The organism is Candidatus Dechloromonas phosphoritropha, from assembly GCA_016722705.1.
Classification (GTDB): domain Bacteria; phylum Pseudomonadota; class Gammaproteobacteria; order Burkholderiales; family Rhodocyclaceae; genus Azonexus; species Azonexus phosphoritrophus.
In genome coordinates, this window is the sequence record JADKGN010000005.1 from 284,294 (window position 1) to 399,636 (window position 115,343).

General features: G+C 60.8%; 92 protein-coding genes, 2 tRNA genes and 4 pseudogenes (2 of these 98 running past the window's edge). 51 read left to right on the plus strand and 47 right to left on the minus strand.

Annotated elements, in window-relative coordinates; all coding sequences use genetic code 11:
* The 14 genes from IPP03_21015 to IPP03_21080 form a co-directional block, all read left to right on the plus strand.
* A protein-coding gene (locus tag IPP03_21015; protein ID MBL0354989.1) for a 1-deoxy-D-xylulose-5-phosphate reductoisomerase crosses the window boundary here: on the plus strand, positions 1–1,170 show its 3' portion. Its footprint begins 21 nt before the window's first position; the window shows 1,170 of its 1,191 coding nt (coding positions 22–1,191); the start codon falls outside the window, past its left edge; its stop codon occupies positions 1,168–1,170.
* Complete coding sequence (gene rseP / locus IPP03_21020) at positions 1,167–2,534, plus strand: RIP metalloprotease RseP (protein MBL0354990.1); 1,368 nt, start codon at positions 1,167–1,169, stop codon at positions 2,532–2,534. Before IPP03_21015 ends, rseP begins: the two co-directional genes overlap by 4 nt.
* Positions 2,535–2,537: 3 nt before the next feature.
* On the plus strand, positions 2,538–4,868 hold the full coding sequence (bamA, locus tag IPP03_21025; GenBank protein ID MBL0354991.1) for an outer membrane protein assembly factor BamA: 2,331 nt from the start codon (positions 2,538–2,540) through the stop codon (positions 4,866–4,868).
* A 12-nt stretch (positions 4,869–4,880) separates the two neighbouring features.
* On the plus strand, positions 4,881–5,387 hold the full coding sequence (locus IPP03_21030; protein MBL0354992.1) for an OmpH family outer membrane protein: 507 nt from the start codon (positions 4,881–4,883) through the stop codon (positions 5,385–5,387).
* Entirely contained in the window at positions 5,387–6,430 is a 1,044-nt protein-coding gene (lpxD, locus tag IPP03_21035) for a UDP-3-O-(3-hydroxymyristoyl)glucosamine N-acyltransferase (protein MBL0354993.1), read from the plus strand. The genes IPP03_21030 and lpxD overlap by 1 nt, the downstream gene beginning before the upstream one ends.
* A 4-nt stretch (positions 6,431–6,434) precedes the next feature.
* Entirely contained in the window at positions 6,435–6,869 is a 435-nt protein-coding gene (gene fabZ, locus IPP03_21040) for a 3-hydroxyacyl-ACP dehydratase FabZ (GenBank protein MBL0354994.1), read from the plus strand.
* 1 nt (position 6,870) lies between these two features.
* Positions 6,871–7,641 (plus strand): acyl-ACP--UDP-N-acetylglucosamine O-acyltransferase, encoded by a 771-nt coding sequence (gene lpxA / locus IPP03_21045; protein ID MBL0354995.1) that lies wholly within the window; start codon positions 6,871–6,873, stop codon positions 7,639–7,641.
* A complete protein-coding gene (gene lpxB, locus IPP03_21050) occupies positions 7,641–8,789 on the plus strand; it encodes a lipid-A-disaccharide synthase (protein ID MBL0354996.1) in 1,149 nt (382 codons plus the stop codon). The genes lpxA and lpxB overlap by 1 nt, the downstream gene beginning before the upstream one ends.
* Positions 8,777–9,373, plus strand: a complete 597-nt coding sequence (gene rnhB / locus IPP03_21055; GenBank protein MBL0354997.1) for a ribonuclease HII — start codon at positions 8,777–8,779, stop codon at positions 9,371–9,373. Before lpxB ends, rnhB begins: the two co-directional genes overlap by 13 nt.
* Positions 9,364–10,134, plus strand: a complete 771-nt coding sequence (locus IPP03_21060) for an RNA methyltransferase (protein ID MBL0354998.1) — start codon at positions 9,364–9,366, stop codon at positions 10,132–10,134. Before rnhB ends, IPP03_21060 begins: the two co-directional genes overlap by 10 nt.
* 261 nt (positions 10,135–10,395) lie before the next feature.
* Entirely contained in the window at positions 10,396–10,695 is a 300-nt protein-coding gene (locus tag IPP03_21065; protein MBL0354999.1) for a hypothetical protein, read from the plus strand.
* An 83-nt stretch (positions 10,696–10,778) separates the two neighbouring features.
* On the plus strand, positions 10,779–12,173 hold the full coding sequence (locus IPP03_21070) for an IS1380 family transposase (protein ID MBL0355000.1): 1,395 nt from the start codon (positions 10,779–10,781) through the stop codon (positions 12,171–12,173).
* Between the two features lie 282 nt (positions 12,174–12,455).
* Positions 12,456–13,253, plus strand: coding sequence for a protein kinase (locus tag IPP03_21075; GenBank protein MBL0355001.1), 798 nt, complete (start codon positions 12,456–12,458; stop codon positions 13,251–13,253).
* Positions 13,250–14,938, plus strand: a complete 1,689-nt coding sequence (locus tag IPP03_21080) for a hypothetical protein (GenBank protein MBL0355002.1) — start codon at positions 13,250–13,252, stop codon at positions 14,936–14,938. Before IPP03_21075 ends, IPP03_21080 begins: the two co-directional genes overlap by 4 nt.
* 234 nt (positions 14,939–15,172) lie before the next feature.
* Here the strand turns inward: IPP03_21080 and IPP03_21085 are convergent, their stop codons facing one another.
* The 9 genes from IPP03_21085 to IPP03_21125 form a co-directional block, all read right to left on the minus strand.
* On the minus strand, positions 15,173–15,988 hold the full coding sequence (locus tag IPP03_21085) for a kinase/pyrophosphorylase (GenBank protein MBL0355003.1): 816 nt from the start codon (positions 15,986–15,988) through the stop codon (positions 15,173–15,175).
* 9 nt (positions 15,989–15,997) lie between these two features.
* Positions 15,998–18,748, minus strand: a complete 2,751-nt coding sequence (gene ppc, locus IPP03_21090; protein ID MBL0355004.1) for a phosphoenolpyruvate carboxylase — start codon at positions 18,746–18,748, stop codon at positions 15,998–16,000.
* Positions 18,749–18,759: 11 nt separating this feature from the next.
* Positions 18,760–19,212, minus strand: coding sequence for a universal stress protein (locus IPP03_21095; GenBank protein ID MBL0355005.1), 453 nt, complete (start codon positions 19,210–19,212; stop codon positions 18,760–18,762).
* Positions 19,213–19,527: 315 nt separating this feature from the next.
* Positions 19,528–21,351, minus strand: a complete 1,824-nt coding sequence (locus IPP03_21100) for a lactate permease LctP family transporter (GenBank protein MBL0355006.1) — start codon at positions 21,349–21,351, stop codon at positions 19,528–19,530.
* 81 nt (positions 21,352–21,432) lie between these two features.
* Positions 21,433–24,204, minus strand: coding sequence for an FAD-binding oxidoreductase (locus IPP03_21105; protein ID MBL0355007.1), 2,772 nt, complete (start codon positions 24,202–24,204; stop codon positions 21,433–21,435).
* A gap of 15 nt (positions 24,205–24,219) precedes the next feature.
* Positions 24,220–27,663 carry a pyruvate carboxylase gene (locus IPP03_21110; protein ID MBL0355008.1) on the minus strand — a complete coding sequence of 1,148 codons (3,444 nt, stop codon included), beginning with the start codon at positions 27,661–27,663 and terminating at the stop codon, positions 24,220–24,222.
* A 100-nt stretch (positions 27,664–27,763) separates the two neighbouring features.
* A complete protein-coding gene (locus IPP03_21115; GenBank protein MBL0355009.1) occupies positions 27,764–29,194 on the minus strand; it encodes an iron-sulfur cluster-binding protein in 1,431 nt (476 codons plus the stop codon).
* The gene (locus tag IPP03_21120; protein ID MBL0355010.1) at positions 29,191–29,859 is read right to left on the minus strand and encodes a lactate utilization protein; all 669 of its coding nucleotides are present in this window, start codon (positions 29,857–29,859) and stop codon (positions 29,191–29,193) included. Before IPP03_21120 ends, IPP03_21115 begins: the two co-directional genes overlap by 4 nt.
* Positions 29,856–30,650, minus strand: coding sequence for a (Fe-S)-binding protein (locus IPP03_21125; protein MBL0355011.1), 795 nt, complete (start codon positions 30,648–30,650; stop codon positions 29,856–29,858). Before IPP03_21125 ends, IPP03_21120 begins: the two co-directional genes overlap by 4 nt.
* Positions 30,651–30,814: 164 nt before the next feature.
* Here IPP03_21125 and IPP03_21130 point away from each other — a divergent pair, with 164 nt between their 5' ends.
* The 6 genes from IPP03_21130 to IPP03_21155 all read left to right on the plus strand — a co-directional run bounded on the left by IPP03_21130 (position 30,815) and on the right by IPP03_21155 (position 41,079).
* Positions 30,815–31,600, plus strand: a complete 786-nt coding sequence (locus IPP03_21130; GenBank protein MBL0355012.1) for a GntR family transcriptional regulator — start codon at positions 30,815–30,817, stop codon at positions 31,598–31,600.
* 24 nt (positions 31,601–31,624) lie between these two features.
* Entirely contained in the window at positions 31,625–34,000 is a 2,376-nt protein-coding gene (gene ppsA / locus IPP03_21135) for a phosphoenolpyruvate synthase (GenBank protein MBL0355013.1), read from the plus strand.
* 359 nt (positions 34,001–34,359) lie between these two features.
* Positions 34,360–35,448: an AraC family transcriptional regulator gene (locus IPP03_21140; GenBank protein MBL0355014.1), complete on the plus strand. Its 1,089-nt coding sequence runs from the start codon at positions 34,360–34,362 to the stop codon at positions 35,446–35,448.
* Positions 35,449–35,776: 328 nt separating this feature from the next.
* A complete protein-coding gene (locus IPP03_21145; protein ID MBL0355015.1) occupies positions 35,777–37,195 on the plus strand; it encodes a DUF1254 domain-containing protein in 1,419 nt (472 codons plus the stop codon).
* Positions 37,195–38,727 carry a DUF1254 domain-containing protein gene (locus IPP03_21150; protein ID MBL0355016.1) on the plus strand — a complete coding sequence of 511 codons (1,533 nt, stop codon included), beginning with the start codon at positions 37,195–37,197 and terminating at the stop codon, positions 38,725–38,727. Before IPP03_21145 ends, IPP03_21150 begins: the two co-directional genes overlap by 1 nt.
* Positions 38,728–39,303: 576 nt before the next feature.
* Positions 39,304–41,079, plus strand: a complete 1,776-nt coding sequence (locus IPP03_21155) for a cation:proton antiporter (GenBank protein ID MBL0355017.1) — start codon at positions 39,304–39,306, stop codon at positions 41,077–41,079.
* A gap of 116 nt (positions 41,080–41,195) precedes the next feature.
* Here IPP03_21155 and IPP03_21160 read toward each other — a convergent pair whose 3' ends face one another.
* On the minus strand, positions 41,196–42,362 hold the full coding sequence (locus IPP03_21160; protein MBL0355018.1) for an IS256 family transposase: 1,167 nt from the start codon (positions 42,360–42,362) through the stop codon (positions 41,196–41,198).
* Here IPP03_21160 and IPP03_21165 point away from each other — a divergent pair.
* The 5 genes and pseudogenes from IPP03_21165 to IPP03_21185 all read left to right on the plus strand — a co-directional run bounded on the left by IPP03_21165 (position 42,342) and on the right by IPP03_21185 (position 46,999).
* Positions 42,342–42,689, plus strand: coding sequence for a hypothetical protein (locus IPP03_21165; protein MBL0355019.1), 348 nt, complete (start codon positions 42,342–42,344; stop codon positions 42,687–42,689). The two genes, IPP03_21160 and IPP03_21165, sit on opposite strands and share 21 nt — an antisense overlap.
* Positions 42,686–43,354: a class I SAM-dependent methyltransferase gene (locus IPP03_21170; GenBank protein MBL0355020.1), complete on the plus strand. Its 669-nt coding sequence runs from the start codon at positions 42,686–42,688 to the stop codon at positions 43,352–43,354. Before IPP03_21165 ends, IPP03_21170 begins: the two co-directional genes overlap by 4 nt.
* A 413-nt stretch (positions 43,355–43,767) precedes the next feature.
* On the plus strand, positions 43,768–45,021 hold the full coding sequence (locus IPP03_21175) for a tyrosine-type recombinase/integrase (GenBank protein ID MBL0355021.1): 1,254 nt from the start codon (positions 43,768–43,770) through the stop codon (positions 45,019–45,021).
* Positions 45,018–45,993: pseudogene (locus IPP03_21180) on the plus strand (tyrosine-type recombinase/integrase). The gene IPP03_21175 and the pseudogene IPP03_21180 overlap by 4 nt, the downstream one beginning before the upstream one ends.
* A complete protein-coding gene (locus IPP03_21185) occupies positions 45,986–46,999 on the plus strand; it encodes a site-specific integrase (GenBank protein ID MBL0355022.1) in 1,014 nt (337 codons plus the stop codon). Before IPP03_21180 ends, IPP03_21185 begins: the two are co-directional and overlap by 8 nt.
* A 307-nt stretch (positions 47,000–47,306) precedes the next feature.
* On the opposite strand, the gene IPP03_21190 is transcribed toward IPP03_21185, so the two are convergent.
* The 4 genes from IPP03_21190 to IPP03_21205 form a co-directional block, all read right to left on the minus strand.
* Positions 47,307–47,543, minus strand: a complete 237-nt coding sequence (locus IPP03_21190; protein MBL0355023.1) for a toxin-antitoxin system HicB family antitoxin — start codon at positions 47,541–47,543, stop codon at positions 47,307–47,309.
* Between the two features lie 361 nt (positions 47,544–47,904).
* The gene (locus tag IPP03_21195; GenBank protein MBL0355024.1) at positions 47,905–48,294 is read right to left on the minus strand and encodes a hemerythrin domain-containing protein; all 390 of its coding nucleotides are present in this window, start codon (positions 48,292–48,294) and stop codon (positions 47,905–47,907) included.
* 18 nt (positions 48,295–48,312) lie between these two features.
* Positions 48,313–49,134, minus strand: a complete 822-nt coding sequence (locus IPP03_21200; protein ID MBL0355025.1) for a ferredoxin--NADP reductase — start codon at positions 49,132–49,134, stop codon at positions 48,313–48,315.
* Positions 49,135–49,299: 165 nt separating this feature from the next.
* Entirely contained in the window at positions 49,300–49,785 is a 486-nt protein-coding gene (locus IPP03_21205; GenBank protein MBL0355026.1) for a hypothetical protein, read from the minus strand.
* 279 nt (positions 49,786–50,064) lie between these two features.
* Here IPP03_21205 and IPP03_21210 point away from each other — a divergent pair, with 279 nt between their 5' ends.
* On the plus strand, positions 50,065–50,499 hold the full coding sequence (locus IPP03_21210) for an Rrf2 family transcriptional regulator (GenBank protein MBL0355027.1): 435 nt from the start codon (positions 50,065–50,067) through the stop codon (positions 50,497–50,499).
* Positions 50,500–50,647: 148 nt separating this feature from the next.
* Positions 50,648–50,884: a DUF3079 domain-containing protein gene (locus tag IPP03_21215; protein MBL0355028.1), complete on the plus strand. Its 237-nt coding sequence runs from the start codon at positions 50,648–50,650 to the stop codon at positions 50,882–50,884.
* Between the two features lie 506 nt (positions 50,885–51,390).
* On the opposite strand, the pseudogene IPP03_21220 reads toward IPP03_21215, so the two are convergent.
* Positions 51,391–51,593: pseudogene (locus IPP03_21220) on the minus strand (addiction module antidote protein, HigA family).
* Positions 51,594–52,046: 453 nt separating this feature from the next.
* Entirely contained in the window at positions 52,047–53,639 is a 1,593-nt protein-coding gene (locus IPP03_21225) for an alpha/beta hydrolase (protein MBL0355029.1), read from the minus strand.
* 350 nt (positions 53,640–53,989) lie between these two features.
* Here IPP03_21225 and IPP03_21230 point away from each other — a divergent pair, with 350 nt between their 5' ends.
* A complete protein-coding gene (locus IPP03_21230) occupies positions 53,990–55,615 on the plus strand; it encodes a hypothetical protein (protein ID MBL0355030.1) in 1,626 nt (541 codons plus the stop codon).
* A gap of 87 nt (positions 55,616–55,702) precedes the next feature.
* Here the strand turns inward: IPP03_21230 and IPP03_21235 are convergent, their stop codons facing one another.
* From IPP03_21235 to IPP03_21250, 4 genes are read right to left on the minus strand one after another with little or no spacing between them, the layout of a single operon-like run.
* Complete coding sequence (locus IPP03_21235) at positions 55,703–56,974, minus strand: aminotransferase class I/II-fold pyridoxal phosphate-dependent enzyme (GenBank protein MBL0355031.1); 1,272 nt, start codon at positions 56,972–56,974, stop codon at positions 55,703–55,705.
* A gap of 45 nt (positions 56,975–57,019) precedes the next feature.
* Positions 57,020–57,394 (minus strand): putative toxin-antitoxin system toxin component, PIN family, encoded by a 375-nt coding sequence (locus tag IPP03_21240; GenBank protein ID MBL0355032.1) that lies wholly within the window; start codon positions 57,392–57,394, stop codon positions 57,020–57,022.
* Positions 57,395–57,428: 34 nt separating this feature from the next.
* Positions 57,429–57,728, minus strand: a complete 300-nt coding sequence (locus IPP03_21245) for a type II toxin-antitoxin system Phd/YefM family antitoxin (GenBank protein ID MBL0355033.1) — start codon at positions 57,726–57,728, stop codon at positions 57,429–57,431.
* A 47-nt stretch (positions 57,729–57,775) separates the two neighbouring features.
* Entirely contained in the window at positions 57,776–60,640 is a 2,865-nt protein-coding gene (locus tag IPP03_21250; GenBank protein MBL0355034.1) for a class I SAM-dependent DNA methyltransferase, read from the minus strand.
* A 519-nt stretch (positions 60,641–61,159) separates the two neighbouring features.
* On the opposite strand from IPP03_21250, the gene IPP03_21255 reads away from it, so the two are divergent.
* From IPP03_21255 to IPP03_21270, 4 genes are read left to right on the plus strand one after another with little or no spacing between them, the layout of a single operon-like run.
* On the plus strand, positions 61,160–61,681 hold the full coding sequence (locus IPP03_21255) for a hypothetical protein (GenBank protein ID MBL0355035.1): 522 nt from the start codon (positions 61,160–61,162) through the stop codon (positions 61,679–61,681).
* Positions 61,678–63,090: a DASS family sodium-coupled anion symporter gene (locus IPP03_21260; GenBank protein ID MBL0355036.1), complete on the plus strand. Its 1,413-nt coding sequence runs from the start codon at positions 61,678–61,680 to the stop codon at positions 63,088–63,090. The genes IPP03_21255 and IPP03_21260 overlap by 4 nt, the downstream gene beginning before the upstream one ends.
* A gap of 39 nt (positions 63,091–63,129) precedes the next feature.
* On the plus strand, positions 63,130–64,527 hold the full coding sequence (locus IPP03_21265; GenBank protein ID MBL0355037.1) for an aspartate ammonia-lyase: 1,398 nt from the start codon (positions 63,130–63,132) through the stop codon (positions 64,525–64,527).
* 23 nt (positions 64,528–64,550) lie between these two features.
* Positions 64,551–65,876: an anaerobic C4-dicarboxylate transporter gene (locus IPP03_21270; GenBank protein ID MBL0355038.1), complete on the plus strand. Its 1,326-nt coding sequence runs from the start codon at positions 64,551–64,553 to the stop codon at positions 65,874–65,876.
* Between the two features lies 1 nt (position 65,877).
* On the opposite strand, the gene mnmC is transcribed toward IPP03_21270, so the two are convergent.
* Positions 65,878–67,761: a bifunctional tRNA (5-methylaminomethyl-2-thiouridine)(34)-methyltransferase MnmD/FAD-dependent 5-carboxymethylaminomethyl-2-thiouridine(34) oxidoreductase MnmC gene (gene mnmC / locus IPP03_21275; protein MBL0355039.1), complete on the minus strand. Its 1,884-nt coding sequence runs from the start codon at positions 67,759–67,761 to the stop codon at positions 65,878–65,880.
* Between the two features lie 118 nt (positions 67,762–67,879).
* Between mnmC and IPP03_21280 the strand changes: the two genes are divergently transcribed.
* Positions 67,880–69,541 (plus strand): GGDEF domain-containing protein, encoded by a 1,662-nt coding sequence (locus IPP03_21280; GenBank protein MBL0355040.1) that lies wholly within the window; start codon positions 67,880–67,882, stop codon positions 69,539–69,541.
* Positions 69,542–69,627: 86 nt separating this feature from the next.
* Here IPP03_21280 and IPP03_21285 read toward each other — a convergent pair whose 3' ends face one another.
* Both IPP03_21285 and lysS read right to left on the minus strand, forming a co-directional pair.
* Positions 69,628–70,428: a hypothetical protein gene (locus IPP03_21285; protein ID MBL0355041.1), complete on the minus strand. Its 801-nt coding sequence runs from the start codon at positions 70,426–70,428 to the stop codon at positions 69,628–69,630.
* Between the two features lie 58 nt (positions 70,429–70,486).
* Entirely contained in the window at positions 70,487–71,989 is a 1,503-nt protein-coding gene (lysS, locus tag IPP03_21290; protein ID MBL0355042.1) for a lysine--tRNA ligase, read from the minus strand.
* Positions 71,990–72,264: 275 nt separating this feature from the next.
* On the opposite strand from lysS, the gene IPP03_21295 reads away from it, so the two are divergent.
* The gene (locus IPP03_21295; protein MBL0355043.1) at positions 72,265–72,612 is read left to right on the plus strand and encodes a hypothetical protein; all 348 of its coding nucleotides are present in this window, start codon (positions 72,265–72,267) and stop codon (positions 72,610–72,612) included.
* A gap of 40 nt (positions 72,613–72,652) precedes the next feature.
* Here IPP03_21295 and IPP03_21300 read toward each other — a convergent pair whose 3' ends face one another.
* The 4 genes from IPP03_21300 to IPP03_21315 all read right to left on the minus strand — a co-directional run bounded on the left by IPP03_21300 (position 72,653) and on the right by IPP03_21315 (position 75,822).
* The gene (locus tag IPP03_21300) at positions 72,653–73,498 is read right to left on the minus strand and encodes an alpha/beta fold hydrolase (protein ID MBL0355044.1); all 846 of its coding nucleotides are present in this window, start codon (positions 73,496–73,498) and stop codon (positions 72,653–72,655) included.
* A 35-nt stretch (positions 73,499–73,533) separates the two neighbouring features.
* Positions 73,534–74,550 carry a class I SAM-dependent methyltransferase gene (locus IPP03_21305; GenBank protein MBL0355045.1) on the minus strand — a complete coding sequence of 339 codons (1,017 nt, stop codon included), beginning with the start codon at positions 74,548–74,550 and terminating at the stop codon, positions 73,534–73,536.
* Between the two features lie 235 nt (positions 74,551–74,785).
* Positions 74,786–75,229: a rhodanese-like domain-containing protein gene (locus tag IPP03_21310; GenBank protein ID MBL0355046.1), complete on the minus strand. Its 444-nt coding sequence runs from the start codon at positions 75,227–75,229 to the stop codon at positions 74,786–74,788.
* A 47-nt stretch (positions 75,230–75,276) separates the two neighbouring features.
* Complete coding sequence (locus IPP03_21315; GenBank protein MBL0355047.1) at positions 75,277–75,822, minus strand: DUF3617 family protein; 546 nt, start codon at positions 75,820–75,822, stop codon at positions 75,277–75,279.
* Between the two features lie 88 nt (positions 75,823–75,910).
* On the opposite strand from IPP03_21315, the gene IPP03_21320 reads away from it, so the two are divergent.
* Entirely contained in the window at positions 75,911–76,459 is a 549-nt protein-coding gene (locus IPP03_21320; GenBank protein ID MBL0355048.1) for a YaeQ family protein, read from the plus strand.
* A 56-nt stretch (positions 76,460–76,515) separates the two neighbouring features.
* Positions 76,516–76,989, plus strand: a complete 474-nt coding sequence (locus tag IPP03_21325; GenBank protein ID MBL0355049.1) for an OmpA family protein — start codon at positions 76,516–76,518, stop codon at positions 76,987–76,989.
* Positions 76,990–77,039: 50 nt separating this feature from the next.
* Here IPP03_21325 and IPP03_21330 read toward each other — a convergent pair whose 3' ends face one another.
* Both IPP03_21330 and IPP03_21335 read right to left on the minus strand, forming a co-directional pair.
* A complete protein-coding gene (locus tag IPP03_21330; GenBank protein MBL0355050.1) occupies positions 77,040–78,572 on the minus strand; it encodes a MarR family transcriptional regulator in 1,533 nt (510 codons plus the stop codon).
* Between the two features lie 162 nt (positions 78,573–78,734).
* Entirely contained in the window at positions 78,735–79,286 is a 552-nt protein-coding gene (locus IPP03_21335; GenBank protein MBL0355051.1) for a DUF1439 domain-containing protein, read from the minus strand.
* A 311-nt stretch (positions 79,287–79,597) separates the two neighbouring features.
* Between IPP03_21335 and nifJ the strand changes: the two genes are divergently transcribed.
* Both nifJ and IPP03_21345 read left to right on the plus strand, forming a co-directional pair.
* Positions 79,598–83,218: a pyruvate:ferredoxin (flavodoxin) oxidoreductase gene (nifJ, locus tag IPP03_21340; GenBank protein MBL0355052.1), complete on the plus strand. Its 3,621-nt coding sequence runs from the start codon at positions 79,598–79,600 to the stop codon at positions 83,216–83,218.
* Positions 83,211–84,221, plus strand: a complete 1,011-nt coding sequence (locus IPP03_21345; GenBank protein ID MBL0355053.1) for a dihydroorotate dehydrogenase-like protein — start codon at positions 83,211–83,213, stop codon at positions 84,219–84,221. Before nifJ ends, IPP03_21345 begins: the two co-directional genes overlap by 8 nt.
* A 52-nt stretch (positions 84,222–84,273) precedes the next feature.
* Here IPP03_21345 and IPP03_21350 read toward each other — a convergent pair whose 3' ends face one another.
* Genes IPP03_21350 through IPP03_21365 form a run of 4 tightly spaced genes read right to left on the minus strand, consistent with a single transcriptional unit; the run spans position 84,274 to position 87,837 of the window.
* A complete protein-coding gene (locus tag IPP03_21350; protein ID MBL0355054.1) occupies positions 84,274–85,479 on the minus strand; it encodes a sodium ion-translocating decarboxylase subunit beta in 1,206 nt (401 codons plus the stop codon).
* Positions 85,480–85,493: 14 nt separating this feature from the next.
* Positions 85,494–85,886 carry a biotin/lipoyl-binding protein gene (locus IPP03_21355; protein MBL0355055.1) on the minus strand — a complete coding sequence of 131 codons (393 nt, stop codon included), beginning with the start codon at positions 85,884–85,886 and terminating at the stop codon, positions 85,494–85,496.
* Positions 85,887–85,922: 36 nt separating this feature from the next.
* Complete coding sequence (locus tag IPP03_21360; GenBank protein MBL0355056.1) at positions 85,923–86,252, minus strand: hypothetical protein; 330 nt, start codon at positions 86,250–86,252, stop codon at positions 85,923–85,925.
* 31 nt (positions 86,253–86,283) lie between these two features.
* Entirely contained in the window at positions 86,284–87,837 is a 1,554-nt protein-coding gene (locus tag IPP03_21365; protein ID MBL0355057.1) for an acyl-CoA carboxylase subunit beta, read from the minus strand.
* A 529-nt stretch (positions 87,838–88,366) separates the two neighbouring features.
* Here IPP03_21365 and IPP03_21370 point away from each other — a divergent pair.
* On the plus strand, positions 88,367–88,525 hold the full coding sequence (locus IPP03_21370; protein MBL0355058.1) for a hypothetical protein: 159 nt from the start codon (positions 88,367–88,369) through the stop codon (positions 88,523–88,525).
* Here the strand turns inward: IPP03_21370 and frdD are convergent.
* The 5 genes from frdD to IPP03_21395 form a co-directional block, all read right to left on the minus strand.
* Positions 88,522–88,890: a fumarate reductase subunit FrdD gene (gene frdD, locus IPP03_21375; protein MBL0355059.1), complete on the minus strand. Its 369-nt coding sequence runs from the start codon at positions 88,888–88,890 to the stop codon at positions 88,522–88,524. The genes IPP03_21370 and frdD overlap by 4 nt on opposite strands.
* A complete protein-coding gene (locus IPP03_21380; protein MBL0355060.1) occupies positions 88,887–89,285 on the minus strand; it encodes a fumarate reductase subunit C in 399 nt (132 codons plus the stop codon). Before IPP03_21380 ends, frdD begins: the two co-directional genes overlap by 4 nt.
* A complete protein-coding gene (locus tag IPP03_21385) occupies positions 89,282–90,037 on the minus strand; it encodes a succinate dehydrogenase/fumarate reductase iron-sulfur subunit (GenBank protein ID MBL0355061.1) in 756 nt (251 codons plus the stop codon). The genes IPP03_21380 and IPP03_21385 overlap by 4 nt, the downstream gene beginning before the upstream one ends.
* Positions 90,030–91,817, minus strand: coding sequence for a fumarate reductase (quinol) flavoprotein subunit (frdA, locus tag IPP03_21390; protein ID MBL0355062.1), 1,788 nt, complete (start codon positions 91,815–91,817; stop codon positions 90,030–90,032). The genes IPP03_21385 and frdA overlap by 8 nt, the downstream gene beginning before the upstream one ends.
* Before the next feature lie 83 nt (positions 91,818–91,900).
* Positions 91,901–92,665 (minus strand): class I SAM-dependent methyltransferase, encoded by a 765-nt coding sequence (locus IPP03_21395; GenBank protein ID MBL0355063.1) that lies wholly within the window; start codon positions 92,663–92,665, stop codon positions 91,901–91,903.
* Positions 92,666–93,351: 686 nt separating this feature from the next.
* Between IPP03_21395 and rimP the strand changes: the two genes are divergently transcribed.
* The 7 genes from rimP (at position 93,352) to pnp (ending at position 101,908) form a co-directional block, all read left to right on the plus strand.
* Positions 93,352–93,792, plus strand: a complete 441-nt coding sequence (rimP, locus tag IPP03_21400) for a ribosome maturation factor RimP (protein MBL0355064.1) — start codon at positions 93,352–93,354, stop codon at positions 93,790–93,792.
* A 21-nt stretch (positions 93,793–93,813) separates the two neighbouring features.
* Positions 93,814–95,286: a transcription termination/antitermination protein NusA gene (gene nusA, locus IPP03_21405; GenBank protein ID MBL0355065.1), complete on the plus strand. Its 1,473-nt coding sequence runs from the start codon at positions 93,814–93,816 to the stop codon at positions 95,284–95,286.
* Between the two features lie 17 nt (positions 95,287–95,303).
* The gene (infB, locus tag IPP03_21410; protein MBL0355066.1) at positions 95,304–98,024 is read left to right on the plus strand and encodes a translation initiation factor IF-2; all 2,721 of its coding nucleotides are present in this window, start codon (positions 95,304–95,306) and stop codon (positions 98,022–98,024) included.
* Complete coding sequence (rbfA, locus tag IPP03_21415) at positions 98,021–98,392, plus strand: 30S ribosome-binding factor RbfA (protein MBL0355067.1); 372 nt, start codon at positions 98,021–98,023, stop codon at positions 98,390–98,392. Before infB ends, rbfA begins: the two co-directional genes overlap by 4 nt.
* Positions 98,393–98,399: 7 nt before the next feature.
* Positions 98,400–99,299 carry a tRNA pseudouridine(55) synthase TruB gene (truB, locus tag IPP03_21420; protein ID MBL0355068.1) on the plus strand — a complete coding sequence of 300 codons (900 nt, stop codon included), beginning with the start codon at positions 98,400–98,402 and terminating at the stop codon, positions 99,297–99,299.
* 106 nt (positions 99,300–99,405) lie between these two features.
* Positions 99,406–99,675, plus strand: coding sequence for a 30S ribosomal protein S15 (gene rpsO, locus IPP03_21425; GenBank protein ID MBL0355069.1), 270 nt, complete (start codon positions 99,406–99,408; stop codon positions 99,673–99,675).
* 103 nt (positions 99,676–99,778) lie between these two features.
* Positions 99,779–101,908: a polyribonucleotide nucleotidyltransferase gene (pnp, locus tag IPP03_21430; protein MBL0355070.1), complete on the plus strand. Its 2,130-nt coding sequence runs from the start codon at positions 99,779–99,781 to the stop codon at positions 101,906–101,908.
* A gap of 109 nt (positions 101,909–102,017) precedes the next feature.
* On the opposite strand, the gene dksA is transcribed toward pnp, so the two are convergent.
* Entirely contained in the window at positions 102,018–102,380 is a 363-nt protein-coding gene (dksA, locus tag IPP03_21435; GenBank protein MBL0355071.1) for an RNA polymerase-binding protein DksA, read from the minus strand.
* Positions 102,381–102,583: 203 nt separating this feature from the next.
* Here dksA and IPP03_21440 point away from each other — a divergent pair.
* The 3 genes from IPP03_21440 (at position 102,584) to galE (ending at position 103,824) form a co-directional block, all read left to right on the plus strand.
* Positions 102,584–102,660: transfer RNA gene (locus IPP03_21440), tRNA-Pro, on the plus strand.
* A 24-nt stretch (positions 102,661–102,684) separates the two neighbouring features.
* A tRNA-Arg gene (locus tag IPP03_21445) sits at positions 102,685–102,761 on the plus strand.
* A 52-nt stretch (positions 102,762–102,813) separates the two neighbouring features.
* Positions 102,814–103,824, plus strand: coding sequence for a UDP-glucose 4-epimerase GalE (gene galE, locus IPP03_21450; protein ID MBL0355072.1), 1,011 nt, complete (start codon positions 102,814–102,816; stop codon positions 103,822–103,824).
* A gap of 296 nt (positions 103,825–104,120) precedes the next feature.
* Here galE and IPP03_21455 read toward each other — a convergent pair whose 3' ends face one another.
* Both IPP03_21455 and IPP03_21460 read right to left on the minus strand, forming a co-directional pair.
* Positions 104,121–104,990, minus strand: coding sequence for an IS1634 family transposase (locus IPP03_21455; GenBank protein ID MBL0355073.1), 870 nt, complete (start codon positions 104,988–104,990; stop codon positions 104,121–104,123).
* 32 nt (positions 104,991–105,022) lie between these two features.
* Positions 105,023–106,087: pseudogene (locus IPP03_21460) on the minus strand (IS21 family transposase).
* A 55-nt stretch (positions 106,088–106,142) separates the two neighbouring features.
* On the opposite strand from IPP03_21460, the pseudogene IPP03_21465 reads away from it, so the two are divergent.
* Both IPP03_21465 and IPP03_21470 read left to right on the plus strand, forming a co-directional pair.
* Positions 106,143–107,596: pseudogene (locus IPP03_21465) on the plus strand (IS3 family transposase).
* Positions 107,529–108,206, plus strand: a complete 678-nt coding sequence (locus IPP03_21470; protein ID MBL0355074.1) for an IS3 family transposase — start codon at positions 107,529–107,531, stop codon at positions 108,204–108,206. The pseudogene IPP03_21465 and the gene IPP03_21470 overlap by 68 nt, the downstream one beginning before the upstream one ends.
* A gap of 217 nt (positions 108,207–108,423) precedes the next feature.
* On the opposite strand, the gene IPP03_21475 is transcribed toward IPP03_21470, so the two are convergent.
* From IPP03_21475 to prsK, 6 genes are all read right to left on the minus strand, one after another.
* The gene (locus IPP03_21475; GenBank protein ID MBL0355075.1) at positions 108,424–108,603 is read right to left on the minus strand and encodes a hypothetical protein; all 180 of its coding nucleotides are present in this window, start codon (positions 108,601–108,603) and stop codon (positions 108,424–108,426) included.
* A gap of 74 nt (positions 108,604–108,677) precedes the next feature.
* The gene (locus IPP03_21480) at positions 108,678–109,568 is read right to left on the minus strand and encodes a transglycosylase SLT domain-containing protein (GenBank protein ID MBL0355076.1); all 891 of its coding nucleotides are present in this window, start codon (positions 109,566–109,568) and stop codon (positions 108,678–108,680) included.
* A 14-nt stretch (positions 109,569–109,582) separates the two neighbouring features.
* Positions 109,583–110,863, minus strand: a complete 1,281-nt coding sequence (locus tag IPP03_21485; GenBank protein ID MBL0355077.1) for a nucleotide sugar dehydrogenase — start codon at positions 110,861–110,863, stop codon at positions 109,583–109,585.
* A 30-nt stretch (positions 110,864–110,893) separates the two neighbouring features.
* Entirely contained in the window at positions 110,894–113,659 is a 2,766-nt protein-coding gene (gene prsT, locus IPP03_21490) for a PEP-CTERM system TPR-repeat protein PrsT (protein MBL0355078.1), read from the minus strand.
* 32 nt (positions 113,660–113,691) lie between these two features.
* Positions 113,692–115,050, minus strand: coding sequence for a PEP-CTERM-box response regulator transcription factor (gene prsR, locus IPP03_21495; protein ID MBL0355079.1), 1,359 nt, complete (start codon positions 115,048–115,050; stop codon positions 113,692–113,694).
* Positions 115,047–115,343, minus strand: partial view of a PEP-CTERM system histidine kinase PrsK gene (gene prsK / locus IPP03_21500; protein ID MBL0355080.1) — the 3' portion only. Its footprint extends 1,818 nt past the window's final position; the window shows 297 of its 2,115 coding nt (coding positions 1,819–2,115); its start codon lies off the right edge, out of view; the stop codon is at positions 115,047–115,049. Before prsK ends, prsR begins: the two co-directional genes overlap by 4 nt.

Here is a 115,343-nt window from a genome sequence, read left to right on the forward strand (position 1 = left end):
ATTCTTGGGGCAACCGGTTCAATCGGGGTCAACACCCTTGACGTCATTCGTCGTCATCCCGAGCGCTTTCGCGTCTTTGCATTGTGCGCGAACAGCCAGGTGGAAAAACTGTTCGAGCAGGTTCGCGAGTTTGACCCGAAGTTTGCCGTCGTGCGGGATGCCGCGCTGGCTGATAAACTCGCGCTGCGCTGCCGCAACGCCGGCTTGACCACGGCGGTGCTCCACGGTGTCGAGGCACTGAGCGAAATGGCGTCCCATCCCGAGGTCGATACGGTGATGGCGGCTATCGTCGGCGCCGCGGGACTCGAGCCGACACTGGCCGCGGCGCGGGCGGGAAAGAAGATCCTTCTGGCCAACAAGGAAGTGCTGGTCATGGCTGGTGAGCTGTTCATGCGGGCAGTACGCGAGCATCGGGCAATTTTGCTGCCGGTTGACAGTGAACATAATGCAATTTTTCAATCGCTTCCATCCGATATCTCATGTGGAATCTCAGCCTGTGGTGTGCGCCGGATACTGCTGACGGCGTCGGGTGGGCCGTTTCGTACCGTGTCGCGCGCCGATCTGGACGAGGTGACGCCGGAGGCGGCATGTGCGCATCCGAACTGGGTGATGGGGCGGAAGATTTCGGTCGACTCCGCCACGATGATGAACAAGGGCCTCGAGGTGATCGAGGCGCACTGGCTGTTTGACTGCTCACCCGAGCGGATTCAGGTGGTCGTGCATCCGCAGAGCGTGGTTCACTCGCTGGTGGAATACGTCGATGGCTCGGTACTTGCACAGTTGGGGAATCCCGACATGCGGACGCCGATCGCGTACGCGCTGGCCTATCCCGAGCGCATCGACGCCGGCGTGCCGTCGCTCGACTTGCTCGCGGCGGCAAGGCTGGACTTCGAAGCCCCCGATCTCGACCGCTTCCCCTGCCTGCCGCTGGCCTACGCTGCGTTGCGGGCGGGCGGGACGGCTCCAGCCATCCTCAATGCGGCGAACGAAGTGGCGGTAGAATCCTTTCTCGACAGGCGCCTGCCGTTTCTCGGTATTTCCCGGCTGATCGAAGCGACGCTGGCAGCCTTGCCCGCCAGTCCCGAGGGTAGCCTGGCCGACGTGCTGGCCGCCGATGCCGAGGCGCGCCGGATTGCCGCAAGCCTGGTCATGGAAGCCGGCGCTACGTGAGCGAAATCCCATTCTATCTGCTGGCTTTCGTTGTTGTCCTCGGCGTGCTGATCGTGGTGCACGAGTTCGGCCACTATGTCGCGGCACGCTGGTGCGGCGTCCGGGTCCTGCGCTTCTCCGTCGGTTTCGGCCATGCGCTGTGGCAGCGCCGTCTCGGGAAGGATGGCACCGAGTGGGCAATCGGGATCTTTCCGCTGGGTGGCTACGTCAAGATGCTGGACGAGCGCGAGGGCGAGGTCGCCCCCCATGAACGCGAGCGCGCCTTCAATCGTCAGTCGGTGGGTAAGCGGAGCCTGATCGTCGTCGCCGGACCGATCGCCAATTTCGTTCTGGCAATTCTCCTCTACTGGGCTGTCTTCCTGCACGGCAGCGACGAATTGCTGCCGATTCTCGGGACGCCGCCGGCTGCATCGCCGGCCGCCATCGCCGGTGTCGCGAATGGCGAACAGGTGCGGGCGATCGATGGACAGACGGTGGCCACCTGGAACGACCTGCGCTGGACCCTGCTGCAGAAGGCTGCCAGCCAGGAAAGTGTCGATCTGGAAGTCATCAACGAGCAGCGCGAGATCATGGTCCGTCGCTTGCCGTTGCAGGCTGCGGGTGATGAGGGATGGGAAGGTGACGCGCTGGAACGTCTGGGGATCAGGTTTTTTCGCCCGAACCTGCCACCGGTCGTCGGCAAGGTGATGCCTGGCAGCCCCGGCGAGGCTGCCGGAATCCATAGCGGTGACACGATACTCGCGGTTGACGGAACAGCGGTGCGCAACTGGCACGACTTCGTGCTGCTGGTGCGTGGCGCTGCCGAACGTCAGGTACGCATCGACCTGTCGCGGAACGGGACGACCATTGCGGTCGACGTGGTCCCCGAGGCCATTTCCGAGCGTGGTAAGCGGATCGGCCGGATTGGCGTCGCGGTTGCCGAGAGTCGCGATGCGAGCCGTGAGGTCAGGGTATTCGTGCGCTACGGCTTTTTTGCGGCGGGCGCCAAGGCGCTCGTGGAGACTTGGGACAAGTCGGTGTTCAGCCTGGTGATGCTGGGCAAGATGGTGACCGGCGAGGTTTCATGGCGCAATCTTTCGGGGCCGGTGACGATCGCCGACTATGCGGGCCAGTCGGCGCGCCTGGGGATGGATTATTACCTGAAGTTCATGGCTCTGGTCAGCATCAGCCTCGGGGTTCTCAATCTGCTCCCGATCCCGGTTCTGGACGGGGGGCATTTGATGTATCATATAATCGAAGTCGTCAGACGCAGGCCGCTTTCCGAGCGGGCTATGGAGATTGCCCAGCAGATCGGTCTCTCCATTCTTTTCGTCGTGATGGCTTTCGCCTTTTTCAACGACATGAACCGTCTGTTTTCCGGCTGAATGATGAAGAAATCCCTGCTCTCCCTTCTGGTTGCCGGACTGTTCGCGCTGCCCGCCGCGGCATTCGAATCGTTTACCGTGCAAGACATTCGCGTCGAGGGCATTCAGCGCACCGAAGCGGGAACGATCTTCAGCTATCTTCCGCTCAAGGTCGGTGAAACGTTGACCGAGGAGAAGGCTGCCCAGGCGATCAAGGCACTGTATGCGACGGGTTTCTTCAAGGATGTCCGCATCGAGGTTGAAGGCAACGTCATGGTCGTTGTCGTGCAGGAGCGTCCGGCCATCGCGCAGATCGACTTCGTCGGCATGAAGGAGTTCGACAAGGACATCATTCTCAAGGCCCTCAAAGACATCGGTATCGCCGACGGGCGGATCTTCGATCGTTCGCAGCTGGACAAGGCCGAGCAGGAGTTGAAGCGCCAGTACCTGACCCGCGGCAAGTATGCGGTGAATATCACGACGACGGTGACGCCGCTCGAGCGCAACCGGGTCGGCATCAACTTCAATGTCGAGGAAGGCGATTCCGCCAAGATCAGGCAGGTCAACATCGTCGGAGCCAAGGAATTCAGCGAGAAGGAACTGCTCAGCCAGTTCCAACTGACGACGCCCGGCTGGATCACCTGGTACACGAAGAACGACCAGTATTCTAGGCAGAAGCTCGGGGCCGACCTCGAGAAACTGAAGTCGTTCTACATGAACCGCGGCTTCCTCGAGTTTGTGATCGAATCGACCCAGGTTTCGATATCGCCTGAAAAGACCGACGTCTTCATCACGATCAACGTGAGTGAAGGGGAGAGGTATCAGGTTTCCTCAGTCAAGCTGGCCGGCGATTTCTCGATCAGCGAAGATGAACTCAAAAAGCTGGTATTCGTCAAGGCTGGCGACGCGTTCTCCCGCGAGCGACTCAACGATACGACCAAGGCCATCGGCGAACGGCTCGGGAAAGAGGGCTACGCCTTCGCCAACGTCAACGCGGCTCCCGAGATCGACAAAGAAAAGCACCAGGTCGCGTTCACCATCTTCATCGATCCGGGCAAGCGGGTCTACGTCAGGCGGATCAACGTCACCGGCAATACGAGGACGCGCGACGAAGTCATCCGCCGCGAACTGCGTCAGATGGAAGGCGGGTGGTACGACGCCGAGCGGGTCACCCTCTCGAAAACCCGTCTGGACCGGCTTGGCTATTTCGAATCGACAACGACCGAAACACCGGCGGTGCCGGGAACGGCGGATCAGGTGGACGTCAACGTCAATGTTGTCGAGAAGCCGACCGGCAACATCATGGCGGGTGCCGGCTTTTCCAGCACCGAAGGTCTGGTGCTGTCCGCCTCGATCTCCCAGAACAATTTCCTGGGCAGCGGCAACAATGTCGCTCTTGCCGTCAATACGGGAAAGATCAACACCCTGTATTCGTTTTCCTATACCAACCCGTATTTCACGGTAGACGGGATAAGCCAGGGCTTCGACCTCTATTACCGCAAGGTGGATTCGACCTCGACAGACGTTACCCCATACAAGTCCGCATCGTACGGCGGGGCGGTACGCTTCGGCTTTCCGATCGGCGAGAAGCAGGCCTTGAGTTTCGGATTCGGCGTCGACAATACGGAAATCACCGCTTTCCCCACCAGTTCTCCCCAGATTATTGAATTTGTCGAGCAATCCGGCGGCACCCTGAGCAACCCGACCGCAAGCAACTGGACCATTCCGGTTACGGCGGCCTGGGTGAGCGACGGCAAGGACAGCTTCCTGTTCCCGACGACCGGCTGGTATCAGAAGGCCGGTCTGGAAGTGGCGGTTCCCGGCGGCGACCTGACCTTTTACCGAGCTTCGTATCAGTTGCAGCGCTACTTCGCGCTGTCCAAGTCGTTCACGCTGATGCTGAATGGCGAGGTCGGTTATGCCGACAGCTACGGCAGCACGGAATACCTGCCGTTCTACAAGAATTTCTATGCCGGTGGCGTCAATACGGTTCGCGGTTTCAAGGCGGGAAGTCTGGGACCGCAAACTTGGAATCCCTTGGTTAGCACCCAGACCTACGCGATTGGCGGCAACGAGCGCGTCGTCGGCCAGGCGGAGCTGCTGTGGGGCGTTCCGGGTCTGGAAAAGAGCGTCAGACTGGGATTGTTTTTCGATTTCGGCCAGGTCTACGCCACCGGATCTGCGAAGGGAATCCCGTTTCCGGACCTGGATCTCGGCTTGCGCTATTCCAGCGGTGTGTCCTTCGCTTGGATTTCGCCGATGGGACCACTGAAGTTCAGTTACGCCGTTCCGTTCAACGAGGGGCCGTACGACAAGATCGAGCGCTTCCAGTTTCAGTTGGGTACAAATTTTTGATTCAGGAGTGTCATGTTGAAAGCTAAGTCACTTGTAGTCGCATCATTCATTTCCGTCGCGCTTTTCGCAGGGGAGGCGGTGGCCGAACTGAAAATTGGCTACGTCAATACACAGCGCATCTTCCGTGATGCCCCGGCAGCGCAGAAGGCCGGTAAGAAGCTCGAAGGCGAGTTCGGCAAGCGCGATCAGGAGCTGCAGCGCATGGCCAAGCAGCTCAAGGATCTGCAGGAAAGCCTCGAGAAGAACGCTGTCACGATGAGCGAATCGGAACGCCGGGCAAAGGAAAAGGAGTTTGGCGATCTTTCCCGCGAATTCCAGCGCCGCCAGCGTGAATTCCGCGAAGACCTGAACCTGCGTCAGAACGAGGAGAACGCGGCCGTGATCGAAAAGGCCAACAAGGCGATCAAGCAGATCGCTGACGCGGAAAAGTACGATCTGATCCTCCAGGACGTGGTCTGGGTAAGTCCGCGACTCGACATTACCGAACGCGTGATCAAGGCGCTGGCCGAAGGCAAGTAATGACCCGGGAGGGCGGAGTCATTCTGAAGCTTTGCGACATCGCCGCCCAACTGGGCGGCGATGTGCTTGGGGATGGACAAACCGACATCCAACGTGTTGCCACCCTGGCGTCGGCGGGTACCGGTGATATCGCCTTCCTGTCCAACCGGAAATACCGGAACCAGCTGAAGATGACAAGCGCGGCGGCGGTTATTGTCGCGCCGGTCTTTGTCGATGACTTTGCCGGGCCGCGCATCGTGACCGGCGATCCCTACGCTTACTACGCACGGGTCGCCAGCCTGCTCAACCCGGTCCGCACAGGGTTCAGCGGTGTCCACCCCTCGGTGGCGAGCGGATCGCCGCTGCCAGCCAGCACGGCCGTCGGTCCGCAGGTGAGCATCGGCTGCGGCGTGGCACTGGGCGAGAATGTTGTGATTCACGCCGGTTGCGTGATCGGTGACGACGTCAGCATCGGCGATGGCAGTGTCCTGTATCCGCGGGTCACGATCTACCACGGCTGTCGCGTCGGCAAGCGCGCGATCCTGCACTCGGGCGCGGTGATCGGCGCCGACGGCTTCGGATTTGCACCGGAAGGCAGGCGGTGGATCAAGATTCCGCAGATCGGCGGCGTCACCATTGGCGACGATGTCGAAATTGGCGCCAATACGACGGTTGACCGCGGCGCTCTGGAAGATACAGTGATCGGTGACGGTTGCAAGATCGATAACCTGGTGCAGGTTGCGCATAACTGCAACATCGGGCCGAACAGTGTGCTGGCCGGTTGTACCGGGATCGCCGGCAGCGTGACCCTGGGCGAGCACTGCATCGTTGGCGGGGCCGGCATGATTTCGGGTCACGTCACCCTGGCTCCCGGAACGACGATTTCCGGCGGTTCGCTGGTCATGAAAAGTATCACCCAGCCCGGGCTGTACACCAGCGTTTTTCCGCTCGATACCCACGGCGAATGGGTGCGCAACGCAGCGCATATCCGGCGCCTGTCGCACCTCGCGGAGCGCATCTCAAATATTGAGAAACTACTTAAGCAGGCTAAAATAAAGGATTGATTAAATGGATATAATGGAAGTTCTTGAGCATCTGCCGCAGCGCTATCCTTTCCTGCTTGTCGACCGCGTCGTCGCCATCGAACCGGGCAAGCGGATCCACGCCTACAAGAACGTCAGCATCAACGAGCCGCACTTCGTTGGCCATTTCCCGGAGTATCCGGTGATGCCGGGGGTGCTGATCATGGAAGCGCTGGCCCAGGCCGCCGGCATCCTGGCGTTCAAGACCGCAGGCGAGAAGCCGACCCCGAACAGTCTCTTCTTCTTCGCCGGCATCGACGAGGCACGCTTCAAGAAGCCGGTGATTCCAGGTGACCAGTTGCACCTGCACGTCGAGATCGAGCGGCATATGCGCGGTGTCTGGAAATTCAGGGCAGAGGCCCGCGTCGATGGACAACTGGTCGCCGAAGCGCGGCTGATGTCGGCCAAGCGGGACATCTGAAATGATCCATCCCGCAGCCATCGTCGATCCTGGTGCCAGGCTAGGCGCCAATGTCGACATCGGCGCCTATTCGATCATCGGCCCGGATGTCGAAATCGGCCACGATACGGAGATTGGCCCGCATGTGGTGATCAAGGGACATACCCGGATCGGTCGCGAGAACCGCATTTTCCAGTTCTGTTCTCTAGGCGAGATGCCGCAAGACAAGAAATACGCCGGCGAGCCGACGCGTCTGGAAATCGGCGATCGCAACACGATACGCGAGTTCTGTACCTTCAATCTGGGCACCTTTCAGGGCGGCGGCGTGACGAGCGTCGGCGACGACAATTGGATCATGGCCTACGTGCACATCGCACATGACTGCCACGTCGCCAACAAGACCATTTTTGCCAACGGCGCTTCGCTTGCCGGTCATGTCACGGTCGACGACCTGGTCATCTTCGGCGGATTTACCGGCATCCACCAGTTCTGCCGGATCGGCGCGCACGTCATTACCGCCGCATCCTCGCTCGTCCTTCAGGATGTGCCGCCCTACCTCATGGTTGCCGGCAACACCGCGCAGCCCTATGGCATCCACGTCGAGGGGCTCAAGCGCCGCGGCTTCACCAGCGATGCCATCACCGAACTCAAGCGCGCTTACCGCACCCTGTACAAGTCCGGACTGCTGCTCGAGGAGGCCAAGGTCAAGCTGGTCGAGCAGGCGAAAACGCAGCCGGATGTTCAACTGATGGTCGATTTTCTCGAAGCGTCCAAGCGCGGCATCATTCGCTGATGGGCAAAGCGCTCCGGATCGCCATCGTGGCAGGCGAGGCCTCCGGGGACCTTCTGGCCAGCCTGCTGATCGGGGCGCTGAAGAAACAACTGCCGGAGGCCGTCTTCCACGGCATTGGTGGGACCAGGATGGAGGCTCAGGGCTTCGATGCCTGGTGGCCGATGGACAAGCTATCGGTCATGGGCTATGTCGATGCCCTGAAGAATTATCGCGAGATCGCCGGCATCCGGCGCCAATTGAAGAAGCGACTCCTCGAGACACGTCCCGATGTCTTCATCGGCGTCGACGCGCCCGACTTCAATCTCGGCCTCGAAAGGGAACTCAAGGATGCCGGGATCAAGACCGTCCATTACGTCAGTCCATCGATCTGGGCCTGGCGCGGCGGGCGGATCAAGAAGATCGGGCGCGCCGTCGACCGCCTGCTGGCGCTCTTCCCGATGGAACCGCCGCTCTACGAGAAGGAAAATATTCCGGTGACCTTTGTCGGGCATCCGCTGGCCGACATCATTCCACTGGAAACGAGCAAGACTGCGGTGCGGGACAAGCTGGCGCTGCCGCGCGACCTGCCCGTTTTCGCGCTGCTGCCCGGGAGCCGCAGGGGAGAGCTGGAAAAGATGGCCGACACCTTCGTGCAGACCGCCAGGCTCATCCGTGAGCGTTTCCTCCCCGATGCGCAGTTCGTCGTGCCGCTGACCACGCGTGAGACTCGCCTGCGGTTCGAAAAGGCGATTCATGCGCAACAGGCCGACGACGTGCCTTTCCGCCTGTTGTTCGGGCATGCCCAGGATGCCTTGGGTGCGGCCGACGTCTCGCTGGTGGCGAGCGGAACGGCGACGCTCGAAGCGGCGCTGATCAAGCGGCCAATGGTCATCACCTACAAGATGGCGCCTTCTTCCTGGTGGATCGGCAAGCGTCTGGTCAAGTCGCCCTACGTTGGCCTGCCCAACATTCTCGCCGGGCGCTTCGTGGTGCCGGAGATCCTTCAGGACGCGGCGACCCCCGAAGCCCTCGCCGAAGCGCTGGTCAAGCTCTACGAGGACAAGGAGAACGCCGAGGCGGTGGCCGCGGTCTTTACCGACATCCACCTGCAACTGCGCCAGAACAACGCCGAGAAGGCCGCCGCGGCGGTCATCGAATGTCTGAACTGATCGTCCCGCCCGGCCTCGTCTGCGGTATCGACGAGGCCGGGCGCGGGCCGCTGGCCGGGCCGGTGGTGGCGGCAGCCGTGATCCTCGATTCGGAACGCCCGATTGCCGGGCTCGACGACTCCAAGAAGCTCTCGCAACGGAAACGCCTTGCGCTGGCGATTATCATCCGCGAACGGGCGGTGGCCTGGGCGGTCGCCGAGGCGACAGTCGAGGAAATCGACCACCTCAACATCCTGCAGGCGACAATGCTCGCCATGCAGCGCGCCGTGGCCGCACTTACAGTCCGGCCGACCAGCGCGCTGGTCGATGGCAATCGCTGCCCGGAACTGGCGATGCCGGTCGAGGCGGTGGTCAAGGGCGACGGTAAAATCGCCTCGATCGCCGCCGCGTCGATTCTGGCCAAGACGGTTCGCGATGCCGGAATGCTTGTCCTGGATGCGCGTTATCCACAATACGGGTTCGCCAGCCACATGGGTTACCCGACGGCAGGCCATGTCAGGGCGCTGGAAGCGCATGGTGTATCGCCGGTGCATCGCTGCAGTTTTGGCCCGGTGGCGAGAAAGCTTGCATCGCCATGCAACTGATCCGGTCGCGCGCCAACCCGTTCTTCAAGAGCCTCAAGCGTCTCGCCGAATCAGGCCGCGAACGTCGCCAGACCGGGCGCACCCTGCTCGACGGAGTCCATCTCGTCACCGCCTACGAAGCGGTCCATGGCCCGGTCGAGACGCTGGTTGTGGGCGAATCGGCGCTGGCGGGCAATGAAATCGCCGGATTAGTCGCTGGACGCAGGATTTTCGGTCTGGCCGACAGCCTGCTGCGTGATCTCGGTCTGGTTGAAACGCCGAGCGGCCTGCTGGCAGTCGCGGTGGTGCCCGAGGCGACGGTTGCGGTCGACCTCGAAAAGGATGCCATTTTGCTCGACGGCGTCCAGGATCCGGGCAATGTCGGCGCCATCCTGCGCACTGCCGCGGCGGCGGGAATCGGGCAGGCCCTGCTCGGCCCGGGCTGCGCCGCGGTCTGGTCGCCCAAGGTGCTGCGCGCCGGGCAGGGCGCGCATTTTGCGTTGACCATCCATGAGGATGCCGATCTTGCAGGTTTCATGGCTGGCTACCGGGGGACGACGGCGGTCACCTGCCTGGACGATGCAACGTCACTCTACGATGCATGCTGGGAAGGCCCGCTGGCCTGGGTTTTCGGTGCCGAGGGGTTGGGTGTGCGGCGCGAACTGATCGACGTCGCCCACCTACAGATCAGGATTCCCATGCCGGGCGCGGTGGAATCCCTGAATGTGGCGGCGGCGGCGGCGGTGTGCATTTTCGAGGCCTTACGGCGTCGGATGAGATAGGTAAGAAGGCCCCTCACGGCCAGTTCCGGCCATTCGAGTGCGCAAAAACGAGGTGGGCCGAACGGCGGGTAACTGATCGAGAACCTGCCGCCCGATTTTCCGGAATGCAGTTCTGGACTTCGGCCAAAGCGGCCTGTGGTGTTCTGCAAAAACTCAGGCCTCTTGTGATTGCAGACCGGACATTAGAAAACACGAAAATTCAAACACGCCCCATTTAGGAAACCGGGGATAATCGACCACCATATTTTTCCCCATTCTCATATGAACACCAATCTCAACGCCCAGCAGCCCCAAAATCCGCCTGTCCAATTGCCGGAAATTTATCAACTTAGTGGCAAGGAGCTTGATGGGGGATGGATTGTTGGGAAATTGCTAAAGACGCCGATAGATGAGGACGATGGCTATTCGAGCGGCGGAACATTTTCAGTTTGCTACTCCTGTTCGAACAACGGCAAAGACGCATTCCTGAAAGTATTTGATGTCTACCGTGCATTAGTGTCGGCAAACGCTTTGCTGGAACTCGAGAAGGTCACCACTGCCTTTAGCCCGAATTTTTCATAAAAGCAGGCGAATCTCGTTTAACCCATTGATATAATAGGGGTTACGCCAATAACGCTTTGTAAGAAGCCTAAACGAGACCGCCCATGGACCATTCTATCCCAACCCAGCTTCGCTTTCCCGCCAGCGCCGGATTTACGATCCGGGCAGAGTTTGACGGCGGGGCGATGTCCTCCGACTTTGGCGCACTCCTGTTGCGTGGCATCGACCTGCAAATCGGCCTGATTCCCCGCCTGGTCAGCGCGATTCACGACAAACGCCACGCCTCGTACATTGACCATCCCCTGGCCGACCTGCTTCGTCAGCGGATATTCCAGACCGCCAGCGGCTACGCCGACGGTAATGACGCCAACACGCTGCGGCGCGATCCGCTGTTCAAACTGGCGGTCGGTCGTGCCCCGCTGGACGAGGGAAATGACCTGGCCTCCGGCCCCACGCTCTCCCGGCTCGAAAACAGCGTATCGCGCAAAGACATTTACCGCCTGGCCAAAAGCTTCGTCGACGCCTTCATCGCCAGCTACGCCCAAGCGCCTGCCGTGATCGTGCTCGATATGGATCACTCGGAGGATGCCACTCACGGGCAGCAGGAACTGGCGTTCTATAACCCCCACTACGGGAATCACTGCTACCTGCCGCTGTTTCTCTTCGAAGGACTTTCCGGGAAGTTCATTACTGCCGTCCTGCGTCCGGGCAAACGCCCGACTGGCAAGGAGAACGCGGCCATCATCAAGCGCGTGCTGCGCTTGCTCCGCCAGGCTTGGCCCGAGACCCACATCATTCTGCGCGGGGATGGCCACTTCGCGAATCCCGAACTGATGGCCTTGTGCGCGTCCGATCCGCATCTGGACTTCCTCTTCGGCCTGGCCGGCAACCCGGTGCTCTCGCCCAAGGCCGAGCCGCTGCTGAAGAAAGCCCGTGCGCTGCACCAGACACACAGCGCCAACGCCCAGCGCCTGGGGAACGCCGAGCCTGCGGCGACACGACTGTACGACGATATCGAGTATCAGGCGGGCTCGTGGCCCAAGGCTTACCGCGTGGTGGTCAAGGCCGAGGTGATGGCCTTGGGTGACAACCCGCGGTACGTGGTGACCTCGCTGTCCGACCCGACGCCTGATGTGCTTTACAAAGAGCTGTACTGTGCTCGAGGGCAGGACGAGAACTTCATCAAGGCGGTGAAGAACGACTTGGCCAGTGACCGGACCTCCGATCATGCCTTCCTCGCCAATCACCTGCGGCTGTTCTATTCGTGTGCGGCGTATGGGTTGATTCACGGCTTGCGCGAGAACACGCTGGTGCATACGGAACTGGCCAAGGCGCAACCGCTGTCGATTATCCTGAAACTCTTTAAGTTGGCGGTGCGCGTGGTGCAGTACAAGGATCGGATCAAGCTGTCCTTGCCTACGTCGTGTCCGATGAAGGGGGTGCTGGCGCGGGTGACCGAGTTGCTTTACCTCGTCCCGCGCCCGCCGGCACCGGCCTGATCGACTCGGCGACGCCGTCTCATGCTACCGACTCGAATCCGCTTGAGCGGAGGTCAGGTCTCGCCAGCGCTCTGTCCAGGGATCGATGGCGGCAGGGTGTGATGCCCAAAAGTTGGGGTATTTGGCCGATCGTGGCGGGTTGGCAGCAAAATTCGCAGCAAGCTGACTCGCATCACGGCTGGAATGGCACGACATTGACATCGCACGGCGGGTTTATGAAACATCCGGGTTAGGCACGAGTCCTTTATCGTCGATATTTGCAAAAAAGCAGGTTTGTCCCGAGTGGTACGGGGGCTGGCATCCGTAGAAACGAAGATTGCCGAACCATTAATGGGTGGCATGCCAGTACCCTTTTGCTATGTAATTTTCGAGGTTGCTGATCAGGGTGACCTTCGAAAAATGCTTCACCGCACATCGGATGTCGATTTGGCATTCAAGTTCAAGATCCTCCATGAAGTGGCCGTTGGACTCAACCAACTGCATAAGAACCGGATTGCTCACCAGGATCTAAAGCCCTCTAACGTCGGTGTTTTCCAGAGTGATTCCGCCAGCGCCAAAATTCTCGATCTGGGCCGAGCAACTTCGCTAGATTTCAGCGCTCTTCACGACACCTTGGCATGTCCCGGCGATAGTGGCTACGCTCCTCCCGAACAACTATACGGTTACACCACCAACTCATTTGTGGACCGGCGAGCGAGTGGAGACCTGTTCCAGCTTGGCTCATTGTTGAGTTTTCTTTTTTTCTGGCAGACGGCAATCTGCGAGGTGCTTGGACGAGTCCCGCAAGAATTCTGGCCCCAAAACTGGAGCGGCAAGTACGAAGATGTGCTCCCCTACATTCAGGAGGCCTTCGCCCAGTGGCTTGAGGAGGTTGAACCACAGATTCCTGAATGGTGTCGGAGAGAGGTGTTAGAAATCCTTTGCCAAGCATGCGACCCCGATCCCCTTCGACGAGGTGATCCCAAGGCGCGGATGCAGCGCCCCACATCCATTGGTATGGATCGTTTTGTTGGACGTCTGAACAATCTTGCTCGGCGTGCTGAAGTTGCTGTGCGGCTTGCTGGAGCCAAGAAGAATTGAGCAGCAATAAATTTACCGATCGGATCGATCGCCGGGTTATTCCTCGGTGGCGTGTATCAACCGAAGTTGCTGTCAGTGGCGAACTGACCCCACTTAGGGAGAGGGCCCCTACGGTTTCGTTTGATCGCGAACTGGCCCGGTTAAAGAGCGAGATTCTTTTGAATCCGACGCTTGGCGTTGCTGCCGATGCTCTCGGCGTGGCATTACTTTCTGGTGATAATGCTTTGGAAGTTCAGGCCAAAGATATTTTGAACAAGCACCAAGACATCATTCCGGCTGGGTTGCGCAAATTGATTGGCACTCAAGATGAGGTTATCGAAGGCGCTACCCTGTCCAGATGGGACTGCTCGACAAAGCGCAATCAAGTAGCGATCCAGCGTATTCGGCGACTGCTTTTGCAGTATCAGCATAATCCACTCCTGTATCTGGACATGGCACGGAATCAGGCGGTTCTTGGGTTAAGGGAAAAGGCTGAGAAGTCAATCCGAGTTGCATTATCGCTGGCTCCCCAGCATCGCCACGTACTTCGGGCTGCATCACGCTTCTACATAAGCGAGGATGCGCCGGAGATTGCCTTGCGTTTATTGGTTAATTCTCCGATGACGCGCCATGATCCTTGGCTAATGGCTGCAGAAGTTGCCACAGCCCAAGTGGTCGGGCGGGGGTCGAAGTTCTTCAAGCAAGGCAAATTGCTACTAGATCATCCTACTTTCAAGCCCGTTCATTTATCCGAACTGGCGGCAGCGATTGGTACAGTCGAGCTGGAGGATGGCCGTCGCAAGGATGCAAAGCGACGATTCGAGATGGCGATGCTTGATCCTACCGAGAATGCTCTTGCACAAGTCAAGTGGGCAGAGGACAAGAGTAATTCCCGCTTCGCATTTGGAAATCCTACACACAACTTGCTTGGCGCCCACGAAGCGGCATTCATTAAGGCTTACTACCAAAGCCACGACATTGTTGAAGCAGCTCGTCATGTCGATAAGTGGTTCGATGATGAACCTTTTTCGGCTATTGCAGCCATGATGCACAGCTATATGGGCAGTATTCTGGATGATTATCAATCGGTGATCGACGTTTGCGACCTTGGACTGCGATCAAACCCCAATCATCCATGCTTAATGAACAATAAGATTTTTGCGGAAGTATCGTCTGGGCAGGTTTTCGAGGGGGACGAAGAGACTGTCCTCGCCAAACTATCGTCGATCACAAAATACCTGTCTGCTGAGGCGAGCAAGGAGGATGCGGACGTAGCCCATATTGGAGCCAATATTGGACTGCTACTGTATCGAGCAGGTTCTCCAGAGGAGGGGCGTCGAGCTTACGATCATGCAGTGAAGTGGGCAACGCGGAAGAACGAACGTTTTTCAGCCGCCAATGCGCTAATGTTCCATGCACGCGAGGCTATCTTGGCCAAAACAGAATGGGCTGGCGACCTAATGCGCGAGGCCGAAGCGACGACGTTTAATAGTAGCGGCCAGGCGTTCTACATGACCAAATTAAGAGCGTTGGCAGCAAATCCTGAGAAAGCGGGGGAAATACTGAATCCAGCTGCCGCCATGGCTTATCTTCCCAAGAAGCTAGCGCCTAAGTTGGGTATCGATTTCAAGATCGAAAAGAATGACGACGGGACGGTTACTCTCATTGTCCCAAAACGGCTACGACCACAACGCCAGCGTAACTAGGACTTACCAAAAGACATCGATGTGTAATCTGCATCGAATTAATTCAAGAATAGCGAACTTCTGCAAGAGTCCGCTTTAATCAAGAGAAGGGTCGTTTAGCCGAGCGGTTCCGAGTGACCGGTTTGGCCGATCAAGAGTCACCCGTCTGAAATCTTTGAGAGGCGGCTTTGTGTTCAGTAAGCAGCCAAACAGCTTTCTAATGTCATGAGACGGCTGAGGGTCGTTTCCCGCCGCTCAGCGCAGTTTCAGTTCCTGCAGGACGGTGGTCGATATTTCCTCGATCGACTTGGTCGACGAATCCAGCCAGCGGATTCCCTCGCGGCGCATCATCTTTTCCGCTTCGGCAACTTCGTACCGGCAGTTGGCCAGCGCGGCGTAGTTGCTGTTGGCGCGTCTTTCCTCGCGGATCCTGTGCAGGCGCTCGGGCTGGATGGTCAGGCCGAACAGTTTGCTCCGCTGCCTTTCGAGGGTTCCCGGTAGCCGACCGCGATCGAAGTCTTCCGGAATCAGCGGGAAGTTGGCCGCCTTCAGGCCGAACTGCATCGCCAGGTAGAGCGCGGTCGGTGTCTTGCCACAGCGCGATACGGCAACCAGGATCACATCGGCATCTTCCAGATCACGGTCGGTGATGCCGTCGTCGTGGGCCAGTGTGTAGTTGATCGCCTCGATGCGCTTCTTGTAATCGGAACTGTCGGCTGAACCGTGCAAACGACCGACCGTATGGCTGGACTTGACCCCCAGTTCGGCTTCGAGCGGCGCCAGGAAGCTGTCGAAGTACGAGAGGCAGAAGGCATCAGCCTGGTGAACGATGTCAGCCAGTTCCTGATTGACCAGTGTCGTGAATACGATGGCGCGCATGCCGTCACCCTCGCTCTGGCCATTGATGCGGGCAACGGCTTCCCGCGCCTTGGCAATGCTGTCGAGGAAAGGAATGCGGATCTGCTCGAACTCCACGTCCTCGAACTGGGTCAGGAGGCTGTGCCCGAGCGCTTCCGCAGTCAGGCCGGTGCCGTCGGAGATGAAGAAAACGGAACGCTTGATTGGGGCCATGCGGCCATTTTAACCGCTGTTGCGCAAGCCTGAAGCGATGCCGTTGATCGATAGATGGATGTCGCGGGCGACACGCTCATCAGTTTCGCCGGCCCGGTAGCGTTTGAGCAACTCGACCTGCAGGTGGTTGAGCGGGTCCATGTAGGGCGAGCGCAGTTGCAGCGAATGCTTGAGCAGAGGATTGTCGGCCAGGAAACCGTCGTGTTCGAGAATCGCCAGCAGATGCCGGCGGGTCAGTTCCCATTCGGCCTTGATGCGCCCGAAGATGTTGTCGCGCAGTTCGGAGTCGCTCACCAGTTCGGCGTAGCGCGAGGCAATGGCGAGGTCGGTCTTGGCCAGCACCATGTCCATGTTGGACAGCAGGCTCCTGAAGAAGGGCCAGGCGACAAGCATGCGCCGCATGGTCGCGAGACCGTCCGGATTCTCCTGCAAATAGCCGTCGACCGCGGAACCGAAGCCGTACCAGCCGGGCAGCATAAGGCGGCACTGCGCCCATGAAAACACCCAGGGGATGGCGCGCAAGTCTTCGATGCGCTCAGAGGGCTTGCGTGAGGCGGGGCGGCTGCCGATATTGAGGGTGGCGATTTCCGAAACGACGGTCGATTGCCGAAAATAGGTTGTGAACCCGGGAGTTTCGTAAACCAGGCCACGGTAGGCGGTAAAGGCGCGTTGCGACAGGTCGTCCATGACCGCATGGAACTGCTCGGCCGGTTCGACGCGATTTTCATGGTCGGTCAGGCTGGCCTCCAATGTCGCGGCGAGCAGTACTTCGAGGTTGCGGCGACCGGTGTCCGGGTTGCCATATTTGGTCGAAATGACCTCGCCCTGTTCGGTCAGGCGGATCTGGCCGGAAACGGCGCCGGCCGGCTGGGCGAGGATGGCGTGAAAGCTGGGGCCGCCGCCACGCCCGACCGAGCCGCCACGGCCGTGGAACAGGCGCAACCGGACGCCATGCGCACGGCAGACGCGGGTCAGTTCGATTTCCGCCTTGTACAGTTCCCAGCCCGAGGTCAGGAAGCCGCCGTCCTTGTTGCTGTCGGAGTAGCCGAGCATGACCTCCTGTTCGTTGCGACGCCCGGCGATCAGGGCGCGGTAGGCGGCAACGCTGAAAATACCGTCCATCGTCGCCGCGCTCTTCTGCAGATCCTCGATCGTTTCGAACAGCGGGATGATGTTCACGTCGAGTTGCGGTTGCGAACCCGGGTGCAGCAGGCCCGATTCCTTGAGCAGCAGTGCCAGTTCGAGCAGGTCCGAGATGCCGCCGGTCTTCGAGATGATGCAGTTGGGCAGGGCGGCGGCGCCATAGCGCTGGCGCAGTTCGCGGGCGGCGAAGAAAATCGCCAGTTCACCCCGGGTTTCCTCGGAGTATCCCAGGTAGGGCGAATATAGTGGGCGCGGCGTGGTGATTTCCTCAATCAGCAGGCTGATGCGGTCGACCTCGGAAAGTGCCTCGTAATCGGGGCAGCGCCCGGCGCTGGCGAGCAGTTCGGCGACGCTGCGGGCGTGCACCTCGGAGTTCTGGCGCAGGTCGACCGGCGCCAGATGGAAACCGAAGACCTGCACCGCGCGCAGCAGGCGGCGCAGGCGGCCATTGGCCAGGGCGGCGCTGCCGTTCTGGTTCAGTGAGTTCGCCAGCACCCTGAGGTCGGCGCGCAGGGCGTCGGGGTCGTAATAGGCGACGGCCTGGCCGATTTCGCGGCGCGCCGGCTCGACGTGGTCGAGCGTGCGGGCGGTGGCGGCGGCGCGCGCATAAATGCCCGACAGCGCGCGGCGGTAGGGCTCGTCGGCGCGTTGTGGCGAGTGGTCGGTGGAATGCGCCGCCAGGTCATCCAGTTCCGGTGTGGTCCTGACCAGCAGGCTGGAGAGCGGCAACTCGCCACCGAGTTCGTGAATTTCATCGAGATAGTGATCGAGCGTGGCCGCCGATTGCAGGCGCAGCGTTTCGCGCAGGATATCCGCGGTGACGAAGGGGTTGCCGTCGCGGTCGCCGCCAATCCAGGTGCCGATGCGGAAGAACGGCGGCAGTGTCCAGGTCCGCGCGGGATAACGGGTGTGCAACTGCCGCGCGACCTGGACATAGAGGCGCGGAAGTTCGCTGAAGAAGGTTTCCTTGAAGTAGGTAATACCATTTTTGACCTCGTCCAGCACCTTGAGGCGCACCGGGCGCAGCATGCGCGATTGCCACAGGGTGAGGATGGCGTTGGCGAGACCGCGGTCGTTCTCCACCTCCTCCTCGGGTGTCATTCGCAGGCGCTCGCGCTGGTCGAGCAGGTGGGCGAGGTCGCGGTGGTTGCGGATCAGGCTCTGGCGCTGAACCTCGGTCGGGTGCGCGGTGAGGACCGGCGCGACGAGCGCGTGCACGAAGAAGTCGGTGATGGCCTCGGGTGTGACTTCGCTCTCGGCCAGGCGGTCGAGGGCATGGACGAGGCTGCCTTCGCGCGGCGGCGAACCGGCCAGATCGTGCGCCCGGCGGCGCCGGACGTGGTGCTCGTCCTCGGCGATGTTGGCCAGTTGCAGGAAGTAGCTGAAAGCACGGACGACGACCTGTGTCGTGCCGCGCGCGAGCGGATCGAGGAGGGCAGCGAGCTCGGCGTGTGCCGCCGGGCCACCGTCGCGGGCGAAACGCACGGTGGTCTGACGGACGCGCTCGACAATCTCGAAGGCTTCAGCGCCTTCCTGCTCGCGCACGGTGTTACCGAGGATACGGCCGAGAAGCCGGATGTCGGCCCGCAGCGGCTCCTCCTTGTCACTGTCGGGCATGGCGAGCGGCATCAGTGCTTGCGGACGAGGAGGACCGAGGCGTCAGACAGTCTGGAGACCTGCTCGGCGACCGAACCAAGGAGAAGCAGCGCAAGGCCGCGCTGGCCATGGCGACCAATGACGATCAGGTCGCAGCCGAGTTCGCGTGCCTTGGCGACGAGAACCTCCGACACCCGGCGTTTCATCGTCTCGAGGAGGATGGTCTCGGCCTCGACACCCGCCGCATTGGCGGTGGCACGGGCTACTTCGAGTATCTTGGCGCCCGCGTCGCGGATCGCACTCATCGCGTGATCGAGATCGAGCTCCGTGCTCACCGCGCGATGGTGCATGCCCAGCAGCACTTCATCGGCGACATGGGCGATATGGAGTCGGACGTTGGTGGCCCTGGCGATATTGACGGCCTCGGCGAGCGCGCAACGCGAGGTTTCACTGTCGTCTATGGCAACCAGAATTTTCTTGTACATGGCTTTTACAGTGTAATGGACTTTTGATGGAACTTACCTTAACAAGTCATCGGCCCCGGCGCAGCTAGGGAAAACCTCAACTTGCCGGTTGTCCCCGGGACCCAGTTTTCGTGGCAACTCTTGCGGCACAAAAAAGTGAGAAGCGGGAGGAGCATGGCACCTCCCGCTATGGCACTGCCAGTTCAAACGAACCCCCGGCGCTTAGGAAAGCACTGTTATTCGGGTTTCGTCATTCCGGCACATTCCGGAATCCAGCAAAATCTGCAAGCTGGACCCCGGCCTGTACCGAGGTAAAAAATAAATCAGCGTTTCCTCTTAATGGAAATGAACTTCGTCGCGTCCTTCAGCTGGAGCAAGCAGATTGGCACCCAGCACACGGGACATGAGAGTAACGAAAGCGCTGATGCCGACGAAGATCCCCAACCACATCAAACCGTCCGGATTGATCACGACCTGCGCAGCGGCGCTGGACACCGCAGCGGCTGCTGCAGCGACGGGCCTGACGTAACTCGGCACGATGCCAGGGAAGACATAAGCCCACAGAAGGTGAAGGATGCCGACGATGACGGCCAGGAAGATCGAGTGCTTGAAGGTGAAACGGAAGATTTCCGATTCGCGACCGACCATGCCTGTGGCACCGGTGGCCACGGAAATCGACTGGGGAGAAATCATCTTGCCGCAAACGCCACCGCTGGTATTGGCCGACATCGCGATGACCGGGTCGATACCGAGCTTCTCGGCAGTTACCGCCTGCAAATTGCCGAACAAGGCGTTGGTCGAAGTGTCGGAACCGGTCATGAACACACCCAGCCAGCCGAGAATGGCAGCAAAGAAGGGGAAGGCGACGCCCGTTAGGGCCACTGCGTGACCCAGGGAGATTGCCATGCCGGAGAAATTCATGATGTAGGCAAAGCCGAGGATGGTCGCAATGGTCACGATGGGCCACTTGAGCGTCTTCAGGGTGTCACCGGCGACACCAGCTGCCGTCTTCAGGGAGGCTCCCATAACAAAGATGGAGAACATCCAGGCAAAGAGAATCGCGGTACCGGCGGCGCTCAGTATGTTGAAGTTAAAGACCGCCGGCTTGGCTTTGCCGGCCTGGTCGATAACCATCTTGTCGAGGCCGCCAATCGGGATGGCGTAGTCGAACAGCAGCTTGGTTATCTGGTTGAGCGCCTGACTGACCGGCTTGATACCCCAGGCGCAGACGAACAGGGAAAGGAGGATGAACGGTGCCCAGGCCCGGAAAATCTGACCGCCGGTGTAATTCAGTGCTGCTTTTCCCAAACTCTTGGGTTCATCGGGGAAATGCCAGCTTTCTTTCGGGTGCCAGGCCTTGAGGAAGGCGACCGTGCAGATGATCGATACGATCGAGGCAACGAGGTCGGGCAGCAGTGGCGCCGTCAGTGGCGAGTTCGCAGCAAAGTACTGGGCGATGGCGAAGGAGCCGCCGCTGACCAGACAGGCCGGCCATACTTCCAGACCTTTTTTCCAGCCGGCCATGAGGATGACCAGGTAGAGCGGGATGAAAATGCTGACGAGCGGTAGCGTCCGGCCGACCATCTGGCTGAGGGCGAAGGGAGGAATACCGGAGACTTGCCCACCCACCACGATGGGAATGCCGATGGCGCCCCAGGCAACCGGCGCGGTATTGGCCAGCAGGCAGATACCTGCTGCATAGAGGGGATTGAAGCCGAGGCCGGCCAGCATGGCCGCCGTAATGGCAACAGGAGTACCGAAGCCGGCTGCTCCTTCGATGAAGGCACCGAAGGAAAAGGCGATCAGCAGTGCCTGCAAACGGCGGTCATCCGAAATTGAGGCCAGCGAGTTCTTGATGACTTCGAATTGTCCTGTCTTGACTGACATGTTGTAGATGAAGAGCGCCGTGATGACGATCCAGCAAACCGGAAACAGGCCGAAAGCGCCACCGTACAAAGTGGCCAGAGCGGCTAGATCCACCGGCATCTTATAGACAAAAATCGCGATAAGAACTGCGAGTCCGGTGCCGCCTATTGCGGCAAAATGGCCCTTCATGCGCTTGATGGCAAGCGCCCAAAAAAGAAAGAGAATCGGTATTGCTGCGACAAACGCCGACAATCCTATATTTTCCAGTGGATTAACATTCATCTGCCATGTCATCTTCTTGCTCCTTGTTTTAAGGGCGGGGTTCATTCGCCCATTATTAGTTTAACCATCCTCGCTACCCAGTCTCTTCCCCCTCTAACAGGTCATGGCGTCCTCCTTGCGACTGCATTCCTCGAGCAGGTAGGCAATCGATCGAAAAGTGCGCCCGGTTTCTGCCGTGAGCCCGATCTCGCAGGTGCGGTTGGTAGACACGCCGCAGGTACAAGCCGGCGTCAGTTCGTCGTGAATCGTGCGCAGGGCGTGCCGGTTGAGTTCCGGTACGACAAAGCCGCGATCGCCGGCAAAGCCGCAGCAGGTGACGCCGGCGGGTTCGATGATCTGCTCGACGCAGGCGGCCAGAACTTTCTTCAGCTTGGCATCCGAGCCAGTCTTGCGCACGCTGCAATTGATGTGCAGGGCCACCGGTCCGGCCTGTTTGGCAATCATCAGGCGCGGCAGCAGGGCATCGGCGGCAAATTCGTGAAAGTCGTAGAGCTTCAGGCGGCCAGCCAGGTACTTCTGCATGCGGCCAGTACAGGCGCTGGCGTCCATGATCACCGGGTAGCGACCGCCTTCCGAGGCTTCCGTCAGCGCGGCTTCCAGTGCCCCGGACATACTGTCGGCCGCGTCGGGCAGTCCCTTGCTGGCCAGCATCTGGCCGCAGCACATCTGGTCGAAGCCCTTGGGCAGACGCGGGGCGTAGCCGGCTCGGGTCAGCAGGGTCATGATCACGTCGCCGAGTTGCGCTTCGCCGGCCTCGCTCGGCCCGAAGATGCGGCCGCCGCAGGCCGGGAAATAGACGACCGGGTCGCCTTCCGTGGTGCGCGCGGCAGGTCCCTTGCCCGCGTGCGGCATGTTCTTCTTCCAGGCGTCGCCGGAAATGCGCGCCAGGAAGTTGTCGCCGAGGATGCCGGAAACCGCGTGGCCGGCCTTGAGACCGAGGCGCGAGGCGGTGGCCAGTGTGCCGAAGTTGTTGGCTGTCCATTCGCCCACCCGCCTGCTGCCGCTGCTTATCTTGCGGGCACGCAGACGGCGGGTCAGGTCGCCGGTGTCGATGCCGACCGGGCAGGCGGTCGAGCACAGGCCGCAACCGGCGCAGGTGTCGAGCCCCATGTACACGTAGTCCTCGCCGATACTGCCGGCGGGTTCGCCGCTCGCGGCGCGGCGCGCCAGTTCGCGGACGCTGACGATGCGCTGGCGCGGCGAGAGCGTCAGGCGGTGCGAGGGACACAGCGGTTCGCAGAAGCCGCATTCGATGCAGCGGTCGACGATGTCCTCCGCGGCGGGCATCGGCTTCAGGTTTTCGAGGTGGGCGGCGGGGTTGTCGTTGAGGATGACGCCGGGGTTGAGCAGGTTGTCCGGATCGAACAGGCGCTTGATCGTGCGCATCAGGTCGGCGGCTTCCTTGCCCCATTCCATCTCGACGAAGGGCGCCATGTTGCGGCCAGTGCCGTGTTCGGCCTTCAACGAGCCATCGTATTTGTTCACCACCAGATCGCAGATGTCGTCCATGAAACGGGCGTAGCGATCGATCTCGGCCTGATCGCCGAAATCCTGCGTGAACACGAAGTGCAGGTTGCCTTCCAGCGCATGGCCGAAGATGATCGCCTCGTCGTAACCGTGCTGGCGAAGCAGCGCCTGCAGGTCGAGCGTGGCATCGGCCAGCGAGGCGATCGGAAAGGCGACGTCCTCGATGATCACCGTGGTGCCGGTCCGGCGCATGGCGCCGACCGAGGGAAAGGTACCTTTACGCACCTTCCAGTACATCTCGCAGGTGGCCGGGTCGGTCGAGAACTGCAATGGCTCGACGGTGACGATACCGGCCAGCGCCGCATGGACGGCGGAAATGTGCTCGTTCAAGCCGTCGACCGTGGCAGAGCGTACCTCGATCAACAGCGCCGCGGCGTCTTTGTCCAGCGTCATGATCGTCGACGGCAGACCGGGCTTGTCCTGCACCGAGCGCAGCGCCGGGCGGTCGAGCAATTCGACCGCCGAAACCGGTTGCGGCTTGAGGCGGATCACCGCTTCGCAGGCGGTGCGGATGTCAGGGAAGAAGACCAGCGCGCTGGCCTTGAACGGGTCTTCGGCGACGGTATGGTAGGTGATGCGCGAAATGAAGCCGAGGGTGCCTTCTGAGCCGATCATCAGGTGACTGAGGATGTCGATCGGGTTTTCGTAATCGATCAGTGCGTTCAGACTGTAGCCGGTGGTGTTCTTGATCTTGAACTTGTGGCGGATGCGCTCGGCCAGCTTGGTATTGGCCCGGGTGTCGCGGCCCAGGCGTTCGAGTTCGCCGAGCAGCGCGCCGTGGCTTTGCTTGAAGGCGGCAATGCTGGCTGGATCTTCGCTGTCGAGCAGCGTGCCGTCGGCCAGCATCACGCGCATTCCGGCCAGCGTCCGGTAGCTGTTCTCGGCCGTGCCGCAGCACATGCCGGAAGCGTTGTTGGCGGCGATGCCGCCGATCTTGGCGGTGCCGATCGACGCCGGGTCGGGGCCGATCTTCTTGCCGTGCGGCGCGAGACGGCGATTGACCTCGCCACCGATGATGCCGGGACCGACTTTCACCTTGCTGGCATTGGCGTTGATTTCATAGGTGGCGAAGCTTTCGCCGATCAGGGCGAGCACGCCGTCGCTGATCGCCTGGCCTGAGAGGCTGGTGCCGGCGGCGCGGAAGGTGACCGGGGTTTTGTTCGCCCTTGCTGCGGTCAACACCGATTTGAGGTCGTTTTCCGATTCGATGACGGCGATGACCTGGGGGATCAGGCGGTAGAAACTGGCATCGGTACCGTAGGCCAGGCGACGCAGATCGTCGGTGATGACCTGGGTTGCTGGCAATTGCTGACGCAGGGTGTGGATGAGTTGGCTCATGGTTTCATTGCTCCCTTATTCGAGAACTACCAGCAGATCCTTGGGGGCGACGCGATCCCCCGGCGCGACCAGCACCCTGGCGACAGTAGCGTTGCGTTCGGCGGTGATCGAAGTCTCCATCTTCATCGCTTCGATGGAAACCAGGGGGCTGCCCCGGCTGACCTTCTGGCCGGGCTTGACCGAAACCGTCGCGACAGCACCCGGCATCGGTGCAGCGATGTGGTCGGGGTTGCCGGCGTCGGCCTTGGGATGGGTCTTGCGCGTCGCTTCCTGTCCGCTACGGGCGATACGCAGGGGGCGCGGCAGGCCGTTCAGTTCGAAGTAGAGTCGCACCTCGCCGTCTTCCTTGATGTCGGTCTGGCCGGTCAGACGGACGATCAGGGTCTTGCCCCTGTCGATATCGACCGCCATCTCGTCCTTTTCGCTCATGCCATAAAAGAAGGCCGGCGTCGGCAGCGCCGAAACGTCGCCGTACTGGCGGTGGTGCTCGGCGTATTCGGCGAATACCTTGGGGTACATCAGATAGGATGCGAGATCGTTGTCGTTGACATGGCGACCAATGGCCTTCTCCGCCCTGGCTCGTTCCGCCTCCAGATCGGCCTCCGGAAGATGGGCCGCAGCGCGGCCAACAATCGGTTCCTGACCCTTCAGTATCCTGGCCTGCAAGGCCGGTGGGAACCCGTCCGCCGGATAGCCGAGTTCGCCCTTCATCATCGACACCACCGATTCCGGGAAGGAAATCTCGCGCTCCGGGTTCTCCACATCGTCGGGCCCGAGATCGTTGGCGACCATGAACAGCGCCAGATCACCAACCACCTTGGACGACGGGGTGACCTTGACGATGTCGCCGAACAAGGTGTTGGCATCGGCGTAGGCCTGGGCGACCTCGTTCCAGCGATGATCCAGGCCCATCGCGCGGGCCTGTTCGCGCAGATTGGTGTATTGGCCGCCGGGCATTTCGTGGCGATAGACATCGGAAGTACCGGAGCGGATGTCGGCCTCGAACGGTGCGTAGAAATGGCGGACGCCCTCCCAGTAGCGGGCAAACGGGGCGATGCGGGCGCACGTCAGCCCGGAATCCCGTTCGCCGTGTTCGAGCGCGGCGACGATGGCGCCCAGGCTGGGTTGCGAGGTCAGCCCGCTCATCGAATCCATGGCGCCGTCCACCGCGTCGACGCCGGCTTCGACGGCGGCTAGTACCGAGGCGATGGAGCCGCCGCTGGTGTCGTGGGTATGGAAATGGACGGGCAGGCCGACTTCCTCGCGGATTGCCTTGACCAGCATGCTGGCCGCCGCTGGCCGGCAGACACCGGCCATGTCCTTGATGCCGATGATGTGGGCGCCGGCTTTTTCCAGTTGGCGGGCCATGGTGACGTAATACCCGAGGTCGTACTTCGGGCGGGCCGGGTCAAGCAGGTTGCCGGTATAGCAGATCGCCGCCTCGCAGATGGCGCCCGATTCGATCACCGCGTCCATGGCGACCCGCATGTTGTCGACCCAGTTCAGCGAATCGAAGACCCGGAAGACGTCCATGCCGTTCTTCGCCGCCTGGGCCACGAAATAGCGCACCACATTGTCCGGGTAGTTGGTGTAGCCAACAGCGTTGGAAGCCCGCAGCAGCATCTGCAGCAGCACGTTGGGCGCCGCTTCGCGCAGCTTGCCCAGCCGTTCCCAGGGATCTTCCTTGAGGAAGCGCATGGCGACGTCGAAGGTGGCGCCACCCCAGCATTCCAGCGAGAGCAGGTCGGGCAGCAGATGTGCATAGTGCGGCGCGACGGCGACCATGTCCGCAGTCCGCATGCGCGTGGCGAACAGCGACTGGTGGGCGTCACGCATGGTGGTGTCGGTGAGCAGGATGCGCTTCTCGTTGCGCATCCACTGGGCAAATTTCTCCGGGCCGAGTTCCAGAAGGCGGTCACGGCTGCCCTTGGGCAAGGCCGCGGCCGGATCGATAAGTGGCAGTAGCGGCGGAGGCAACGGCAGAGCCGGCTTGCAACGGCCCTTCATTTCCGGATTGCCGTTGACCAGGACGTTGCCGATGAACTTGAGCAGGCGCGTGGCGCGGTCGCGGCGGGGCTTGAAGGTGAACAGTTCCGGGGTGTTGTCGATGAAGCGGGTAGTGCACTCACCGCTTTTGAACGACGGATGGGTAATCACGTTTTCTAGGAAGGCCAGGTTGCTCGACACGCCGCGGATACGGAATTCGCTCAGCGCGCGGCCCATCCGCCGGATCGCTTCCTCGGGATCGTGCCCCTTGGCGGTGACCTTGACCAGCAGGGAATCGTAGTAAGGCGTGATGATCGCGCCAGCATAAGCCGTACCGGCATCGAGGCGGATGCCGGCGCCCGAGGCGCTGCGGTAGGCGGTCAGCCTGCCGTAATCGGGGCTGAACGCCTTTTCCGGATCCTCGGTGGTCACCCGGCATTGCAGGGCGTGGCCCGACAGGCTGATCCTGTCCTGGGCCGGCAGGTAGTCGTCGACGCCGATGCGGGCGCCTTCGCTGATCCGGATCTGCGCCTTGACGATGTCGAGGCCCGTAACTTCTTCGGTGACGGTGTGTTCGACCTGGATGCGCGGATTGACCTCGATGAAATAGAACTCGCCGGAATCGACGTCCATCAGGAACTCGACGGTGCCGGCGTGGGTGTAATTGACGCCGCGCGCCAGCTTGAGCGCGGACTGGCACAGTCCTTCCCGTTGGGCATCGCTCAGGTAAGGGGCCGGTGCGCGTTCGACTACCTTCTGGTTACGGCGCTGCACGGAACAGTCGCGCTCGAACAGGTGCACGAGTTGCCCGTGCTGGTCGCCCATGATCTGGACTTCGACATGGCGGGCACGAACCACCATCTTTTCCAGATAGAGTTCGTCGTTGCCGAAAGCCGAGGCGGCTTCACGCCGTGCCAGGTCGATGGCCGGTGCGAGTTCTTCCGCCTGGTTGATCGCCCGCATGCCGCGCCCGCCGCCGCCCCAGCTCGCCTTGAGCATCAGCGGGTAGCCGATATCCGCGGCGAGGGCGAGACACGTGTCGATATCCCGGGGCAAGGCCTGGGTGGCGGGAACGACGGGCACCAGCACGCGCTCGGCCAGCGCCCGCGCCGCGACCTTGTTGCCCAGCTCGCGCATGACGTTGGATTTGGGGCCGATGAAGACGATGCCGGCTGTCGCGCAGGCATCGGCAAAGTCCGGATTCTCGGAAAGAAAACCGTATCCCGGGTGAATCGCGTCGACCTTGGCCAGCCTGGCGACGCGAATGATGTCGGCGATATCGAGATAGGCGCTGACCGGCTTCCTGCCATCGCCGACCAGATAGCTTTCGTCGGCCTTAAAACGGTGCAGGGCGAACCTGTCCTCGTTGGAGTAGATGCCGATGGTGCGAATGCCGAGTTCGCTGGCGGCGCGCATGACGCGGATGGCGATTTCGCTGCGGTTGGCGATCAGGATTCGGTGGATGGTCTTCACAAGATTGTTCCGATTCGGTGCGTCTAAGCGTTGTTGATCGAATTGGCGCGGCTTTCCTCCACCAATGCGGAGTCTGTGGCCCGGGCCGCCGGACAGCGCATCACCTGCGTTCCCGCAACATGTCTCGCAAGCGCTTCGACGCCGGCTTCAGCGGTACCCGTACTGATGTCCATGCTCCCTGTTTCGATGGCATCAGCCAGGCAAAGCGGCTCCCCAGCCAGGTCGCGAGCCCATACAGCGACGGTGAGCGATAAACCATCGCCCATCCACGCCAGACGGAGGTCATCAGCCGGCTATACCCCGCCCCCTGGCCACGCATGGCCGGGTTGGCATGCGGTTCGCTGAATGACTCTTCGCGCAGGCGCATCAGCAGGTCGGGAATCGGAATCTTCACCGGGCAAACCTCGCCGCAGGCGCCGCACAGCGACGAAGCGGTGGCCATATTTTTGGTGGCTTCCAGCCCGAGCAGGTGCGGTGAGATGATCTGGCCAATCGGTCCGGGGTAGGTGGTGCCGTAGGCGTGGCCGCCGATACGGGTGTAGACCGGGCAGTGGTTCATGCAGGCGCCACAGCGAATGCACTGCAGGGTCTTGCGCAATTGTTCGTCGGCGTAGGCCTGGCTGCGGCCGTTGTCGAGCAGCACCAGGTGCACTTCTCCCGGGCCGTCCTTTTCGTGGGGCTTACGCGGGCCGGAGATCATGTTGAAGTAGGTCGAGATGTTCTGGCCGGTGGCCGAGCGGGTCAGCAGCGAGAGCAGCGGCGGCACGTGTTCGAGCTTTTCGACGATTTTCTCGATGCCGGTGATCGCAATATGCACCGGCGGCACGGTAGTGCTCATCCGGCCGTTGCCTTCGTTCTCGACCAGACACAGCGTGCCGGTTTCGGCGACGGCGAAATTGACGCCGGAGAGGCCGATGTCGGCAACGAGGAATTTCTCGCGCAGCACTTTGCGGCCGATCTGGATCAGTTCGTCTACATTGTCGGTGTAATCGACGCCCGGCACCTTCTCGTGAAAGAGCTTGGCGATCTCTTCCTTGGTCTTGTGGATGGCCGGCATGATGATGTGTGAGGGCTTTTCGCCGGCCAGCTGGACGATGTATTCGCCCATGTCCGATTCCAGCGCACCGATGCCGGCCGCTTCGGCGGCGTGGTTCAGTTCGACTTCCTCGCTGACCATCGACTTGCCCTTGATCATCAGCTTCGCCGTGTGTTTTTGACAAATGCCGAGGATGATGGTGTTGGCTTCGTCCGGTGTTTCGGCCCAATGCACCCGGATGCCGTTGCGCGTCAGGTTTTCTTCCAGTTGCACCAGGAGTTCCGGCAACTTGCCGAGGTTGTACTGGCGAATATGCTCGCCCAGCGTGCGCAGGCTTTCCAGTTCTTCCGCATCGGGGAACTGGCTGATGCGCTTGTCGATCAGGAAATCCATCGCGCCGCGGAAGCTCTGGCGCAGGAAGGGGTTGTCGACAACCTCTTTGGCCCGGGCGCGGAAGCCTTCGGAGGGCATAAAATTCATTGCGTGTTCGCTCATGCCGCTTCTCCCATCAGCAAAATGACCAGTTCCTTCGGGCCATGCGCACCATAGGCCAGCGTGACCTGGATGTCCGCCGTCTTGGAGGGGCCGGAAATCAGCAGGGCGTTGGTCGGCAGGCCATCCTTCCAGTTTTCGCTTTGCATCGCCTCGTAGAAGGTGTTGTAGATTTTGCCGGCATCGAGCAGCACGATATGCACCGGTGGCACCAGTGACATCAGGCGCGGCTCATCGGCGTCCGGCCACAGCACCAGCGTGCCGGTTTCGGCGATCGCGGCGCGGGCCGTGGTCAGGCTGGCCGGGGTGTGGTGGAACATTTCATCCTTCCACGCCTCGATGGCCTGATCGTAGCCCTTGCAGGCGATGCCGCTTGCTGACAGCACGCTCATCGCCTGCTGGCCGTGGTCGGCGCCGGGCGCAACCAGCAACTCGGTCAGTCCCTTGGTGTGCAGGATTTCATTCAGATTTTTTACCCAGTTTTCCGCGTTGACCGCAACAACCTCGGCGTGGGCGAGTTCAATCAGGCGGCGAAAGCGGGCGGCCTTTTCACTGCTGGTTTCAACCAGGCGATGGCCGGCAAACCAGCCGGCGACATCGGGTGCAGGGCGGTTCTCGGCCGGTGCGCCGGCCTTTAGTTTGGCGAGAATGCGATCACGGGCGCTCATTTGTTGCTCCTCCCTTCTGTCCGCCGCAGCAGGAAGCTGGCGATGTGTTCGCCAGGCAGGCTGGGCTGCGTGCGGCCTTCCTGTTCATCTTTCCACGCCGCATGCCCGAGGATGTTCATCAGGCAACCGCAGTCGGCGCTGACGACGCGCTCGGCGCCGGTCGCCTTGAGCGCCTTGACCTTATCCCCGACCATGGCACCGGAAATCTCCGGCTGCTTGATCGAGAAGGTGCCGCCAAAACCGCAGCACTCCGACTCATGATCCTGTTGCGCGACAATGACTTTTTTCAGGTCGCCGAGCAGCTTGCGTCCGGTCAGATGGACACCCATTTCGCGGCGCGCCGAGCAGGAGGTGTGCAGCACCACAGTGCAGTCGCTGCCCTTGTCTTCCGGCTGCCAGCCGAGAACATTAACCAGAAAATCGGTGAATTCGTAAATGCGTGCCGACAATTTCTCGGCCTGCACCTTGCGCGCCAAGTCGTCGGCGAACAGGGTCGGGTAATGGTGTTTCATCATCCCGGCGCAGGAGCCGGACGGCACGACTACCGGCCAGTCGTTCGGGAACAGGGTCAGCTGGTGCGCCGCCACCTTGCGCGCTTCGTCGGGAAATCCGCTGGTATGGGCGGGTTGACCGCAACAGGTCTGTTCTTGAGGGAAATGCACGCGGATTCCTTCGCGCTCGAGGAGGGCGATGGCGTCCATGCCGGCACCGGGGAAGAACTGGTCGATCACGCAGGTGGCGAAGAAATAAACGTCGCCTGGCCGACGCGGTGGGTTTCCTTGTTCGCTCATCGTGCCTCCGTTGGTAAATTGGTAAGACCAATAACTTCCGTGTCAGGAATGAACAATACATCGGTTGTTTGGTAAATGATATAGGGGTTTTTCCGGAGCTTGCGCTTGACCGGCTTGCTGACTAAAATGACGTGGTCTTACCAATTGAAGTGCCGAATTCATCCATGCCGCAAACCAAGGTGCAGGTTCCGCGTATTTCCGATGCCGTCGCCGCGTCGCTCGAGCGCCGCATTCTGGAAGGCTCGCTCAAGCCCGGCGATCGTCTGCCGCCGGAGCGTGAACTGGCAACTGAATTCGGCGTCTCGCGCCCGTCGTTGCGTGAAGCCATCCGGAAACTTGCCTCCAAGGGACTGGTGCAGAGCCGCCAGGGTGGCGGTACGTATCTGACCGATCGTCTCGAGTCAAGTTTCTTCGATCCCTGGCAGAACATGCTGGGGGAGCATCCCAATCTACGCGAGGACATGCTCGAATTCCGCCGCATGCTCGAAGGGCAGGCTGCCGAATGGGCCGCCGAACGGGCGACAGAGGCTGACCAGACGCGCCTCGACCAGGCTTTCACAGCCCTCAACGATGCCTTCCTCGCCAATGATCTGGATAGCCGTTCGCGCGCCGACATCGCTTTTCATCAGACCATCGGCGAGGCCTCGCACAATGTGTTGGTCGGCCATCTCTCGGCGACCCTGCTGCGCCTGATGCACGACAACATCCGTCTGAATCTGGGCGAGTTGCGGAGCGTTCCCGCCGCCGGCTCGTTGCTGATGCGCCAGCACGAAGCGATGCACGCGGCGATCCGCGAGCGCAAGCCGGTTGCCGCCCGCGCCGCCGCCGAAACCCACATCGATTTCGTCCGCGAAACGCTGGCCCAGTCGCTGCGCTCGGCCGCGCGGCGCGAAACGGCCGCCCGGCGTCTGCACACCGAATTTTCACCTTCCGATTCACATTTTTCCTGACTGGATATTCTGAAAGGAATCCGCATGAACCACCTGGTTATCCCCTTTGAAGAACTGCGCATGACTGACGTCGAACAGGTCGGCGGCAAGAACTCGTCGCTCGGCGAGATGATCAGCCAGTTGGCTGACTCCGGCGTGCGCGTGCCGGGCGGCTTCGCCACCACGGCGCTGGCTTACCGCGACTTTCTGGCGCAGAGCGGCCTCGACGCCAGGATCAATGCCGCGCTCGACGCCCTCGATGTCGATGACGTCAATGTGCTCGCCGCCTGCGGTGCGCGGATTCGTCGCTGGATCATGGAAACACCGTTCCCGACCGAGTTGACCGTGGCCATCACCGAACAGTACCAGCGCCTGGTCGCCGGTTCGGCTGCCGACATGTCGTTCGCCGTGCGTTCCTCGGCCACCGCCGAGGACCTGCCCGATGCCTCCTTCGCCGGCCAGCAGGAAACCTTCCTCAACATCGTTGGGCTCGAAAACATTCTGCACGCGATCAAGGAAGTGTTCGCCTCGCTGTACAACGACCGTGCCATCTCCTACCGCGTGCACAAGGGCTTCGTCCATGCCGACGTCGCGCTTTCGGCCGGTGTCCAGCGCATGGTGCGCTCCGACAAGGGTGCCGCCGGCGTGATGTTCACGCTCGATACCGAATCCGGGTTCCGCGATGCCGTCTTCGTCACCTCAAGCTATGGGCTGGGCGAAACGGTAGTGCAGGGCGCCGTCAATCCGGACGAGTTCTACGTGCACAAGCCGATGCTGGCTGCCGGCAAGAAGGCTGTCGTGCGCCGCAACCTTGGCTCCAAGATGATCAAGATGACCTTCGCTGCCGAAAAGGCTGCCGGCCGCTCGGTGGTCACCGCGGAAGTTCCGGAAACCCTGCGCCACAAGTTTTCGATCAACGACGATGAAGTCCTGGAACTGGCCCGCTACGCGATGATCATCGAGCAGCATTACGGCCGCCCGATGGACATCGAGTGGGGCAAGGACGGTGTCGACGGCAAGCTCTACATCCTTCAGGCGCGCCCGGAAACCGTGCAGTCGCAGTCCGGCGCCGGCAGGATCGAAAAGTTCAGGCTCAAGCAGTTCTCCAAGGTGCTGGCCTCCGGCCGCGCCATCGGCCAGAAGATCGGCATCGGCCCGGTGCGCATCGTCAGCGATCCCAAGCAGATGGATCAGGTCAGGCCGGGCGACGTGCTGGTGGCCGACATGACCGACCCCAACTGGGAGCCGGTCATGAAGCGCGCCGCCGCCATCGTCACCAACCGGGGAGGGCGGACCTGCCACGCGGCGATCATCGCCCGCGAGCTCGGAATTCCGGCGATCGTCGGTTGCGGCGATGCGACTCATACGCTGACCGAGGGCGAGGAGGTCACCGCTTCGTGCACCGAGGGCGATACCGGCCACGTCTATCGCGGCCGTCTCGATTTCGAAATCTCCTCCCGCGACATCTCCGCCATGCCCGAGGTGCCGGTGAAGATCATGATGAATGTCGGCAACCCGGAACTCGCCTTCGAATTCGCCCAGTTGCCGAACGCCGGCGTCGGCCTCGCCCGCGTCGAGTTCATCATCAACAACGTCATCGGCATCCACCCCAAGGCCATTCTTGACGTCGAGCGCCTGCCGGCCTCGAAGCGCGAGGAAATCAAGCGCCGCGCCCGTGGCTATGCCTCGCCGAAGGAGTTCTTCGTCGAGAAGCTGGTCGAGGGGGTCGCCACCATCGCCGCCGCCTTCTGGCCGAACCCGGTCATCGTCCGCCTCTCTGACTTCAAGTCCAACGAATACCGCAAGCTGCTCGGCGGCGAACTCTACGAGCCGGAAGAAGAAAACCCGATGCTCGGATTCCGTGGCGCCTCGCGCTACATCGCGAACACCTTCGAGGACTGCTTCGAGATGGAATGCCGGGCCATGAAGAAGGTCCGCGGCGAGATGGGGCTGACCAACGTGCAACTGATGGTGCCGTTCGTGCGCACTGTTGGCGAGGGCCAGGCTGTCGTCGACCTGTTGGCTGAACACGGTCTGAAGCAGGGCGAGAACGACCTCAAGCTGATCATGATGTGCGAAATCCCCTCGAACTCGCTGCTCGCCGACGATTTCCTGAAGATCTTCGACGGCTTCTCGATCGGTTCCAACGACCTCACCCAGCTCACCCTCGGCCTCGATCGCGACTCCGGCCTCGTCGCCAATCTTTTCGACGAACGCGACCCGGCGGTCAAAATGCTGCTGGCGATGGCCATTTCGTCCGCCAACAAGGCCGGCAAGTACATAGGCATCTGCGGCCAGGGTCCGTCCGACCATCCCGACCTCGCCGAATGGCTGATGGATCAGGGCATCGACAGCATCTCGCTGAACCCGGATACGGTGGTCGATACCTGGATGCGTCTGGCGACCCACAAGAAGGGCTGATTGTTGCGGTCGACTGCAGAAAACAGGCAAAAATGAATAGGCCGGGGAAACCCGGCCTATTCTATTCAAGGTGGATATTGGGTGTCTCAGGTCGACCCATAGCACTCAATCACGGGAGTCTGCAATCAGGAAACAGGATTCTCGAACTGAGCGGCAGCAATGTAAATGGACCAGACCTTTGTCATGCCAAGGTATTGACGCGTAGCGCATGATGTACGACAAGTCATCGGCGATGCCTGTCAGAAATAATCGCTGCGCCGTGGGACTAACCACCTAGCCCAAATGCGACATGAATGATTGTTCACCAAGCAAAATCATATTGCTGAATAATTTGCCACATTCGAATGTCGGGAAAATCCATGATTTTTGAACCAATGCACGCTCGATCAACAGCATTTTTCGGCAACGTGCAAACAGGTTGCCTCCGCGTTCAGCCGATCATGCACATTGCCCAAACGATCAGCGAATTGGGTGGCGACCCGCATCAGGTGTTTGCCGCCGTCGGAGTCAGTGCGGACTTGTTCGCTCATCCTGACAATGTGATTTCGTTTGAGATGATGGGAAATTTGTTCAAACAAAGCGTAGAGGCAACCGGATGCCAGCACTTCGGCTTGCAATTGGGGGCCGGCGCCACTGCCAATCCACTGGGTTTGCTTGGCGAAGTCATAGGCCAGTGCGTTGATGTCGGAACGGCGATTGCCTATTTGCAGCAAAACTTTCATCTGCATGATCGTGGTGCATTGGCGACCCGCACAATCGAAGGTCCGATGGCATCACTTGGGTACGTCGTGTTTGACGGCAGTATCCCCGCTATCGATCAAATCAGCGATGCTGTGATAGGGATCGGCGTGGGAATAATGCGTGCGTTGTGCGGCCCGGAATGGCGACCGACATCAATCAAGTTGCCGCATCGTCGACCGGACAATGTGCGCCCGTACCAGAAATATTTCGGTTTTATCCCCGAGTTTGATGCAGAACGTGTAGCCCTGTATTTCCCGACCCTGGACTTCAAACGGAAAATTGCTGGTGCCGACCCCGAGAAATTTGCCGTACTAAAAGAAGACCTGAAGACTATCGCCAGCCTGAATGATTTGAGTTTCGTCGATCAGGTGCAGCGAGTTGTCTATGGGCTCGTGGCGCTACGCCGGTGTTCGCTCGACGAGGTTTGCGCCCAGTTTTCGATGAACAAGCGGCGCGCAAATCGACTGCTTGAACGCGAGGGAACGACCTACCATCGAATTATGCAGGACGCCCTGCGTATTCATGCTGAAAGGTTGATTGTCAATACGGACATGAATTTTGGAAAAATCGCTGCGGCACTTAACTATGCCGATGCCAGCGTATTTTCGCGTGCCTTTCGTGGCTGGCATGGCTGCTCGCCCAAGGTGTGGCGGGCAGAGAACTCTCAGCCCGCCGCCATTGTGTCGCGTTCTGCAAAGAAATTATAAGCAGATTACCCCACAATGCTTTCCAGGCCAGCTTGATCAGAAAGCCATCTCAATTCCTGGAAGGTCATCACATGAATGCACGGCATTGTTCATCAGCATTGATTACATCAATGGGTGTTCTTTGCGCTGTCTTGGTTGTACCTGCGCATTACGGCCCGCTGGAGCCGTGGATCAGCAAAAACTAGCGTCCCAGAGAGGTCGAGTCGGTCAAATAGCTTACTGTTGCAGTACCTTTTGGAGCCTGGCCTTACGTGTCTGAAGACAATGAAGACCAGGTCAACAAGCGTTCGATACGGCACAAACAAGTCATAAATCAGGAGTCATCAATATGAAAACATTCCTTCACACCAGCTTCAAACTGGCGATGGCTAGCGTGCTTGCGCTGACTTTGTTGCCGGCCGGGGCTGCCAGTACGACTGCTGCACCCGCTGTCACTCCCGCCGAAGCCCGCGCCATCGCCAAGGAAGCCTACATCTACGGCTACCCGCTGGTGGACAACTACCGGGTCCAGTACGCCTACTACGTGAACAAGAGCAATCCCAATTTCAAAGCGCCCTGGAACCAGATCACGAACATCAACAACGTCTTCACGCCAGCCGATACGGCGGTGCAGACGCCCAATTCGGACACGCCCTATTCCTGGATAGGCCTGGACCTGCGCGCCGAGCCGATCGTGCTTTCCGTGCCGGCGATCGACAAGAAGCGCTACTACGACGTGCAGATGTGGGACGCCTACACCTACATCATCGGCTACGCGGGTTCGAGAACCACGGGCAACGAGGCCGGCAATTTCATGATCGCCGGTCCGGGCTGGAAGGGCGAGACGCCCAAGGGCATCAAGAAGGTGTACGTGTCCGATACCGACTTCGGCGTGGTCGTGTTTCGCACGCAATTGTTCGATGCGGCCGACATCGACAACGTCAGGAAGATCCAGGCCCAATACAAGTCGCAGCCGCTGTCGGCTTTCTTGGGCACAAAGCCACCACCGGTCGCACCGGCCGTGAACTTCATCAAGCCGTTGACCAAGGAAGAGCAGAAGACTTCACTGGAGTTCTTTAACATCATGAACTTCGTGCTGGGCTACAGCCCGACGGTGCCGAGCGAGGTGGCCCTCAGGGAACGCTTCGCCAAGATCGGCATCGAGGGTGGCAAGACCTTCGACCCCGCCAAGCTCTCACCTGAAATCAAGGCCGCCATCGAGCAAGGCCGCGCCGACGCCTGGCAGGCCTTTGCCGGTGGAGTGAAGCAGATGGAGGAAGGCAAGCTCACCTCCGGTGATGTCTTTGGCAGCCGCGAATTCCTGAAGGACAACTACTTGAACCGCTGGCTCGGCACCATCGGCATCTACGGCAACGCCAAAGAAGAGGCGATGTATCCGATTTACCGCGTGGACAGCGAAGGCAAACCACTCAGTGGTGCCAATCGCTACACGCTGCGCTTTGCCCCCGGCCAGTACCCGCCCGTTCACGCCTTCTGGTCGCTGACGATGTACGACTTGCCGCAAAGCCTGCTGGTGGCCAATCCGATCAACCGCTACCTCATCAACTCACCGATGCTGCCGCAGATGAAGAAGGATGCCGACGGCGGGCTCACCCTCTACATCCAGAGTCAATCGCCCGGCAAGGACAAGGAGTCCAACTGGCTGCCCGCGCCGAAAGGGCCGTTTGCCACCTACATGCGCCTGTACTGGCCGAAACAAGCCGCACTGGACGGCTCGTGGACGCAGCCCAAGTTGATCAAGGAGTAATGCCGATGAAATCCTCCCCGTACACCATCATCAGCCTGGCAAGCGCTGTCTTTGCCGGCCTGTTGATTGCTACAAGCGCATGGGCGCAGACGAGCCCGAAGATGAAGATGACGACCCCGATGCCGGAGTCGATCACCACGCCCGCCCAGATCGAATCCCGCCTCGGCACCCTCGATTTTCCGCAGGGCTACCCGACCGACAGCACGGCGGAGAAGCTCTACGAGCACCTGAACTTCATGCACGGCGTGGAGGCGTTTCTCTACGCCTTGCCGGGTGCGTCGGTGCACGCGGCGGGCCGAGGCATCAAGAGCCAGGGCGGAGACAACCACACGGTTCTGATCTTCGAGCAACTGATGGACTCGAAGTCCCTGTTTCTCACCGCCAACACCGAGAGCATCTACAACGCGATGTGGCTGGACCTGAAGGACGGCCCGCTGGTGATCGAATCGCCCCCCGATATCCTGGGCATCGTCAACGACCACTGGTTCCGCTACGTCGGTGACATCGGCAACGCCGGCCCGGACAAGGGCAAGGGCGGCAAGTTCCTGCTGCTGCCGCCGGGCTACGAGGGCGAGGTGCCGAAGGGCTACTTCGTGATGCGCTCCCCCACCTACCAGAACCTGTATTTCTGGCGCGGATTCATCAAGGACGGCAGCACCGCGACCGCGGTCGAGAACACCAGGAAGTTCGCCAAGGTCTACCGGCTGGCCGATGCCAAGAATCCGCCGCCGATGAAGTTCATCGATGTGTCCGGCAAGTTCTTCAATACCATCGGCGGCAACGACTTCAGCTTCTTCGAAGACATCAACGAGATCGTCCAGGCCGAGCCGAACAAAGCCTACAGCCCGGAAATCCTCGGCATGCTCGCCGCCATCGGCATCGAGAAGGGCAAGTCCTTCAATCCGGACGAAAAACTCAAGAAGACGCTCGCCGAAGCCGTGGCCGTGGGCAATGCCACCGCGCGCACCATCGCCTTCAAGCCGCGGATGAAGGACGCCTACCTCCATCCCGGCAGTTCATGGTTTTTCACCTTTGTGGGCGGCAGCTACCAGTTCCTCTCGCAACCGGGCGTGCGCAATCTGGAGGCACGCGTGCTGTTCCACTACAACTACACCGGGATCACCCCGGCGATGGCCTTCGAAATGGTGGGCATCGGCTCGCAGTACGTCATGGCGACCGCCGACGCCAAGGGCAGGCCGTTGGAAGGTGCCAAGACCTACAAGATTCGGCTGCCACCGAACATCCCGGCCAAGGACTTCTGGTCCTTCGTCGCCTATGACAACCAGAGCCGCTCCATGCTGCAGACCGACCAGCAGTTCCCGAGCATCGGAAGCAAAGACAAAGACATCGCCATCAACGCCGATGGTTCAGTGGATGTTTGGTTCGGCCCGACGGCCCCCAAGGGGCATGAAAACAATTGGGTCCAGACCGTTCCCGGCAGGGGCTGGAGTGTGCTGCTGCGCCTGTATGGGCCCGAGAAGAGTTGGTTCGACAAGACCTGGAAGCCGGGTGAGTTCGAATTGCAACAGTAACAAGATTCGAAATAGCCGGCTCGGCGGGGTCATAATCGACCTCGCCATCGGTCAGCCCCAGTAATAGCAAGAGGAAGTCTTTATCTATGGCCTGCCGCTGGTGATGAACTACGCGATTATGAACGGATATACGCTGTTCGCCACGCTCGTGATTCCGCTCGGTTCGGGCAAGTGAAGTCCAGACCAAATGATGGCCCGCGCATTACAGATGGCGGCTATTAGAGCGTAGTGTGCATTCATGATCGGCTGTTAACTGGAAGCTAAATTGGGGGAGGCTACTTCCGCTTCTGGCCGGGAGGGTCAGTTCGCCTTGTTTCCCGTAAAGCGACGCCTACAAAATTAGTTGGGTGGCCCAACGGCAGCTTTCTGGCGCCATCTCCCAAAGGCAGTTGCCGGATACAAAGGTGATCTGGGATCGCTTGAACACAACCCACGTGAAGTCAGGCATGAACCAAAATCGGGCTATGCAACGCTCAAAAATGCCGAGTTTTAAGGTGCTTTTTGGGGAATCTGAGAATCTTTTGCGGGTCGTCGGTACTCTGATCCAGAGTCGGCGCAGTCAGACACGAGGAAGCGATGAACCAGTCCTGGATGCAAGAAGCGGTAATTTTTCTGGCAGCGGCAGTCATTGCTGTTCCCTTATTCACGCGGCTCGGTCTGGGCACCGTGGTTGGCTACCTGACTGCCGGCATGCTTATTGGCCCGTGGCTGTTGGGCCTGGTCGGCGATGTCGACAGAATCCTGCATGTCGCCGAACTCGGCGTTGTGCTTCTGTTGTTTGTTATCGGCCTCGAACTGCAACCCTCGCGCCTCTGGGCGATGCGCCGCCCGGTGTTCGGCCTGGGTGGTGCGCAGCTTCTCGTTACCGGCTTGACCCTTGGCGGTATTGCTCTGTTATTTGGATTACCTCCAGTGGCGGCGTTTATCGTCGGGCTTTCGATGTCGCTATCCTCTACCGCATTGGCGCTGAAAATTCTCGCCGAGCGGAAGCAACTCACAAGCCAGCACGGCCGAGCATCATTCGCAATCCTGCTGTTTCAGGATCTCGCCGCGATTCCCCTGCTGGCGGTTTTCCCACTGCTGGACGGGAGTATGAGTCAAGGCTGGGATTGGTTTGGCGCCGCCAAGGTTGTGGCCATGGTATGCACCGTTATCATCGCTGGGCACTGGCTGCTTCGTCCATATCTGCGTCTCGCCGCCACTGCCAATAGCCACGAGGTATTTGTCGCCGCCACGCTGCTCGTCGTGGTGGGTATGGCGCTGTTCATGCAGCAGGCAGGCCTGTCCATGGCGCTGGGATCCTTTCTCGCCGGCGTCCTGCTTGCGGATTCGGAGTACCGACACGAACTCGAGGCCGATATCGAACCGTTCAAGGGGCTGCTGCTCGGCCTGTTCTTCATTGCGGTCGGCATGTCGGTCGACTTGCGCCTGGTGGCGCAGCAGCCGCTCACGATCTTCGGTTTGACCGTTGGGCTGATGGCTGTCAAGGCGCTGATCCTCTATTCGCTCGCGCGGCTCAACCGATATAGCCACGGCTCCGCGGTGAATCTTGCCTTGTACATCTCTCAGGGTGGCGAGTTCGCGTTCGTTCTGTTCGGGGTTGCCGCGGGATCGGACATCCTCAATAAAACGCTGGCGGATACGTTGGTCGTCGTGGTCTCGCTATCCATGGTGGTCACCCCACTGCTCGTGAGCATTAACGAAAAATGGCTCAAGATCGGCCACGATGGGGTTGCCGAGCCGCGACCGTTCGACCAGATCGAGCCACGCGAGCACCGCGTGATAATCGCCGGCTTTGGCCGTTTCGGTCAGATGATCGGCCGTACGCTTCGCATAAAGAGCATCCCTTTTACCGCGCTTGAGGCAAGCTTCGAGCAGGTCGATTTCGTACGCAAATTCGGCAACAAGATCCACTTCGGGGATGCTTCCCGGCTCGATCTGCTGCGCGCGGCCCGTGCCGACCTCGCCGAGATTTTCGTGCTCGCCATCGACGATATCGATGCCTCGGTCAAGACCGCCGCGATGGTCAGAAAGCACTATCCGCACCTCAAGATTTACGCCCGCGCCCGCAACCGCGTGCATGCCTACCGGCTAATGGACATCGGCGTGGATAAACTGATTCGCGAAACACTGCTGTCGAGCCTCGAACTGGCGCGTGACATCTTGGTGGAGCTGGGCTATTCGCCGGCAGATGTGCTGGAAACCGTGCGGTTGTTTCGCCAGCATGATGAAAATTTGCTCGCCCGGCAGCACAAGATTCATGAGGATGAGGCGCAACTCATTGCGGCCTCGAAGGCGGGAGCCGAAGAACTGGAGCGGCTCTTTGGAGAGGATCGGCGTTTTGGCCAATAGCGTGAGTGGGAATCTTCTGCTACACCGCTGCCATTGCCTCGACGGCCATTATTCCGAGCAGCGGCAGTGCAACTTTTTTTCTGTAAAAGTTCTCAGGCGATTCCATCGGGATGGGCTCAGTCTTTGAGGTTGAGATAGATTTTCCCGGTCATCCACTCCTCATCGCATTCGGCGAGGAGCGCTGAGACGAGGCGGAGGCAGGAAGCGGTGTTGGGGAAGATGGAAGCCACCCGGGTACGGCGTTTGATCTCGCGGTTAATGCGTTCGAGGCCGTTGGTCGTGCGCAACCGGACGCGTTGGGCCACTGGCCAATTAAAGACAGCGAAGCCCTCTGGCAGATTTTCCTCGCCCCACTGGGCAAGTTTGGGCGCCTCGGTCCGCCAGCCCTCGATCGCCTGACGCAAGAGGCGCTCCGCTTCGCTTTTATCCGGCGCATTGAAGATCGCCCGAATCCGCTGCGCCACGGGTTTGCGCTGATCGAGACGTGTGACATACGACTGCGCGTTCTGTTGCAGGTGGAACTGGCAACGTTGCCAGGGTACGCTGGGCAAGGTGGCGCGGCGTGCCGCATTGAGACCGGCATGCGCATCGGCGATGATCATCTTGACGCCCTTGAGTCCTCGCCGCACCAGGCTATCCAGGAAAGCCCGCCAATGCACCTCTGCCTCGGACAAGGCAACAGAAACCCCGAGCACCCGGCGATGCCCGGTCTGCGTGATGCCGACTGCCACCAGCACGGCACAATCGACCAGTTGCCCGCCTTCGCGCACCCGCTCGTAACGGGCATCGAGAAAGACATAAGGCGTTTCATCGAGCGGCCGCTCACGCCAGGCAGCTAACCCGGCATCCAGTTGTTCGGCGGCACGACTCACCTGCGTCGAAGAAATCGACACCTCTGGCCCAAGCAAGGCTTGCAGGACGGTGATCACCTTGCGGGTGGAAACCCCCTGTACATACATTTCGGCCAAGGCGATATTGAGCGCCTGCTCGGTCCGTGACCCTTTCTCCAGGGCGCTGGGATAGAAGCCACCGCCGCGCACCTGAGGGACGTCAAAGGTCAGTTCGCCGACCCGGGTCATCATCGTTTTGGGCTTGAAGCCGTTGGCGTAATCGGTGCGTTCGGCAGTACGTTCATGGGGTTGGGCATTGAGAAAATAGTTGCGCTCGATCCGGCTCGCCTCATTGACCAGGATACGCAGCGCTTCGCCGGCGCCATCCAGACCGTTGTTCAGCAGCGCCGCAAAAGCGGCATCCAGAGGGTGATGTTCTACGCGTTGTGCCATGCTGTCGATTCTTTCGTGGGAATGGGTAAGAATGCCCCGAAGAAATCGCCTGCGGGAGTAGCCGGTCAATGTTTCGCCGCGCGGCTGTGCCGTCCTCTGCGCTTCGGGCGCTACGCGCCCTCATCGCTCCGGCCAGCACAGCCACGCAAAACCAACAGGAAAAGAATTTACAGAACGGATGTTGCACTAACCGAGCAGCCGGTAGGAGATAACAAGAAGGCATTCGCTTACGCCAATGGCAAGCATTTGGATTTGTTCCGCTATCTTGCCGGAGAAGCGGAAATCGTCATATTTGGATCTCACCAGATAATCAAAGGAAAGCAATGACGCCACTGCTTGAGGACTTTGGGCTCATCACCGCGAATACGCTCGAACACTACAACGTGCGCGCCGCCGAGTTCTGGGAAGGCACGCGCGACCACGATGTGAAGCAGAACATCGAGGCGCTGCTGCGGCACATGCGCGGGGCGCCACCACTGCGCATACTCGATTTCGGGTGCGGCCCCGGGCGTGATCTGACGGCACTTCGCGCATTGGGGCACGAGCCGGTTGGTCTCGACGGCTCCCCGGCGCTCGCGACCATGGCGCGCAAGCACAGCGGCTGCGAAGTGTGGGAACAGAATTTCCTCACGCTGAAGCTTCCCGCCCGCCACTTCGACGGCATCTTCGCCAATGCCTCACTCTTCCATGTGCCACGCCAAGAGCTTCCACGCGTGTTGAGCGAGTTGCGTGCGTCCCTCCGACCCGATGGTGTTCTATTCACCTCGAATCCTCGTGGGAATAACGAAGAGGGCTGGAATCGCGGTCGGTTTGGTGTCTATCACGACCTCCAATCATGGCGGGCGTATCTCGAGACGGCAGCATTCCAGGAACTGGAGCACTACTATCGCCCCCCCGGGCTGCCGCTTGTGCAACAACCTTGGCTTGCCAGCGTATGGCGGAAGCGATCCGATGGACTCCAACATTTCGCTCCAGCGGACCGTCCAAGTTGAAGGTTAACCTACCGGTCGAATTGGGCACGTAGTTGCTGTGGAGAAATCATCAAAGCTGCCGTTCGGCACGGTTTTCCTGCCTATGACCGGTAAGCGACCCCATATCGGCCATCCGCCATATGCGGAGATAATGGCGGCAGTGGCCGAGAAGCACGAATAGGTCATCCGGCGGCTTTCAGAGCGGAATGGCCATCCGAGTGACCGGATTTGTTGACGGCTAACAGGCCGCTTCTGGCCGCTATGTAAACCTTTACATAGCGGCCACTATGCACAGTTTGAAACTATGCACAGTTGGCATCGATAGAAAGTCACCGAGACAGTCGTGGCCTGGCTCTCTGGGAAGTGGCGCGGTAAAGAGCTGGACATAGTTTTTGTCACAGAGTGCAGTGGTGGCTCCACTTCAGGAGACCACCATGGGAAACACCCAATCATCACGATTCAACCGTATCGACTGGCTTGTCGAGGGCCCTTTCGCGCCTCAAATTGATGCGTACAAGCAGTACCTGACTGAGCGTGGGTACGCGGCGAACACGTTCAGCAGTTGCATGCGCAGCATTGCCCACTTCGCCCAATGGACGCGTAGCCGACGTTTGCAGGTCCGGCGCATTGACGAACCAGTCGTTGCCGAATTCCTTGACAGGCATCTTCCTGAATGCCGATGCACCGGTCCGATTTGTAGTGATCGTCGCAGTCTGAGCGCCGCGCTGGGACATCTTCTCGTCGTGCTGCGTGCTCGCGGCGCCGTTGCGCAACCAACGGTGAAGTCGACGCCGGTAGATGAGGAACTGGTGCGCTACAATACGTACATGGATCACGTGCGCGGCCTGGCACCCAAGACCCGGAGCATCGCCTTACGCATCGTAGGCAGGTTGCTGGTCTCCCGCTTCGGCGACGGTGCCATCGACATTGCCGCGATCAAGCCCGACCATGTTCGTCGGTTCTTCGCACAACAAGCCAAGCTTTACAGCAAGCCGGCAACGGCCGGCACGGTGGTGTCGGCATTGCACGGGTACTTCCGCTACCGCACATCGCTTGGCAATGAAGTGCATGGACTGATCGGCGTGCTTTCGTTTCCCGCCAACTGGCAGCTATCCTCGTTACCCAAGACCCTGACGGCCGAGGAAGTCGAGCAGTTAATCGGCGCGCTTGGTCAGTCCGGTCGCTCAATGCGGCGCGCTGAGGCCATTGTGCACTGTGCGCTCGATCTTGGACTACGTAGCGGCGAGGTTGCGCGAATCGGCCTCGATGATATCGACTGGCGCGCCGGAACGATCACGCTGCGACATACCAAGGGGCGCCGCGAGGACGTGCTGCCACTGCCTGTGGCCACTGGTAAAGCCATCGCAGCCTACCTGCAGCACGAACGGCCCAAGACCAGCAACCGCGCCGTCTTCGTGCGCCATGTGGCACCACGCGATGTACCCGTTGGCCCCGATCTTGTTCGCAAAACGATCCGCCAAGCCTTCGCGCGCGCAGGGCTTCCCTATACGCGCCCTCACCTGCTGCGCCATACGATGGCCAATCGACTCCTGGCCGGAGGATCTTCCCTCAAGGAGGTGGCAGACGTCCTACACCACCGTTCTCTGAACACCACCATGATCTACGCCAAACTCGACAGTCGAAAGCTCATTGAGGTTGCACTCCCATGGCCAGGGAGCACGTCATGAGTACGGTCTCACTGCACAGGCGTGTTGAGGGCTATTTGGTCGAGCGTCACCGCCTGGGTTTCTCTGACCACACTCAGGCATACGCCCTACGCAGCTTCGCGAAACATGTTCTGGCAGTCCGCTATCGTGGGCCACTGACCGTAGATGTCATGACCGACTGGGCACGGCACGACAGTCACGGAAGCACAGATCCACTTACTTGGGCGCGCCGACTGAAGCTGCTGCGTACCTTTCTGCGTTGGCTACAGCAATTTGAACCGCACACTGAGGTGCCTGACGACGCCATCTTCGGACCGCTGCCGGAACGACTGGCGCCGCATATCTATAGCGAGCAGGAGATCGTCGATCTGCTGGCTGCCGCCCGGCGTCTTGGGCCTGCGCAGGGATTGCGGTGCGTCGTGTATGAAACGCTGTTTGGTCTGATTGCCAGTACCGGAATGCGAATCTCCGAAGTCCTGGCACTGCGTAACGAAGACATCAACCTCAAGTACAGCATGCTCACTATCCACCAAGCAAAGTTCGGCAAGTCGCGGCAAGTAGCACTACACCCCAGCACTGTGGTCGCATTGCGCCGCTATCTTTGGATGCGCAATCTGGTGGGAAACTTTGAACAGGGCGAGGCTCCGCTCTTTATTGCTACTCGGGGCCAACGACTCGGACTACCTATGGATAGTCATCAGGTGCATCGCGTATTCGCCAACTTGCGTGAGCAATTGGGTTGGCGCAACCGGGGAGCGCATCACGCTCCTCGCATCCACGATTTGAGGCACACCTTCGTCGTGCGCCGCATCTTGCTGTGGATGGCGCAAGGAGTGGACATCGGATCAGGCGATGCTGTCGTTATCGACGTACGTCGGCCATGCGCATGTAACCAACACCTACTGGTATCTCTCGGCAGTGCCGGAGTTGATGGCGCTCGCCGCAGGACGATTCGAGTCCTACATGCATCAGAGGGAGGTGCCCGATGCGTAAAGCCATTGCACCGAGGCCGCCATCGTTTGCCTCTCTGGTTCAGCAGTTCTTCACCGAGTATCTGGTCACACAACGTGCAGTCAGTCCGCGTACGGTGGCCTGCTATCGCGATGCGCTCATGCTGTTCCTGGACTTCTCCAGTCAGCGTTTGAAGAGGGCGGCGACGAGCCTGAAACTCAATGACATTCAGCCGGATCTAATCCTGGCGTTTCTGGATCATCTGGAACGCGAGCGACATAACGCCGTGCGTAGCCGGAATCTTCGACTGACGGCTCTACGGGCGTTTCTGAAATTCGCCGGCCGACGTGACGTGGCTTCGCTGCACGTGGTCGAGCGAGCGCTTGCAGTTCCGATGAAGCGGTTCGAGCGCCCCATGCTCGGCTTCCTCACGCGCGAGGAGATGCTCGCAGTCTTGGGGCAACCCGGGGAAACCTGGACCTCTCAGCGCGACCATCTGCTCTTGGCCATGCTCTACAACACCGGCGCCCGGGTCTCCGAGATCATTGGCGTACGTGTTACGGACGTCGTCCTTGACGGTGGCGCATGCGTGCATCTGCACGGTAAGGGGCGCAAACAGCGATCGGTTCCTCTCTGGCATACCACGGTCACAGAGGTTCGTGCCTGGCTTCGACTAAACCCGGCGTTACGTGGTGAGGAACCCTTGCTGCCGAACCGCGAAGGACATGCGATGTCGCGATCAAATGTTGTTCAGCGCCTTGAGCTTGCCGTCGCGCGCGCCACCAATCAAGCGCCGAGCATCGTGAAGAAGCGCATTTCGCCGCACATAATTCGGCATACGACAGCCATGCATCTGTTGCAATCAGGGGTTCCGTTCAATGTGATCGCGCTGTGGCTGGGGCACGAAAGCACCACTACAACACACCGTAATGTCGAGGCCGACCTGGCGATGAAGGAGAAAGCACTCGCGAGGTTGGAGGCGCCTGACACGATGATCCGTCGTTTCAAGGCGCCTGACCTACTCATGCGATTCCTCCAGACGCTGTAACTATGTGCACCAGCGCCGGCTTCAACAGCGGCCAGCGTTGCGAATCCCGAGGCAACTGTGCATAGTTTCAAACTGTGCATAGTGGCCGATAGTACGCGCTGGACGGAACCACCAATAGCGTTAATGGGGGCGTTAATGGGACAAACCACGCTATTGTATTCGCAAGTTCCGGATGAGCCATCGTCGTCGCCGAACGCCTGCCGGCCTCCAAGCGCGACGAAACCAAGCGCCTGCCTATGGCTAAGCTCCAGAAATAAAGATGCTCAGAGACATTTCTGTTTCGTAGCTGGCGGTCAGCAACGGAAGTTCACTTTCGGTTGAACTCCTCCGGTTCGCCATCTGGTACGGTGACGAGTGCTGCCCGGAACATTTCCGCCGAGGCACGCTCTCCGCATTCCTTGAGATAGCTTTCGGCGGTCAATGCCGACACCTTTTTGGCGACGGCCGAGGCGATGAACTGGTTCATCGAGACATGATCTTCGGCGGCAATCGTTTTCGCGATCTGATGTAGGGAATCGGGAAGACGGATGCTGATGGTGCTCATGTCGGGTTCTCCAGTTGATTGAGAAATTCGCGGGGTGTCAGCACGTTGACCGCAAATCTTTTGGCGCGTTTGAAGTTGGCAAGGCTCCAGGTGATGATGCTGGCGACCCACAAAAAAGCTGATTGCTGCGGTCGACCGCGGGAAACAGGCAAAAATGAATAGGCCGTGGCAACCCGGCCTGACTAATTTCATCGGCATATTCAGGGTCTTGATTCGACGCATTTCTGCCTGATGCCAAATGGCGGTGAACTGGCCGCACACTGATCGTTAAGCCGCCCTTCACGGTAATCTACAACGCGTTGGGTCTTCGGCGTTATCGAAAGCTTTGCCTAAGGCCGACGAGTGGCTGCCCGCTGCGCGATCAACTTGCAGCCATTTGATGTTGCGCCGCCTCGAACAGCTCGCGTTCCTCGAAGCGGACATGCGCCGCGAGGAGATCGGCGAAGCGCAATAGCGTGACCGCATCGGGATCAGACAGCAGCATGGTAAGGCGTCGCAGTTCCGCATGCTCGCTCAGGGTGCGCTCGACGAGTTCATTTTCGCCAGCCCGCGCCAGAGCCACCAGGATGCCTTGTTCCTCAACGCGAAAGTGCGGATCGAGTTCGGTGGCGAAGACGCGGACTACGCGTTGCGCGAACGCTGTCATTGCATCCATCTCTCCGGACTCGGCGGCTTGTCGGGCGGCACGCGCGAGTTTCAGCGCACTGTAATGTTCGCGGGAGAGATCCTGAAGTTGTGGGTGGCGTTTCATCGGGGTGGCATGCTCCAATTACCAGTAATTCTCGAAGGCCATCTGACCGCGCAAGCCGCGACGGTTAGTGGCGAAGCCGCGCGATCCCAGCCATTGTCTAAGTTCGCGCGCCAGATCCGGGTTGCCGCACACCATCACGCGTGAAGACGCGACGTCAATCGGTGTGGCAGCCTCCTGCTGTAATCGGCCATCGGCGAGCAGCAGCGGGATGCGGTCCGTCAGTGCGTTGGCGCCCGGTTCGCGAGTGACCACCGGGATGTAGTGCAGTGTCGCCTTCGCCTCCGCAAACAATGCCTGGTTGGGTAGGGCGATGATTTCATTGCGCCAGGCGAGCTCGGCTGACTGGCGTACGCTGTGCACCATGATCAGGCGTTGGTAGTCCTGCCAGACCGCAGGATCGCGCAATATCGACGCGAAAGGGCCGATCCCCGACCCGCTGGCCAGCAGCCACAGATCTTTGCCCGGCGCGAGTTGATTGGCAGTGAGGAAGCCGTAGCTGGCCTTGTCGACGCGCAGCGTGTCGCCGACGTGCAATTTCTGCAATTCTTCCGAGAACGCGCCACCCGGCACCAGCACCGCGATGAATTCGAGGAAATCTTCGTAAGTCGCTGACGCCATAGAGTAGGGCCGCCAGACAATGGTGTCGGTAGCGCCGAGTCCGAGGCGCGTGTAGTGCCCCGGCGTGAAGCGGAAAGAGCGATAGCGCGTGGTGCGAAAGCTCAGCAGCGTCGGTGTCCAGTAACGGACCGAGAGTACGCGTTCGCTCGTCCATTTCCCTTCCCGTTCGGCGTCGGCCGATTGTTTGAAGATTTCCAGACCCGGTTCAACGATGGTGCCCATCAGTCGCTCCTTGAGTTTGCCGCTTGCCGCGCAGGACGCTGGCCAGCAGCGTGGCAATGTAGTACCGCAGTGTGCGAAGGCATCAACCAGCCCGCCTTCGCGGTGCAGAAAGATTCGCCGCCGAGGAGGCCGAGAACGCGCACCGCCAGCACGGCATGCCCGATCTCAATGCTTGATCGGCTTCCAACTCGGGTCATCAAAATAGGTCCCGTAGTTTTCCAGCGCGCCTATCACTCTCACCGCGCCGTCCTGGCGCTTCAGCTTCTTAACCTTGCCCTCCATCGCCTCAACGCCTTCGAGTATCTCGGCTATGATCAGGTGCAGTTGCGCGTCGGCCTTAGGCTCAAGTTTGCAGTTGCTCACCATGTAGCCGACCTCGCCGTTGACCTTTTTGGCCAGGGCGCCGTACTTGGTGACGGACAGCTTGCCTTCGTGAATCGCGTGCAGCGATCCTTCCATGGCGTTGCGGATATTGGTCATCGCCTTGCGCAAGGGCTCGTCGGACGCCCATTTCTTGCCTTCGTCGAGCGATAGTTTGACCGGAGCTCCCGCGTGGTCGTGGCTATGGCCGCTCGCTTCGGCGGCAAACGCAGAGGTAGTGGAAAGGCAGAAAGAAAAAGCGGCAAGAGACAGAAGCTTCGTGAGGCGCACTACTGTAGACATAAGTCCTCCAGGTAGGGTTCCGCCCTTTAGTGGGGCGCTTGCAGCATGCATGCCAACGCTTAAGTCTGCCTTAACGCGAGAGCAACCTCTGCTTTCGGTTGGCGCGGCGAATGGACTGATGTATTTGAAAGCTCGCCGCAATTCATCCGCTACTGAAGTTAGGTCATGACGTATTAGAAGCTGTATAATTTATACATCTTCATCGTAGCATCGTCTTTTTCGTAAAGCTATATATTAAGCATACCTTTTACTTATGGGCCTGTTGCCATGAGACTTACCACTTTCTCCGACTACACTCTGCGCGTGTTGATGTTCCTCGCTCTCAACCGTGACCGGCTTGCGACCATTCCAGAGATTGCGGCCGCCTACGACATCTCGGGGAATCACCTGATGAAGGTGGTACATCAACTGGCGCGCGCCGGAGTCATCGAATCAATACGCGGCAAGGGCGGCGGCATCCGCCTGGCGCACGAGCCCGAGGACATCCGGCTGGGGCAGATTATTCGCGCCAGCGAAGGTGGCGCGCCGATTGTCGAATGCCTGGCGGATGATGCCGGGGCCTGCCGCATTGCGCCGGCCTGCCGGCTTGCTGCGATATTGGTAAGCGTCTTCGATGCCCTGTTCGCCACACTGGACGAATACACACTAGCCGATCTGGTGTGTGCACCGCGCAAACTGGAGGAACTGCTGGTGCGCAGCTAGCATCCAAGCTTTTGATCTTTCATTAACGGTGTCGACACTCTCGGCCCAGTCAGCATCATGCGGTACTCTCCAGTGAGCAGCGAGTGCAGTGATAAATTGGAGGCCACAGAATATGAGCACCAAACCCGTATCCTTCAAGTCGCCCGAAATGGCGAAGAAGTTTCCGTTGCACCCTAAGCATCCCGAGCGAACCTGTTGGGGATGCGACAAATATTGCTCGGTGGATTCACTACAGTGCGGAAACGGTTCCGGTCGCACCCAGCACCCAGCCGAGATGCTGGGAGACGATTGGTATAGCTGGGGCGACTGGGGCATTGATGTCAGCGAGAACTCGGAAATCTCCACGGAAAAGAGTGCGGGAGGTTCTGCCGAAGGAGAGCGCTAATGGATCATCCAGTATTTTTTTCCGAGACCCCGAGCATCCGCATTGATGATCCACAGGCGAGGGTTTCGGCAAACGAAGGCAGGAAAGAGTCCGCTGCCTGCTCTTGGACCATGGCGACGATCCGCCCGGGTGGTTTGGCCTAATTAAGATTCTCAGGAGGAAACATGGCAGGATCATGGGGTTGCCCGCACGAAATCGACGGCTTATGTCACAAGGTCAATCAGCTAACTTGCGACCCCGGTATGAAAGGCTGCGTTTTGTCCGGTCGCTATGTTTTCGCCAGTGCGGAGAAAAACCAGCGCCTTCTGCACAAGCAGGCACGACAGGACGATGCCGTTGTATCGCCGGCCACGGGAGGCACGCATAACGTCGAAGAACGATGAAAGGCCAAGGCGGGGCCGGGACCTAAAGGCACCTGTACCGATTGCACCTTCATTGCATCAGAGATTTGGGCATTTTGCGTAGTTGAGTTGTACGGTGCTGACCGTCAGGTTGTGGTGGCCTTCTGCCAGCCACAAATCCGGTGCAGCCTGCATGTCAAGCCAGGCTTCCGGTGCAAGGGCCATCGCCGCCGAGAAGCCAGACTTGCCGTTTAGAATCGTCAACAGCATGACGCGCAACACGCCAAGTTATTCGGCGGCCCGCGTGACGGTCATCTTTCCGGGATCCATTCCCGGAGAACTTCGTCCGGTTGGGCGGGGTTATGCATACGACTTATCGCGCACTTCTGGCGGCAATCCTGATAATTGATGAGAACGGCAGCGTTGTCCTCGGAGCAAGAAATCATGCGCCAGTTGCCGTTGACGCAGGTTGACCATGGGTCGTTGGTCAACCGGTGTAATCGCCAGCCGCGCGCCGCGACATCGGTAGGTTGTCCGGCCTTGTCCAGATAGGGTGGCTGACACCGGGATGCGTCTGGTTACCCACAAAGGGGTTGATTGTTGCGGTCGACCTTGGAAAACAGGCAGAAAGCGAAGAAGGCCGGTATCGACACATTGGTATCTGCCGGCTCCCACCGCCGCGATGAAGCCGACGGCCACTGGCAGCGACGGGTTGTCGCCGAGCAAGCAAATCAGACTGACCACACCGTTGCTGAGAACGAGCGAGGCATCGCCGCTGGCTTCGCCACCACCTTGCCAACCCCGCGCACTGTCAGCCCCGGTCAGGGGCCGGCAAACGGCTGCAACCCTTCGTCGCCCGGAAGGAGCGTCGACAGCACGGCTTCGATGCGCACCGGCAGGCCCGGCGCAACGGTTGTCGCGATATTGCGCCCCGACGGGCTCGACGGCCGGCTTATCTCACCGTCGATTCGTTCGAGCAGGTACGGAAAAAACGGATTGGATGACAGCCGCGTCAGAAAATCCTGGTCGACGATCAGCGCGCCGCGCTCGCCACGGGCATCCATCGCGCCCAGGTTGTAGCCGTAGTCATCCTTCGTCTTCGGGTCGGGATCCATGCCGTATAGCGGATCGTCCATCGGAATCGGGATCGCGAGGTGCGACAGCGAGAAGATTCCCACCGGATAGGGCAGGTTCAGTGGGCGAACCGCGGCCTGCAACTGGCCGGGCGCGATGCTGCGCTCGACCGTGGCCTCGCTATTGTCGTTGGCATTGGAATTGGCATTGGCGATAGCGGTGAAACGGTAGGTCACGGGTTCGGTGGGTGCGAGGCGGTCGATCGCGACGAAGGAGGCCGGACGCAGCAGCGGAGTGAACTTGAGCGTCCGATTGACGTCGAAAAGTACGATTTCGCTGCCGTTGTCGGGCAGGTTCGCGTAGAGCGCCGTCAGGATCGCCGGCGTGCTGACGGTGAAATCGATCACCGACTGGAAGGTCAGCACCGGCGGCAGGGCGCCCAGGCTGCCCGCGCGCGCCATGCGCTGGATCTGCGCCTGCAGCGCGTCGGTCAGGCGGAAGGACTGGCGTGCGCCGTTGACCGGAAACGAGTTGTACTTGAACGGGTTGAACTCCGGAATGACGCTGAGCCAGGCGGCATTCGCGAATGGCGGCAGCAGCGCCGGCAGGCTGGCCAGACCGGCAAAGCGCGCAAATCGTGTGATGCCGATCATCGGCGTGAACAGCACCACGCGGTCGGCTCTGGGAAGTTGCGGGCTTTCCAGCGCGTCGAGCGAGTACTTCATCGCCAGCGCTCCGCCGTTCGAGAACCCGGCCAGATGCAGCGGTGCCGGAGCCGGGACGCGCCGACGCGCTTCGCGCACGGCCAGTCGCGTCGCTGCCATCCAGTCTTCCCAGCGAACGTCGGTCAGGCCGGCAGGCACTGTGCCGTGGGCCGGCAAGCGGATTCCGATCGCGAGGTAACCCTGATCGCGATAGTGTCTCGCGATATGGCGCAGGCTGTAAGGCGAATCAGTCAGTCCGTGTAGCAGAACGACCACGCCGACCGGTTTTCCATCCGGTTCCATGACGTAGGAGCGATTCCAGTCATGCGCGAAGCGCGCGGGGTAGACTGGGCTCGCCTCGAAGTAGCGATTGATCGGCACGCGCTGGTCGGGTGCCAGTTTCTGGCTGACCTCGGCGCGCACGCTGGCCATAATCTCGTCCTCCCGGGCAAGGTAATGGCTCCAGTCCGCCGCGTCGAGCTGATCGGCTCTAAGTTCCTGGGGAACAAAGGTATGCCACGGCTGCAAGGGGGGGCCGCCGAGTACCCGAAACGACCGCAAGACGAGCAGAGCGACGCCGATTACAAGGAGCGCTACCAGCACCCACTTGAGGATTCTTCCGATGGTTCTTGGCATGGTCTCGTTCCGGATTGGCTTGTTGCATCAGCGCTTGGGCGCCGCTATTCATGTGTGAGGTGGAGATGGATGGGAGCTTCAACCCAACTTGCTTGAGTATCCTAGGGCTGTCAGTCGGAGTCAATGGGTTGTGTCGTCCCGAAGTATCCTGAAAATCCAGGCTGGGTCTTCAGGACTTGCGTTGGCGGCTGCGGGTCGGCACCCCGTGAAGTCCTGGTGCACAATAGCGCGATAGCGCGGTTTCCATGCTTGCGCATGTGCCACCACGGCCACCGGCATGGTCCGGTCAACGTTGCTGGCCTTGCCTTGCCGGAACCGTCCCCCAATTACAGATTTGCCGGAGTCCTGCCGTGCTCGCTGCCACCCGTCGCTGGTTTGACGACAATATCCTCGAACTCGGCCGCGAGATGCGGCTTTCTTACCTGCCACCGCTGATGGTCTATGTCGCGGCGGGGGTGTCCGGACTGACCGGGATCGTCGGAACCTTCTTCGTCAAGGAGTACCTCGGTCTTTCCGCGGCCTTCCTTGCGGCACTGGGTTTCTGGGCTGGAATTCCGTGGGCGCTGAAGATGCCGCTCGGCCACCTGGTCGACCTGGCATGGCGTCACAAGGCCGGTCTGGTGTGGCTGGGCGCCGCGCTGATCGCGGCCAGCCTGTTGATCATGCTTGGCCTGGTGGCCGAACCGCAGCGCATGGGCGAAATAATGTCGCTGGAGGCCTGGTTCGTTCTCTCCGCCATACTTTCTCCGGTGGGCTACGTCCTGCAGGACGTGGTCGCGGACGCCATGACGGTGGAAGCGGTACCGCGGGTAAACGACCGGGGCGAGACGCTGCCGCCGGAAGCGCGACGGCTGATGAACACCACGCTGCAGACCCTGGGTCGCGTCGCCATCATCGGCGGTGGCGTGCTCGTGTCGCTGGTGAACGTGCTAATGTTCCGGGGTGTCGAAAGCTTGCCGAATGCGGCACGGATAGCGATCTACGCCCAAGTCTACGGCATGGCGCTGGTCGTCCCGGCAATCTCGGTTGCCGGCGTGCTGCTGGCGAGTCTGATCGAGCGGCGCGACGCAGCGCGGCTGCGCGCCCGGGGCTTTGACGAGACCAGCCTGCGCGCGATGCTGGAGTCGCCAGCGGATACGGTCCAGCCCGATTGGTGGATCCTTGGCGGCAGTCTGGTGTTCGTCGCCATAAGCGTTTCCGTGGGCGTCTCGCAGCTCGAGTTCGGTCAGGAAATCATCTTTCTCGGTTCCCTTTCCGTCATCACCTTCCTGATGGCCAGGCTGCTGCGCGAGCTGGATGAGAATTCCAGGCGGACCCTGCTCGGCACGGCAATCGTCATCTTCGTCTTCCGCGCCATGCCCGGTCCCGGTGCCGGCTCCACCTGGTGGATGATCGATGTGCTGGGCTTCGACCAGTCCTTTCTCGCCAGGCTGTCGCTGATCGCCAGCGTGCTGACCCTGTTCGGCCTGTTCGGCTTCCGTCGCTTCATGGGCGAGCGTTCGATAGCTTACATCGTTGGCTTCCTGACCCTCACCGGCACGCTGTTGAGTCTGCCGACGCTCGGCATGTACCACGGCCTGCATGAATGGAGCGCGGCACACACCGGCGGGATCGTCGATGCCCGCTTCATTGCCTTGATCGACACCGCGCTGGAGTCGCCACTCGGGCAGATCGCCATGGTGCCGATGCTGGCCTGGATCGCCAACTCCGCGCCGGCGAATCTCAAGGCGACCTACTTCGCGGTGATGGCCTCCTTCACCAACCTCGCGTTGTCAGCGTCGCAGCTCGGCACAAAGTATCTGAACCAGATCTTCGAAGTCACCCGCGAAATCCGTGACCCGGTCACCCAGGCCATCAAGGAGACGGCCGATTACAGCCAGTTGGGGGCGTTGTTCATGGTTTCGATCGCGCTCGGTTTGATTGTTCCCTTCGCGGCAATCTGGGTCACGCGGATGCTCAAATTGCGTAGCGCTTGAGGGCGCCGGGGAGCGGGTCCCGGCAGCGCGGTGCCGCCATGAAAAACCCGGCACGCGGCCGGGTTCGTTGGTCGGCGGATGCCGCGATCAGGCGGCGTTGAGCGCCTGGTCGAGATCGGCGATCAGGTCGTCGACGTGCTCGATGCCAATGGAGAGGCGGATCATGTCTTCGGAAACGCCGGCCTTGGCCATCTCCTCCGGCCCAAGTTGGCGGTGCGTGGTCGACGCCGGATGGCAGGCCAATGTCTTGCAGTCGCCGATATTGACCAGGCGGGTGACCAGTTGCAGCGCATCCTGGAACTTGCCGCCGCCTACGCTACCGCCCTTGACCCCGAAATTGAGAATGCCGGAAGCGCGACCACCCATGTATTTCTGGACCAGCGCGTGGTCCTTGTGGTCGGGCAGGCCGGCGTAATTGACCCAGCTTACCTTGGCGTGACCCTTCAGGAATTTGGCGATCTGCAATGAGTTTTCGCAGATGCGGTCCATGCGCAGAGCCAGCGTTTCGACGCCCTGCAGAATCAGGAAGGCGTTGAACGGGCTGATCGCGGCGCCCATGTTGCGTAGCGGCACGACGCGGGCGCGGCCGATGTAGGCAGCAGGGCCGAGGGCTTCGGTGTAGACGACGCCGTGATAGGAAACGTCCGGCTCGTTGAGGCGCTTGAACTTGGCCTTGTGCTCGGCCCACGGGAACTTGCCGCTATCGACGATGATGCCGCCGATGGAATTGCCGTGGCCGCCTAGGTACTTGGTCAGCGCATGGACGACGATGTCGGCACCGTGTTCGAACGGGCGGCACAGGTAGGGCGAGGGGACGGTGTTGTCGACGATGACCGGCACGCCATGCTTGTGGGCGATTTCGGCGAGTTCTTCGAAGTCTGTGATGTTGCCGAGGGGATTGCCGACCGATTCGCAGAAGACCGCCTTGGTCTTGCCGTCAATCAGCTTCTCGAAGGCAGCCGGGTCGCGGTAGTCGGCGAAGCGCACCTCGATGCCGTACTGTGGCAGCGTGTGGGCGAACAGGTTGTAGGTGCCGCCGTAGAGCGTCGACGAAGTGACGATGTTGTCGCCGGCCTCGGTAATCGTCTGGATCGCCGCGGTGATCGCCGCCATGCCGGAAGCCATGGCCAGGCCGGCAATGCCGCCTTCCATCTCGGCGACGCGCTTTTCCAGCACGTCCTGCGTCGGGTTCATGATCCGGGTGTAGATGTTGCCGGCGACCTTGAGGTCAAACAGGTCGGCGCCATGCTGGGTGCTGTCGAAAGCGTAGGAAGTGGTCTGGTAAATGGGGACGGCGACCGCCTTGGTAGTCGGGTCCGGGCTGTAGCCGCCGTGGACGGCGATGGTTTCGATTTTCATGTGCGTGTCTCTCTTGGTGTTGTGGTGGGTGGAAACTAAAGTTTATCAGGCGTAACGCTGAAGAAATTCACTGGGCGAAGCGATCGCGATGCCTCGCCACGGATTCATCGAGCGCAAATGATCGTCACCGCTGATGATGATTTCGGATTCGGCACAGAGTGCAAGCTCCAGGAATCGGTTGTCCGAAGGATCAATGCAATCGGTAATCGATACCGAAGGCTCGATGAACTGGCTGATGCGCGCCAGGACGAGAAGGAAATCAATACGGCTTTCCCCAGGAAAATAGCGGTCAAATTTTTCCCGGGCAATGACTTCACTCAGTTCGAACCATGTTGCGGAGGAGTGGGCGATCCGGAAGTTTTCAGCGGCAAACAACAAAGCGCGACGGCTGAGTGAGCTTGGCAGAATCGCTGCGCTCACCAGCGCGTTGGTATCGAAAACGATACCAGGCAGATCAGTTGTGCTCATCAATCATGCGGGTAACTGCTTCCTCGGTCAGGCCTTCAGCCACGGCGGCTTGGCCCACGCCAGCAAGAACCGTATCAAGCGCCTTGGCAGCTTCCTTGCCGCTGAGTGGTGAAAGTTCGCTGATAGTTTTCATAAATTGCAACAGGGCGAGTTTCGCATCACCGCGCGGGGAAATAACGACAGATACGGGGCGCCCACGGCGGGTGATCAGGACTGGCTCGCGCTGCGAGGTGTCGATCAGTTCGCCAAAACGGTTCTGTGCTTCGAGAGAGGTCATCGTCAGCATGGGAGGTCTCCTGAATGAAACATCTGTTACGTACATTATAGCTGTTATCAGTGTTGCTTTCCAAAGCAATCGCCGGAAAGCAGGGTTTCCGGCTGGCGGTGGGTGGCGGGGATGCCGGGGGCGGTGACGGGTTGTTGCTGGCTCAGGCGTTCGGCGACGGTCGCGTTGAGGGCGAGCAGTTGTTCGAGCAGGGCTTTTTTGGCGCTGAAACCGTAGGCGGCGAGAACGGCTTTGTCGAGCGTGGCGTGGGCGCCGCGCAATGGGTTCTTGCCGGGCAGGTCGAGGGTACGGTAGAGGGCGCGCAGGCCGCCATCGAGCGTGGCCAATGCCTCGTCGCGGATACGGCGGATTTCGCGGCCGGCGGCGGCGATGGCGTCGATCTGTTTTTCGCTGGGGGCTTGCGGCCAGGGGAAGGTGTCGAAGACGGATTCGGCGCTGTAGCGGTAGCGCTCGGCCAGCTTGCCGCACTTGGCGACGAACCATTGCCAATGGGCGTTGGATTGCAGGATGCCGAAGCTGTAGTCGTCGGCAAAACCGAAAACCTGAATGAGATTGCTCGGCCGGATGGCGGACGAGGCAAAGATGAAGATCGGGCGCTTGGTAACGTAGGCGCAGCAGAGGTAACGCGGCAGCGGCTTGATGACCGATAGCATTTCCGGTCGGCCAAACGACAGTTGCCACCAGCGGGCCAGAAAGGCTTTGTGGTGGGAGCGCATTTTTCCGTCGTTGTCCTTGCCTTCTTCCGCTTTGCGCTCACGGTCGGGCAGCACATGGGTCTTTACCCATTCGTAGGCGGCGGGATAGGTTGCAGCCTGCAGGATGTCGCGCTGCTCGAAATCAAGGACGTAGCGATCAAGCGCCATGCCGGTCAGGGCGTCGACACCGTTCAGGTAAGGGTGAATGATTTCTGAGGAACGAGCGCCCCGGGCAACGATTGCCACGCGCTGTTCTTGCGTCAGGAGAAAGCCCTGATGGCCGAGCATTTGTCCGTTGAAGCAGCGCTGCGGCTTGGTGTTGCATTCCAAAATTGCCGCTTTTCCGAGGTCGACCGTATCGGACAGCGCCGAATTGATATGTTCCACCTCCCGGCAATCCAGATCGTATTCCTTGGCCCCGCGCTGCGCGGTCTTGAACCACAGCCGCCGGGTCTTCGGCAGCAGGGCGGATTCCTGTGTCCTGATCCAGTTGGCGATGGAAACGTGCACGTTGGCTTCGCCGCTCCACGGCTGGTTGTCGACGGCGTCGATTACCGTGCCGTCGGCGCAGATGACGTCGAGGCCGCCGATGCGCGAGGCGTTGTTGCGGATGTTCTGGGTGCCGACCAAACCCGCGCGGCCGGCGACCGGGTCTTGCGCGGAGCAAGGCGGCAGGTGGTCGTGGGCGCGGCGGAACCAGTGCACGCAGTAGTCGGCCATGCCCGGCACTTCCGGGTAGGCGCGGCGCACGGCATTGACGTAATCGGCGCCGAGCAGCGGTTTCAATAATTTGGCGCCGATGAAGGGCGGGTTGCCGATGATGACGTCGACCTTGGGCCACGTCGTGCACGTGCCGTCGGGCTGAATCAGCGCGTCGCCGACGCTGAAATTGGCGTCGAGGTTGTCGAGCGGCAGCGGGTTTTCGTTGACGTGCAGTTCGTCGATGGCGAGTTTGTGGGCAAGCATCATTGTCACTTTGGCGAGTTCGACGGCGAAGGGCTGGATGTCCATGCCGTGGAAGTTCTTGCTGGTGACGAAGCCGAACGGGCGCTGGGCGGCGTTGCGGCTGGCGAATTCGCCCATGCGTTCGTAGATGCGGGCTTCGAGCCGCTTGAGTTCGCGGTAGGCGATGTAGAGAAAGTTGCCGGAGCCGCAGGCGGGGTCGAGGACGCGGAAGTTCTCCAGGCGGGCGAGCAGTTCTTCGAGGCGCTTCAGGGTTTTGGCGCTTTCGATCTGTTCGCGCCAGGGAGCGACGATGGTCGGGCCGACGATCTTCATGATGTCGACCGGGCTGGTGAAATGGGCACCAAAGGCGTGGCGTTGGGTGCTGCCGAGTGAGTGCTCGAAGATGGTGCCGAAGATTTCCGGGCGGACGTAGCGCCAGTCGAAGGCGGCGGCGTTCCTGAGCAGGTCGAGTTCGTCGGCGTCGAGTTCGATGCGCGCAGGTTCGCGGAAGAGGCCCCCGTTGAAGTAGTCGACGCCCTTGTAGCGGCCGCCGGCGGTCTTGCCCGGCGTGTTCATTTCGACGAAAAGGGCGCCGATCAGGTCGTAACTCTTCTCCGGCGTGGTGCACTCGTCGAGCAGACGGGCGAAGAAATATCTGTCGAGCAGGCCAATGTCTTCGGCGAACAGACACATCAGGCTTTGCAGCACGAAGCGCTGGGCGAGGGTGGCGTCGATGCCGCGCCCGGCGAGGTGGTTGTAAAGCGTGGCGAGCAGGTCGGCGGCGGCGCGCGTGACTTGTTCGTGGTCGAACTGGAAGACCGGGGTTTCCGGCTTGGCGAAGAGGAAGGCGAGCGGCCCCCAGCGCTGCGGCAATTCGGCCAGTTTTAACTGGTCGACCGGGGCATCCATCTGGGTTTCGAAATCGAAGACCCAGAATTCGTCGAAATTGCAGAGGACGACGTAGCGCGGCCGGTTGGGGACGAGGCGCGTCCAGTAGTCGAAGGCCTGGCGATAGTGTTTTGCAAGGTCGGTGCCGCGCTTTTTCATTTCGACGAGGACGACCGGTTTCCAGACGAGATCGGCGAAGGCGGTGCCGCCGCCGTCCTTCTTGACGCGCTCCTCGCAGTTGGCGCCGGCTTCCTTGAGCCCGCCGTGGCCGAGGGCGCGGAACAGGTGATCGAGGAAGATGGCGGCTTCGCCCTCTTCGTCGCCCTTGATATGGGCGGCACACCAGTCAACGAAGTTTTGCAGTCGGGTTTCGCGGTCGGTCATCTCGGGCGCCGTAGTGGCTCATGCGGAGTGCATGGCCGACGTTTATAGCGCCCACTTTGGCGAAGCCGCTTGCGTTCGGTTCGGGAGCACGGCTCAGTCGTTCCGGCGAACTTCGTCTGCCGGCCTGCCAATGACTGCCGCCTTGCTGATCGATGGAGCGCGTGCCGTTAGCTTCGCTCAATGCGGATGGGCGCGGGCGAGCCTGTCGCGGTCAACGTCGAATTCAGGTGGATTTTCAGGGCTGTTGTCAGCGTCGGGCGGATGAACGGCAAATCGGTTCGCCTGCTGTCGCGCGCAGGCAAGACATCGCGTCATGGTTTGCCGCCCATTGCCGCTTGCCGGCGGGAAGCGTCGGGCACTTTTCCAGCGGCCGAGAAAGCGCTATTGTTGGCGCTCATCGGCGCGCCGCCAGTTCCGGTTTCAGTCGGCGGGGGGGTGCCGGCTTGCAGGTCTTCTTGAGGGGGAGATTCGAGGATGCATTGTCCAGTTAGTCCATCTATTGGCCAGAGCTGGCGCGTTTTGACGCTAGTCACGGTGCTGCTGGCCGGAGCTTGCGGCCAGCCGCCGACCCCGCCAGCGGTGCCCGCCACACCCGGGGATATCCGCACTTTCACCGGTACCTGGTCATTCACCGGCAACCGCCAGATCATGCAACTGGCCCCCGGCGATCAGGCGGGCATCTTCTGGGTCAGTGGTTCACTGCTGCTCGCCGGGCAGGAGCGGCCGGCGCTCGGCTTCCGGGCCGAGATCATCGGCTTCTCGGACAGCCAAACGGGCATGGTGGGACGCGGCGTGTGGATCGACCAGCGCGGTGACAAGGCATTCAGCGAACTGAGCGGCGAATCGGCGCTTCCCGGACATTCGCTCAAGGGCCGCTTCACCGGGGGAACCGGCCGTTACGCCGGGGCCACCGGCGAATATACCTTTACCTGGCAGCGGCTGTCGGAAAGTGAGGATGGCGTCAGCGGACGGGTCAGCGACCTTGCTGGATGGGCGCGTCTGGCGTCGCCGGTTTCACCTGCCCAAGGAGGCAAGCAATGACTGCTCCCGATTCACGTATCCGCGAGATCTTGAAGGCACTGGCGCCATTCGCACTGGCCTTCGGCATCTGGTTCGCGCCGATTCCCGAGGGGTTGACGCGCGAGTCCTGGCACCTCTTCGCCATTTTCGCCGCGGCAATCTTTGCCGTCATCATCAATGCCTTTCCTCTGTTGACTGCGGCGCTGCTCGCCGGCGCTGCTGCAGTGCTCAGTGATACGCTCGACCCAGTCAAGGTCTTCGGCGGTTTCGCCAACCAGAGCGTGCTGCTCGTCGTCGTCGCCTTCCTCGTTGCGCAGTCGGTCGTCAAGTGCGGACTGGGCCGCAGGCTCAGTCTGCGCGTCGTAAGCATTTTCGGCAAATCGACACTTGGGCTCGCTTACAGCATTTTCATCACCGACGCCCTGATCGCTCCCGGCTTTCCGAGCAATACCGCGCGTGGCGGCGTGCTTTACCCGATCGTTCTGGCGCTCGCCCAGAGCAGCGGGTCGGTTCCCGGGGACGAGACCAAGCGCCGTCTCGGCGGGTACCTGATGTTCTGCGGCATGGCCAGCCTCAGCGTGTCGTCGGCGCTGTGGCTGACCGCCACCTCGGCGAATCCGATCGGCGTTTCGCTGGCGGCGGAACACGGCCTGAAAGTCAGTTTCGGCTCCTGGCTGCTGGTTGCCTCGGTGCCGGCGCTGGTGGCGATCGGCTTGCTGCCAGTCCTGCTTTACCGGCTATTCCCGCCAGGGGTGACCGACACGCCCGGTGCGCCGCAAGCCGCGCGCGAGGCGCTGCGCGAAATGGGGCCGCTGTCACGCGACGAATGGATCACGGCGGTCGTTTTTGCCACCATGGTCTGCGCCTGGATCCTTGGCGGAACACTGCACCTGAACCTCACGGCGGTGGCCATCGCCGGTCTCGGCACACTGTTGGCGACCCGGGTGCTGACCCTCGACGACATTTACCTGCAGGGCGGCACGCTGGCGACCTTCCTCTGGCTGGCGGTGCTTTTCTCCCTGAGCGGGCAACTCAACGAGATGGGTTTCATGGGCTATGTCGGGGAGCGGCTGGCCTCGATGCTTGGCGATGTCTCGTGGCCGGTTGCCTATGTCGTGCTGCTGTTGCTCTACGTCGTGATGCACTACATGTTCGTCAGCCAGTCGGCGCAGGTGTTGGCGCTGCTCGGCGTCTTTCTCGACGTTGGCGTCAAGGCCGGTGTCCCGGTCAGCCTGATGGGCTTTGCGCTGCTCTTTGCCAGCAGCTATTTTTCGACACTGACGCCACAGGGTGGCAGTCAGAATGTCATCTTCGTCGCCAGCGACTACCTGACGCAGGGCGAGTTGTACCGTCTCGGGCTGCTGACGACAGCCTTCTGCACGCTGGTGTTCCTGCTGATCGGGACGCCCTGGGTGCTTTGGGTCGGCTGAGGGACCGCGGCGGTACCCAATCTTTCGAAAGGAATGGACATGGCGCGAATCGAAAAGGATTTCCTCGGCGAGAAGGAGCTGCCGGATACGGCGTATTACGGCGTACAGACGCTGCGCGGCAAGGAGAATTTCCACATCACCGGCATCCCGATGGCAGCCGAGCCGTATTTCGTCAAGGCCTTCGGCTATGTCAAGAAGGCCGCGGCGCTGGCCAACCGCGATCTCGGCGTGCTCGATGCACGGGTTGCCGATGCCATCGTCGGCGCCTGTGACCGGCTGATCGCCGGCGATATGGCCGACCAGTTCGTCACCGATTTCATCCAGGGCGGCGCCGGCACCTCGACCAACATGAACGCCAACGAGGTCATCGCCAACCTGGCGCTGGAGAGCCTCGGCCACCGGAAGGGCGAATACCAGTTCGTCAACCCCAACGATCATGTCAATTACGGGCAATCGACAAACGACATCTATCCGACCGCCTTCCGCCTGACGCTGATCCTGCGTCTGGCCAGCTACATGGAGGCGCTGCGCTGGCTGCAGGACGCTTTCTCCGCCAAGGCCAAGGAGTTCGAGCGGGTACTGAAGATGGGCCGCACGCACCTGCAGGATGCCGTGCCGATGTCGCTCGGGCAGGAGTTCCACGGCTGGGCGACAACAATCGGCGAGGAGGTTCAGCGCATCGCCGAGGTGCGCCAGCTCCTGCACGAGATCAATCTCGGCGCCACCGCGATAGGCACCATGGTGACGGCCGCGCCGGGTTACCCGGAACTCGCGACCAGATATTTGTCCGAACTGACCGACACCCGCTTCATCCTGGCCGGCGACCTGATCGAGGCGACCTCGGACACCGGTGCTTACGTGTTGCTTTCCGGTGTACTCAAGCGCACCTCGGTCAAGCTGACCAAGATCTGCAATGATATCCGGCTGCTTGCCTCGGGCCCGCGCTGTGGCCTCAACGAGATCAACCTGCCGCAGATGCAGCCCGGCTCGTCGATCATGCCGGGCAAGGTCAATCCGGTCATTCCCGAGGTGGTCAATCAGACCAGCTTCCTGGTGATCGGCCTCGACCTGACCGTGACCTTGGCCGCTTCGGCCGGACAGTTGCAGCTCAACGTGATGGAGCCGGTGATCACCTTCGCGCTGTTTACCTCCATTTTCACGATGGAAAATGCAGTCAACAGCCTGCGCGTGAACTGCGTCCAGGGCATCACCGCCAATGCCGAACACTCGCGTGACATGGTGCTCAACTCGCTCGGCATCATCACCGTGCTCAAGCCGACCCTGGGTTACAAGCAGTGCGCCGAGCTCGCGCGCGAGGGCTACGAGACAGGTAAGTCGCTGCACGACATCGTAGTCAAGGAACGCCAGTTGATGACGCAGCAGAAATGGGACGAGGTGTTTTCTTTCGAGAACCTGATCAGCCCGAAGCACGAGTAGTAATCGCCTGGAGATTGAAACTCATGAACATGGTCATCTTCCTGCAGTTCGCTGTAGTCCTCGCGGCGATCTGGATGGGTGCGCGCTACAGCGGCGTCGGGCTCGGCCTCTGGGGGGCAGTCGGCCTGCTGGTGCTGGTCGTTGGCTTTGGGGTCACGCCGACCTCGCCGCCGATCGACGTCATGCTGATCATCCTGGCAGTAATCATGGCTGCCTCGGTGATGGACGCCGCAGGTGGCATCGACTTCCTGGTGCGGGTGGCCGAACGCATCATTCGCGCCAACCCGAAGTACGTCACCATCGTCGCGCCGCTGACGACGTGGAGTTTCACCTTCGTCGCCGGTACCGGGCACATCGTCTATCCGCTGCTGCCGGTGATCTACGAGACCGCGCACCAGAGCGGCATCCGCCCCGAGCGGCCGATGGCGATCGCGACCATCGCCTCGCAGCAGGCGATCACCGCGAGTCCTGTTGCCGCGGCCACGGCGGCGATGATTGGCCTCTTTGCCGAGAAGGGACTGACCCAGTGGGGACTGCCCGAGATCCTGATGGTTTGCGTACCGGCGACGCTGACCGGCGTCGTTGCCGGCGCCATCGTTTCCATGTTTCTCGGCAAGGATCTGAAGGACGATCCGGAATATCAGGCGCGCCTGGCGGCCGGCCAGATACCGGCGCCGAAGGCGGCGGGTGAGCGCCCGCCGCTGAAGCCGGCGGCCAGAATTTCCGCCTACCTCTTTCTGACTGGCGTCGCGCTGGTCGTACTGCTTGGCTTCTTCCCCGAGTTGCGCAAGCTGCCCGGGGCCAAGAGCCCGCTCGGGATGCCAACCGTCATCGAGATCGTCATGATGGCGGTCGCCGCGATCATGCTCATGGCAACCAGGGTGAATGTCGATGAGGTGCCGAAGACAGCAACGCTACGCGCTGGCGTCGTCGCGGTGATTGGCATTTTCGGGCTGGCCTGGCTCGGCGACAGCTTCATTGCCGCGCACAAGGACGTCATCGTTCCGGCCATCGGTCACTGGGCCGAAGCGGCGCCGTGGACCTTCGCCTTAGGCCTGTTCTTCGCGTCGGTGCTGCTCTACAGCCAGGCGGCGACGACGCGGGCGCTGATGCCGCTCGGCATCGCGCTGGGCATTCCGCCGCAATTCCTGATCGCGATGTTCCCGGCAGTCAATGGCTACTTCTTCATCCCGACCTATGGCTCGCTGATCGCCGCGATCAACTTCGATCTGTCGAAGACGACGACGATTGGCAAGTACGTGCTGAACCATTCGTTCATGATTCCTGGCCTCGTCGCGACCTCGGTGGCCGTGGCCACCGGCCTGCTGCTGGCGCGGGTAATTTTCTGACCTAACGGCGGGCGCCGCGGATCAGGAAGCGGCCGGGGTCGAGAGCGTCAACCAGATCGCGCTCCAGCGGCAGAGGTTCGCCCTCAATACGGCTGACCAGCAGGTCGGCCATCAGCGCCGACCACGTGATGCCGCGCGCGCCTAAGCCCTGCACGCACCACAGGCCGGGCAAGCGTGGCAGGTTATACAGGCGGCTGTTGGCGCCGGCGGCGACCGTAGCCGGAACCGGTCCGACGATCGGCAGGCGGTCGGGCGACAGTGGACGGAAGCCGACGCGCCCGTGGAGTTGCGCGGGGTCGATGCTGGCGGCGAAGCCAGGCAGGGTCAGGTCGAGTTGGGCGAGGTTTTCGCGGTGATCGGCGTGGCGTTCGCCGGCTTCGTCGTCGTCATAGGTCAGCGTGGCGCCGGTCAGGCAATAGCCGTCGATTGCCGGTATTGCGTAGGCGCGCTGGCTGACGACGATATCGAGCGCCGGCAGGTCGGTAGCCGGCAGGTGACTGACCTGGCCGCGTGCGGCAATCTGCGGCAGCCACGCGAACTGGCTGAAACGCGGCGCGGCAACGCCGCTGGCCATGACAACGAGTGGTGCTGTAGCCAGCACGCGGCCATCGGCGGCGAGCGCCTGCCATTCATTTTTTGCCCAATTCAGGCGGTCGACCGCAACAGCGTAATGCGCGCTGATGCGTTCCGGAAAAGTGGCCAGTGCCGTGCTGCACAGTGATGCCGGCTGTACCCAGCCGGCCTCGGGAAACCACCAGCCACCGCCGCTCACCAACCTGCCGAGCAGTTTGCCAGCACTGTTGGCGTCGACAAATTGCACGATTTCGGGTGGCAGGCCGAGCGCGGCGACGGTGCGCTGCTGTTGCGCTTCGTGTTCGGCGTCGCGTGCCAGATGCAGCACGCCGCAGGGCGACCAGCGGGCAGCGGGCAGCGTTTGCAGCAGGGTGCGGGTGGCGAGGAAGCCGGCGCGCGTCAGGCGCGAAATGCGATTGTCGTCGGCGCTGGGCAATGGCCGCAACATCCCGGCAAGGTTGCCGGAAGCGCCCTGGCCCGGGCCGGCGGCCTGTTCGAGTACGGTCACTTGCCAGCCGGCGGCTGCCAGGCGATGGGCAGTCAGGCTGCCGGCGATACCGGCGCCGATGACGATGGCGTGCCGTTTGGAGGGCAGCGGACGGCGATCCGGGCGCTGCGAGCGGAAGCGGCCGACCAGCATCTCGCGCCGGGGGGGAAGGCCGGGCCGCCGCTCGAGATCGAACTCGACGGCGGCCAGCGCATCACGCGCCGGCCTTGCCAGGCACCAGGTCGCCAATGTCGCACGGGGCGCGGCGAGCCGGGCAAGCGCCTTGCACAGCGCCAGCGACCACAATTCCGGGTTGGTGGCAGGTGCGAAACCGTCGAGATAAAAGGCGTCGACCGATGCATCGACCTCGCGTAGTTGGGTCGCCGCATCGCCGAAAATCAGAGTCAGGATGACGCGCTCACCATCGAGATGCAGACGGTGGGTGCCGGGCACCAACGGTGGCCAGAGCCGGCGCAGGGTGTTGGCGAGGTCGGCGAATTCCGGCCAGGCCTGATGCACGGTGGCAAGATCAGCGGTCGTAAATGGGTGTTTTTCGAGCGAGACGAAGTGCAGCCGGCGGCAGCGTTGCGGGTCGTCGCGCCAGGCCTGCCAGGTGGCGAGAAAATTCAGACCGAGGCCGAAGCCGGTTTCGAGAATGGTGAAGCGATCCCGGTCCTGCCAGCGCGCCGGCAGATCGTTGCCACCGACAAAGACGTGGCGCGCTTGCGCCGGACCACCGCAGGTGGTGTGGTAGATGTCGCCGTAGGCGGCGGAATACGGTGTGCCATCCGGTTTGAAGTTAAGACGGGCAGGCTGCATGGGCATGGCTACAATTCTAACCCTGCCGGATGCACGGACACGGCGCCGCGCCGGGCGGGAAGGATGATCCTGGTTTGCAACTCGCAACGACAAGTCCATAATCACATTAACTTGGTGAAACAACATGCGTTCGAGACTGGCTCGCTACCTGCTGACACTGATTCTTCCTTCTGGACTGCTTTGTGTGATCTTTGTCTCCTCGCTGCACCACGAGGACCAGGTCAGGGTCAGGGAGAGTCTGGAAGTGGCCGAGGCTCTGCGCCTGACCGCGGGGGCGCGCTCACTGACCGGCGACATCGGGATGATTGCCGGCGATATCCGGCTGATTGCCAGCCTGCCGAGCCTTGCCAGGGCGCTCGACAAGAACGATCCGCCGTCGCTTGCCGACTTCACGGCCGATCTGGTGGCGCTTTCCGCGAGTCTCCGGGTCTATGACCAGTTGCGCTGGATCGACGAGAGCGGAATGGAGCGTGTCCGCGTCGACTACGTCCAGAACCAGCCGTTCGTCGTTCCCTTGGAGCGGCTGCAGAACAAGGCGCAACGCTACTTCTTCATCGACACGATGAAACTGGCGCCGGGCGAGATCTATGTTTCGCCGCTCGATCTCAACATCGAACAGGACCGTGTCGGAACACCGATTAAGCCGACGCTCCGGCTCGGCATGGCGGTTGTCGATCAGGCGGGGCGTCGGCGCGGGATCGTGATGGTGAACTATTTCGGGAGCCATCTGCTCGACAAGTTTTCCGACCTCACCGAAGCCAGGGAGGGTGGGACTCGGGTGAATCTGCTCAACCGCGACGGCTACTGGCTGATCGCGCCGCAGGCAGCAGATGAGTGGGGCTTCATGTTCGGGCGCAAGGACAACTTCGGGACGCGTTTCCCCAATGCCTGGAAGCGGATATCAGCAGGCGAGCGCGGGCAGTTTGAGGATGGCGACGGATTGTGGTCATTCATCACCGTGCATCCGCTGACTACGGGAATGGCCTCGGCAGTCGATTCGCAGCTGGTCGATTCCGCTGGGTCAGCGGCGATCGCGGCCGACCAGTATGTCTGGAAGGTGGTGTCGCGGATTCCTCCGGACATGTTGATGCGGATAGGAAATCGCAACCTCGGTGGCTGGATACTGATCACGCTTCTCTTCATGGGGACGCTTCTCGCCGGAGCCTTCGTCCTGGCGCGAGCGAATCAGCGGCGCGATACCATGGCCGAGAGTCTGCGTGCGCTGAACCGCCGGCTCGAGGAGAAAGTGCGCCAGCGTACCGATGAATTGCTCCAGCAGGCGATTCGTGATCCGCTGACCAGCCTGTTCAATCGGCGCTACCTCGACGAGACGTTGCCGCGGGAAATCAGTCGCTCCTTGCGCGAGGAGCACCCGCTGGCCGTGGTGATGATAGACCTCGATCACTTCAAGCGCTTCAATGACCAGTGGGGACACGAGGCCGGCGACATCGTGCTGCTCGGGGTCGCGGAGGCGCTGCTTGATGGATTGCGGGCTTCGGACATCGCCTGCCGCTACGGTGGCGAGGAACTGCTTGTCGTCATGCCAGGTGCCGACGCCGACGAGGCAGTCAGGCGCATCAGCGCAATTGCCGTACAGGCGCGTACGGTGGGTGCCCGCGCGATGGGGCGCGAAATCGATGCCATCACCTTCTCGGCGGGGGTCGCCACCGTTCCCGAACACGGCGACAGCGCGGATCTCCTGATACGCGCCGCCGACCGCGCGCTCTACATGGCCAAGGCGACAGGGCGCGACCGCATCGTCGTTGCCCATCCCTCCGGCTCCTGAAAACCGCTTCCCCGGCTGGATGCCGCCGGCAGGGGCCGCCCGTAATGAAGCGCCAGATTCCACGCTGCCTGCTGGCTGATCGGCAGCTATTTCCCCGCCGAAATGATGTCGACCATGAGCAGCACGCGCGGTATCCCTTTCTTCGACCAGCGCCTGAAAGGGCGGGCCAGCGCCGCGAGCCGTTTCAGCAGCGGCAGTCCGCGGTGGATGATATCCATGATTTCCGGATTGGGGTTCGCGGCTCGATAGCTCTCGATCAGTTGCGGCAGTAACTGTCGTGCCTCACACTCGCCAATCGGGCCGCTCAGTGGAATCGAGTTGAGGAATAGGACGAGATCGGCCGCCTGGGTCATCTCCAGCGGCATAATCTTGCCGAAGTCCTCCTCGAAGTCGATGCGGTAGCTGATGTCGTCGTGCATTGTGACGTTCTTGATCTGCGCGCCGCCGTGCCAGTGGCCGGCCCGGTGGAACTCGCCGAGTTCCGTGGCCAGTCGCGGCAGCACCCTGCGCCATGTTTCTGGCGGCCAGGTCTTCAGTTGCGTCTGTACGACGACGCCGCAGTATTCAAGGACGAAGAACTCCGTGCTTACCAGGGCGACCCGCGGCACCCTAATGCCGGCAGTGGCCAGATCCTTAAGCCGGGTTGCCTCGAAGTCCATGCTGCTGGTTGCCTCGGAGAGTGCTAGCGTCTCCAGCGGGAGGCGCCGCCCGGTGAGGCGCTTGACCAGCCAGCGCATGAATACCGTCTGGATCAACTTGCGCGGTTTTGCGGCTAGGCGCTTGACGACATAATGCTGGCCTTCGTGTTCGAAGATGTGGGTGCGGCTCGAATCCGTCGCGAGGACCGCGCGCGTCGCGGCTTCCAGAGAGGCCGTATTTTCGTTCACGCGCGCTAGATGCCGGGGCGAGCGCCGGCGAGACCAGCCCGTGGGGCACGGACGCCCATCATTCGGGACGCATCTGGGGGAAGAGGATAACGTCGCGGATCGCGGGGGCGTCGGTCAGCAGCATGACCAGGCGGTCGATGCCGATGCCACAGCCGCCGGTTGGTGGCAGGCCGTATTCGAGGGCACGGATGAAGTCGGCGTCGTAGTACATCGCTTCCTCGTCGCCGGCCTCCTTGGCCTTCGCCTGTTCGGCGAAGCGCGCGGCCTGGTCTTCGGCATCGTTGAGCTCGGAGAAGCCGTTGGCGATCTCGCGGGCGACGATGAACAACTCGAAGCGCTCGGTGATTTCCGGATTGCTGTCGGAGGCACGGGCCAGCGGCGAGACTTCGACCGGATAGTCGATGATGAAGGTCGGTTCCCAGATCTGGGCTTCGGCTGTTTCCTCGAAGAACATCAGTTGTAGCGTGCCGAGGCCGGGCGTGCCCTTCATCTCGACCTTGCGCGCGGCGATCTGTTCGCGCAACCAGCTGGCGTCGGCGAGCTGGGTGGCGCTGTATTGCGGACAGAAGTGCAGCACTGCCTCGACCATGGTCATGCGCTGAAACGGCTTTGACAAATCGAGTTCGCGGCCCTGATAGTGGAACACCTCGCGCCCGAGCGCCTCGCGCGCGGCGTGGCGCAGCAGACCTTCGGTGAAATCCATCAGGCTCTTGTAGTCGGCGTAGGCCTCATAGAATTCCATCATCGTGAATTCGGGGTTGTGGCGCGGGGAGAGTCCTTCGTTGCGGAAGTTGCGGTTGATCTCGAACACCTTCTCGAAACCGCCGACCACCAGGCGCTTGAGGTATAGCTCGGGTGCGATGCGCAGGAACTGCTGCATGTCGAGTGCGTTGTGGTGGGTGACGAAGGGCTTAGCCGACGCGCCGCCGGGGATCGGATGCATCATCGGCGTTTCGACTTCGAGAAAGCCGTGGCCGTTCATGTAGTTGCGGATCGAGGCGACGATGCGGCTGCGTGCCAGGAAGGTGAAGCGCGTTTCCTCGTTCATGATCAGGTCGACATAACGCTGGCGATACTTCATTTCCTGGTCGGCCAGGCCGTGGAACTTGTCCGGCAGCGGGCGCAGCGACTTGGTCAGCAGGCGGATCTCGGTCGCGTGGATGGTCAGTTCGCCGGTCCGGGTCTTCATCAGTGTGCCGACGACGCCGAGAATGTCGCCGAGATCCCAGGTCTTGAAATCGGTGTAGACTGCGTCGCCAAGACCGTCGCGGGTGACGTAGATCTGGATGCGGCCGGAGAGGTCCTGTAGCGTCGCGAAGGAAGCCTTGCCCATGAGGCGCTTCAGCATCATGCGGCCGGCGACTTTGACCTCGACCGGCATGCCCTGCAGTTCCTCCGACGTCTTGTCGCCGTAGCTGTCGAGCAGCTTGAGCGCGGTATTCTCGCGCTGGAAGTCGTTCGGGAAGGCTCTGCCTGACTTGCGCCACTCGGCGAGCTTGGCGCGGCGCTCGGCGATGAGCTGATTCTCGTCTTGCTGGACAGGCTGTTCGGCGTTGGACATGAAGGATCCTCGGAAAATGGGGTATGTTGCGGTCGACCGCGTAAAACCATGAATTCTCGCCGATCTCACCCCGCTGCAACAAGCATGCACGAATTTTTTGGTTGCGCTGCGCGGCGGATGCACGCGAGCGCCGCTGTTTCGGGATTCACCGCTTGTTGCCAGCGGCAATGGCAGTGAGATAATTGCGCCGTGGAAACCTTGTCTGGTTCTCACGGCCAGCCGCAAGGCGGGGCGCATCGCCGGTGCGTGGAGATCGACGGGAGAGGAATATGCGTATGGCCAGACCTTGGCAATTGATTGGTGTCCTGTGCTCCGGGATCTTATTGGGCTCGGCCGTCGCTGCGCCGCTCAATATTCTGGGCTTTGACGACATGTCGTGCGCTGCCTGGAGCGCTTCGAAGGATGACGCGGATCGGAGGAGCAGCTACATTGTGTGGATCCGCGGATTCCTGACCGGGCATAACTACGGCGAGCAAAGTCAGCAGGTCTCCGGCATTTCCAGCGGCACGATCGAGAATTTCGTCAATCGCTATTGTGTCCAGAGTCCAGGCGGCCAGTTCAGCGACGCGGCATTCCGTCTGAGCGACCAGTTCTCGGGGCGCAACCAGCCAATCAGGAAATGAACCCGGGCCCGGTTTCCCCTTGACCGGAAACCCCCGGATTTCAGGCAGCCACGACGCTGCTCGATGACCGTGCGGGTGAGTGCCGACGGACCGCCGTTTCCAGCCAGCGCGCCACCGTGTCGGCGGCCGCCCGCCATTGATGTTCCAGCATCAGCATGTGGCCGCAGTCAGGGACGTACATCTCCTGGGCGTGCCAGCGCAAGGCGGTGAAACTCGTGGTGAAGGGCGGAAAGACCGCGTCGCGCTCGCCGCCGATCACCATGACCGGAAGTGGCGTCCGCAGACGATGGTGCCGGAGGCCGACAAACAGCATGTCGGAGATGGCACGGGTGGGTTCCGGCTGGATCAGGTGCGCGAAGTCGAGGAGTTCTTCAGGCCTGGTCACCGGTGAGAAATAGATGTCGCGCATCAGCGCCAGGCTCGTCGGGCCGAGCTCCCCATGTTGGCTGAGCCGCGGGATCTCGGAAAACATCTCGGGGTGCTTCAGGGCAAGCCGCATGATCGAGCCCCAGGTACCGGTCGGCGGCACCGGCGCCATGAGTACTGCGGCACGGGCGGTGGTCCGCTCGAGTACACGCTCGATCACGGCACAGCCCATCGAATGACCGATCAGCACGGTATCGCCGGGCAGTTTGGCGAGCACCTGACGGAGGTCGGTGACATAGTCGTCGATGCCGAAGCGGTCGGCTTCTTCCTTGCCTTCGCTCAGACCGTGTGCCGTAAGGTCGACCGCGTGACAGTTGTAGCCGAGCGCGGTGAAGTAGGGTAGAAAATGGATGTCCCAGCAGCGGGAGTCCACGTAGGCACCATGGACGAACAGCAGGTCGGGCGCATCCGTGGGCATCTTGGCGGGGCGGTGGAGCGTGTGAATCTGGCGCGAGGGCATGCAATGGACTCCGTAACGGTGGCGGGAGCGTATTCCTAAACCCGCAGCAGTGCAATTTTAAGTGGTGGCTGGCCATCGTGGCTGGGGAAATCTTCCTCCGGAATGATCCATTCCATTTCCCGGATCTTCCTGCCTGTCTTAGCGGCGCAGCGTGCAAGTTGGTCGGCCCAGACCTCGCGCGAAATTTCCGCTGCATTGTTGCAACAGATCAGGGTTCCGCCCTCGGTCGTGCACAGCAGCGCCAGCTTCATCAGAGCAGCGTAATCCTTGACGATATCGACGACGCCGAACTGGCTCTTGGCATGGCGTGGCGGGTCGAGGAAGACGAGGTCGAAGCCGCGCCTGTCGAGCTTTGGAAAGGCCGGCATGCGCTTGCCCCTGACCACGGTTGGCTGGCCGCCCCCGGCTATCTGGCGCATCGCGGCAAAGGCGTCGCTGTGGATGAAGCGCAGGCGGATCGGCAGGTCGTTGAGACGGGCATTTTCCTTCCCCACCCTGAGGTTGGACTCGGCGAAGTCGATGTTGACGACATGCGCGGCTCCGGCCCTGGCAGCGGCGACGCCGATGCCGCAAGTGTAGGCGAACAGGTTGAGCAGCGACTTACCGGAGGCTTCCTGCATGATCCGGCGGCGACCGACGCGCATATCGAGAAAGAGCCACGGGTCCTGGCCAGCGTGACGGGCCTGGATGACATAGCGCACGCCCATTTCACGAATCTCGCGCGGCTTTCGGGCCGCGCTCAGCAGATCGGTCGGCAACGGGTTGGCGACGCGCGAGTTGGCGTGGCTGCGATCGTTGTAGATGGTGGTCAGACCGGGTACGGCGGCGGCGTAGAAATTCTCGATGGCGACCCGTTCATCGCCGTCTAGTGGCTTGTGGAAGGTCTGGATCAGCAGCAGGTCACCGTAGCGGTCGACGGTCAGACCCGGCCGTTTTTCGCTGCTGCCGTTGAACAGGCGGTAGGCATTGGTGTCTTCCTCGTGCAGGCGCGCGATCAGAGGCTGGCGAGCGGTGAGGGCAGCCTGCAGAAGTTCGGTCAGCGGGTCTTGCATGGGGTTCTCCCGGCGAAGTGGTGGCGCTCACTGAGGAATCACGCCCCTGTAAAAGCCGCAGGGCCGTATGCCAACAGCGTGCCACGCGGCGCGCCGCTCCGAGTCATCGCGTCGCCACCAGTGCACAGGCCACCAGCAGTTTCTCCCAAAGTGGCCAAGGTGCGTGGTTGCTTACCCGGTTGCCGTTCGCCGTGCGGCGTTCGCAGGTGCCGGCGTTATTGGTCCACAGCCAGGATCAGCAAGTCTTCTCAGCGTGACAGGCGGCAATGCTCTGAGCGGCCGGCACGAGCGTGCCGCCACTTGCGGTCCAGCCCTTGATGCCATTTTTCAGGTTATAGACCTTGGCATAGCCGGCTTGTTGCGAGAGCAACTGGCTGACCGACCTGGTCCGGTTGCCCGAACGGCAGATGACGGCAACCGGGTCTCCCGGTTTGGCCAGCGGCTTCAACCTTTCAAGCCAGGCGTCCGGATCGGCTCGCCCACGCTCGTCATAGAAGGTCAGCAGCTTGGTGCCGGCGACAATGCCGGTTTCTTCCCATTCGGGCTGGGTGCGGATATCGATCACCGTGACCCCGCTCTTCAACAGTTTCGCCAACTCGGCGTTGTCGATATCGACAACTTCGGCGCGAGCCACCAGGGCGAGCAGCGAGAGGGAGGAAAAAAGCAGGAATTGGCGCATGGCAGACCCCAAAAATCAGTATTTGCTGATTCTATACCAAGTGCCATTCATTGCCGTCCTTGTTGCTGGCGCTTCATCATTTCGCGGACCTGCGGATCCTTCATCATCTCCTGCATGTTTCCGGTGTTCACCGGCGGCATCCCCGGCATCATGATGTCGCCGGGCTTCTGGCCCGGCTTGCAAGGGCCGAGCCAGCGCGCTTCCTGCGTCATCTTCATTTCGCTCATGCCATGCTGCGGCGGGTTGTAACGGATCAGCATGTCGTTGCGGTAGGTGCTGTCGAAGTCGCCGGTGATGACGGCATCGGTGGTTGCCGTGGTGCCGTCGAACTTGCACACCGAATGGATGGTCACCTTGCCGGCACCGCGACTGACGTCCATTACCGAGCAATTGCTCTTCTCCCTGGCGCGTTCCTGCATCAGGTTGTCGCTAGTCTGGTCGACGCACATCTGAATCGGCCCCCGCGAGGGCATGCCAGCCATCTCGGTCCTGACTTCCCAGAGACCGGACTTGCGCTTGGGAGCGTCCGCCGCGCTGGCGGGAGCGGCCAACAGCACGGCAAGAAGGGTGAGGCTGATGCGGGCGGTATTCATGGATTGGGCTCCCTGGCGTCGTCGCTCTATCGTATCCCGGTTTGGGGCAATCGTCATGTGATAATGCTGGCTCTTGACTAGGGCGGGCATGGCACTCAAAGCGACAATTTACAAGGCCGATCTGCAAGTCGCCGACCTCGACCGGGCTCATTTCGGCGATTATTCGCTGACCATCGCCCGCCACCCATCGGAAACTGACGAGCGCATGATGGTGCGCCTGCTGGCATTTGCCCTCAATGCCTCGCCGACGCTGGCGTTCGGGCGCGGCCTGTCGACCGAAGACGAGCCCGACCTGTGGGATATCGACGCCACTGGCGGCATCGAACGCTGGATCGATGTCGGCCTGCCAGACGAAAAAGCCATTCGCCGCGCCTGCGCCCGTTCACGCCATGTCGTTGTCGTCAGTTACGGTGGGCGGGGCGCCGACAACTGGTGGCAACAGACCGCAGGCAAGGTCGCTGGCCGGAAGAATCTGCGTGTCCTGGCGCTCAGCCCCGGCGAGTGCCAGGCGCTGGCCAGCCTGGCGCGACGCAACATGCGTCTGCAATGCACGGTTCAGGACGGTATTGTCTGGTTGGGCTGCGAAGATCAGCACGTAGAAATGATGCCGAGGGTTCTGTTTCCGGCCGAGGAATAGTAAAATGTGAGGCTGTTCCGGGGGGAGCCCGGCCAATCAGATTGAGCGAGGTGAGTATGGCGGCAAATGATGATGACGAATCCACGGCGGTAATCGTCGGGGTTCTGGCAGGGATCGCGCTGGCGGTCTTGGCGGTGGTCTACAGCGGCAGTTCGACCAAGGCTGTGAACGTGGCCAAGGCTCCCACCGATGAAGTGGTCGACATTGCACCGCTCGGCGAACCTCTGGCCAAGGTCTATTTCGCCGTGGGCGAGGCGAGGCTGACTGACGCCGACATGGCTGTCGTCGCTTTGACCTTGCAGGCGCTGGCCGCCAATTCCCGGACCATCGTGCTCTTGTCCGGCTTCCATGATCCTTCCGGCGATGCCAGACAGAACGCCGAACTTGCCCGGGCGCGAGCACTTTCCGTACGCGATGCGCTCGTTGCTGGCGGTGTGCCCGCCGACCGTTGCAAGTTGCGTAAGCCTGAATCGAATATTGGTAGCGGCAGCCCGGAAGAGAGCCGTCGCGTCGAAATCCGCGTTCAGTAGTACGATTTTAGTCACTAACCAGTTCAATCATCACAAATCATGAGAAGAATTCAGGATGCGCAAGCCATGGTTGGCACTATGTTGAAGCGGGTCAATGAGCAGGCCGCAGCGACGACTGAACGTCCCAATCGAGTGAGGTAGTAGCGATAGGTATGAGTGACTTTCTTGATCAAGCCGAGCGTACGCAGTCGGGCAAGTTGGCGCGACATGGCGGACGGAGTGAGCTTCAGATAGCTGAGAAGATCGGCACGACGCCAACCGTGAATGTTGAACTCGCCGCGTTGCATGGTTTGCAGCAAGGCTTTCTCGGCAGGATCAAAGAAGTTCACCCCTTTGACACCGGGAGCCGCCCCCAACCGTGGCATGCTCAATCGCTCCAAGTCACGCTCGCCGGCACTGGGGTCATCGAGGCTGGAGAGGAACGCCAGGTAACGTTGGTTGCAGCCGAGCAGGATGTCGCGCAGGTCGATCAGGCTATAGATTGTCTTCTTCAGGGGCGCCAATTCTCGGGTGGCGTGCCTGTCCTTGTGTTCCACCTTGCGGTGGTGTTTGAAGAAACTCACGTCATTGACGGTCGTTTCGACCCGCAGTACGCGGGAGAATTTGTCATACACCTTGACGCCAGCGGCGCCCATGGTGTGCTTGATGCAGCGCCCCTCGATACGGGTGGACAACCGGGAACCGATCTCCTGGGCCAGTTGTGGCGTGACCTTCTTGCCCAGAAAGCTGGAGACGCGTTCTGCGTTGGCGGCCAAGACCGCTTGGCGCGAAATGGCGTCATACAGTGGAACCAATATCTGCTCACTGCGAAACATCAGGTCGGTGGAGTATTCGACTTGGCGCAAGCTCCAGTGATACGAGGATCCAAAGACGTCAAGCACTGGGCACAACCACTGCGCATAGCGATCCAGTCGCGGGTGAAGTACGTCGGGACTGAACGCATCCGCCAGCGCCTGCGCCTGCGCGATGTCGGCGACACGCAGGAAGGCGTTGTCCTGCTGGAGGAAGTCGATCCTTTCTCGCGTCAGAGTTCTTGCCAGAGCGCTGTGACCATTACAGTAGAACTGCAACCCGAACGGTGCCCACGTCGGCACACGCAGGTAGCACAACCCCAGTTCCTCGTCGATGAAATAGAAGTAGTCGTGCAGGCACTTGCCTTGATCGGGGCGCAGGTAAGTCTTGCCACTGCCTTTGTCATGCCACGGTTTGTAGCTCGGACAGGCTTCCATGGCCGAGAGCACATGCACCAAACCCGGTGCGTCGCCGCGACCGGCGAGCACTCGCGCGACCAACTCTTCCTTGCGAATATGGCTTTTGCTGACGTGCTCGATTTCAATACCCGCCGCCAGACACACCTCCTGCGCACGCTCACGAATGCGATCTCGCAGCGGCTCGGCAAATCGCGGGTAGTCGAATACCCGAATTCCGTGCGTGTACAAATAACTCGTCATTCCTGCCGCGTAGCACGCACCAGGCAGCGTGCCGGTGATAATGATCCGGTCAAAGCACGAAAGCACGCCATGCATGTTCGTCGCGTATCGTTCCGCCAGAGCCATCGCCAACATGATCGCCTCCTCGGTCATTCGTCAGGCTTCTATCGTAATACCTGTTTGGTTCCGGCTCGTCCGGCTTAGGGATAGGCGAGCCATGCCGGTTCGCCTTCTTTGCAAGCACGGCATCGACGGTGCCACACCAATAAAAAATCCGTCCCGCCTGCTGGCAACCGGCGAAGCAATGGGGCGTCGTCAGAAGGGAGACAGGGTCGCCACTACCTTGCCCCTCTCGATCCTGATCCCGCGCAGCAGCCAACGCGCGGCGATCTCCTGGGCGCTGCCGTCTTCACGCAGCACGTAGACAGGCTTGTCGCGGAAATAGACAGCCATTACCTGGCTGACCGCATGCCGGACCTGCGCCTGAAATTCGCGAGGGAGGGCGATCGATTCGACTGAGTCGGCTACGGGGCTGTCAAGGAAGAATGCCTTGGCCTGGTCGTCGTAACGGATGCCGGAGTTTCCCGTGACGTCGACCGGGAACGGCGGGTTTCCGATCAGGGCGATTTCCATCCGGGCGGCGATTCCGACGCGGCCCTCGGGGATGCCCAAGCGGATTTTTGGTGCCTCGCGCAGTGTGACGGCCAGCATGGTTCCGACGCGCTTTTGCCGGAGTGCATTTCTGTCGATCGCGGTCTGGATTTCGGCTTCGGTGAAGACAATTTCCTTGTCGAAGAGCGCGGCGCTGACGTCATGCGGGAGGCAGTGCAGGATGATCAGCAGCAGGGCGGCGAGGGCGGATTTCATTCTCGGGAACGGTGCGTCAGGCACGTCAAAGGGTTGGGGGACGATTGTTGCAGGTAGTTTAGCTGCATTGGGGCTTTTCGCTCAAAACAGAGTGCCATGGCTGAACGCCATGAGGCAAAGGGTGCGGAATCGGTCGGCAAGCACGATCGATTCCGGGACCGCTTTCCGGTTCCGCAACCTTCTCCCGCTACATCACCTTACAATTTTTGGTGTCAGTTAGCGTAAAATACCTTGTTGCATTGCACCATCTGCTGCGGCTTTGTCGTCGTCCGGGGTTTTGCTTGCTTCTTCATATGTGTCCAGGAACTTCCATGAACAAGATGCTCACCATCGACGGCAACGAAGCTGTTGCTTCGATTGCCTTTCGGGCTTCCGAAGTGATCGCGATTTACCCGATCACCCCATCGTCCGGCATGGGCGAACTGTCCGACGAGTGGGCGGCACAGGGTAAGGTCAACATCTGGGGCAGCGTTCCCAGGGTCGTCGAACTGCAATCCGAGGGCGGTGCCGCCGGCACCGTCCATGGCGCCTTGCAGGCGGGGGCGCTGGCGACGACGTTTACGGCATCGCAGGGTCTTCTGCTGATGATTCCCAACATGTACAAGATCGCCGGCGAGTTGACGCCGACGGTCTTCCACGTTGCCGCCCGCGCGGTCGCGACGCACGCGCTTTCGATCTTCGGTGACCACTCCGACGTGATGTCTACGCGCGGCACCGGCTTCGCGCTGTTGTCGTCCAATTCGGTGCAGGAAGCACACGACATGGCTGTCATTGCGACGGCCGCGACACTGGCTGGGCGCATTCCGGTCCTGCATTTCTTCGACGGCTTCCGGACTTCCCATGAAGTTGCCAAGATTGTCGCGGTCGACGATCATGTCCTGCACGAAATGCTGCCGCAGGAACTGATCGGCGCCCACCGCGCCCGCGCTCTGTCGCCGGAGCACCCGGTGTTGCGTGGCACCTCACAGAATCCCGATGTCTTCTTTCAGGCCCGCGAAGCGCAGAACCCATGGTTCGATGCTTTCCCTGGCATTGTCCAGCAGAATATGGACGAGTTTGCCAGGCTGACCGGGCGCCAATACAGATTGTTCGACTACGTCGGCGCGCCCGATGCCGAGCGCGTCATCATTCTGATGGGTTCGGGTGCCGAGACGGTGCAGGAGACCATCGACCATCTGAACCGCCACGGCAATAAGGTTGGTCTCTTGAAGGTGCGCCTGTTCCGGCCGTGGGCGCCGGCGGCGCTGCTCGCCGCCCTGCCGACGACGACCCGGGCGATAGCCGTCCTTGATCGCTGCAAGGAGCCGGGTGCCGACGGCGAGCCGCTGTTCAAGGATGTGCTGGTCGCGCTGGCCGAGGATTTCAGCGGCGAAACGCCACATTTTTCCGCCATGCCGAAGGTGATCGGCGGGCGTTACGGCCTCGGTTCGAAGGAGTTCAACCCGGCCATGGTTTTGGCCGTTTTCGAGGCGTTGACCGCAGCAATCCCGAAACGCAGCTTTACGGTCGGCATCCACGACGACCTGACTGGCCTGTCGCTGCCTTTCGATGCCAGCTTCCGTACCGACGCCGCACACGACACCTTCGCGGCCGTCTTCTACGGCCTCGGGTCGGACGGCACGGTGTCGGCCAACAAGAACTCGATCAAGATCATCGGTGACGAGACCGATCTTCATGCCCAGGGCTATTTCGTTTACGATTCCAAGAAGTCGGGGGCGATGACCGTTTCGCACCTGCGTTTCGGCCCCAGTCCGATCCGCTCGGCGTACCTGACGGGCGATGGCGATGCCCGGTTCATCGCCTGCCATCAGCCGCTCTTCCTCGAAACCCACGATTTGCTGGTGCATGCGGCGCCGGGCGCGGTTTTCCTGCTCAACACCAGTGTCCCACCCGACCGGGTCTGGGCGACCCTGCCGGCGGCCATGCAGCAAAGGATGGTGGAAAAGAAGATCATTTTCTACGTCATCGACGCCTATCAGGTGGCGCTCGAAGCCGACATGGGGCGACGCATCAACACGGTGATGCAGACCTGCTTCTTCGCCATTTCCGGCATTCTGCCGCAGGAAGACGCGATTGCCGCGATCAAGCATGCCGTCGAAAAGACCTACGGGCGCAAGGGCCGGCGCATCGCCGAACTGAATTACCGCGCCATCGACAAGACGCTGGCCTGTCTGCACCAGGTCACGGTGCCCGAACTCGCTTCCGGCGAGTCCACCCAACCCATCGCATCGCCGCAGATCAGCGATTTCGTCCACAAGCTGACCATCCCCCTGATCGCCGGCAAGGGTGATCGCTTGCCGGTATCGCTGTTTCCGGCCGATGGCACCTGGCCGACCGGCACCGCCCGCTACGAGAAGCGCAATCTGGCGTTGCAGATTCCGGTACTCGAGAGCGACCTGTGCACCCAGTGCGGCAAGTGCGTTTTCGTCTGCCCGCATTCGGCCATCCGTGCCAAGGTCTTCCCAGCCGAACTGGCCGCCCAGGCGCCGTCGACCTTCAAGCAGATGCCGCCGCGCAGCCGGGATTACCCTGCTGGCTGGCGGATGAGCTACCAGGTCGCGCCTGAGGACTGCACCGGCTGCTCGCTGTGCGTCGAAGTCTGTCCGATCCGCGACAAGAGCAATGTCTCGCGCAAGGCGCTGAACATGGCCGAGCAGCCGCCGCTGCGGGCGCAGGAAGCCGAGAACTGGGCATTCTTCCTGACCCTCCCCGATTACGACCGGCGTCTCGCCAAGCGCGGAACGGTGCCGGGCTCGATGTTGCTGCCGCCACTATTCGAGTTCTCGGGAGCCTGCGTCGGTTGCGGCGAGACCCCGTACATCCGGCTTGCCACACAACTTTTCGGCGATCGCATGCTGATCGCCAACGCCACCGGCTGTTCCTCGATCTATGGCGGCAATCTGCCGACCACACCATATTGTACCAATGCTGAGGGGCGCGGACCGGCGTGGAACAACTCGCTGTTCGAGGATAACGCCGAATTCGGACTTGGCATGCGGCTGGCCACGGACAAACTCGCCGATGCCGCGTGCACGCAGTTGCGCGCCATGGACCTGGAAATCGGCGACCGCATGGTCGAATCGCTGCTCCACGCCGACCAGAGCAGCGAAGCCGGCATCCACGAGCAGCGCGAGCGGGTCGCCGCCCTGCTGGCGAAGCTCTCCCACATTGCGACACCGGCCGCCGAACAACTGGCGGCGGTGGCCGAATACCTGATCCGGCGCAGCGTCTGGATCATCGGTGGTGACGGCTGGGCGTACGACATCGGTTACGGCGGCCTCGATCACGTGCTGTCGTCGGGTGAGGACGTCAATATCCTTGTCCTCGATACCGAGGTCTATTCCAATACCGGCGGCCAGAATTCCAAGGCCACGCCGCGCGGCGCGGTCGCCAAGTTCGCAGCCGGTGGTCAGCCGAATCGCAAGAAGGATCTGGCGCGCATTGCGATGGATTACGAAAATGTGTTCGTCGCCAAGGTCGCCTACGGCGCCCGGGATACGCACACGCTGAAGGCCTTCCTCGACGCCGAAAGCTATCCCGGCGTCTCGATCATCATCGCCTACAGTCCGTGCATCGCGCACGGCGTCGACATGTCGCACAACCATCGGCAGCAGGATCTGGCCGTAAAGTCGGGTCACTGGCCACTATTGCGTTACGATCCGCGCCTGCGCGAGCAGGGCAAGCATCCGATGTCGGTCGACAGCGCAGCGCCGAGCATACCGTTCCGCGAGTTCGCGCGCCACGAAGCGCGCTTCACCGTGCTCGAACGGCAGCACCCGGAAGCAGCCGAGCGCTTCATGGTTCAGGCCGATAGCGATGCCCGACTGCGCCATCAGGAGTATCTGGAACTCGCCGAGATGGCGCTGCCGGAAGCGGTGATCGAGGAAAAGGCCCAGGAGGCCGCCGAACAGGAGAGCATCCCTCATGCCTGATCTGACCACAAGCTATCTTGGCCTGGCCCTGAAGAACCCGTTGGTGCCGTCGTCGACGCCACTCAGCCACAATATCGACTCAGTGCTCCATCTGGAGGATGCCGGCGCGGCTGCCATCGTCATGCATTCGCTGTTCGAGGAAGACGTGCGCAACGACGAGAAGATGATTGACCGCTTTCTCGTGCATCCGGATTCCTTCGGCGAGGCTTCCGGTCATCTGCCGTTCGGGAGCAACTACGAGAGCAAGCTCGACAGCTATCTGGAGCAGATCCAGTCGCTGAAATCGCGCTTGGCCATTCCCGTGGTGGCCAGCCTCAACGGCGCTTCGCTGAGCGGCTGGGTCGAATTGGGCAAGGAGATGCAGGATGCCGGAGCCGACGCGCTGGAACTCAACGCCTGGTACATGCCCGGTGATCCGGAACTTTCGGGACAGGCGCTGGAAGATCGTTACCTCGCCCTGCTGCGGGAGCTCAAGACCTTGGTCAGCATCCCGGTCAACATGAAACTTTCGCCGTTTTTCTCTTCGCTGCCGCATTTCGCTAGGCAGGTCGAAGCGGCGGGTGCGGCTGGCCTGTCGCTGTTCAACCGCTTCTTCCAGCCGGACATCGATCTGGAAACCCTGCGCGTTATCGACCGCGTCCAACTCTCCACCTCGGCCGATGTCCTGCTGACCATGCGCTGGATCGCCATCCTGAGGGGCCGCACGAGACTGACGCTGGCGGCAACCGGTGGCGTGCACAACGCCGACGATGCGCTGAAGATGCTGCTCGCCGGCGCCGATGTCGTGCACATGGCGAGTGCGCTGCTCAGGCGCGGTCCGCAGGTGCTGACGGAAGTGCTGGCAGGCATGACGCGCTGGATGGAAGCGCGGGAATACGATTCAGTCGGCCAGCTCAGGGGTTCGATGAGTCAGCAGAACCTGCCCGACCCGAGTGCTTTCGCCCGGGCCTCCTACCTGCATGCCCTGGATTCCTTCACGCCACCGCCGGGTGTGCGCTACTGAGTCTGCCAGATCGCTCTTCGCCGTCTGGCGGCCGGGCGCAGGAGTACCTGTCTCAGCGCAGCATGGCGACGTAAATTCCCGTCAGGATCGCCGTCGTGATGACGCCGCTGATGCTCGCTCCCAGCGCATGCGGCAGGATGATGACTCCCGGATTGGACTTGGTGACGATCTTCTGCACAAGCTTGGCTGTCGTCGGCACGCAACTGACGCCGGCAATGCCGATGATCGGGTTGTACTTGCCCTTGTACCAGAAGTAGAGGGCATAGCCGCCGATGATGCCGCCGATCCCCGAGAGCAGCAGCGCCAGCATACCGAGCAGCAGCAGCTTGAGGACGACCGGATCGAGGATGACGCTGGCCTCACACAGGATGCCCAAAGTCAGTCCGAGAAAGAAGGTGGCGCCGTAGAGGAAGGTGCCGCCCATCAGGTTGGCAAAATTGACCAAGCCGCTTTCACGGACGGCAACGCCGACGAAGAGTGACAGGAAGAGCGGCGCGGCGACCGGAAAGAGCAGGCACAGCAAGGTGCAGACGACGACGGCAAACACCAGCTTCTGCCCAGAGGTGATTTTCTGGACGTCGTCGACCGGCATCGGGATAGCTCGCAAGCGCTCGGGGATCAGCAGCTTGATCAGGTAGGGATAGGCGCCATAGGTTAGCCCGAGGTACAGGTAGCCGACGACGGTGATCGGTACGAACAGGTCGCGGGCGAGAATCAGCGAGGCGAAAAGGACCATCGGGCCATCGGCGCCACCGATCAGCGCCACCGCCGCCGCGTCGCGTTCGCCCATGCCGAGCGCCACCGCAATAGGAAAGACGACGACCGTGCCGAGTTCGGCAAACAGCGCGAGGATCATGCTCTGGAACGGGCGCGCCATGACGAAGCCGACATCGAGCAGGACGCCGATACCCATGAATACCAGGCAGGCGATCAGGCCATTACTGAACATCAGCGTGTAAATCGGCTGCAGCCAGTTGATCTGCAGCACGTTAACCACCGCGCTGGGGTCGGTGACCAGTGGATCGACGAACAGGGTGCCCGTTTTGCCGCTGTCGAAAACCATCACGCCGGCGTTGACCGCCGCCATCCCGAGCCCCATCGGAATCATCAACAGGGGTTCGAGGACCTCCTTCTTGCCCAGGTAGATTAGCAGGAAGCCGAGCAGCATCAGCGCGATGCGCCCGACCGCAATCTTCGGATCGGCCGCCAGCAGTGTGGCAACCCCTTGAAACAAGTCGAGCAGGTGGAGATCGTGCATCTTCGGCGCCCGGCTTAGGAAATGCTCATCAGTACTCGCCCGGGCTCGACCGCATCGCCGGCCTTGACCGCGATGCTGGCGACCGTGCCGGAAACCCTGGCGACCACCGGCGTCTTCATCTTCATCGCTTCGACGACGGCCACCGTGTCGCCGGCATTGACCGCCTGACCGACCGCGACATTGATCGAGTCGACGACGCCGCCCATCGTGCTGACGACGTCACCCTCTGCTGCGTGTTCGCCAGCGGCAGCGTTCGCCACGGGCGGCGCGGTCGCTGCAGCCGGTCGCGGCGCCGGAATGTTCATGCTGCCCGGCTCCGGGTAAAGCAGGCTGCTCCCTTCACTGAGATCCTCGACCGTCACGTTGTATTCTCTGCCATCGACAGTGATCTTGTACTTCCTTTCCATGATGCGGGCCTCCGGGAAATGGTCGGGTGAGCGAAGTTAACGTTTGTGATGATGGGGCAGGGTGTGCGACGCGTGATGCGCCTGGCGTCCGCCAGCGGCCCATCCCGACTGGTGGGGAGCCGCCTCGATGCGGACGATGCGATGGCCACCGGTCATCGCATGGACGGCCGCCGCGATAACCGCGATATGGTCGGCCTCGACAGCGAACGGTGCCGGTGGAATGGCTACTGGTTGCGAGGGCGCGGCAGGCTTGCGTTCCAGAATGTTGAGGGTGACCACGATCACCTTGATGACGACGGCAACTCCCAGCGAAACAATGATTGCCAGGCCGTAGATCCACAGTGTCCTGATGATCACTTCGTTCATCGCGGGTCTCCCGACAATTGGAAAAGGCGCATCACAGCGGGATGTTCCCGTGTTTCTTGGCTGGCCGAAGTTCGCGCTTGCCGAGCAACTTGCGTAGCGCAAGTGCCAGCATCGGCCGGGTTTCGGCGGGCTCGATCACGTCGGTCACGTAGCCGCGCGCTGCTGACAAATAGGGCGAGGCGAACTCAGCCCGGTAGGCTGCCGCGAGTTCGGCGGATTTGCCGCGCCTGTCCTCCGCTTCGTCCAATTCCTTGCGATACAGGAGGTTGACCGCAGCGTCCGCGCCCATCACGGCGATTTCCGCGGTCGGCCAGGCATAGACGACATCGGCGCCCATCTCCTGCGAGCACATTGCCAGATACGAGCCGCCGTAGGCTTTGCGCAGGACCACCGTCAGCTTGGGCGTGGTGCACGAGGCGTAGGCATAGAGCATCTTGGCGCCGTGACGGATGATTCCGCCGCGCTCCTGTTCGACGCCGGGCAGGAAGCCAGGCACGTCCACAAATGTGACGACCGGAATGTTGAACATGTTGCAGAAACGGATGAATCGTGCCCCCTTGTCGGAGGCATTGATATCAAGGGCGCCCGCCATTTCCATCGGATTGTTGGCGACGACGCCGACCACCACTCCCTCGATGCGGGCGAAGCCGACGATGATATTGCGTGCCCAGCCGGCATGCACCTCGAGCAGTTGGCCGCCGTCGACGATGCGGCGGACGACGGCGTGCATGTCCATAGGCTCCGAGGAGGTTTCCGGAATCAGCGCGTGCAGCCCCGCGTCCGGCGTGAATTCGATGTCGGCGCCCAGAATGTGCGGCGGATCCTCGGTGTTGTTTGCTGGCAGGTAGGACAGCAGTGCCCTGACCAGCGCGACGGCCTGCCGGTCATCGTCGACGACGAAGTGCACGTTGCCGCTGACCGTCGAGTGCACCTCGGCGCTACCCACCTCGTCCATGCTCGTCGCCCGTCCGGTAACCGCCTTGATGACTTCGGGACCGGTGATGAACATGTAGCCGTTCTGCCGTGTCATGATGATAAAGTCCATCAGCGCCGGCGAGTAAGCGGCACCGCCCGCGCATGGGCCAACGACCACGGCGATCTGCGGCACGACGCCGGACGCCAGAACGTTGTGGTAGAAGACTTCGCCGTAGCCTGAAAGGGCATCGACGCCCTCCTGAATCCGGGCGCCACCAGAATCCTTAAAGGCGACCAGTGGAATGCCGTTCTTCAGCGCGGCGTGCATGACATCGACGATCTTGCGCGCGTGCATCTTGCCGAGGGTGCCGGCAGCGACGGTGAAGTCCTGACTGAAGGCAGCCACCTGTGCGCCGGCTACATACCCGGTTCCGGAGATCACCCCGTCGGCCGGAAGATCCTTGTCGCCCATGCCGAAGGGGACCCCGTAGTGACGGATATAGGCGCCGCCTTCCTGAAAGGTGTCGGCATCGAACAGCAGAGCCAGACGCTCGCGCGCCCCGAGCAGGCCTTTCCGGTGGCGCGCCTCGAGCTTTTCGGCACCGCCGCCGGCCCGAACGCTCTTGCGGCGTTCGCGCAGGGTCTCGAGAACTTTCGGGGAAATAGTCATCGATTTGCCTATAAGGAAGAGAGAAGCGCTAACCAACGCGCCGGTTGGATTGTCGGAAAAAGCCCACCAAGGCTGCACCCCGGGTCGACGATGCCTTCGGATTCAGCAGCGGCAATACTAGGGTGCTTCGCCCTCGTGCGCGAAGCACCGGGAATTCCTTGCCAGCGCCGCAGCGTTCGCGAGTGGAGAAGTTAGCAAACGAGGCCGGATTTACCATTGTGGAAATCCTCAATACCGGCGAGATTGCGCCCTGACAGCGGCTGACCAGGCTCGGCATTTTTTTTGCGCGGGCGCTGAATTTCTCAAACGTCGCGTTCGGTCACGTGCTGGTCATTGTGTCTGCGAGCATCGTCGAAATTGAGAGAGGCGATGATTCTGGGCTGCCGCCGCCCGGATACAATACTGCGATTCAGGAAGTGGCGACGAGTCAGACGCACTGGAACCGTAATCTGGATTGGCGGTCTTAGTTGGTCAATGCCAGTTTGATGCAAAAGTTCGTAGCAATTGCAAACACCCATGGGAGAAAGCAATGCCCCTTCAGTTGGTCGCAGGTTCTGGCTGGCCGTTGTTTGCCTTGCTCGCCTTTGCTCTGGCGCTTGTTTTCGTTTTCTTCCTGGTCATCCGTCAGAACCGGAAGGACTTCGAGGACGTCGAAGCCTGGCTGGCCAAAGAAAAGCGGAATTTCTAGAAGCCGACCACCAGCAGGGCGTAGGCGGCGATTACCGTCGCGACCATGGCCAGACCGTAGCAGAGCAGCTTGGCGCCGGTGCCGGCGTGGATGCCGATGTCGTGCAGGCTATGGAAGATGCGGTGCGCCGCGTGCCACAGGAAGAGCGCGATGACCGCAAAAATGAAGCCCTTGCCGATCCAGTTCTGGGCAAACGCGAGCATCTTTGGGTAGCTCATCGTGTCCGCCGGCAGCAGCAGTCCGAGCGGAACGGCAATGCCGGTGATGAAGACCAGCATCGGGCCGAGCAGTGCTGACAACATACCGCCAGCCCCGAAAAGTGCCCAGAATATCGGTGCGTTGGAACGTTTGAGTTCGCGTTTCATCGTGCTATCCCCCAGACTAGAGAAAACAGCGCCAGGCTGGCCGCTACCGCCACGGCAAGTCCGCCGCCGGTGATTGCGCCAGCCGAAAGCCGCTTGCCACCAACAATGACTGGCGGCATCGTGCGTGGCATGATCTTGAACCAGGTGTAGGTGTGATAACTGATGGCGAACAGGGCCAGCACGTGGAAGCCGATATACCAGGGATTCTTCAGCACGGTTAACCAGTGACTCCAGGCGGCTTCACCCTGTGCCAGGCGAACCAGTCCTGTCAGCAGGATCGCGGCGTAGGCGGCGACGAAGAGGGCTGTTCCTTCGTGGATCATGTATTCGACGAAAAAAGGATTCTTCCGCCACCAGCCATCCATCGAGCGAACATAGGGACGACGCTTGTTCACTTTGCACCTCCCTTCGGAGCAAGGAAACGCAGAAAATAGTCCATGGCACTGTTGGTCTTGTTCTGATTGACCGCATTGGCCGGATCGACATGCTTCGGGCAAACCTCGGAACAGTAACCGACCGCCGTACAGTTGAATACGCCCTCTTCGGAATTGACCAGTTCCATGCGTTCAGCCTTGCCGCCGTCGCGCGAGTCGATGTTATAGCGGTGCAGCAGGGCCATTGCCGCCGGTCCGATAAAGTCTTGGTTGAGGCCGAACTGCGGACAGGCGGCGTAACACAGCATGCAGTTGATGCACGAACTGAACTGCTCATAGGCGTTGAGCTGTGCCGGCGTCTGCAGGTATTCGCCCTGCGCCAGCGGGCGTGCTTCCTTCGGGATGATGTAGGGCTGAATGCTCTCGAGTTTCTCCATGAAGCCTTCCATGTTGATCACGAGGTCGCGCTCGATCGGGAAATGCGCCAGTGCCTCGACCCGCACCCGTCCGGGATAATAGTCGCGCAGGAAGGTCTGGCAGGACAGGTTCGGTATGCCGTTGATCATCATGCCGCAACTGCCGCAAATGGCCATCCGGCACGACCAGCGGAAGCTCAAAGAACCGTCGAGGTAGTCCTTGATGTACTGCACTCCCTGCAATACCGACATGTCGTCGGTGAACGGCACATCGAAAACCTGCTGGTGTGGCTCCGTGTCTGTCTCCGGGTTATAGCGCAGGACCTCGATTTCGATTGTCTTCTGTTGTTCAGACATGGGAGGCCTTCCTTTCCTGCTCGGCCTTTTCGCCGGCCGCACCGTAGGCGCGGGTGGCCGGCTGCGACTTGGTGATCTTGACCGGACCGTAATCGATGCGTGGCGTTCCGCCCGCGACATAATGCGCCTGTGAGTGTTTGAGGAAGTTGACGTCGTCGCGCTGCTCGAAACCGTCGAGGCGCTGGTGGGCGCCACGTGACTCGCGCCGCTGCAGCGCCGAATGAGCCATCGACTGGGCGACGTCGAGCTGATATCCCAGTTCGATCGCGAGCAGCAACTCGGTATTCCAGACCCCTGACTTGTCCTCGACATTCACGTTTCGGAAACGGTCCTTGAGTTCGTCCAGTTTGTCGCAAGTCTGTTGCATCGTTTCGGCCAGGCGATAGATACCGCACCCGTCCTCCATGGTCTGCGCCATCTCCTTGCGCAGCGTGGCGATCCGTTCGGTCCCCCCGGTCTTCTGTTTCAGTCCGAGAACCCGCTGTTCGACCGCCTGCGCCTGCTTCTGCAGACTGGCTGAGTTTCCCGGGGCCACAGACTTCGCAAAGCGTGCAGCTTCGACCCCGGCAACCTTGCCGAACACCAGCAGTTCGGACAGCGAGTTGGAACCGAGCCGGTTAGCACCGTGAATGCCGACGCTGGAACATTCTCCCGCTGCATAAAGACCCGCTAGCGGTGAAGCGCAGAGGCCGTCGACAAGGATGCCGCCCATCGTGTAATGAACCGCCGGCCGCACCGGAATCGGTGCGTGTGCCGGGTCGACACCAAGATACTGTTCGGCGAGTTCGTAGATCTGCGGCAGGCGTTCGCGCAGCTTGGCTTCGCCGAGATGGCGCAGGTCGAGATGCACGACCGATCCGTGCGGGCCCTCGATGGTCCGCCCTTTCTGTTGTTCGTACCAGAAAGCCTGGCTGAGCCGGTCGCGCGGCCCGAGTTCCATTGCCTTGTTGCGTGGCGTCGGTTCCGCCGGCCCGAGACCGTAGTCCTGCAGATAGCGATAGCCATCCTTGTTCAGGAGGAAGCCCCCCTCACCGCGGCAGGCTTCGGTGAACAACAGGCCGGTGCCGGGCATGCAGGTCGGATGATACTGGACGAACTCCATGTCGCGCAGCGGCACACCGTGACGGAAGGCGAGGGCCATGCCGTCGCCGGTCACCACGCCGCCGTTGGTGTTCTCGCGGAATACCCGGCCGGCCCCGCCGGTGGCGATGATGACCGATCGTGCCTCGATCAGCGTGAATTCTCCGGAGGCGATCTCGATGGTGACGACCCCCTGGACGCGACCATCCTCGACCACGAGGTCGACGCAGAAATGTTCATCGAAGCGCTTGATCGAAGGGTACTTGATCGACGTCTGGAACAGCGTGTGCAACATGTGAAAGCCGGTCTTGTCGGCGGCGAACCAAGTGCGCTCGATCTTCATCCCGCCAAAGGCGCGCACGTTTACGTGGCCATCCTCCTTGCGGCTCCACGGGCAGCCCCAGTGTTCGAGTTGGGTCAACTCCTCGGTGCATTGGGCCACGAAGTAGTCGACCACGTCCTGTTCGCACAGCCAGTCGCCGCCGCCCACCGTGTCGTTGAAGTGATACTCGAGGCTGTCGGTCGGCAACTTCACGCCAGCCGCGCCACCTTCGGCGGCGACGGTATGGCTGCGCATCGGATAGACCTTCGAGACCAGCGCGATTTTCAGTGCCGGATCAGACTCTGCTACCGCTATCGCAGCGCGCAGTCCTGCGCCTCCACCACCGACAATCACCACATCTGCCTTGAATGTTTCCACACTTCCTCCTTCCGTGTCAGACACTGTTAGCCACGATCAACGTCCAAGAACGCCTGGCAGGAATCAACCCACTGGCCGGCCGGTCAATTGCTCGCCGGGACACCGACTTTCTCCTCTTCGGCAACTTTCAGTGTCAGCATCTGATACATGCCGCCGAAGAAACGCTGATCGCTGACTGTGGCAAAGCCGTTGGATTTTGGCAACCAGGCGCTAATTTCCTCTGTGAACAAGTCGCGGGCGAACGGCTCAAGGCGGTCCAGAACCGGCATCCAGAAATAGCGCAGCGGATTCAGGCGGCTCGCCGGTGCGTAATCGACGATGGTCAGCGTGCCGCCGGGACGGATCACCCGCAGCGCTTCCGCTAGGGTTTTCTCGCGCACGGCTTGCGGCTGTTCATGGAGCAGAAAGAACAGCAATGCCCGGTCGAAGCTCGCGTCGGCAAAACCGAGCGCCGCGGAGTCCATGCAATGCAGCTTGATCGGCAGATCCTGGGGCAGCTTGCCCGACAGATTCTCCAACTGGATCGGCAGGATATCGACGACCTCGAGCAGGCCATCCGGCGCCACGCGCTCCGCCAGTCGCGGGGTCAGATCCCCGTAGGCACAGGCGATCTGCAGGGTGCGCCCCATCAGGTTGTGGCCGTAATCGTTGAGCACCGCATTGCACAGGCGTTTGTAGTTGCCCCAGAGAATCAGGTTAACCAGCCACTGTCGCTCGAAGACGGTTACCGCATGCGGATGGATGTAGGCCCACCAGTAGTTCGCCTGCAGGTAGTGAGGTACGTCGGGGAGAGTCTTCGCAACGGTAGCGCAAGAGGCGGCAACTGTTTGATCGTAGCTGTTTTTCATTTTGCGGATGCCATCAAATGCTTTCGATACAAGTCCGGGAAAAGTGATCAAGCCGGCCGGACGCCAATGCGATGAACCGGTGCCGGCTGGCGAAGCCCCCGCTTCCGAGTCCGGCACATTAGCCCCTCAGCCCCTGCCGGCCAACCCGTGGTGAAGCCCACCAGTAACCATCGGGCCGTACCGTAACCGATCACCGGGTTGAACGCAACAGGATGGTGAGCCCGTGGAGCGAACAAGTAATCTGTCCCGAGCAGTAGCGAATGCTCTGTCCTGTTTCAGTTCTTCTTCGAGGAGGTGGCGAATGAAGCGGACGGACTTGTTACAGGAGGAAGATGCGATTTTAAGAAGTGTCTGCCCGAACAGACGTGGGATCAGATCGTGACCATGGACGATGCGACCGACGAGCACTACGCGATGTTCCCTGCGGCGCCGCGGCCTGCGCCTGCGCCTGGGCCTGGAAGGCAGGCACGGCAAGGGCCACGGAATTGCCGCCATCAAGGCACTGCTGGACAAGCTGACGCTAAAGGGCTCACTCCGAGGCAAATACGGTTGCCCTGTAAAGTCTGCCGGATTGATTTACCGGAATCAACAAACTCGTTATAATTCACCGGTTTTTCCCTCCCGCCATTTCCGACGGGGCATCTTTTCCGTGAGATGGGCGTTTCGCCCATTTTTTATTTGTGGCTATGGATTTAAACGCACTGCTTGAAATGACCGTTGTCGGTCTCGGTTATGAACTCGTCGATGTCGAGATGTCGCCCCGTGGCCGGACCATTCGCGTCTTCATCGACCTGCCGGGCAAGGAGAGCGGGGTCGATGTTGATGATTGCGCGCGCGTCTCCAATCAGCTTTCGCGCCTGCTGGATGTGGAGAATGTCGATTACGACCGTCTGGAAATATCGTCGCCGGGTCTTGATCGCGTGGTCAAGAAGCCCGAGGATTTCGAGCGCTTTGTCGGGCACGACATTCAGATCAAGCTGCGTATCCCCCAGGGCGGCCGCCGCAACTTCCAGGGAGAACTGACTGGTCTTACCGACGGCAAGGTTGGTCTGCGTCTGGAGAAGGATGCTGTGGAACTCGAATTCAATAATATCGACAGGGCACGTCTGGTGCCGCGATTCGACTGAAGGACTAGGAGGTTTTAGCCCATGAGCCGTGAAATTTTGCTGCTGGTCGATGCACTGGCTCGCGAGAAGAACGTCGGCAAGGAAATCGTTTTTGGCGCCCTTGAACTGGCGCTGGCTTCGGCGACCAAGAAGCGCATCCATGATGATGCGGATGTGCGGGTTTCTATCGACCGTGAAACCGGCAACTACGAGTCCTTCCGTCGCTGGCAGGTTGTCCTCGATGACGAGTACGTCAACGAATACCTCGAGGTGCCGTTTTCCGAGGCGCGCAAGGACGATCCGGAAATCGAGGCCGGCGACTCGCTCGAGGAGCCTCTCGAGCCTATCGACTTTGGTCGCATCGGCGCGCAGGCGGCCAAACAGGTCATCCTGCAGAAGATTCGCGACGCCGAGCGCGAGCAGATTCTGGCCGACTTCCTCGAACGCGGCGAGCATATCGTCTATGGCACCATCAAGCGCATGGAGCGGGGTAGCGCGATCATCGAAGCGGGCAAGATCGAGGCGGTGCTGCCGCGTGACCAGATGATCCCCAAGGAAAACCTGCGTATCGGCGATCGCGTCCGCGCCTATCTGTTACGTATCGACCGCAATGCGCGCGGACCTCAGATCATCCTGTCGCGAACCGCGCCGGAATTTGTCATCAAGCTGTTCGACCTGGAGGTGCCGGAGATCTCCGACGGCCTCATGGAACTCAAGGCCTGCGCCCGCGATCCCGGCTTACGCGCCAAGATCGCCGTCAAGTCCAACGACCCGCGCGTTGACCCGATTGGCACCTGCGTCGGCTTGCGCGGTTCGCGCGTCACCGCGGTGCGCAACGAAATTGGAGGCGAGAACATCGATATCGTGCTGTGGTCGGCGGACCCGGCACAGTTTGTCGTCGGCGCGTTGTCGCCGGCGGAGGTTTCGTCGATCGTCGTCGATGAAGAAAAGCATGCCATGGATGTCGTGGTCGACGAGGATAACCTCGCCATCGCGATTGGCCGCAACGGCCAGAACGTTCGCCTGGCCTCGGAACTGACCGGCTGGACGATCAACCTGATGACTCAGGATGAGTCGGTCAAGCGCTCGGAAGCCGAATACGCGGTCACCCGCGTCACCTTTATGGAAAAGTTGGACATTGACGAGGAACTGTCTGATCTGCTGATCGGAGAGGGCTTCTCGACGCTCGAGGAGGTCGCTTACGTTCCGCTCGCCGAAATGCTGGAGATCGATGGGCTGGATGAAGACATCGTCAATGAGCTGCGCAACCGGGCGCGCAATGTCCTGCTGACTGAGGCCATCGTGAACGAGGAGCAGTTCGAAGGCGTGGCCGACGACCTGTTGACGCTCGAGGGCATGTCCAGGGAACTGGCGGCCAAGCTGGCCGGCAAAGGGATCAAGAGTCGCGATGAACTCGCCGAGCTGGCGGTCGATGAACTTGTTGAAATGACCGGCATCGACGAACAGCGTGCCAAGGAAATCATTTTGAAGGCGCGTGCTCACTGGTTTGAGTGAGCGGGAGGGTAGCAAGCATGACCGCAACAACTGTTTCGCAATTTGCCGCAGAACTCAAGATGCCGGTGTCGGCTCTGCTCGAACAACTGGGCAGGGCGGGTGTCGCCACGAAGGAGAGCGCCGATGCGTTGACCGATCAGGACAAGGCAAGACTGCTCGATTACCTGCGCCGCGCCCATGGCGACGATTCGAAGACCAAGATTACGCTCACACGCAAGCAGACTTCGGAATTCAAGGCGACTGATTCGCATGGGCGTGCCCGGACGGTTCAGGTCGAGGTGCGCAAGAAGCGTGTCCTGATCAAGCGCGAAGCGGGCGATCATGTTGTCGAGCCGGTCGTCGAGGCAGTTGCCGAAGTGGTCGAAAAGCCGGCGGATCTGCCGGTCGTCGAGGCGGTTGTGGAAGTTGCACAGGTCGTCGAGGCGGTTGTGGAGGTTGCTCCGATCGTCGAGGCGGTTGTGGAGGTTGCACAGGTCGTCGAGAATGCGCCGGTGGTTGAGGCGCGGCCTGAAGTTAAGCCGCAGCCGACGGTTACGCTTGCTTCGGTGATCGGTAAGAGTGAGTTGCGTTCCCGCGAGGAGCAGGATCGTCGCTATAGCCAGTTGCGCGATATTCAGGAACAGGAGTTGAAGGCGAAGCTGGCCCGCGAAGCCGAACTGGTCCGCATGCGCCAGCAGGCCGAGGCGGCGGCCGAAGCCGCCAGACTGGCGGGGCAGGCGACACAACAGGCAACCGCCCAGGCGAAGACGCAGGAAGCCGCACCGGAGAAAGGCACGCTGCACAAGAAACCCGACGCACCGGGCAAGGATGCCAAGAAGGGCGGCAATGCTCGCGTCGACGACAGCCGCAAGAAGCCGGGAATCAAGACGCGCTCGGCCGATCCCGGCAGTTCGTGGAAGAGTGGCCGGCATGGTCACAGGAAGCATGGCCACGCGGTTGATGAGGGCCAGGGGAGCTTCCAGGCGCCGACCGAAATCGTTGTCCGCGAGATACATATTCCTGAAACCATTTCGGTGGCCGATCTGGCGCACAGGATGGCGGTGAAGGCCATAGAAGTCATCAAGGTGATGATGAAGATGGGGTCGATGGTCACCATCAACCAGGTGCTGGATCAGGAAACGGCCATGATCGTGGTCGAGGAGATGGGCCACAAGGCGTTTGCCGCCAAACTGGACGATCCGGATGCTTTCCTCGAGGAGTCCGCCGCGCTCAAGGATGTGCCGATGGAGCCGCGGGCGCCAGTGGTTACCGTCATGGGTCACGTCGACCACGGCAAAACCTCGCTGCTGGACTTCATTCGCCGCACCAAGGTGGCGGTGGGAGAAGCCGGTGGCATTACCCAGCATATTGGCGCTTACCACGTCCAGACCGACCGCGGCATGGTTACCTTCCTCGATACTCCCGGCCACGAGGCATTCACCGCCATGCGCGCACGCGGCGCCAAGGCGACCGACATCGTGATTCTGGTTGTCGCCGCCGATGATGGCGTGATGCCACAGACCCGGGAAGCGATTCACCACGCCAAGGCAGCCGGTGTACCGCTGGTCGTTGCGGTCAACAAGATCGACAAGCCCGACGCCAACCTGGACCGGGTCAAGCAGGAACTCGTGGCCGAAGGCGTCATTCCCGAGGAATACGGTGGTGATTCGCCGTTCGTGGCAGTTTCCGCGAAGAAGGGTATTGGTATCGACGAGTTGCTCGAGCAGGTGCTGCTGCAGGCAGAAGTTCTGGAACTGACGGCACAGAAGGATGCCCCGGCCAAGGGCTTGATCATCGAGGCGCGTCTCGACAAGGGGCGCGGTGCTGTGGCGACAATGCTGGTCTTGTCGGGGACCCTGAAGCGCGGCGATGTCGTGCTCGCTGGTCAGGTTTCCGGGCGGGTCCGAGCTATGCTGGACGAGAACGGCAAGGCGATCAACCATGCTGGTCCGTCGATTCCGGTTGAAATCCTCGGTCTGTCGGATGTGCCTGCGGCTGGGGAAGAAGCCATTGTTCTCTCGGATGAGAAGAAGGCACGTGAGATCGCCCTGTTCCGGCAGGGCAAGTTCCGCGATGTCAAACTGGCGAAGCAGCAGGCAGCCAAGCTCGAGAACATGTTCGAGCAGATGAAGGAAGGCGAGGTCAAGACCTTGCCGCTCATCGTGAAGGCCGATGTGCAGGGTTCGCAGGAAGCGCTGGTGCAGACGCTGGCCAAGCTGTCAAACGACGAGGTTCGGGTGCAGATCATCCATGGCGCCGTGGGTGGCATCAGCGAGTCCGATGTCAATCTGGCGCAGGCTTCCAATGCGGTCATCATTGGCTTCAATACCCGGGCCGATGCCAATTCGCGCAAGCTGGCCGAAACCTTCGGTGTGGACATCCGTTACTACAACGTGATCTACGACGCGGTCGACGAGGTCAAGGCAGCGCTTTCCGGGATGCTGTCGCCGGAGAAGCGCGAGCAGATCATCGGCCTGGTCGAGATCCGCCAGGTCTTCCATGTCTCCAGGGTTGGCGCCATTGCCGGCTGTTACGTTCTGGAAGGCGTTGTCAAGCGCAATTCCCGCATTCGCCTGCTACGCAACCATGTCGTGCAGTGGGACGGCGAACTTGAGTCGCTCAAGCGCTTCAAGGACGACGTCAGGGAAGTGCGCAGCAATTTCGAATGCGGTCTGTCGCTCAGGAACAATAACGATATCCAGGAAGGCGACCACCTCGAAGTGTATGAAATTCAGGAAGTGGCTCGCACATTGAAATGAACAAGGCTGGTTTCCAGCGCAGTGATCGGGTCGCGGAGCAGGTGCGCCGCGACCTCGCCGATCTGATTCGTAACGAACTGAAGGATCCACGGGTCGGCATGATCAGCCTGACGGCGGTCGAACTGACACCGGATTACGCGCACGCCAAGATCTTCTTCTCGACACTCGATGACGACCACCTGGAGGAGATCGAGCGCGGCCTCAAGCGGGCCGCAGGCTTTCTCCGCCGTGAGCTCGGCCGGCGAATTCACATCCACACGCTGCCCGAGCTGCATTTTGTCTTCGACAGATCAATCGAGCATGGCATCAGCCTCTCCCGACTGATCGATCAGGCTAATGCATTGAGCGACCAGACGCCCGAAGAATAGGGTTCGTATGCAAGTCAGGAAGACCTGGAAACAGGTCGATGGCGTTCTTCTGCTCGACAAGCCGCTCGGTCTGACTTCCAACGACGCCTTGCAGAAGGTGCGCCGCCTGTTTTCGGCGGCCAAGGGCGGGCACACTGGGACTCTCGACCCGCTGGCCAGTGGCCTGCTGCCGTTGTGTTTCGGCGAGGCGACCAAGTTCTCGGCCGACCTCCTCGATGCCGATAAGACCTATGAGGCAGTGATTCAACTGGGTGTCACCACCGATTCCGGCGACGCCGAAGGCAAGGTTACGAAGACTGCTGCGGTCAACGTCGAAATTGACGATATTTTGCGGGTACTGTCGCAATTTACTGGCGCGATTCGGCAGATCCCGCCGATGCATTCGGCGCTCAAGCGCAACGGCCGCCCATTGTACGAACTCGCGCGCCAGGGAATCGAAGTCGAGCGGGAGCCGCGGATGGTCACCATTCATGCCATCGACTGCCTGGGTTTTGGCGGCGAAAGCCTGACCTTGCGGGTTGCGTGCAGCAAGGGTACCTACATTCGTGTGCTGGCCGCCGACATCGGGGATGCGCTCGGCTGTGGCGCTCACCTGGCTGGTCTGCGCCGAACCAGGGTCGGTGATCTCGATCTGGGCGCTGCCGTGACGCTGGCGCATCTCGCGTCTCTCGACGAAGCGGGGCGGGCAGGTTGCCTGCAACCGGTCGATGACTTGCTGCGGACTCTGCCGGCGGCGATGCTCGAAGGCGAGGCGGCGGAACGCTTCCGCCACGGGAACCCGGTCGAACTACCGGCTGGCCTGAGCGGGAAGATCCGCGTCTATGTTGACCGCAGGCTGATAGGTGTCGGCGAATCGGCTACCGATGGCCGTTTGTGGCCCAAAAAGCTGGTGCAACTGATGCTTTGATTTGGTATCATGGCAGACCTTCTTTTGCCAAAAGGAAGGGATGTCCTGATCTGGCGCCGGCTCTATCAAACTGGGGCTGCGTCGTAACCAAGAAAGAGAGTTTGAAATGGCAATGACCACAGAATCCAAGGCCGGCATCGTCGCCGATTTTCAGCGCGCCAAGGGCGATACCGGTTCCCCGGAAGTCCAGGTTGCGCTGCTCACCGCCCGCATCAATGATCTGACTCCGCACTTCAAGGAGCACAAGAAGGATCACCATTCCCGTCGTGGTCTATTGCGGTTGGTCAGCCAGCGCCGCAAACTGCTGGATTACCTCAAGGGCAAGAACATCGATTCTTACCGTACCCTGATTACCCGCCTCGGTCTGCGAAAATAAGCCAGACCGAAGCGTTCGAGAGAGCGGCCCGGATAATTCCCGGCCGCTTTTTTCATTTGTTGTCGTTGTTGGCTGTTCATTGTGATGAGAGTGAAAGGAAATCATGTTTAATGTCGTGAAAAAGACGTTCGCCTACGGGGACCATCAGGTCACCCTCGAGACTGGCGAAGTTGCCCGCCAAGCCGGCGGTGCCGTGCTGGTGTCGATGGGGGAAACCGTGGTCCTGGTGACTGTCGTCGCCGCCAAGAATGCCAAACCCGGTCAGGATTTCTTTCCGCTGACTGTTGATTATCAGGAAAAGACCTACGCCGCCGGCCGTATCCCAGGCGGATTCTTCAAGCGCGAGGGTCGTCCCTCGGAAAAGGAGACGCTGACCTGCCGCCTGATCGACCGTCCGATCCGTCCGCTGTTCCCTGCTGGTTTCTACAATGAAGTTCAGGTCATTGCCACGGTAGTATCGCTGAACCCGGAAGTCGATTCGGACATTCCGGCCCTGCTTGGCGCCTCGGCTGCCTTGGCGATTTCCGGCATACCGTTCAACGGTCCGGTCGGTGCCGCGCGCGTCGGCTACATCAACGGCCAGTACGTGCTGTGCCCGACCATGAGCCAGCTCAAGGAGAGCCAGCTCGACCTCGTCGTCGCCGGTACCGAATCGGCCGTGCTGATGGTCGAGTCGGAAGCACGCGAGTTGTCGGAAGAAATCATGCTCGGCGCCGTCGTCTTTGGACACAACGAATCGGTCAAGGCCATCAATGCGATCAACGAACTCGTCGAGGAGGCGGGCAAGCCGGAATGGGACTGGCAGGCGCCGACGAAAGACGAGACTCTGATCGCTCGCCTGAACGAAGTGTGCGGCGCCAGGCTCGAGGAAGCCTACAACATCATCGTCAAGCAGACGCGCAGCCACGCCGTCAAGGATATCCGCGCCGAAGCGCTGGCTGCCCTGTGCCAGGGTGATGGAGCGCCGGACGAAAATGCCGTCGCCCACCTTTTCCACGAACTCGAAGCCAGCATCGTCCGTGGCCGTATCTTGTCCGGTGCGCCGCGGATCGACGGCCGTGACACGCGGACCGTGCGGCAGATCACCATGCGTTCCGGCATCCTGCCGCGCGCCCACGGTTCCGCATTGTTTACACGTGGCGAAACCCAAGCGCTGGCCGTCGCCACGCTCGGTACCAACCGCGACGAGCAGATCATTGACGCGCTGGCGGGTGAATACCGCGACCGCTTCATGCTGCACTACAACATGCCTCCATACGCTACCGGGGAATGCGGGCGCGTCGGTACGCCGAAGCGTCGCGAGATCGGTCACGGCCGTCTGGCCAAGCGTGCGCTGCTGGCTGTCCTGCCGAAGCCGGAAGACTTCTCCTACTCGATGCGCCTGGTTTCGGAAATTACCGAATCCAACGGTTCCTCATCAATGGCTTCGGTCTGTGGCGGCTGTCTGGCGTTGCTCGATGCTGGCGTGCCGCTCAAGGCGCACGTCGCCGGTATCGCCATGGGCCTGATCAAGGAAGGCAACCGTTTTGCGGTATTGACCGACATCCTCGGCGACGAGGATCATCTCGGCGATATGGACTTCAAGGTGGCCGGTACGACCACAGGCATAACCGCGCTGCAGATGGACATCAAGATTCAGGGCATCACCAAGGAAATCATGCAGGTCGCCCTGGCGCAAGCCCAGGAAGCCCGTCTGCACATCCTCGGCCTGATGCAGCAGGCAGTTGCTGGCCCGCGCGAAGAAATGTCGGCCTACGCGCCGCGTCTCTACACCTTCAAGATCAATCCGGAAAAGATCCGTGACGTGATCGGCAAGGGCGGCGCCGTCATCCGTGCGCTGACTGAGGAAACCGGCACGACGATCGACATCCAAGACGATGGCACGATCACCATTGCCGCCACCAGCGGCGAAGCGGCTGCCGCGGCCCGTTCGCGGATCGATGCGATCACCGCCGAAGTCGAGATCGGCAAGATCTACGAAGGCACTGTGCTCAAGATTCTTGATTTCGGTGCGATCGTTTCCGTGCTGCCGGGCAAGGACGGCCTGTTGCACATCTCCCAGATTGCCCAGGAGCGCGTCAACAAGGTCGAGGACTACGTCAAGGAAGGCCAGACGGTTCGTGTCAAGGTTCTGGAAACCGACGACCGTGGCCGCGTCAAGCTGTCGATGAAGGCCGCCGCAGCCGAAGAGGGGGCAGCCCCGCCAGCCGCCGCGCCGACTGTTGCGGTGTAGCAGGAGCAGCCGTAATCATCGCCTGGTCAGCAACACGAAAGGGCACCGCGAGGTGCCCTTTCATTTTCGCGGCTTCCGGACGGTCGACCGCGACAGGCAAGGCTGGCGCCTACTTCGCCATCTGCCTTTCCTTCATTTCATCCAGCGTCTTGCAGTCGATGCACAGGGTGGCCGTCGGGCGCGCTTCCAGGCGCTTGATGCCTATCTCGATGCCGCACTTGTCGCAGAAGCCGTAGTCAGCGCTCTCGATGCGAGCCAGCGTCTCGTTGATCTTCTTGATCAGCTTGCGTTCACGGTCGCGATTGCGCAATTCGATGGCGATATCGGTTTCCTGGCTGGCCCGGTCATTGGGGTCCGCAAATACCGTGGCTTCGTCCTGCATGGTGTGCACGGTGCGGTCGATGTCCTCGCCCAGCTCCTTCTTGAGCGTTTCGAGGATCTTGCGAAAATGCGCAAGCTGCTTCCCGCTCATGTAATCCTCCCCAGCCTTTGGTTCGTAGGGCGGGAAATGTTTATGTAATAAATCTTCAGCCATGTTGCTTGTGCATCCCAGTGAAGAAAAACGCGAATTTATATCAGAAAGCGGAGCGCGTTGCAAGGAAACTTTGTTAATCGAATATAGGCCTGTGATCTGGTGCGGGTTTACGGGGGATGTTAGAATCCTTTTTCCCGTGTCGGGGCGTAGCGCAGCCTGGTAGCGCATCTGCTTTGGGAGCAGAGGGTCGTGAGTTCGAATCCCACCGCCCCGACCAATTCCTTCTTTGATTTACCCTCAGGTGCCCGTAGCTCAACTGGATAGAGCAGCTGCCTTCTAAGCAGCAGGTCGGGGGTTCGAGTCCCTCCGGGCACGCCACTTTCGATCTACTTGCCTTGTCGGGCATTCAATCCAGATTGCAGGAACAGAGATGATTCTTGTCACAGGAGGTGCCGGGTATATCGGTTCGCATACTGTGGTCGAAATGCTGACCGCAAAGCTTGACCTGCTGATACTCGACAACTTTTCCAACAGTTCGCCCAAGGTGCTCGACGCGATTGAGCGGATTGTTGGCAAGCGGCCGCTCGTTGTTGGTGGCGATATCCGGGACAAGGCTGGCCTGCGCCGGATATTTGGTGAATATCCGATTCATGGCGTCGTTCATTTCGCGGGACTGAAAGCCGTTGGCGAGTCGGTTGAGAGCCCCTTGCGCTATTACGACAACAATGTCGCCGGCTCTCTCGCCCTGTTCGAGGCGATGGCCGAGGCGGGCGTCTTCCGTCTGGTCTTCAGTTCCTCGGCAACGGTCTACGGCGATCCGCACAGCGTGCCGATCCGTGAGGACTTCCCGCTGCAGGCGAGCAATCCCTACGGCCGCACAAAACTGATGATCGAGGACATGTTACGCGATCTCGCCGCCGCTGATCCGCGCTGGCGGGTGGCGCTGCTGCGCTATTTCAACCCGGTGGGGGCGCATCCGAGCGGAATGATTGGGGAAGATCCGCAGGGTATCCCGAACAACCTGATGCCCTTTGTGGCGCAGGTGGCTGTCGGCCGGCGCCCGGCGTTGTCGGTATTCGGTGGCGACTACCCGACGCCGGATGGTACCGGGGTGCGCGACTATATCCATGTGGTTGATCTGGCTCGCGGTCACCTTGCCGCCCTCAACGTCCTGGACACGCTGATGGCAGCGGTGCCGATTAACCTTGGGACTGGTCGCGGCCATAGCGTGCTCGAGGTTGTTGCAGCTTTCGAGAATGCCAGCGGAAGAAAAGTGCCGTTTCGCATTGTTGACCGCAGACCCGGTGATATCGCTGCCTGCTATGCCGATGCCTCCCTTGCCCGGGAACTGCTCGGCTGGTCGGCCGGTCGGGGCATGGCGACGATGTGTGAGGATTCCTGGCGCTGGCAGTCGACCAACCCGATGGGATTCGATAAGTGATCCGGCTGCTGCGATTTCCAAATTGCGCTCGGTGTTGAAAGTTCGTGACGTATTTCCCGTGACAGGGCAATCGCATTTAGCCTTGCTGGGAAAGGCCGCGCAATGAAGCCCGGCAATCTGGAAGACGATCAGCGGATTTGCGGCGTGAACGCAGGCTACGTTTGGGGAGCCGGGTATCCTGGCGCAGCAAGGCCTGACTTTGACACCGCCGAGTAACACGCCTCTCGGAAAGCCGCATGGCGCAAGGCATTCGGCGATGTTGCCGGAATGGGTGTGTATCTAGGCGGGGAAGGCAGTCAATCCCGGTTCAGCACGGGTTTTGGCGGTTTTATTTTTAACGCTTTCAATCGCTTAGCGGCATCCGGCGAAGGTTCTGTGACCTGCCAGACACGACCGTTGGGGCTGGACAATAGCGCCAACTGGACTCGCTTCAGATCGTCCCGGATGTTGCGCCAGGTATCCTGACAAGCGTGCTCGATAGTGCGCTCGAGCAACAGCGCGAGGACCGTGATGGCAATGTGGGCGTGAATGCGATGCGGCGCCCAGTGGAACACCGGACGCATCTTCAAACCACTCTTCATCGTCCGCCAGGCCTCCTCCACCCGTTGCTGCTGTTTGTAGCCCAGCGCCATGTCTTCCGCCGTCAGCGTATCGTCGTTGCTATGCACCACGAACTTGCCGTCGAAGCGCGCCAGTTCAGTGATCGCCTGGCGATCGATCGTCAAGCCCGCTTTCGTTTCCTTCAGCAAGCGCCCGTAGCGGGCGCTGGTACGCAAGGCACAGACCCGTTTCGTGTGGCTCACTTTCGCCAGATCGGACAGGCTCGCGAGTTCGGCTTCCAGTTCGTTGAGCAGTTCCTCGCGATGCGCCTTATGGCGTTTCGCTTCCAGCGGATTGAAGCAGACCGCATAGCGTCGCCGTCTCTCCCCATCACCGACAATGACTTCCTTGACCTGCAGATTCTCAGCAACGGTGCGGTAGCGTCCCGGACGCGATAGCACTTCCTCGGTGACCTCGTCACCACGGCGCATCGGCATCGCCAGCAAATACTTGCCGCCGCCCTTGGACAAGGTCTGCAAGTTCGCCTGCGAGACCATGCCGGCATCGCCGACAAACAGACAGCGGGTGAGTTGCCAGCCGCGCAGGTCTTCCTTGAACTTCGCCACCGTGGTGACATCATCGGCGCGCCAACAGTTACGCCATAACGTTCGAGCAGATCAGCCAGCGCGCGAACTGTCCGCCCCAGCGACTCGCCGCGTTCGGCGGCCTGGGTCAGCAATTCCCGACTGGCCGGCACCGCCTGCACCAGATGATCCGTGGCGCGATGCGTACGGGCCTGATGTTTGTGTTCAACCAAGGTCGCGACGTGTTCGGGCCTCTCGATTTGTTGCCGCCGATCGAAGCTGCGGGGATGCGTGGCGACCACCGCCTGACCATCGAGAATGCGGACGTGATCCAGACTGGCGGTCACGGTGAGCGTGCGGGCCACGCAGGTGTGCGGGATCGAGTAGTCGTTGAGGTCGAAGCGCACATACGGCGTCTTGCCGGCCGACACGGCCTTGATCTCGTCGGCCGGAAAGGCATCGCCGGGCAGGGTCAGCAGCCGAGCTTGCTCCTGGAAGAACGCTTCGCGCACCGTCAGTGACTTGTCCTCCGGACAGCGCCGCTCGCCCGCCGGCCCGCACACCCAGGCATCGGCCTGAGCATTGAGGTCGGCAACGTCCTTGAAGCTGCGCCCAGCGAAGAAGGCATCGCGGATATAGCGGATCGCCCGTTCCACACGCCCTTTCTCGTTTCCCCGCGCCACGGCCACCGGGCGGAGTTCGAAACGGTAATGTCCGGCCAGCGCCAAGAGCGTCGGGTTGAAACGGATGATCTGTCCTTGCCGCTCCAGCACTGCACTCTTCAGATTGTCATAGAGCGCGACGCGGGGACAGCCACCCCAGGCGGTTACGGCGCCGACATGGCCGCGCAGGAAGTTCTCCATATGAGCGCCGAGATAGAAGCGCAGGAAGATCTGGCGCGACCAGGACAGCACGGCCACAAAGCCCATCAGCGGCCGCCGGGCACGACCGATCTCCAGATGGCCGAAGTGACCCCAATCGATTTGCATCTGCTCGCCGGGTAGGGTGCGAAGGCGCAGGAAGGCTTCGGCTTTGGCGCGGGGTCGGTGGCGGGCAATCAGATGCCGGAAGTGATCCGGGCGCCCCGGGTAGCCCCGGGTCTTGACCATGCCGTACAAGCGACTGGCGCGTAAGGGCCATGTGACGGTGATCTCCTGTCGGTTCGTCGAGAACGGCAAATCCGACGACGCAGGAACCCTTGAGCGTTGGCGAGATGACGCGCAGTCCATGCCCGCCCGAGGGCGGGCATGGACTGTGGCGGCGCGCCTGGAGGCGGTGATCGTCACTGCGGCGCTGGACGAAACCAGCAAAAGCGCGTGGTGTCGAGAGCACGGCGTTTATCCGGACGAGCTGATCAAATGGTGGGCCAGCGCCACGACAGCGTTGGCCGAACCGGAAGAAGTCAGAGCCAGCCCGCAAGCAACCCGACAAGACCGCAAACGCATCAAGGAACTCGAACGCGAATTGCTACGCAAGGCCCGGGCACTCGCTGAAACCGCTGCCCTGCTAGTTCTCTCAAAAAAAGTCGCGGCGATCTTCAACAAAGGCGATGCCGAATGATCGGCCTTGAAGATCGCCAAGCCTTGGCCCAAGACATCCATACCGCCCATGTCGCCGGTGCTCGGCTCAGGCTTGCCTGCGAGGTAGCCGGCATCGAGTTACGCACCTTGCAACGCTGGAAAGCCATTGAGGGCGGCATCTGCGCAGATCGCCGGCCCTTGTCCATGCGCCCGACGCCCAGGCACGCGCTCAGTGAGGCCGAACGCACGCAGGTGCTTGCCGTGGCCAACGAGCCACGCTTTGCGGCCGTGCCGCCAGCGCGCATGGTGCCGATGCTGGCTGATGAAGGGATTTACCTGGCCAGCGAATCCACCTTCAGCCGAGTGCTGCGTGAGCACGGTCAAACCACCCTCCGAGGACGGGCCAAGGCGCCCAGGCAACAGCGAGTGCCGACCACGCACATTGCCACCACGCCGCGCCAGGTGTGGTGCTGGGACATGACTTATCTGCCAGGCAAGGTTAAGGGGCACTGGTTTCACCTTTATCTCATCCTCGACCTGTATAGCCGCAAGATTGTCGGCTGGGAGGTGCACGGCAGCGATCACGCCGACCATGCCGCGCATCTGGTGCGCCGTACGGCGCTCGCCGAGGGGATTGCCGCACTCGCGACCAAGCCTGTTCTGCACGGCGACAACGGCTCGACGCTCAAGGCCACGACGGTGCTGGCGATGCTCAACTGGCTGGGAGTCAGGCCCTCGTATTCTCGACCCCGAGTCAGTGATGACAATGCTTACGCGGAATCGTTGTTTCGGACGGCCAAATACCGCCCTGAGTTTCCTGCTAACGGCTTTGCCGAGCTCAACGACGCCAGGACCTGGGCAGTCAGCTTCGTGCACTGGTACAACGTCGAGCATCGGCACAGTGGCATTCGTTATGTCAGCCCAGCCCAGCGCCATGCCGGCGAGGATCTCGCCATTCTCGCGGCCCGACATGCCGTCTATACCTCAGCGCGTGATCTCAACCCGGCGCGCTGGACTGGTCAGACACGAAATTGGACGCCGGTCGGTGTAGTGACCCTCAATCCAGATCGCGATTGCATCGCCAACGCGCATCTGGAAGACAAGCTTATTCCGCCATTGGCTGCATGACCGAGGCGACAACTATCTTGACGCGCGCCGCACCCCGAAGCCCGACACCAGTCGGCCCCATCCCGAGCACAAGATCTACCCCTACCTTCTGCGGGACATGAGCATTGACCAGCCTAATCAGGTCTGGGCCACCGACATCACCTACATCCCGATGCAGCGAGGCTTTCTGTACCTCGCCGCCATCCTGGACTGGGCGACAAGACGGGTGCTGGCCTGGCGGCTGTCCAACACGCTGACGGCGGACTTCTGTGTCGAAGCGCTCAAGGAAGCGATTGCCCGATACGGCCAGCCCACGATCTTCAACACCGACCAGGGCAGTCAATTCACCAGCGAGGAATTCACGGGCGTGCTCAAGGCCCACAAAATCCAGATCAGCATGGACGGACGTGGACGCTGCTACGACAACATCTTCGTCGAACGCCTGTGGTGGACCGTGAAACACGAGTGGGTCTATCTGCGCCCGGCGGCAAACGGCATTGAGCAAAAGCGTAGCTTGGCCGAATGCTTCGACTGGTACAACCGCCGACGGCCCCACCAGTCGCTCGCGTGGCAAACACCGGACGATGCCTACTTCGGCGCGCTGGCCGCCGCGCAAGCTCTGACGGCGTGAAAGGCGAAAAGCACCCTGCACCGTGGATTTGTGGACAGTCGGCTGCCCCGATCCCCGCCTAACCGCGTTGCCGCGGTTCCCTATGGACAAGCCATGGAAAACGCTTCGCGTTTCCCACCGCTTGCCCACAGGTCGGCGGCTGCCCACAAGCTCCACAGCGCCTACCACTATCCGTTTAAAATCCGGGAACGTCAAAACCATCTCCCAACCACCGGCCTTAGCTTATTCCACCCCGGTGACTGTCCAAGGGACCGGAGCCACCGCAGTTCGTCGCGATGAGGTTGCCGCCGTCGATCACAAAGCCCGTGCCGCGCATGGCAAACTGCGGACTGTCGGTCTTCTTGTAGGTGCCGACGACGACGACCGAAGGCTTGACCTGCTGGATCGTGTCGGACATTTCGGCTGACGCCATACTCGACAACAGGCAGGCAAGGAATGCCAGCAGGAATCGGGGATGGGGTCGGGCGCGTATCACATCAGCCTGCGCGAGGCGATTTTTTGCAGGTCCGGTGAAGGATCGGTCACCGCCGGGTCATAGGGGTGCTCGTCACGCTTGAAGATTTCGCGGATGCGCTTCACATAGACTTGCGTTTCGGCATAGGGTGGAATGCCGGCATGGCGATTTACGGCGCCCTCGCCGGCGTTGTATGCGGCCGCAACCAGTGTGATATCCCCCTTGAAGTAGGCCAGCAACCAGCGCAGATAGGCCAGTCCGCCGCGGATGTTCTGCTCGGGATCAAAAGGCTTCTTGACATTGAAGCGTTCGGCTGTTTCCGGAATGAGTTGCATCAATCCCTGCGCGTTTTTCGGTGACACAGCACCGGGATTAAAGTTGGATTCGGCGCGAATTACCGCCATCGCCAGACGCGGGTAAATGCCATATTCCGGTGCGAGTCTCAGGACCATTTCCATGACCTTGCGCCGATCGGGGGCCGCCTGCGCGACGATATCGCGTCCATCGCTATCGAACAGGCACTCTGGCGGTTTACTGACCGGGTCGCCGACCTGGCGTAGCATTCGCTGCGAGAGCGCATCCCCTTGCTTGGCAGCCATCGCGAAGAAGTAGGCGGCGGTCGCATCGTCGCGCCGAACGCCGCGCCCATTGGCGTACATCCAGCCGAGGTTGTACTGAGCCTCGACATCACCCAGGCGCGAAGCTTCGCAATAGAGTTGCACCGCCTTGGCGGGATCGCGCGTTGTGGTGTTCCCATGCTCGTAGCTGCGTGCCTCGACGCGGAGGGCGACCGCCCTCTCACTCTTGAGGGGGTCGGCGATTGCCAACTTACTGAAGGTGGTTACGGCAAGCAGGGCGCAAAGCACCCAAGGCCTGGGAAGGTATTGATCAAATCTTGCGCGCTTCATCTTGGACCTTCTCCTTACAGACGCCAGAGTTCAACACCCGACCCGGCAAGGGCTGAAGTTTCGAACATGCTCTTCACGTCGGTTATCACACCATCTCTTTCAAGTTTAGACAAGAAATCGCCAACTGGCCGATCTTTGAATTCGCGGTGGTTGACCGCAGCAACAATGGCCCCTGCCTTGGGCAGATCGTCCCAAGTACGCAGATCGATCCCATATTCGTGAAAGGCCTCCTTTGTGTCCGCCACCGGGTCGTGAACAACGACTTTGGCGCCGTAGGATTCCAACTCGCGAATGACGTCGATGACCCGTGAGTTGCGCAGATCGGGACAGTCTTCCTTGAATGTAAGACCGAGAACGATGATCGGGCAGTCCTTGACCGGATGGCCTCTTCGCACCAGTTGCTTGATCGTTTGTTCGGCGACAAATTTGCCCATGCCGTCATTGATGCGGCGACCGGCCAGGATCACCTCAGGATGATAGCCGAGCTTCTGGGCCTTGTGGGTCAGATAGTACGGATCGACACCGATGCAGTGGCCGCCGACAAGTCCGGGACGAAAGGGCAGGAAGTTCCACTTCGTGCCGGCGGCCTTGAGAACCTCGAGCGTATCGATGCCGATCTTGTCGAAGATGATGGCTAGTTCGTTCATCAGGGCGATGTTCAGGTCACGCTGAGTATTTTCGATCACCTTCGCGGCCTCTGCCACCTTGATGCAGGAAGCGGGGAAGACACCAGCCTTGATCACGCTTCCGTAGATCTCGGTAACTGTTGCCAGCGTCTCGGGGGTGTCGCCCGAGACCACCTTGACGATCTTGGTGACGGTACGTTCCTTGTCGCCGGGATTGATGCGTTCCGGCGAATAGCCAACAAAGAAATCGGCTTTCCATTTCTTGCCCGAATATTGCTCAAGGATGGGAATGCAGACTTCCTCGGTGGCTCCTGGATACACCGTCGACTCGTATACGACGATTGCTCCCTGCTTCAGGTTTTGGCCGACGGCGCGCGAGGAACTGACCAGCGGACTGAAATCGGGCTGATGTGCGTCGTCGACGGGAGTAGGTACCGCGACAATCACGAAATCAGCTTCTTTCAACGCATGTGGGTCGGTACCCATCTCGAGCAGCGTAGCAGCCTTGAGGTCTTCAGTGCTTACCTCACCGGTTGGGTCGAAATGCTGTTTGTAACAAGCGACCTTCTCGGCCGACAGGTCGACACCGATGGTACGGAATTTCTTGCCGAATTCCACTGCCAAGGGAAGTCCCACATAACCCAGTCCGACAACGGCTATTGTTTTCATGATCTTTCTCGTTCTGTGTTGAAATGAATTCTAGAGTGTTCCCTGCAAGCGCTTTACTTCTGCTTGTTCGGAGAATTTGTTGCCCAGCTGGGTGAGAGTATCGAGTTCCACACGAGCTTCATCCTTGCGCCCGGCACGGATCAGAACCTTGGTCAGATTAAGGCGAACCGCGGCAGCCTGCGGCGCAATCTCCAGCGCCTTGCGCAGCAATGCGGTCGCGCCCGTCGTGTCCCCTTGTTCAGCCATCAGCATGGCCTGCGTGTCCATGAATGCTGGCTGGTTGGGAGCAAGTCTGTTGGCTTTTTCGGCGTACTCCAGGGCCTTCGTGGATTTCATCTGCCCGGAAGCCCATGCCAGATTGTTAAGTGCGAGGGCGTTCTCTGGCTGGAGGTCGACTGCCGCACGATAGTAATGCACGGCAGCCGGGTAGTCCTTGCGCGCCGTCGCAAGATCACCCAAATAGAGGCGGAATGCGACATCCTTTGGATGGTCCTTCAGCCAGGAGGTGGCAGCCTTGTCAGCGTCGGCAGTTTTTCCAGCAGAAACAAAGGCTCTGTGCAGCTTTATGGCCAGCTCAGAAGCAGGTGCTTGGCGGATTCCATTCATGTAGGCGGCCGCGGCATCTGACCAGCGCCTTTGAGAGGCGTGGATATCCCCTTCGAGTATGTAACCAACGGCCTCATTGGGACGCTGTCCTTCAACCTCCCGAGCGATGGCAATCGCGTCGATGGTCTTGCCTTCCCCCAGTAGTATCCGAACAAGCTCTCGCTGCGCCTCGAACAGATTGGGCCTGATCTCCAGCGCTTTGCGCAAGTTCTTGACGGCCTCAACCGTGTTCTTGTTGGTTAGTTGGATCTCCGCCATGCGCAGGTATGGAAGTGGTGAGGATGGTTGCAAGGTGGCCAGTTTCCCATAGGTGGCCAAGGCCTTGTTGACCTCTCCGGCTCTTGCTTGCGCACGCCCGGCGGTATCCAGCAGTTCGGGCTTGTCAGGTATTGCGGCGAGCGCTTCCTGCGCGGCAGAATCGGCCTTCTTTGGTTCGTCGTTTGCCATATAGAAGTCAATCAATGCCAGTCTGGAGGCCACACCGTCGGGATTTACGCTGACTGATTTCTTGATCAATACGAGGGAATCAGCGGCGGTGCCGCCCGTAGCAGTGGTCAGTTTGGCCAGTGAGAGCAACGCTGGAATATTCTTTGGGTCCACCGCCAGAACTTCCTCAAAGCGCTTGCGCGCCCGGGTGGGATTGCCTTCGGCCATGTCCATTGACGCCAAGCTGGCGACCGCCGGGATATATGAGGGATTCAGCGCCATTGCCTTCTCGAAGCTCCGGCGCGCAGCCGTATTGTCCTTCTTGGCCAACAGAACACGTCCCTGCACGCTATAGGTCGCAGGATTGTCAGGTTGTTTCTTCTGGAGGGCGTCTGTGGCCTTCAGAGCACTGTCCAGTTCATTGCGACGCAGATAGTAGGCGATGAGTGCCTGGTCTGCAGTGATGCCATCATCGACACGTGATATCTGTTCAAATTCGCTTGCGGCTTCGGTGACTCTCCCTTGAGCCATATGGGCAACTGCCACGGCCGTTCGCTTCGTCAGGTCATGCGGATCGAGCTTGCTGGCTCTGTTGAGATACTCTTCGGCTTTCTTTGGATCGCCGGCTTGCAGGTACACCTCCCCGACCAGCACCAGAAAGTCCGGATCCTCATTGATCTTGCCCAGTACCGGTTGCAGGGTAGCGAGTGCTTTGGCAGGTTGGCCGGCGCGCAGATAATTCGTTATCAATAGACCGCGCGCAAGCCGCAGGTTCGGGGCCTGTTGCAGAGCCTTGGTGAGGTAGGACTCGGCCTGAAAATGCGCACCAAGTTGATACTCGGCCGCTCCGGCAAGTTGCAGTGCAGTCGGGTTGTTCGGCGCGGTCTTCAGCAGTTGTAGCGCCAGATCGCGCACGGTCCTGTACTCTTTGCGCTGGTATGCCATCTGCGCTTCAAGATAAATCGTCTGGGGATGATTGGGGGCAACCTTCTTCAGAGCTTCGAGTTGCCGTTCGGCATCCTCAACTGTGCCTTTCTGCATCATGGCGGAGATTATTGCCGAGTGCGCGGGAATGAAGTCCGGCCGGCTCTGAAGTGCCTTCTTGTATAACTGGATAGCGCCGTCCTGATCACCGGTGAGGGCGAGTAGAGAACCCTTGAGTACCAAAGCTTCGTGATTTGCAGGTGCTTTCGCCAGTATGCGGTCGACAGTTGCCAGCGAGCCAGAAATGTCCCTGTCCGCTGCCTTGCCCCTGGCTTCGACAATGAGCGCCGGTACAAAATCCGGCTGGGTAGCCAGCGCGGATGCAAGAGCAGCCTTCGACGCTTCAACTTTACCCAGAGCCTGGTAGGCAAGACTCAATGTCGTATTGAGATACGCCTTTGCTTCGCCAGTCAGTTCCGTCCGGGAGAACTCGTCGACGACCTTTTTTGCTTGGCCATTGGTGAGGAGGGCTTGGGCCAGCAGGGGAATTACCGACTCGGGGGCATACTTGAGGCCAAGTGCCTTTCTCAATTCGAGTTCGGCGCCTTGTGGATCCCCAGACTCGAGCAACGTCTTGCCGAGAAGGAAGCGCGCCTCGCCAAGATTCGGATTCATTTGCAGCGCATTCTTGAACTGGATGACGGCAGCTTTGCTGTCGTTCTTCGCAAGGTGGCTTTTTCCTGACGCCATGAGCGTATCGGGATTTTCGGCGCCACAGCCGGCGAACAGGGCCGCCACAACAAGTGCGGCGAGGGTGATACGATGGTAAATGGATGGCATTTTCAACATTCGATTTCCGGTATGTTTGCTCGCTATTTGAGTCCCAGGCGATGCATCATGTCATATAGGGTCGGGCGGCTGATTCCCAGCAACTCGGCGGCACGCCCCACATTACCGTTCGCTCTACCGAGCGCAGTGACTACGGCGCCCCTCTCGGCCGCATCGCGAACGTGGCGTAGATCGATGTAGCCGTCACCATCATCTGCCGCCACGTCCAAGTCGAGATCTGCGCGGGTGATTTGTTGGCCTTCAGCCATGATAACCGCGCGCTTGATGCAGTTCTCCAGCTCGCGGACATTTCCAGGCCAGCCATAAGCTTCGCTTGCCCGCACGGCATCTTCCGACAGGCTGATGTTTGCACGATGGTATTCAGCTGCGAAGCGGCGGACGAACACGTGGGCGAGGAGGGCAGGATCACCCTTTCGGGCACGCAGCGGGGGAATGGTAACGACAATCTCGGCCAGCCGATAGTACAGGTCTTCGCGAAAAAGCCCTTCCTTGATCAGCGCTTTCAGATCCTGATGCGTGGCGCCGACGATGCGGACGTCGACAGGAATCTCCTGGCGTCCGCCAAGTCGTTCCACGACTCGCTCCTGCAAGAAACGCAACAGTTTCGCCTGCAACGCCAGGGGCAGGTCGCCGATTTCGTCCAGCATCAGCGTTCCGCCACTGGCTGATTCGATCTTGCCTTGGGTCGTCTTGCAGGCACCGGTGAATGCGCCCTTTTCGTAGCCGAACAATTCGCTTTCAAGAAGATTGTCCGGAATCGCAGCGCAGTTGATTGCCACAAAGCGCGCTCCCCTACGGGGCGACGCTTCGTGCAGCCCACGCGCGAGAACCTCCTTGCCGGTACCGCTCTCGCCCAGCAGGAGGACAGTTGCATTGGTATTTGCAACCTTTTCGATTGTCCGGCAGGCGCTCAGCATGTCTCTGTCCCGGGTCAGCAGGCCGGCGAGCGCAGCTGGCTGGTGCAAGGCCTGAAGTCGCCGGTTTTCCTGCTGCAGGTCGAACAGTCTGAAGGCGCGATCTATCGTCAGTGTCAGGAGTTGGGGTTCGAACGGCTTGGCGAAGAAGTCGTAGGCGCCCAGCGCAATTGCGCGCAATGCGTTTACCTGATCGTTCTGGCCGGTAAGCACGATGACTTTCGTATCGGGGGCGGTGGCAAGAATCTGTTCAAGCAACAAAAACCCCTCGGATACCGAATCCGCGTGGGGTGGCAGTCCGAGGTCCATGGTCACGACCGCCGGATTGTGGCGGTGAACCTGGATCAGGGCGCTCTCACGGTCGCTTGCGGTCAACGCGTCGAACTTGTCGAAAGACCAGCGCAGTTGCTTCTGCAACGCCAGGTCATCTTCAACAATCAGCAGGGCACGTGGCTTCTCGTCGGTCACGCTCGCTCCGTTTCATGCAGGTCGGACTTTGTTCCCGCATCGAACAAGGGAAGAATCATCGTTACCCGCGTCCCTCCATTTTCTTGGCTTGCAACCTGCAATTCGCCACCTATTTCGCGTATGTACTGTGCGCTTTCATAGGCGCCGATCCCCATCCCCGCCTGTTTTGTGCTCTGGAACGGCTTGAAGAGGCGATCCCGAATGAATTCCTCAGTCATTCCTAACCCCGTGTCGCCGACTTCAACCATCACCTGGTCACCATGGCGCTTCAGCGAAACCCAAACCCTGCCGTC

Coding starts and splice junctions, on each gene's coding strand:
- IPP03_21370 (MBL0355058.1), top strand. CDS start 88,367: ATGCCCCTTCAGTTGGTCGCAGGTTCTGGCTGGCCGTTGTTTGCCTTG.
- IPP03_21385 (MBL0355061.1), bottom strand. CDS start 90,037: ATGTCTGAACAACAGAAGACAATCGAAATCGAGGTCCTGCGCTATAAC.
- IPP03_21485 (MBL0355077.1), bottom strand. CDS start 110,863: ATGAAAACAATAGCCGTTGTCGGACTGGGTTATGTGGGACTTCCCTTG.
- mnmC (MBL0355039.1), bottom strand. CDS start 67,761: ATGCCCATGCAGCCTGCCCGTCTTAACTTCAAACCGGATGGCACACCG.
- IPP03_21160 (MBL0355018.1), bottom strand. CDS start 42,362: ATGGCACAACGCGTAGAACATCACCCTCTGGATGCCGCTTTTGCGGCG.
- IPP03_21215 (MBL0355028.1), top strand. CDS start 50,648: ATGGCGAAGAAGTTTCCGTTGCACCCTAAGCATCCCGAGCGAACCTGT.
- IPP03_21150 (MBL0355016.1), top strand. CDS start 37,195: ATGCCGATGAAATCCTCCCCGTACACCATCATCAGCCTGGCAAGCGCT.
- lysS (MBL0355042.1), bottom strand. CDS start 71,989: ATGTCCAACGCCGAACAGCCTGTCCAGCAAGACGAGAATCAGCTCATC.
- IPP03_21155 (MBL0355017.1), top strand. CDS start 39,304: ATGAACCAGTCCTGGATGCAAGAAGCGGTAATTTTTCTGGCAGCGGCA.
- IPP03_21330 (MBL0355050.1), bottom strand. CDS start 78,572: ATGACCGAGGAGGCGATCATGTTGGCGATGGCTCTGGCGGAACGATAC.
- IPP03_21260 (MBL0355036.1), top strand. CDS start 61,678: ATGACTGCTCCCGATTCACGTATCCGCGAGATCTTGAAGGCACTGGCG.
- IPP03_21350 (MBL0355054.1), bottom strand. CDS start 85,479: ATGCACGATCTCCACCTGCTCGACTTGTTTCAAGGGGTTGCCACACTG.
- IPP03_21115 (MBL0355009.1), bottom strand. CDS start 29,194: ATGAGCGAACACGCAATGAATTTTATGCCCTCCGAAGGCTTCCGCGCC.
- IPP03_21235 (MBL0355031.1), bottom strand. CDS start 56,974: ATGAAAATCGAAACCATCGCCGTCCACGGCGGCTACAGCCCGGACCCG.
- IPP03_21125 (MBL0355011.1), bottom strand. CDS start 30,650: ATGAGCGAACAAGGAAACCCACCGCGTCGGCCAGGCGACGTTTATTTC.
- IPP03_21105 (MBL0355007.1), bottom strand. CDS start 24,204: ATGAGCCAACTCATCCACACCCTGCGTCAGCAATTGCCAGCAACCCAG.
- IPP03_21140 (MBL0355014.1), top strand. CDS start 34,360: ATGATTTTTGAACCAATGCACGCTCGATCAACAGCATTTTTCGGCAAC.
- IPP03_21225 (MBL0355029.1), bottom strand. CDS start 53,639: ATGCCAAGAACCATCGGAAGAATCCTCAAGTGGGTGCTGGTAGCGCTC.
- IPP03_21095 (MBL0355005.1), bottom strand. CDS start 19,212: ATGTACAAGAAAATTCTGGTTGCCATAGACGACAGTGAAACCTCGCGT.
- nusA (MBL0355065.1), top strand. CDS start 93,814: ATGAGCCGTGAAATTTTGCTGCTGGTCGATGCACTGGCTCGCGAGAAG.
- galE (MBL0355072.1), top strand. CDS start 102,814: ATGATTCTTGTCACAGGAGGTGCCGGGTATATCGGTTCGCATACTGTG.
- fabZ (MBL0354994.1), top strand. CDS start 6,435: ATGGATATAATGGAAGTTCTTGAGCATCTGCCGCAGCGCTATCCTTTC.
- IPP03_21335 (MBL0355051.1), bottom strand. CDS start 79,286: ATGAAATCCGCCCTCGCCGCCCTGCTGCTGATCATCCTGCACTGCCTC.
- IPP03_21120 (MBL0355010.1), bottom strand. CDS start 29,859: ATGAGCGCCCGTGATCGCATTCTCGCCAAACTAAAGGCCGGCGCACCG.
- IPP03_21070 (MBL0355000.1), top strand. CDS start 10,779: ATGGACCATTCTATCCCAACCCAGCTTCGCTTTCCCGCCAGCGCCGGA.
- IPP03_21265 (MBL0355037.1), top strand. CDS start 63,130: ATGGCGCGAATCGAAAAGGATTTCCTCGGCGAGAAGGAGCTGCCGGAT.
- IPP03_21480 (MBL0355076.1), bottom strand. CDS start 109,568: ATGAAGCGCGCAAGATTTGATCAATACCTTCCCAGGCCTTGGGTGCTT.
- pnp (MBL0355070.1), top strand. CDS start 99,779: ATGTTTAATGTCGTGAAAAAGACGTTCGCCTACGGGGACCATCAGGTC.
- ppc (MBL0355004.1), bottom strand. CDS start 18,748: ATGCCCGACAGTGACAAGGAGGAGCCGCTGCGGGCCGACATCCGGCTT.
- IPP03_21310 (MBL0355046.1), bottom strand. CDS start 75,229: ATGCGCCAATTCCTGCTTTTTTCCTCCCTCTCGCTGCTCGCCCTGGTG.
- IPP03_21170 (MBL0355020.1), top strand. CDS start 42,686: ATGACGCCACTGCTTGAGGACTTTGGGCTCATCACCGCGAATACGCTC.
- IPP03_21145 (MBL0355015.1), top strand. CDS start 35,777: ATGAAAACATTCCTTCACACCAGCTTCAAACTGGCGATGGCTAGCGTG.
- IPP03_21280 (MBL0355040.1), top strand. CDS start 67,880: ATGCGTTCGAGACTGGCTCGCTACCTGCTGACACTGATTCTTCCTTCT.
- dksA (MBL0355071.1), bottom strand. CDS start 102,380: ATGAGCGGGAAGCAGCTTGCGCATTTTCGCAAGATCCTCGAAACGCTC.
- lpxD (MBL0354993.1), top strand. CDS start 5,387: ATGACCCGGGAGGGCGGAGTCATTCTGAAGCTTTGCGACATCGCCGCC.
- IPP03_21320 (MBL0355048.1), top strand. CDS start 75,911: ATGGCACTCAAAGCGACAATTTACAAGGCCGATCTGCAAGTCGCCGAC.
- infB (MBL0355066.1), top strand. CDS start 95,304: ATGACCGCAACAACTGTTTCGCAATTTGCCGCAGAACTCAAGATGCCG.
- frdD (MBL0355059.1), bottom strand. CDS start 88,890: ATGAAACGCGAACTCAAACGTTCCAACGCACCGATATTCTGGGCACTT.
- rpsO (MBL0355069.1), top strand. CDS start 99,406: ATGGCAATGACCACAGAATCCAAGGCCGGCATCGTCGCCGATTTTCAG.
- IPP03_21210 (MBL0355027.1), top strand. CDS start 50,065: ATGAGACTTACCACTTTCTCCGACTACACTCTGCGCGTGTTGATGTTC.
- lpxB (MBL0354996.1), top strand. CDS start 7,641: ATGGGCAAAGCGCTCCGGATCGCCATCGTGGCAGGCGAGGCCTCCGGG.
- IPP03_21365 (MBL0355057.1), bottom strand. CDS start 87,837: ATGACTATTTCCCCGAAAGTTCTCGAGACCCTGCGCGAACGCCGCAAG.
- prsT (MBL0355078.1), bottom strand. CDS start 113,659: ATGCCATCCATTTACCATCGTATCACCCTCGCCGCACTTGTTGTGGCG.
- IPP03_21305 (MBL0355045.1), bottom strand. CDS start 74,550: ATGCAAGACCCGCTGACCGAACTTCTGCAGGCTGCCCTCACCGCTCGC.
- IPP03_21085 (MBL0355003.1), bottom strand. CDS start 15,988: ATGGCCCCAATCAAGCGTTCCGTTTTCTTCATCTCCGACGGCACCGGC.
- IPP03_21395 (MBL0355063.1), bottom strand. CDS start 92,665: ATGAAAAACAGCTACGATCAAACAGTTGCCGCCTCTTGCGCTACCGTT.
- IPP03_21360 (MBL0355056.1), bottom strand. CDS start 86,252: ATGAACGAAGTGATCATCAGGACACTGTGGATCTACGGCCTGGCAATC.
- IPP03_21355 (MBL0355055.1), bottom strand. CDS start 85,886: ATGGAAAGGAAGTACAAGATCACTGTCGATGGCAGAGAATACAACGTG.
- nifJ (MBL0355052.1), top strand. CDS start 79,598: ATGAACAAGATGCTCACCATCGACGGCAACGAAGCTGTTGCTTCGATT.
- IPP03_21300 (MBL0355044.1), bottom strand. CDS start 73,498: ATGCCCTCGCGCCAGATTCACACGCTCCACCGCCCCGCCAAGATGCCC.
- IPP03_21185 (MBL0355022.1), top strand. CDS start 45,986: ATGCGTAAAGCCATTGCACCGAGGCCGCCATCGTTTGCCTCTCTGGTT.
- lpxA (MBL0354995.1), top strand. CDS start 6,871: ATGATCCATCCCGCAGCCATCGTCGATCCTGGTGCCAGGCTAGGCGCC.
- IPP03_21065 (MBL0354999.1), top strand. CDS start 10,396: ATGAACACCAATCTCAACGCCCAGCAGCCCCAAAATCCGCCTGTCCAA.
- IPP03_21295 (MBL0355043.1), top strand. CDS start 72,265: ATGGCCAGACCTTGGCAATTGATTGGTGTCCTGTGCTCCGGGATCTTA.
- rimP (MBL0355064.1), top strand. CDS start 93,352: ATGGATTTAAACGCACTGCTTGAAATGACCGTTGTCGGTCTCGGTTAT.
- IPP03_21325 (MBL0355049.1), top strand. CDS start 76,516: ATGGCGGCAAATGATGATGACGAATCCACGGCGGTAATCGTCGGGGTT.
- rnhB (MBL0354997.1), top strand. CDS start 8,777: ATGTCTGAACTGATCGTCCCGCCCGGCCTCGTCTGCGGTATCGACGAG.
- IPP03_21165 (MBL0355019.1), top strand. CDS start 42,342: ATGTTCTACGCGTTGTGCCATGCTGTCGATTCTTTCGTGGGAATGGGT.
- IPP03_21200 (MBL0355025.1), bottom strand. CDS start 49,134: ATGGGCACCATCGTTGAACCGGGTCTGGAAATCTTCAAACAATCGGCC.
- IPP03_21130 (MBL0355012.1), top strand. CDS start 30,815: ATGCCGCAAACCAAGGTGCAGGTTCCGCGTATTTCCGATGCCGTCGCC.
- IPP03_21030 (MBL0354992.1), top strand. CDS start 4,881: ATGTTGAAAGCTAAGTCACTTGTAGTCGCATCATTCATTTCCGTCGCG.
- ppsA (MBL0355013.1), top strand. CDS start 31,625: ATGAACCACCTGGTTATCCCCTTTGAAGAACTGCGCATGACTGACGTC.
- IPP03_21060 (MBL0354998.1), top strand. CDS start 9,364: ATGCAACTGATCCGGTCGCGCGCCAACCCGTTCTTCAAGAGCCTCAAG.
- rbfA (MBL0355067.1), top strand. CDS start 98,021: ATGAACAAGGCTGGTTTCCAGCGCAGTGATCGGGTCGCGGAGCAGGTG.
- IPP03_21195 (MBL0355024.1), bottom strand. CDS start 48,294: ATGAAACGCCACCCACAACTTCAGGATCTCTCCCGCGAACATTACAGT.
- IPP03_21270 (MBL0355038.1), top strand. CDS start 64,551: ATGAACATGGTCATCTTCCTGCAGTTCGCTGTAGTCCTCGCGGCGATC.
- IPP03_21175 (MBL0355021.1), top strand. CDS start 43,768: ATGGGAAACACCCAATCATCACGATTCAACCGTATCGACTGGCTTGTC.
- IPP03_21345 (MBL0355053.1), top strand. CDS start 83,211: ATGCCTGATCTGACCACAAGCTATCTTGGCCTGGCCCTGAAGAACCCG.
- IPP03_21190 (MBL0355023.1), bottom strand. CDS start 47,543: ATGAGCACCATCAGCATCCGTCTTCCCGATTCCCTACATCAGATCGCG.
- IPP03_21315 (MBL0355047.1), bottom strand. CDS start 75,822: ATGAATACCGCCCGCATCAGCCTCACCCTTCTTGCCGTGCTGTTGGCC.
- IPP03_21100 (MBL0355006.1), bottom strand. CDS start 21,351: ATGACATGGCAGATGAATGTTAATCCACTGGAAAATATAGGATTGTCG.
- bamA (MBL0354991.1), top strand. CDS start 2,538: ATGAAGAAATCCCTGCTCTCCCTTCTGGTTGCCGGACTGTTCGCGCTG.
- IPP03_21250 (MBL0355034.1), bottom strand. CDS start 60,640: ATGACCGACCGCGAAACCCGACTGCAAAACTTCGTTGACTGGTGTGCC.
- IPP03_21475 (MBL0355075.1), bottom strand. CDS start 108,603: ATGTCCGACACGATCCAGCAGGTCAAGCCTTCGGTCGTCGTCGTCGGC.
- truB (MBL0355068.1), top strand. CDS start 98,400: ATGCAAGTCAGGAAGACCTGGAAACAGGTCGATGGCGTTCTTCTGCTC.
- IPP03_21245 (MBL0355033.1), bottom strand. CDS start 57,728: ATGCTGACGATGACCTCTCTCGAAGCACAGAACCGTTTTGGCGAACTG.